Here is a 97,708-nt window from a genome sequence, read left to right on the forward strand (position 1 = left end):
GCCGAGCCGCCGTTGACGAACTTGGCCGGAGCGAGGTTCTCCGATGCGCCACGGATCGGCCAGCGCTTGTTGTACAGGTTGAACACCGGGTGCACCGACACCAGATCCATGTGCGCGTCGTAGAACGCATCCAGGGTGCCCACATCACGCCAGTAGCCGTGGTCACGTTCGGTGGCCCCGGGTACCTCGTTGTTGTTGAAGTCGTACACCGCCGCCACGCCGTCGGACACCAGCCGGGGAATGATGTCACCGCCCATGTCATGGTCGGAGCCGTCCTCGTCGGCGTCGGCCCGGATGGCATCGATGAGCACTTTGGTGGTGAAGATGTAGTTGCCCATCGAGACGAAGGTCTGCTCCGGATCGTCCGGGGTACCCGGCGGATCTGCCGGCTTTTCGACGAATTCCCGGATTCGGCCGGAGTCGTCAGCGCCGATGCAGCCGAATGCGCTGGCCTCCGCGCGTGGCACTCGGATACCGGCAACCGTCGCCCCTGCTCCGCTCTCGATGTGAAATTGGAGCATCTGCTCCGGATCCATGCGGTACACGTGGTCGGCGCCGAAGATGATGATGTAGTCCGGGTCTTCGTCGTAGATCAGGTTCAGTGACTGATAGATCGCATCGGCAGATCCGGTGTACCACCGCGGCCCGAGCCGTTGCTGTGCGGGCACCGGGGTGATGTACTCGCCGGCCAGCCCGGACAACCGCCAGTTCTGGCTGATATGACGGTCGAGCGAATGCGACTTGTATTGCGTGAGAACACAGATGCGCAGAAAACGTGCGTTGACCAGATTCGACAGCACGAAGTCGATCAACCGATATGCACCGCCAAATGGAACCGCCGGCTTGGCCCGGTCCGCCGTCAACGGATACAGCCGCTTGCCCTCTCCGCCGGCCAGAACGACGCCCAGCACGTGTGGCAGCTCCTTCATGCTGCAAACCTATCCCGCAGACAAGCAGTGCTGCCAGCCATCGACGCCATTGGTGACCCGCTTGCACATCGCCCGTGATGAATATTTCTCAGTATCAGGTTGCCGACAATCCTGCGGTCTGGCGGACCAGCCGTTACGGTGCCACATATGCGGGTGGCCATGATGACTCGGGAATATCCACCCGAGGTGTACGGCGGTGCGGGAGTTCATGTCACGGAGCTCGTCGCTCAGCTACGTCAGTTGTGTGAAGTCGACGTGCACTGTATGGGTGCACCGCGTGAAGGCGCCATCGTGGCACAGCCCGATCCGGCGCTGCGGGGTGCCAACGCGGCACTGTCGACGCTGTCGGCGGACCTCAATATGGTCAACAGTGCCGAGCAGGCGACCGTGGTGCATTCGCACACCTGGTACACCGGCATGGCCGGGCATCTCACCGCGCTGCTCTACGGCATCCCCCACGTGCTCACGGCGCACTCGCTGGAACCGATGCGGCCATGGAAGGCCGAGCAGCTCGCCGGCGGCTACCGGATCTCATGCTGGGTGGAACGCACAGCCGTCGAGGCGGCCGATGCGGTGATCGCGGTGAGTTCCGGGATGCGCAAGGATGTCCTTCGCACGTATCCGGCGCTCGACCCGGCCCGAGTGCATGTGGTGCGCAACGGGATAGACACCGACGTCTGGTTTCCCGCTCCCCCGGCGCAGGAGCAGTCGGTGCTGGCCGAGCTCGGTGTCGACCCGACCCGACCGATCGTCGCGTTCGTCGGCCGCATCACCCGTCAAAAGGGCGTGGCGCATCTGGTCGCCGCGGCACACAAGTTCAGCCCGGACGTGCAGCTGGTGTTGTGTGCGGGAGCACCCGACACCCCGGAAATCGCTGCGGAGATCTCCGGGGCGGTAGCCGATCTGGCCCGCGCACGCACCGGCGTGTTCTGGGTGCAGGAAATGCTGCCGACCAACAAGATTCGCGAAATACTTTCCGCTGCAGTAGTTTTCGTGTGCCCGTCGGTCTATGAGCCGCTGGGCATCGTGAATCTGGAAGCGATGGCTTGCTCGACAGCGGTGGTGGCGTCGGACGTGGGCGGCATCCCCGAGGTGGTCGACGACGGACAGACCGGGCTACTGGTGCACTACGACGCGGCAGAACCAGCCGCTTTCGAGGCGAACCTGGCCGAGGCCGTCAACTCATTGGTGGCCGATCCCGAGCGAGCCGCCGGGTACGGGGTTGCCGGACGCGAACGGTGCATCCGGGAATTCTCGTGGGCTCACATCGCCGAGCAGACGTTGGAGATCTACCGCAAAGTGACGGCATAGAGATTCGGCGTGATCGGTTGCCTATGGGGCAATCGATCACGCCGACGCACTAACTGGTGACGCCCTTGAGTTCGTCGCCGAGAGCGGCCGCCTCGTCCGGGGTCAGCTCGACGACCAGGCGCCCCCCGCCCTCCAGCGGTACCCGCATCACGATGCCTCGCCCCTCTTTGGTTGCTTCCAGTGGACCGTCACCGGTCCGGGGCTTCATCGCCGCCATCGAGTGCTCCCTCCAAATGAGCCCGCCCACGCCAGTGGGTCGGGTCGGGGCCGGCACCGCCCACTCGTCGACGGCACCCGGCACTGAACTGCTACTGAACTACCCCTATTCTTCCCTATGCGCGTCGCTGGGTGTGCGAAGACCCGTCGGATGTCTGGCGGCGTGCCGTGTGGCGGACCACGGGAACCCAACAGGACGCGACATGGTCATCGACCATTCCAGTGGCTTGCATCAACGCGTACGCAGTCGTCGGCCCGACGAATTTGAAGCCGCGCCGCTTGAGTTCCTTGGCCATTGCCGTCGACTCCGGGGTTACCGCGGGCACCTGTGAGAGGTCAGCGGGCCGCGGGCGGGGCGGCGGAGCGAACGACCACAACAACTCTGCGAGGTCCACATCCAGTTCCGTCACGGCCTTGGCATTGGCGATGGTGGCCAGGATCTTGGCCCGGTTGCGCACGATGCCCGTATCGTCCATCAGCCGCTCGATGTCAGCGTCGGCGTAATCCGCGACCGTGGCGGGGTCGAAGTCATCGAACGCGCGGCGGAAGTTCTCGCGCTTTCGCAGGATCGTCAGCCAGGACAGACCGCTCTGGAACGCTTCGAGGCTGACCCGCTCGAACAGTGCCACGGGATCCCGCAATGGCTGGCCCCACTCGGTGTCGTGGTAGTCGCGGTACAGCGTGGCGCCCACAGCGCTGTCGACCGCCCAGCCGCAACGGGTGCGACCGTCGTCGGTCACGGTTCGTCCGACACGCGAATCTGGCCGGCGGTGGCCGATACCTCGGCATCGTCGCCCTCGGTATCGTCGGCAATCCCGTACGCCGCCCGCAAAGCGGCCAGCTCACCACGCAAGCCGTCGAGTTCCTGCCCCAACCGGTCGAGGACCCAGTCCACCTCGCTGGTCTTGTAGCCGCGCACTGCCTGGGCGAATCGCAGGGCATCCACGTCGGCGCTCGTGACGCCGGAGGCCGGCAGGACCGTCGCCGTCGTGCCACGCGGCAGCGGAGGCAACGTCTCGCCGCGGCCGAAGATCACGCTGCCCACCCCGAACAGCACGATGGCTACCAGTACCAGCACCACCAGGTACAGCAGAATCAATGTCACACCGTCGATACTGCCTCAACCGTCCGACAACGGTCCGCGGGCTAGTGAGGACGCAGGGTCACCATCGGCGGTCGATCCGCCAGCGACACCGACGACACCCGCGGGGTGAACCCGTCGCCGTCGGCGAAGAACTGGGTGAGCCCGAGGCCGGAGTCGGCGATGCCGCAGCGGGACAGCAGCGTCGCGATCACCTGCCGGCTCATCGAGGCCAGTTCGGTCAGCGGCCGGTTGCGGTGTGTGCGCACGCCCAGGTTCACCTGGGCGATCGCGTCCAGGCCGAGCTGGTCGTAGGTGTCGACCAGCAGGCCGACCTCCACGCCATAGCCCGGTGCGAACGGCACCGAGGTGAGCAGCTCCCGGGTCGCGGCGGACTCGCCGCCGAGCGGCTGCATGACACAGTTCAGCTCGGGCCGCAGAGAAGCGAGCAGCGGGCGGGCGACAAGCTCGGTGACCCGTCCGCCGCCGTTGGCGTCCTCGCTGCCGCTGATCTTGAGCGGGCGCCGGTAGAACCCTTTGACCAGGTGCACACCGTCGGTGGTCAGCAGCGGTCCGAGCAGCCTCGGCACGAACATCGGGTCGGGGTCGATCAGGTCGGAGTCGACGAAGGCGACGAGGTCGCCGGTGGTTGCGGCCAGTGACCGCCACAGCACTTCACCTTTGCCGGGTTGCGGCGGAACCTCGGGCAGCGCCACCTCGCGGCTGACCACCCGGGCGCCGGCCGCGAGCGCGCGGATCTCGGTGTCGTCGGTGGAGCCGGAATCGAGCACGATCAGCTCGTCGACCAGGCCGCCGAGCAGCGGCGTGATGGTCTCGACGACCGATCCGACGGTTTCTCCCTCGTTGAGGGCGGGCAGCACGACCGAGACAGTGCGGCCGGCCTTGGCGGCTTCCAGTTCGGCCACGGTCCATGCCGGACGGTCCCAGCTGCGGTCGGTCAACCAGCGGTGTCCGGCAACGCCGTCGGTGACGGCCAGTTCGGGCATTAGGGTCATGCCAGTCCCCTCACTGTTCGTGCGGGCGCCCGCACTCCCCGGATCGACGCGACCATTTCCAGCACGCGCCGAGTGGGCCCGACCTCGTGCACCCGGAACATCGCTGCACCATCTGCGGCGGCCAATGCCGTCGCGGCGAGGGTGCCTTCCAGGCGCTCGGTCACGTCCACACCCAGAGTCTCCCCGATGAAATCCTTGTTGCTCAGGGCCATCAGCACCGGCCATCCGGTCTTAACAAGATCTTTTACGTGGCGCAACAAACTAAGGCCGTGGTAAGTGTTTTTGCCGAAATCGTGGGTCGGATCGATGAGGATCCGGTCCCGAAGGACCCCGGCGGCCACCGCATTGTCGGCGGCCGCGGTCACGTCGGCGATGACGTCGTCGACCACGCCGCGCTCGGTGATGCCGTAGTTGACGCGGAACGGCCGGGTACGCGGCACCGCGCCGCCGGTGTGCGAGCACACCAGACCGGCCCCGAACTCGGCAGCCACCTCTGGAAGCCCCGGATCGGCGCCGGCCCAGGTGTCGTTGATCACGTCGGCACCGACCGCACAGGCCTGTTTGGCCACCGTCGAGCGCCAAGTGTCGACGCTGATCAGCTGGTCCGGGTAGGTCGACCGCAACCATTCGATGAACGGCACGACGCGGGCGATCTCCTCGTCCGAATCAACCGGGCCGCCTGGACCCGCTTTGACTCCGCCGACGTCGATCACATCGGCGCCCTCGGCGATCACCCGATGCGCCGCGGCCTTGGCTGCCTCGTCGGTGAACGTCGCACCGCGGTCGTAGAACGAGTCCGGGGTGCGGTTGACGATCGCCATGATCAGTGCGCGGTCAGGGGCCACCGGGCGACCGCAGAAGGTCCGCCCGGGGGGCCCTGACGTCGTCGACACGCCATCCAGGCTATCGTCGTGCGATTTCCGGTCACCCGGGTCGCTTGCGCGACCGCCGGTCCGTCGCGCGGCTACGGGGCGCAGGCCGCCAGCGCGGCGTCGACCTCGTCGACCACCAGCAGCCGGTTCAGGGCCCCCTCGGGCACGTAACCCGTGTCCACGAGGCCGTGCAGCCACGTCAGTAGACCGTCGTAGTGCCCGAACGGGTCGAGCAGCACCAGCGGCTTGTCATGCATGCCCAGGTAGCCCGCGGTCCAGGCCTCGAAGAACTCCTCCAGGGTGCCGATACCGCCGGGCAGCGCGATGAACGCGTCGGAGCGGTCCTCCATCACCTTCTTACGTTCGCGCATCGTGTCGGTGACGATGAGCTCAGTGGCGTCGATATCGGCGAGTTCGCGGTGCACCAGGGCCTTGGGGATGACTCCGACGGTGTGACCGGCGCCAGAGCGCGCAGCCCGGGCCACCGCACCCATCGCCGAGACGTTCCCGCCGCCGGAGACCAGCGCCCAGCCGCGCTTCGCGATCGCCAAGCCCAGCTGGCTCGCCAGCGCCAACAACTCGGGGTGGGAGGGCCCCGACGCGCAATACACACATACCGCCCATTGGCGGTCAACTTCACCGGACACGTACACAACGTAAGGGTTCGGCGTGAACAACGGATTTCCGGCCGGGTGCGATCGCTGCGCCCATAAGATCCCGTAGGTGGCTGTCGACTGGGTGATCACCCCGCGCGACCGCGCTCTTGACGGCCTCGAGGCCGGCTTGCGCGACCGGTCCGGCGCTGTCCTGATCGGGCCGGACGGGGTCGGGAAGACCTCCCTGGCCCGCTCCGCCGCCGAGCAGCACGGTGCCGACTATCGCCGGGTGGCGTGGGTGACGGGCACCGAATCTGCCGCGAGCATTCCGTTCGCGGCGGTGGACCATCTGATCGAAGTGCCCGTGGTCGGTAAGACCGCCGAGGTGCTGCGGGCGGCCCGCCGATCACTGGGCACCTGCCTACTGCTGGTGGTCGACGACGCCCATCTGCTGGATCCGCTTTCGGCGGCGCTCGTCTACCAGCTGGCCGTCAGCGGTGCGGCCAAGCTGATCGCCACCGCGGCGGAGGAAGGGCCCCAGGAGGTCACCGCGCTGTGGCGGGACGGACTGGTCAACAGGGTCGAGGTGGCGCCCGCCGGTCACGACGATGCGCGGCTGGCCGAACAGGTGGCAACATTCATTGCCGATCTGCCCGGCGACGCGCTGCGCACCCTGCGGTATCTGGCCGTGCATGATCCCCTGCCGCTGGCCGTCCTGGTCCCATTGACCGGCGCCGACGCCATCGAGCAGGCCCGTCAGTACGGCGCGGTCCGCATCGAGAACACCATGGTGGGCTGCGCGCACCCGCTGTTCCGCGACGCGGTCCGGGCATCGGTGGGTGGCCCCGCATTACGTCGGCTGCGCACGGCGCTGGTCGAGCGCATGCTGGCGACTCCCGGTTGCGGCGTGGTGGACCAGTTGCGTGTCGCAGTTCTGGCCGTCGACAGCGACCGTCCGCAGCCGCCGCTCGAGGTGGCGGCCGCGGCAGCCACCGCACTGCGGCTGGGCGACCTGAACCTGGCCGAGCATCTGGGCCGGACCTCGCTCGCCGCCGGCTTCGAGGCCCGGTTGACGCTGGCCTACGCGTTGGCCTGGCAGGGACGCGGACGCGAGGCCGACGAGGTGCTGACTGCCGTGGACCCCGCCGAGCTCACCGATGCCCAGCTGATGGCGTGGGCGTTGCCGCGGGCAGCCAATCAGTTCTGGATGCTCTCCGAGCCGGAACGGGCCACCGCCTTTCTGCGGACCACCCGGGAACGGGTGAGCACGCCGCAAGCCCAAACCACCTTGGACGCCCTTTCGGCCACTTTCACGATGAATGCCGGTGCTCCACAACGCGCCTTGTCACTGGCCGAAGAAGTGCTGGGCAGTGCAGCGGCCGACGACACCGCTGTCGGGTGGGCCGCGTCCGCGGCGGCGCTCAGCTGTGCGCGGCTGGGCCGTTTCGACGACGTCGACCCGATGGCGCAGCGCGCCCTTGATGCCGGGCATCCCGGGTTGCTGCGGTTCACCAGCGGGTTCGGGCAGACGACCGCACTGCTGCTCACCGGCCAACTGAACCGAGCCCAGGAGATGGCGCAGCAGCTGACCGATTTCGCGCAGTTGCAGCAGCCGGGCCGGGCCATCGGCGAGGTGCTGATGTCCGATGTGCTGCTGGTTCGCGGATCTCTGCAAGCGGTGTCCCTCCTGCGCCGCGCTACCGCCAATTTGACGCCGACCGGATACTCCTGGGGACCCCTGGCGTGGATGTTGTTGGCACAGGCGCTCGGGCAGCACGGGATGCCGATGGAGGCGGCAAAGGCGTTGTCCCGGGCAGAATCCCGGCACGGACTGAAATCCATGCTGTTCGCACCCGAACTGGGACTGGCCCGGGCATGGACGTGTCATGCCCGCAAGGACAGGGCGGGTGCCATCGCCGCCGCGCGCGACGCCGCCGAGGCCGCCGAACGCGGCGGCCAGACTGCGGTGGCGTTGCGCGCGCTGCACGATGCTGTGCGCCTGGGTGACACCCAGGCTGTCGACAACCTGACCCGGCTCGGGTTGGACTGCGTGTTCAGCAGGATCACCATGGACCACGCGCGTGCCATCGCCGCTGACGATATCCTTGCGCTGCACGATGTTTCGCTGCGATATCACGACCTCGGGATGTCGGCAGCCGCCAACGACGCTGCCCGCCAAGCCATTGCGGATCGGCCGTAGAATCGGTAGCCGGTACGCACGATCCGAAGGACCGAGATGACACAGTTCAACGCAGACGTCAGCGCTGTGGCTGGTCTGGGCCAACAACTCGATGACGTCAGCTCGTCGGCACGCAATGTGCTCGATGGCGCGGCGGGCAGTGTGTCCAACAGCCACGGCGCCATCGGATTTCCGATGCAGAAATCGTTCGAAGCCATGCAGACGTCACGTAGCGCGGCCGTCGGCGCCACCCAGGCCGCCTCCGCCGAGCTCGGCGCTCTGCTCCGGCAGGCCGCCCAGGCCTACCAGCGCGGCGATACCGCAGCCGCCGATCGTCTGAAGGCCCGGGCGGCCGAGCTGGAAGCATCGGGCGATCAAGGCAGTTCGCCTACCGGGCCGACCGGTCACAGGTGACTTCACACGGTACTCAATTCCCCGTCAGCGAGGCGCAACCAGCGGTCCACGTCGATGGTCTTGAGGAACCGTTCGTCGTGGCTGACCACCACGAATGCGCCCCGGTAGGCGGTCAGCGCCGATTCCAGCTGCCCGACGCTCACCAGATCGAGGTTGTTGGTGGGCTCGTCGAGCAACAGAAGCTGCGGTGTGGGTTCGGCGTAGAGCACGCATGCCAGCGTCGCTCTCAGCCGCTCCCCGCCGGACAGCACACCGACGGGTAGGTCGACCCGGTCACCACGAAACAGGAACTGCGCCAACAGATGCATCCTGCGGGTGTGGGACAGGCTGGGCGCCGCCGCGGCAAGGCTCTGGGCCACGGTCCGCTGGGGATCGAGCAGATCGAGCCGCTGCGACAGGTAAGCGATCCGGCCGTCGGCCCGCTGCACCGTCCCGGCGTCCGGCTGCGTCCCGTCGACGATCCGCAGCAACGTCGACTTACCCGCGCCGTTGGGTCCCGTCAGCCCAATGCGCTCCGGCCCGCGTATCGCCAGATCGATTCCATTGCCGGCAAACAACTTCCGGTCATCGCGCTGCACCTGCAGGCCGTGGGCCGCGAACAGCGTGCGCCCGGCGGGTACTGCCGTGGCGGGTAGGTCGAGGACGATCACCTTGTCGTCCCGCAGTGCCCGTTCGGCATTGTCCAACCGCGCTTTCGCATCGTCCACGCGACGGGCGTGCACCTCGTCGGAGCGGGCCGAGGATTCCTGGGCATCGCGCTTGAGTTTGCCCGCAACGATTTTCGGCAGTCCGGCGTCCTTGACGTTGCGTGCCGCGTTGCCGGCTCGGCGTGCCGAGCGTTCCCTAGCCTGCTGCATCTGACGCTTCTCGCGCTTGAGTTGTTGCTCGGCGCTGCGGATGTTGCTCTCAGCGTGCTCTCGGGCCCCTTGGACCGTCTCCTGATAAGCGGTGAAATTGCCGCCGTAGAACACGATGCCGCCACGGTACAGCTCGGCGATCTGGTCCATGCGGTCCAGCAGCACACGGTCGTGGCTGACCAGCAGCAACGTGCCGCCGAAATCGTCGAGAGCAGCGTAAAAGCGTTGGCGCGCATCGATATCCAGGTTGTTGGTGGGCTCGTCGAGCAGCAGCACGTCGGGCCGTTTCATCAGTTCGGCGGCCAGTCCCAGCGTCACCACCTCTCCGCCGGAGAGCGAGCCCAGCGGGCGGTCCAACGCCACACCTTCCAACCCGAGCCGGTCCAGCTGAGCCCGGGAACGCTCCTCGACGTCCCAGTCCTCGCCGATCGCGGTGAACACCGACTCACCGGCGTCACCGCCCGCCAGTGCGGCCAGCGCGTCGAGCACCGGCGCAACCCCCAGCACGTGCGCGACAGTCAGGTCGGCGACGAACGGCAGGGTCTGGGCCAGATAACCGACGGTGCCGGCCACCGTCACCGATCCCGCCGAAGGCCGGTATTCACCGGCGATCAGTTTGAGCAGTGTGCTCTTACCGGCGCCGTTGGGCGCGACGAGTCCGGTGCGGCCGGAGCCGATGGTGAATGACAGATCCGAGAACAGCTCGGTGTGATCGGGCCACGCGAATGACAAGTGGGAAAAGACAATAGACATGCTGGAACTCCATGTGATCAGGAACGAATCGACTCTCGGGTTCACCCGGAAATGTCGTCGTCTCCCAGCATGTTTTCGGCCCACCTCGGTCGACAGCAGTTACGAACCCCACAGTACTCAGGGACGCAACCAATTATCTCGTTCAGGAGTGGCCGCGGAGCCGATCCAGCTGTCGCCGTTCACGTTTGGTGGGGCGGCCGGCTCCCCGAGCACGGACCGGCACGGCGGCAACGGCCTCCTTGGGCGGAGGCAGCGGGCTGCGGTCGATCAGGCATTCCGACGCGACCGCAGCGCCGACCCGTTTGGCGATCGGACGCAGAACCTCCACGATGCGCTCGCGTCCGTCGAGCCGCACCCGGACCTCGTCGCCCGGCCCCACGAGCTGCGCCGCTTTGGCGGTGACGTCGTTGACGCGGACGTGTCCGGCTCGGCACGCGGCCGCTGCCGCGGACCGGGTCTTGGTGATCCGTACGGCCCAGATCCAGCTGTCTACGCGAACGCTGCTCATCGGCTGGTCAGATAACGGCGCAGCATGTCGGTAACCGCGGTGATCTGCGCAGTCTCGACTCGCTCGTCGACCTTGTGCGCCAGATTCGGATCGCCCGGCCCGTAGTTGACCGCGGGAATGCCCATCGCCGCGAACCGGGACACGTCTGTCCAGCCGTACTTCGCCCGCACTGCTCCCCCGGCCGCGGCCACCAGCGCCGCTGCGGCGGGCTTCGTCAGGCCCGGCAGGGCCCCGGCCGCCGCATCGGTCAGCTCGATCGACACGTCGAGCCCGTCGAACACCTCGCGTACGTGGGCGAAGGCCTGTTCCACGCTGCGATCGGGGGCGAACCGGAAGTTGACCGTCACCGAGGCGGCGTCCGGGATCACGTTGCCGGCGATCCCGCCGTCGATCCGGACCGCCGAAAGTCCTTCGCGGTACACGCAGCCGTCGATGTCGACGCTGCGGGCCCGATAGGCGCCCAATCGGTCCAGTACCGCACCCAGCTTGTGAATGGCGTTGTCCCCCAACCACGACCGCGCGGAATGGGCGCGCGTGCCGGCGGTGCTGAGGACGACGCGGATGGTGCCCTGGCAGCCGGCTTCGATATAGCCGCCCGACGGCTCCCCGAGGATCGCGACATCTGCGGACAGCCATTCGGGCAACTCGCGTTCGATACGTCCCAGGCCGTTGGCACTCGCCTCGATCTCCTCGCAGTCGTACATGACCAGGGTGATGTCGTGGGCCGGCTCGGCGATGGTGGCGGCCAGGTGCAGGAAGACCGCGTCGCCCGATTTCATGTCGGACGTACCGCAGCCGTACATCTCGCCACCCACCAAGCGGCTGGGCAGGTTGTCCGCTGCGGGCACGGTGTCGATGTGGCCGGCCAGCATCACCCGCGACGGCAGGCCCAGGTGCGTGCGGGCCAGCACAGCGTCACCGCTGCGGATGACCTCGAAGGACGGGGCCTGGCCGCGCAGCGCGGCCTCGATCTCGTCGGCGATGTGCTGCTCGTGCCGGGACTCGCTGGGGATGTCCACCAGCGCGGCGGTCAGTGCGATCGGATCGGCACGCAGATCCAGCGATGAGCCGCTTGCGTGAAGAGCCGAAGAGTGCGCCACAGTCCTCGAGGCTAGTCCAGTACCGTGTAGCTCCGTGACTGCCGCATCTGGCGTCGGCCTGGCCACCATCGCCGCCGACGGAACCATCCTGGACACCTGGTTTCCCTCGCCCGAGCTGACTGCCGCCGGTGAGGCCGGCACCGTGCAGCTGACCGGTGCCGACGTGCCGGCCGAGTTCGAGGGCCTGACCGGCACCGACGCCGACCGCGGGGTCGACGTGGTGGCCGTCCGCACGACGATCGCCGACCTGGCCGACAAGCCGGCCGACACCCACGACGTCTACCTGCGGCTGCACCTGCTCTCGCACCGGCTGATCAAACCGCACGAGGCCAACCTCGACGGCGTCTTCGGCCTGCTGGCCAACGTGGTGTGGACCAACTTCGGCCCGTGTGCCGTGGAAGGCTTCGAGACCGTCCGGGCCCGGTTGCGTCGTCGCGGCGCGGTGACCGTCTACGGCGTGGACAAGTTCCCGCGGATGGTCGACTACGTGACCCCGGCCGGCGTACGCATCGCCGACGCCGATCGTGTCCGGCTCGGCGCTCACCTCGCCTCGGGCACCACGGTCATGCACGAAGGCTTCGTGAACTTCAACGCCGGCACGCTGGGCACCTCGATGGTCGAAGGCCGCATCTCGGCCGGTGTCGTCGTGGACGACGGCTCCGACATCGGTGGTGGCGCCTCGATCATGGGCACCCTCTCCGGTGGCGGCAAAGAGGTCATCTCGGTCGGCAAGCGTTGCCTGCTGGGCGCCAACGCCGGGCTGGGCATCTCACTGGGCGACGACTGCGTCATCGAGGCCGGCCTCTACGTCACCGGTGGCACAAAAGTCACGGCGGCCGACGGCCAGACCATCAAGGCCAAGGAACTCTCAGGCGCGAACAACCTGCTGTTCCGGCGCAATTCGCTGTCCGGCGCGGTCGAGGTCGTCAAGCGCGACGGCACCGGCATCACGCTGAACGAGGCGCTGCACGCCAACTGACCCCGGCCGCCGAACGGCCTGCGGCCCGGACCTTAGCGTCCTATGCTCATATGCATGAGTAGCGATACGAACACCGAATCCACGGGCTGCGGCAACCCGGACTGTACATGTGAAAACTGCAACTGCGGGTCCGACTGCAGCTGCGGAACCAAGTAGCGCAAACCCGTAGTCGCGCCGAACGTGAACAAGATGGCGAACTAAGGCGTCACCCGCAGCATCACCACACCGTGTCCCGGCACCTGCCGTTCGATGGTGCCGGTGCTGGTGCTGTCGGTGTGCTGCCACAGATCACGCACGGTCGCGTCGGTGTGGCCGTCAAGACCGATGGCGTCGAGTGAGGTTTGGACAGTCTGAGCCTCTGTCGACTGGTTGAACAGCGCCACGGCGACGGCCCCGCCGGCGAGCCGTTTGACCACCACCCGGGGGTCGCTGTTCAGCGGCTGCCCCTGCACCATCAGCGGGTCCTGGTCCACGGCGATCACCTCCCGGTTGGTCAGAATGTCGCGAGTCTGGTCGGTCATATCGCGAATGTCGTTGCCGGCCAACAGGGGCGCGGCCAGCATCGCCCACAGCGAGAAGTGGGCGCGCTGCTCGGCCGCGGTCAGATCGGGACGCTGCGCACCCAACACCATGGTCGGATGGCCGACGGCGAACTGCTTCCAGCCGACGCCGACCACGAGCATGTCCGGATCGTTGACGTGGCTCGAATTACTGCGCGATGCAAGCGAACCCGCTTCGGCGAACGCCTGGGCCACGCCCGCGAGCCCTTCCTGCCACAGCGCGGTGTCACCCCACGCCGGCACCAGGTCCACGGCGTCGCGGGCGACATCGGCGATGTGCGACCAGTCGTACTCCAGCCCGGCGACCGGATCACCCGAACTGTTCGGGTTGATGCTGTAGACGATATGCCGGCCGGTGGCGCGCAACGCATCCCGCATGGCCGTGAAGTACCGCACCTGATCCTCGTGACCGGCCGCGAGCCGACACCAGTCGTACTTCAGATAATCGACACCCCAGTCGGCGAACGTCTTCGCGTCGGCCTGCTCGTGGCCCGCACCGCCTATCCGGGGATCCTGACCGCACCCCTGGTTGAACGGGCTGTGATAGATCCCCAGCAGCAGGCCGCGGTCGTGCGCGTACCGGGCCAAGGCCGCGATGCCGTGCGGGAAGCGGTCCGGATCGGCCCGCAACGAGCCGTCATCGGCTCGGGTGGGTGCCGCCCACCCGGCGTCGAGGTTGACGTAGCGGTAGCCGGCGTCCCGCATGCCCGACGACACCATCGCGTCGATCGTCTCGTGCACCGTCTGCTCTGTGAGCGCGATCCCGGAGTTCCAGGAGTTCCAGCCCAATGGTGGTAGCTGCGGCTGCGACGGCGGACTGGGTGTGCTGCAGGCGGCGAGCAGACCGGTACACACCGCCAGGCGAGTCAGTCGGCGCATGCGGCCATGGTGGCATCGCCGCCTGGCAACTACCCGAAAGCCCTCACCGCGCGGCAAGAATGCAGAACTCGTTGCCTTCGGGGTCGGCGAGCACCACCCAGGTCTGCTCCCCCTGACCGATGTCGACGCGACGGGCGCCCAGGCCGATCAGCCGGTCGACTTCGGCCTGCTGATCCTCGGGCGTGAAATCGAGGTGCACACGGTTCTTGACCACTTTGTCGTCGGGTACCGCCAAGAACAACCACGTGGGCCCGGCACCCGCGGGCGGCGTCAGCACCACGTACCCGTCGGAATCGGTGCGCTGCGGCCAGCCGAGCGCCTGCGCCCACCAGGCACCCAGCGCCTCCGGGTTGTGGGCATCGATGCAGATCTCGGAGAATCTCAATGCCATTGCGCCAGTTCCTTCTTCAGCACCTTGCCCATGGCATTGCGTGGCAGCTGCTCCACGAGCCGCACCTCACGTGGGCGTTTGTGAACCGAAAGCTCCTGTGCCACAAAGTCGATCAACGCGGCGGGCTCGGCTTCGCCGACGACGAACGCCACGATCCGTTGACCCAGGTCATCGTCCGGCACTCCGACCACCGCCACCTCGGCCACACCGGGATGGCCGAGCAGCACGGTCTCGATCTCGCCGGCACCGATGCGGAAGCCACCGGACTTGATCAGGTCCACCGACTCCCGGCCGACGATGCGGTGCATGCCTTCGGCATCGATGACCGCGACATCGCCGGTGCGGTACCAGCCGTCGGCGTCGAAGGCAGCGGCGGTAGCGTCAGGCCGGTTGAGGTAGCCCTCGAATACCATCGGGCCCTTGATCTGCAACTGCCCGATGGTTTCACCGTCGCGCGGCACGAGCGCACCGTTCTCGTCGACCAACCGGGTCATGACACCCTCCAGGGGCAGGCCCACCCAGCCGGGCCTGCGCTCGCCGTCGACCAGAGTGCTCAGCGTGATCAGCGATTCGGTGCTGCCGTAGCGCTCCACCGGGGCATGCCCGGTCAGCCGCACCAACTCGTCGAACACCGGGACCGGCAAAGGCGCACTGCCTGATACCAGCAGCCGCGCCGACGACAATGCCAGCGCGGAGTCAAGGTCCTTGACCACCCGCGACCACACCGTGGGCACCCCGAAGTACAACGTGCCCTGGGCTTCGGCATACGCCGCCGGCGTCGGTTTTCCGGTGTGTACAAACCGGTTTCCGATCCGCAGCGAGCCGAGCAGACCCAGCACCAGGCCGTGCACATGGAACAGCGGCAGACCGTGCACCAGGATGTCGTCAGCTGTCCAATGCCATGCCGTGGCCAGCGCGTCGATGTCGGCGGCGATGGCTCGTCTGGTCATCGGCACGCCTTTCGGCGGGCCGGTGGTGCCGGAGGTGTACATGATGATGGCGGTCGATTCCGGCGCCGGCTCGGCGTAGCGATGCCAGGACCGCGCATGCACCCGAACCGGGATGTGCGGCAACCCTTCCGTCTCTTCAGGCACGTCTCCCAGCCACGCTTGGGCTCCGGAGTCCGCGAGAATGTGGCGCCGTTCGGCGGCACCGACATCTGCGGGTACCGGGATCACCGGCACGCCCGCGATCAGGCAGCCGGTGATCGCCAGCACGGTGCTGACGGACGGCGTGGCGAGCACGGCAACCCGCCGGGCCGAGGCCACGCGTTCGGCCACCGACGTCGCGGCGCCGACCATGTCACTTCGGCTGAGCACAGCACCGTCGATACGGACGGCGTCGTCGATGTCGGCACCGGCAGCAACCGCTGCGGGGTTCAAGGAGGCCAGCAGCACGCCTGCGAGGCTACCCCGGCACGCCAACTCCATCGGTGATACTGGGCCGATGGGCGTCATCCGGCAGCTGCAGTCACGTGAGGTGTATCAGAACAACTGGATGGCGTTGCGCGAGGACATCATCCGCCGTCCGGACGGCACCGAAGGCATCTACGCCGTCATCGACAAGCCGGCGTATGCGCTGGTCATCGCGCGCGACGAGGAGCGTTATCACCTCGTCGAGCAGTTCCGGTATCCGTTGGGGCTGCGGCGCTGGGAGTTCCCGCAGGGCACTGCGCCGGAACGGCTGGAACTCGATCCAGAGGCGCTGGCCCACTGGGAGCTGCGCGAGGAGACCGGGCTGCGGGCAAGCAGCATGGAGCGGCTCGGCCAGCTCGATGTAGCTGCCGGAATGAGCAGCCAGCGCGGCTGGGTATACCTGGCCACCGGCCTGAGCGAGGGCGAGCACGAACGCGAACACGAGGAACAGGACATGCACAGTGCCTGGTTCGAGCGCACCGAGGTGGAGCGGATGATGCGCGACGGCGAGATCACCGATGCCCAGTCGCTCGCGGCGTGGGCGTTGCTCCTGCTCAACGAGCGGCCGACCGGTTAGCGTGAATGCCGCGATGAGAAGGCGAGCGGCTGTCGGCATGGTGATCGTCGCGGCGTTGACCGCCGTGCCGACAGCCCATGCCGCCAACCAGGTGTGGAACGGTCGGTACTCGCTGGTCCGGTACGCCGCTCAGAAGACGGGCACCAGCCTTGCCGCCAGGCAATCCGAACCGACCTTCAGCGACGTGTACACGTTCTCCACCGATTGTGCTTCGGGCACCTGCATTTCGACCGTGATCGACGGCCCTACCCCGAAGAACCCCACGCTGCCCCTGCCGCCCCGCTACACCTGGGACGGCAGTCGCTGGGTGCACATCTACGACTGGCAGTGGGATTGCTATATGGGAGAAGGGGTTCCGAAGGTGTGGGCGCCGGCACGGTCATGGGCGTATTACGCACCACAGCCCGACGGAACCCTGCGGGGCACCTGGCTGACCCAGATCGCCGGCGGCCCGTGCGGTGGCACTGTGCTGATGGACGTGGCGGCGTTCCCGGCCTGAGCGATCGCTCATGTTGGGCGCGAGCGTGCGCGAACCGCTGACGTTTTGCGGCGCGGCGGGCAGCAGACACGCACGGTCGCGATGCCGGCTAACGACGCTCGATGAGAGCGCGCAGGAAGAACCCGAAGTTGGCCGGACGTTCGGCGAGCCTGCGCACGAAGTAGCCGTACCATTCGTTGCCGAACGGGACGTAGATCCGGATGTGGTTGCCGGCCTCGGCCAGCCGGCGCTGTTCGGCGTCCCGAACGCCGTAGAGCATCTGGTACTCGAAACCGTCCACATCCCGGCCGAATTCGCGGGCCACGGCCGGAACGGCTTCGATGATCTCCGGATCGTGCGAGGCCACCATCGGATACCCGGATCCGGCCATGAGGATCCGCAGGCAGTTCAGGTAGGAGCGCGTGACCTCTGCGGCGTCGCGGTAGGCCACGGTCGCCGGTTCGTCATAGGCGCCCTTACACAACCGAATCCGGGCGCCGGCCTCGGCGAACTCGCGACAATCAGCCTCGGTCCGGTGCAGGTAGGCCTGCAGAACCGTGCCCAGCCAATCGAATTCGGTGCGCAGATCACGCACGATCGACAGGGTGGAGTCGGTGGTGGTGTGGTCCTCGGCGTCGACGGTCACCCACGCGCCGACGTCGCGGGCCTTGGCGCAGATCGTGTGCGCATTCTCCAGAGCGATCTTCTCCCCGTCGCGAGGTAGCGCCTGCCCCAGCGCGGACAGCTTCAGCGACACCTCCAGCGGCCGCACCGAAGACGCGGCCTCGTCGCGTTCGCCGAGCAAGTCGAGCAGCGCCAGGTAAGCCTTGACCGTCTGTGCGGCATCCTCGACGCGGGTGGTGTCCTCACCGAGGTAGTCGATGGTGGCCAGACGACCCGAAGCGCGCAGCGCGGCTACGGTATCCACTGCGTCGGGGATCGTGTCGCCCGCCACGAAACGGTCCACGACGCTGCGGGTGACCGGAAGCCGTTCCGCGGTTCGCCGCAGTCGCTCAGAGCGCGCAGCAGCGAGGATTGCCGGCCGGGCGACCCGCTGGAACGTCGACTCCAAAGCTCCTCGTGCGCGCGCCATGTCAGGACTCCATGTGAGGGTAGGTGTGGTTGGTGGGCGGAACGAAGGTCTCCTTGATGGAGCGGGCCGAGGTCCAGCGCAGCAGGTTCAGCGCCGAGCCCGCTTTGTCGTTGGTGCCCGAGGCCCGAGCTCCCCCGAACGGCTGCTGGCCGACCACGGCACCGGTGGGCTTGTCATTGACATAGAAGTTGCCCGCCGCGTTGCGCAGCCGGTCCTGCGCGGTGACAACGGCCGCGCGATCGTCGGCGATCACCGCGCCGGTCAGCGCGTACCGCGACCCGGTGTCGACGACGCCGAGGATCCGCTCGTAGTCGTTGTCCGGGTAGACGTGCACCGACAGGATCGGGCCGAAGTACTCGGTGGAGAACGACTCGTCGGTCGGGTCGTCGGACAGCAGCACGGTGGGACGCACGAAATAGCCTTCGCTGTCGTCGTATTCACCGCCGGCAGCGACGGTCACCCCGGCGGCGCTCTTGGCGCGTTCGATGGCCTTGACGTTCTTGGCGAACGACCGGCTGTCGATGACCGCACCCCCGTAGTTGCTCAAATCGGTGACGTCGCTGTAGGTCAAGGCTTCGGTGGCCGAGAGGAAATCGTCACCCATCCGCTGCCACACCGATCGCGGAACGAATGCCCGCGATGCGGCCGAGCACTTCTGGCCCTGGTAATCGAAGGCACCGCGAATCAGCGCCGTGCGCAGCACTTCCGGGCGCGCCGAGGTGTGTGCGACGACGAAGTCCTTGCCGCCGGTCTCGCCGACCAGCCGCGGATAGGTGTGGTAGCGGTCGATGTTGGTGCCGACCTCACGCCACAAGTGCTGGAACGTGGCCGTCGAGCCGGTGAAGTGGATACCGGCCAGCCGCGGATCGGCAAGGGCCACATCGGAAACCGCGATGCCGTCGCCGTTGACCAGGTTGATCACGCCGGGCGGCAGGCCGGCGGATTCCAGCAACTGCATCGTCAGGTACGCCGCGAAGGCCTGGGTGGGCGACGGCTTCCACACCACGGTGTTGCCCATCAGGGCCGGTGCGGTCGGCAGGTTGCCTGCGATCGCGGTGAAGTTGAAGGGCGTGATGGCGTAGACGAAGCCTTCCAGCGGCCGGTAGTCGGTGCGGTTCCACACGCCCGGGCCGCTGATGGGCTGCTCGGCGAGGACCTGACGGGCGAACTCCACGTTGAAGCGCCAGAAGTCGATCAGCTCGCAGGGTGCGTCGATCTCGGCCTGGTAGGCGGTTTTGGACTGACCCAGCATGGTCGCGGCGGCGATCTTCGCCCGCCACGGGCCGGACAGCAGGTCAGCGGCGCGCAGGAACACAGCGGCGCGCTCATCGAACGGCAGCGCCGCCCAGTCGTTCTTGGCGGCCATCGCGGCGTCGATCGCTGCGGTGGCGTCGGCATGCTCGGCGTTGGTGAAGGTGCCGAGTCGGGCTGAGTGGCGGTGCGGCTGCACCACGTCGATGCGCACGCCGTTGCCCATGCGGTGGGCGCCGCCGATGACGTGCGGCAGGTCGATCGGGGCGTCGGCGAGCCCGGAGAACTCGGCCAGTGCGGCGGTCAGCCGGCCGCGTTCACCCGAGCCCGGAGCGTAGTCGTGGACCGGTTCGTTGGCTGGCAGCGGCACGTTGGTGATGGCATCCATAGGCTTAAGAATCCTCGACGTGGCCCACGCAGGTCTTGTCTGATCCGATAACACTTGAACTGACTACCAGTACGATCGGACAATATGGTGGAAGCGGGTGTCAGCCTCGGCCAACTGCTGTTGGCGCTGGATGCCACCTTGGTCCGGCTCGTCCAGGCGCCACGTGGGATGGATCTGCCGGTCGCCTCGTCGGCGCTCGTCGATTCCGACGATGTGCGGCTGGGTCTGGCGCCGTCCGCCGGGTCGGCCGACGTGTTCTTCTTGCTCGGCATTCCCGATGCGGACGCCAGAAACTGGGTGGAGCAGCAGATCGCTCGTCGGCCACCGACTGCGATCTTCATCAAGGAGCCGTCGGCCGCTGTGGTGGCCCGCGCGACCTCGGCTGGCACGGCGGTGGTGGCCGTCGACCCGCGGGCCCGGTGGGAACGGCTGTACCGGCTGGTCAATCACGTCTTCGAACATCACGGTGACCGGGAATCCGAGGACTCCGGCACAGACCTGTTCAGCCTCGCGCAGTCGATCGCCGATCGTACGCACGGGATGGTCAGCATCGAGGATGCCCAGTCGCATGTGCTGGCGTACTCGGCGTCCAACGACGAGGCCGACGATCTACGCCGGTTGTCGATCCTGGGCCGAGCCGGACCGCCGGAACATCTGGCCTGGATCGCACAGTGGGGCATTTTCGACGCGATCCGCGCGAAGCCGGAAGTCGTGCACGTTGCCGAGCGTCCCGAGCTCGGGCTGCGGCCCCGCTCGGCGATCGGAGTCTTCCTGCAGTCGGCCGACGAGCGCCGCGCTCCCGCGTTCGCCGGGACGATCTGGGTGCAGCAGGGCAGCCGTCCCCTGGCCGACGACGCCGACGACGTGCTGCGCGGTGCGGCGGTACTGGCCGCCCGCATCATGGCGCGGCTGGCGGCGACACCCTCGACGCACATGGTGCGGATCCAGGAACTGCTCGGCCTGCGGCCCGGTGACGGCCCACCCGACGTCGACCTCATCGCGCGCGAGCTCGGCATCGCCATCGACGGCCGGGCCGCGCTGATCGGATTCGACGGCAGCGCCGTGGGCGCCAAATTGGCCGGCGACGCCGTAGGCGCCAAACTAGCCGACGTACTGTCATTGAGCGCCAGCGCTTTTCGTCAGGATGCTCAAGTAGCGTCTGCGCATACTCGGGTCTACGTGCTGTTCCCCAGCACCGGGAAACCAGCCGCGGTGACCTCCTGGGTCCGCGGCACCGTGGCGGCGCTGCGCAACGAATTGGGTCTGCAATTGCACGCCGTCATCGCCAGCACCGTCAACGGGTTGGCCGGCGCCGCGGCCGCCCGCCTCGAGGTGGACCGGGTGCTCGACAGTGCCGAGCGCCACCCGGGGACGCTGGGGCAGGTCACATCGCTGGCCGAGGCGCGCACCACGGTGTTACTCGACGAGATCGTCACGGCGATCGCCGCCGACGAGCGGTTGATCGACCCGCGCGTGCGGACTCTGCGGGACAACGATCCGGTCCTCGCCGACACCCTGCGCGCCTACCTGGACAGCTTCGGCGATGTCACGACCGCGGCGCAGTGGCTGCACGTGCATCCCAACACGGTGCGCTACCGGGTGCGACGCATCGAGCAGCTACTGGCTACCGCGCTCACCGATCCCGATGTGCGGCTGCTGCTTTCGCTGGGCCTGCGGGCAACTCAGCCGTGAACGATCAGCGAAACGCCGACTGCCCGGTCAGCGCGCGCCCGATGGACAGCATGTGCATCTCGCTGGTGCCCTCGTAGGTGAGCACCGACTCCAGGTTGTTGGCGTGACGCAGCGGCGAGTACTCCAGCGTGATGCCACTGGCGCCCATGATGGTGCGGGATTCGCGGGCGATGGCCAGCGCCTCCCGCACGTTGTTGAGCTTGCCGAGGCTGATCTGGTCGGGGGTGACCCCGCAGGAGTCCTTGAGCCGACCGAGTTGCAGCGCGAGCAGCATGCCCTTGCCGAGCTCCAGGGTCATGTTGGCCAGCTTCTCCTGGGTCAACTGGTAGCCGGACAGCGGGCGGTCGAACACCTCGCGCACGCCGGCGTAGTCGATCGCGGCCTCCAGGCTGTCACGCGCGGCGCCCACCGCGCCGAACACGATGCCGAACCGGGCCTCGTTCAGGCAGGACAGCGGACCACGCAGACCGACGGCCTCGGGCAACTGAGCCGACGCGGGCAGCCGGACGTTGTCGAGCACCAGTTCCGAGGTGACCGATGCACGCAGCGACAGCTTCTTGTGGATGACGTTCGCGCTGAAGCCGGGGGTGTCGGTGGGCACCACGAAGCCGCGGACGCCGTCGTCGGTCTGCGCCCAGACAGTGGCCACATCGGCCAGATTGCCGTTGGTGATCCACATCTTGGTGCCGGACAGGATCCAGTCGGAGCCGTCGCGACGCGCGGCGGTGCGCATCCCGCCGGGATTGGAGCCGAAGTCGGCCTCGGTCAGGCCGAAGCAACCGATGGCGTCACCGCGGGCCAGCCGGGGCAGCCACTCCTGCTTCTGCTCCTCGGAACCCCAGCGGTGGATCGAGAACATCGACAGCGAGCCCTGCACCGAGACGAAGCTGCGTAATCCGCTGTCCCCTGCCTCGAGCTCAAGGCAGGCCAGGCCGTAGCTGACGGCGTTGGTGCCGGCGCAACCGTAACCCTGTAGGTGCATGCCGAGCAGGCCGAGTTCGCCGAACTCCTTGGCGAGTTCCCGGCCGGGCAGCTCACCCCGCTCAAACCATTCGGCGAGGTTGGGGCGCAGCCGGGTGTCGACGAATCGGCGCACGGTGGCCGCGATGTCGCGTTCGTCGTCATCGAGCAGGGTGTCGATGCCGAACATCTCGAGCGGCCGCAGGTTCTTGGGCGCGGTCGGGGTCGTCGTGCTCATGGCTGAAACTCTACGAGCCAAAACCTGTTTCTCCGCCGAGCAGGTTCAGGTGAGGCGTGCGACGGCCGCGTCGATGCGTTCGTCGGTGGCCGTCAACGCGACCCGAACATGCTGCGCGCCGGCCGGGCCGTAGAACTCGCCCGGCGCCACGAGGATGCCGCGTTCGGCCAGCCACGCGACGGTGTCACGGCAGGGTTCACCGCGACTGGCCCACAGGTACAGTCCGGCCTCGGAATACTCGATCGTGAACCCGGCCGACCGGAAGGCAGGCAGGAGCACCGCACGGCGACGTGCATAGCGGTCCCGTTGCGCGGCTTCGTGTTCGTCGTCGTCAAGAGCGGCAACCATGGCGGCCTGCACCGGTGTCGGGACGATCATGCCGGCGTGCTTGCGGACCGCCAGCAACTCCGCGACCACCGCCGGATCTCCGGCGACGAACCCCGCGCGGTAACCGGCCAGCGACGACGTCTTCGACAGGGAGTGGATGGCCAACAGCCCGGTGTGGTCACCGTCGCTCACGGCCGGATGCAGCACGCTGACCGGGTCGGCGTCCCAGCTGAGCCCGAGGTAGCACTCGTCGGACGCCACGAGGACGCCACGCTCACGCGCCCACGTCACCACCTTGCGCAGGTGTTCCACGCCGAGCACCCGGCCGGTCGGGTTGCTCGGCGAGTTGAGGTAGATCAGCGCGGGCACCTGGGGACCGAGCTGCGTCAGCGCATCGGCCCGGATGACCTGCGCTCCCGCCAGTCGCGCCCCGACCTCATAGGTGGGGTACGCAAGCTCGGGCACCACCACCGAATCGTGCGCGTCGAGGCCGAGAAGCGTCGGCAGCCAGGCGATCAGTTCTTTGGTGCCGATCACCGGTAGCACGGCATCGGGTGCCAGCTCGGTGATGCCGTATCGACGTCGCAACGCGGCTGTTGCCGATGCCCGCAGCGCGGGCGTACCCGCGGTGGTCGGATACCCGGGCGCGGCGCTGGCAGACGCGAGTGCGTCGCGGATCAGCGGGGCCACCGGGTCCACCGGTGTGCCCACCGAGAGGTCGACGATGCCGTCGGGGTGTGAACGGGCGCGCGCGGTCACCTCGGCCAGGGTGTCCCAGGGGAACACCGGCAGAGCGGCCGAGCGCGATGCACGTACCACGTCAGAGCGGGATCGAATCGGCAGGATCAGTCCTCCCCCTGCGGCGGCAAATCCTTGATGGCCTGCGGGTCGTTGTCGGTCTGGCCGACCTTGGAAGCACCGCCCGGAGAGCCCAACTCGGTGAAGAAGTCCGCGTTGCTCTGCGTGTAGCTGGCCCACTGGTCCGGCACATCGTCTTCGTAGTAAATGGCCTCGACCGGGCACACCGGTTCGCACGCACCACAGTCCACGCACTCGTCGGGGTGGATGTACAGCATGCGTAAACCCTCGTAGATGCAGTCGACAGGGCATTCCTCGATGCACGCCTTGTCTTTGACGTCGACGCAGGGTTCGGCAATGACGTACGTCACTGATGTGTCTCCTGTCCAGTGGGCTGCTGGTCGGGTTCGGTGTGGTCAGAGCTCATGAGCCCGGGGGGCCAGTATGCGTTACACATTCCTGGACGCTCGTCTCAGTGTGTCCTAACTTTGCGCGTCACAGTTAACGGCGGCTCGCGGTTACTGATACTAATCGTCGCAGATACAACTCGACCAGTCGGCACACCCATGCACTTCCCACAATGCAATCAGCTGCATAGGACCACCGGTCCCACATAAAATGTGGGCATGGCTCTGGTGCTGCGCGGCGGAATGCGCGCGGAGGAGAGCTCATTGGCCTGGCTTTCCGAAGTTCTGGAAACCCTGTAGCCCCGGAAGGACCCGATGAGCTATCCGAACCTGTTGTCACCGCTGGACCTCGGCTTCACCACGCTGCGCAACCGGGTGGTGATGGGCTCCATGCACACCGGCCTGGAGGACCGAGCCCGCGACACCGACAAGCTCGCGCAGTATTTCGCCGAACGGGCCCGCGGCGGCGTCGGCCTGATCATCACCGGAGGCTATGCCCCCAACAAGACAGGCTGGCTGCTCCCGCTGGCCTCTGCACTGACGTCCTCGGCGGATGCGCACCGGCATCGCCGCATCACCGGCGCCGTACACCGGGCCGGCGGCAAGATCGCGCTGCAGATCCTGCATGCGGGACGCTACGCGTATCACCCGCTTTCAGTCAGCGCATCGTCGATCAAGGCTCCGATCAACCCCTTCCGCCCCCGGGCCCTGTCCGAGCGCGGGATCCGGGGCACGATCGACGATTTCGTCCGCTGCGCCCTGCTCGCCCGCGAGGCCGGCTACGACGGCGTCGAGATCATGGGCAGCGAGGGCTATCTGCTCAACCAGTTCCTGGCGCCGGGCACCAACAAGCGCACCGACGCCTGGGGCGGAAGCCCGGAGAAGCGCCGCCGATTCCCGGTCGAGATCGTGCGACGGGTGCGGGAAGCCGTCGGCCCCGACTTCATCGTCTGCTACCGCATGTCCATGGCCGACTACGTCGAGGACGGTCAGAGCTGGGACGAAACGGTCGCGCTGGCAACCGAAGTCGAGGCCGCCGGAGCGACGATGATCAACTCGGGCTTCGGCTGGCACGAGGCCAGAGTGCCGACGATCGTCACCTCCGTCCCCAACGCGGCATTCGTCGACATCAGCAGCGCGGTCGCCGAACACGTCGCGATCCCCGTGGTCGCGTCCAACCGGATCAACATGCCGCAGGCCGCCGAACAGATCCTGGCCGATACCCGGGTCCAGCTGATCTCGATGGCCCGACCGCTGCTGAGTGATCCGGACTGGGTGCTCAAGGCCGCCGCCGACACCGCCGACGAGATCAACACCTGCATCGCCTGCAACCAGGCCTGCCTCGACCACGCCTTCGCGCACAAGAACGTGTCATGTCTGCTCAACCCGCGGGCAGGACGGGAAACCTCGCTGATGTTCACCCCCACCCGGCGCGCCCGTTCGGTGGCCGTCGTCGGTGCCGGTCCGGCGGGCCTGGCGACAGCGGTCAGCGCGGCCCAGCGTGGTCACCGGGTCACCCTCTTCGAGGCCGGCACCGCGATCGGCGGCCAATTCGATTTGGCCAGAAGGATTCCCGGCAAGGAAGAGTTCAACGAGACGATTCGCTACTACACGCGGATGCTGGACAAACACGGTGTCGATGTGCGGCTGGGCACCCGCGCGGGTGTCGAGGAGCTGACGGGTTTCGACGACGTGATACTCGCGACCGGTGTGACGCCACGACTACCCGACATCCCCGGCATCGACCACCCCAAGGTGCTCACCTATGCCCAAGCCATCACAGGAGCCCCGGTGGGCAAGTCGGTGGCCGTCATCGGCGCCGGCGGCATCGGGTTCGATGTCAGCGAGTTCCTGACGACCCATCAGTCGCCGACGCTCAACCTCAAGGAATGGAAAGCAGAGTGGGGCGCAGCCGACCCTCAGGAGGCCCGTGGAGCGCTCACCACCGCGATACCCGCACCGGCCGCGCGCGAGGTCTATCTGCTGCAGCGCACCAAGGGACCACAGGGTCGCAAGCTCGGCAAGACCAGCGGGTGGGTGCACCGCGCTTCGTTGAAGGCCAAAGGTGTGCAGCAACTTTCCCGGGTGAACTACGAGCGGATCGACGACGACGGTCTGCACATCAGCTTCGGACCAAGGCACTCCGACGCCCGGGTACTGGCGGTGGACACCGTGGTGATCTGCGCCGGCCAGGAATCTGTGCGGGAGCTCGAAGAGGGGTTGCGGCGCAACGGCGTCGAGCCGCACATCATCGGTGGCGCGGCAGTGGCCGCCGAACTCGACGCCAAACGGGCCATCCGTCAGGGCACCGAACTGGCGGCCCGACTGTAGTCGATCGAGCGACACACGGAAAAGAAGGAACAATTTCCTCTAAACCGGTGAAATAGACCCCGCCTACTGGATACTTTGGCGTTGTCGTCAATTCCACGTGGGGGTCTGCGGCCCGGACTCGCACCGTTCGGCTGGGGGACCGTCGATGGCAACCTATTCCGCATCTTCCGGATCTTCCGGATCCACCGCTGCCGACCAGTCGGCACAACGATTGATCGGCAAAGGCTGGATCCAAGGCGTGGCCCTGGTCATGATCTTCGGATTCTTCGTGATGGGCATCCTGGCCTACCGCACCTACGCAGCGTCGATGCCGCTGCCCGACAAGGTCGTCACACAGTCGGGCCGGGTGGTGTTCACCGGTGCGGACATCGTCCGCGGGCAGGAGCTCTTTCAGGCCCGCGGGCTGCAGGAGTACGGCTCGGTGGTCGGTCACGGCGCTTACCTGGGACCCGACTACACCGCCGACTATCTGCGCAGGGCGGCCGAAGATGTCGCCGATCAACTGCGCAGGCAGGGCATAGGCGAGCCCCACGACGCAGTGGTCGCAGAGTTTCGGACCAACCGCTACGACCCCGTAACCCGCACCCTGGTATTCACCGACCACCAGGCCGCGGCATTCGACCGCGTCGCCCACTACTACGCCGGCTACTTCGGCGAAGACTCCACCAAGTACGGCCTGCGCCCGGACTTCATCACCGATCCCGCGCAAATCCACGACCTCACCGCGTTTTTCGCGTGGACGGCATGGGCGTCGGCCGCCGACCGGCCCGGCCACAACTACAGCTACACCAACAACTGGCCGTCCGAGCCGCGCGTCGACAACGGACCTACCGCTCAACTGCTCATCTGGTCGGTGCTTTCGCTGATCGTGCTGCTGGGTGGCACCGGCGTCATGTTCGCCGTCTACGGACGCTGGAGTCAGAAGATCGGCTGGCACAGTGCCGAAGCACCCACGGTGTCGTTCCTGCAGCCGGGCGAAGTTCCGCTGACCCGCTCTCAGCGGGCGACGATCTGGTTCTTCGCGATCATCTCCGTGCTCTTCCTGGGCCAAGCGCTGCTCGGCGCCGCGGTCCAGCACTACCGAGCGGACCTGGCCACGTTCTTCGGCATCAACCTGGCCACGATCCTGCCCTACAACCTGGCCCGAACCTGGCACCTGCAGCTGTCGCTGTTCTGGACGGCCGCGGCATTCCTGGCAGGGGGGATCTTCCTGACACCGTTCATCGCCCGCCGCGAGCCGCGCCGGCAGCACTGGCTCACCTACGGTCTGCTGGCCGCCGTCGTCGTGGTGGTCGTCGGTTCGTTGCTCTCCGAGGCGCTGTCGATCTACGGGATCGTCCCGGCCGGGTCGCTGTTCTCCCAGCAGTGGGAATACCTCGACCTGCCCCGGCTGTGGCAGATCCTTCTTGTTGTCGGCCTGTTCCTCTGGATCGTGATCATCTGGCGCGGGATGCGGTCGCGCCTGGCGGGTGAATCGAAGTCGAACATGCCGTGGGTGTTCTTCTTCTCCGGCCTGGCGATCCCGGCGTTCTACGCCGTCGGCCTGCTGGCCGGCAGCGACACCCATCTGTCGGTCGCGGACTTCTGGCGGTTCTGGGTGGTGCACCTCTGGGTGGAGGACTTCCTCGAGCTGTTCACCACGGTGATGGTTGCCTACATCTTCGTGATGCTCGGTGTGGTCACCCAGCGCATCGCACTGGGCGTGATCTTCCTCGACGTCATCCTGTACTCCGCGGGCGGCGTGATCGGCACGATGCACCACCTCTACTTCTCCGGCACCCCGGTGGAGCACATGGCGCTCGGCGCGTTTTTCTCGGCGGCGGAGGTGATTCCGCTGACCTTCCTGACCATCGAGGCATGGGCATTCCTACAGCTGGGTTCGCGACGATCCGCCGGCGACACCAAACCGTTCCCGCATCGGTGGGCGGTCATGTTCCTGGTGGCGGTCGGGTTCTGGAACTTTGTCGGGGCCGGGATCTTCGGCTTCCTGGTCAACCTGCCGATCGTTTCCTACTACCAGATCGGTACCGCCTTGACCGCCAACCACGCTCACGGCGCCATGATGGGCGTATACGGCATGCTGGCCGTCGGACTGGCAATGTTCGCGTTCCGGTACGTGATTCCGGCCGACAAGTGGCCCGAGAAATGGGCCCGGGTTTCGTTCTGGTGCCTGAACATCGGCCTGGCCTGGATGGTCTTCGCCAGCCTGCTGCCGCTCGGCATCCTGCAGCTCTACCACTCGGTCAACGAGGGCTACTTCGAGGCGCGGTCATTGGGCTACATCACCCGCCCCGGCAATGCCGTGCTGGAGTGGCTGCGGCTACCCGGCGATGTCATCTTCATCGTCGGCGGCATCCTGCCGTTCGTCTGGATCGCCTGGCAGGCGTTGCGGCACTTCAGGTCTGGTGAGACCACCGATGAGCTGCCGGAGCATCCGCTCTACACCGAGATCACCCCGCAAACCGCCGCCGAGTCACAATGAGTCCGCCATCGATCTCGGTGTGGCTGATGGCCGGGTACGCCCTCGGCCTGGTGGCGGTCGCCTGGGGTTTCGACTCGATGGCGCGCCGGACGTCGATTCGCGCGGCCCGTTGGCGCACCGGCAATTTCCGCTATCACGCCGACCACGACGCATGGTTGTGTCCGCAGGATCAGTGGTTGTGGCCCACCTCGTTCGACCCCGGCGGCCGGGTCATGCGTTATCGCGCCAAACCGTCTGTGTGCAACAGCTGCCCGGTCAAGACCACCTGCACCACCTCCGATCACGGTCGTGAGATCACTCGCGAGATCGATCCGTGGCCGTACTCGGAAGCCGGCCAGTTCCACCGTGGAATCGCCTGTGCGGTAGCGGGATTAGCCCTGATCATGCTGATCGCCATGGGGTTCAGCAAGCACAGCGGCAGCGATCTGGTGGTGCTTGCGGTGACCGCGGTGGTCGTCGTCGCCGCCAGCGTCCCTCTGGCCCGCCATCTGTGGTCCAGCCCGGCGGCCGCGCCGAATCACCTTCCGCACCGCTCCGATGCTCAGGAGGCGATCGCCACGACCGCCGATCGCTTCGCCACCCGGTGGGGCGGCGGTTGGACCGAACGAAAGGAGATGCAGTGACGGCCCTTTGGCTGTTCCTCGGCGGAATGGGTGTGGTGCTGCTGGCCGGGCTGGCGACGCTGTCGCTCAAGGTTCTTCGCGAGTACGAGCGTGGTGTGGTGTTTCGGCTGGGACGGATACGGCCGATCCACGGACCGGGTCTGGCGTGTCTCATCCCGTTGGCGGATCGGATAATCCGGGTCGATCAGCGGGTGGTCACGCTCACCATTCCACCGCAGGAGGTGATCACCCGGGACAATGTGCCGGCCCGGGTCAACGCCGTGGTGATGTTTCAGGTCACCGATCCACTCAAAGCGATTCTGGGAGTGGAGAATTACGCCGTCGCGACGTCGCAGATCGCCCAGACAACGCTGCGGTCGCTGCTGGGGCGCGTGGATCTCGACACGTTGCTGGCCCATCGCGACGATCTCAACGTCGATCTGCGCAGCGTCATCGACACCCAGACTGCACCATGGGGTGTGGAGGTCCGCGTCGTCGAGATCAAGGACGTGGAAATACCGGAGTCCATGCAACGGGCGATGGCACGCGAGGCCGAGGCCGAACGCGAACGCCGTGCCAAGGTGATCAACGCCCGCGGTGAACTGCAGGCCTCCGACGAGTTGCGACAGGCCGCCGAGACCCTCTCGCGCAACCCGGCCTCACTGCAACTGCGCTACCTCCAGACACTGTTGGAGCTGGGTGCCGACCAGAATTCGACTGTCGTCTTCCCGCTCCCCGTCGACATCATCACGCCGTTCCTGAAGAACCCTGCCATCACCGACAAGATCGGTGAACTGATCAATGGCGTCACCCGGACCGATTGAACGCCGGATCGGCCTCCCGCACGAACGCGTCAAGTTCAGGTGCGTCGGTTCCGGTGAGCCGCCGGTGCATCGCCCACGCGATCCGCCGGGCCTGGGTCTTGGCCTGCTCGGCAACGGGCCCGCGATACATCTCGTCCACGGTGGCCAGCCACAGCGTCAGCCACCGGATGAAGTGCCGGTACGCCAGCGGATGATCATGGTGGACATGCCGGTGCACCACCAGCGCGCTGCCGCGGTAGAGACCGGCCCGGAACAGCACCGTCTCCCAGAAATCGCACATCACCGGGAGGTGCGATGCCAGGCCCTTTTCCCGGATCTCGGTGAACGGGGCGGCGAGCAGATCGTCGGTCAGCACCCGTCCATAGAACCGCGACAGCAGCGCATGCACATCGTCCCGGTTGGCGAGATCACCGACCGGAACGACGACAACGGGTGCGCTCATGGTTCCTGCTGCGGCGGAAGGCTCGCGACCAGCGGCGCGTCGGCATCGATCGGCCCCAGCTTGGCCGCACCACCGGGCGAGCCGAGGGGTACGTCGCGACCGGGCAGTGTCTCGGCGAAGAAGGCTGCGTTGTCGGCCTGGTAAGGCTCGAGGTCGGTGGGCAGATCGTCCTCGTAGTAGATGGCCTCGACCGGGCAGACCGGTTCGCAGGCACCGCAATCGACGCATTCGTCGGGATGGATGTAGAGCGACCGGCTGCCTTCGTAGATGCAGTCGACAGGACATTCCTCGACGCAAGCCCGATCCATCACATCTACACAGGGCTTGCCGATCACGTACGTCACGAGGATAGTTTATACAAATAGTTGTTATAAAAACTAGCGGAGGTGAGCGATGACCCTGGCTGAGAAAACCCCGTTTTCCCAAGTCATCGCGCCGCGTCGGCCCTTCCCCGCCCGCGTCGGCCCAACTGGCAACCTGATCTATCGACTGATCACGACGACCGACCACAAGCTCATCGGGATCATGTACATGGTCGCGTGCTTTTCGTTCTTCTTCACCGGCGGTCTGATGGCCCTGCTCATGCGCACCGAGCTCGCGCAACCCGGCCTGCAGTTCCTGTCCAATGAGCAGTACAACCAGTTGTTCACCATGCACGGCACGGTGATGCTGTTGTTCTATGCCACGCCGATCGTGTTCGGGTTCGCCAACCTGGTGCTGCCGCTGCAGATCGGTGCGCCCGATGTGGCGTTCCCACGCCTGAACGCATTGTCGTTCTGGCTGTTCGTCTTTGGCGGACTCATCACGATCTCGGGGTTCATCACGCCCAGTGGCGCGCCCGACTTCGGCTGGACCGCCTACACCCCGCTCAGCGATGCCGTGCACTCACCTGGCGCAGGCGCAGACCTGTGGATCCTGGGTCTGGCGGTCGGCGGCCTCGGCACCATCCTCGGGGCGGTCAACATGATCACCACCGTGGTCTGCATGCGCGCCCCCGGCATGACGATGTTCCGGATGCCGATCTTCACGTGGAACATCCTGATCACCAGCGTCCTGGCGCTGCTGGTGTTCCCGCTGCTGACCTCCGCGTTGTTCGGCTTGGCCGCCGACCGTCACCTCGGCGCGCACATCTACGACCCGGCCAACGGCGGAGTCATCTTGTGGCAGCACCTGTTCTGGTTCTTCGGCCACCCCGAGGTCTACATCGTCGCGCTGCCGTTCTTCGGCATCGTCACCGAGATCATCCCTGTGTTCGCACGAAAGCCGTTGTTCGGCTACACCACGCTGATCTACGCCACCGTGAGCATCGCGGCCCTGTCGATGGCGGTGTGGGCGCACCACATGTTCGCCACGGGAGCCGTTCTGCTGCCGTTCTTCTCGCTGATGTCCTACATGATCGCAGTGCCCACCGGGATCAAGTTCTTCAACTGGATCGGCACCATGTGGAAGGGTCAGTTGACCTTCGAGACGCCCATGCTGTTCTCGGTGGGCTTCATGGTCACCTTCCTGCTGGGCGGCCTCTCCGGGGTGATGCTGGCCAGCCCGCCGATCGACTTCCACGTCACCGACACGTATTTCCTGGTGGCCCACTTCCACTACGTGCTCTTCGGCACCATCGTGTTCGCCTCCTTCGGCGGCGTGTACTTCTGGTTCCCGAAGATGACCGGACGCCTGCTCGACGAGCGGCTGGGCAAGGTGCACTTCTGGCTGACCTTCATCGGGTTCCACACCACGTTTCTGGTGCAGCACTGGCTGGGTGACGAGGGCATGCCCCGGCGCTACGCCGACTACCTGTCCAGCGACGGGTTCACCACGCTCAACGTCGTCTCGACGATCGGCTCGTTCATCCTGGGCATCTCGATGTTGCCGTTCGTCTGGAACGTGTTCAAGAGCTGGCGCTACGGCGAACCCGTCACCGTCGACGATCCCTGGGGCCATGGCAATTCACTGGAATGGGCCACCAGTTGCCCACCGCCGCGGCACAACTTCACCGAGCTGCCGCGCATCCGCTCAGAGCGCCCGGCGTTCGAGCTGCACTACCCGCACATGGTCGAACGCATGCGCGCGGAGTCGCATGTCGGCCGGCATCCGCGCACCGACGACTAGCACGCCGGCCGACGTCACGCTGGCGTGACGCTCGGGCTCGAGCGTCACGCCAGCGTGACTCGGGGGAGGTTGCGGCGGTCATGACGTCTCCCTTGGTATGGCGGGCCGGCCGTTCCGGCACCTTCGTCAGAGATAACCGGACTACGGTCCGATTGCATTCCCGCGTTCGAGAAAAATCTTCACTCACCCCGCGAGCGTGCACACTCGCGGGCCGCACGAGCGTGCGCCCGATGCTGACTGTTGGCGGCGTGTCCAGCGGCAGACCCGCACGCTCGCGGTGCAAAGAAGAAGAAGGGGTCAGGCCGCGAGAGGTGAGTAATCCGTGGTGCGCTGGCGCGCGGGACGACCGATGCCCTCGGCGATGGCGACGAGTTCCTCGACGGTCTTGGCCGAGCCGTTCTCCGAGCCGGCCATGCGCGAGATGGTCTCCTCCATCAACGTGCCACCCAGGTCGTTGGCACCGCCGCGCAACATCACCTGCGTGCGCTCGACACCCAGCTTGACCCAGCTGGTTTGGATATGGGAGATCCTGCCGTGCAACATGATCCGCGCCAATGCATGTACCGCCCGGTTGTCGCGGTGCGTCGGCCCCGGCCGGGCCCCACCTGCGAGATACAGCGGTGAGGACTGGTGCACGAACGGCAGCGGCACGAACTCGGTGAAGCCGCCGGTACGGTCCTGGATACCGCGCAGCACGTTGAGATGCCCCACCCAGTGCTTGGGAGTGTCGACGTGGCCGTACATCATGGTCGACGACGAACGCAGGCCCACCTCATGAGCGGTGGTCACCACGTCAATCCATTCCGAGGTGGGCAGCTTGCCTTTGGTGAGCACCCAGCGCACCTCGTCGTCGAGGATTTCGGCAGCCGTGCCCGGGATGGTGTCCAAACCCGCCTCGCGCAGGCTGATCAGCCACTCCCGGACCGACAACCCGCTACGGGTCACGCCGTTGGCGATCTCCATGGGACTGAACGCGTGCACATGCATCGACGGCACCCGCGCCTTGACCGCCCGCACGAGATCGGCGTAGCCGGTGACGGGAAGTTCCGGATCGATGCCGCCCTGCATGCAGACCTCGGTGGCGCCGGCGACGTGTGCTTCCCACGCCCGGTCGGCCACCTCGCCGGTCGACAACGAGTACGCGTCCGCGTCGCCCTTGCGTTGCGCGAAGGCGCAGAAGCGGCAGCCGGTGTAGCAGATGTTGGTGAAGTTGATGTTGCGGTTGACGACGAACGTCACGTCGTCGCCGACGGTATCCCTACGAAGCGAATCAGCCAGCGCGGCAACGGCTTCCAATGCCGGACCGTCGGCCGTGGCCAGCGCGAGGTACTCGTCGTCGCTGCAGCCGCCGGGGTCGCGTTCTGCGGAGCGCAGTGCGGCGAGCACATCGGTGTCGATGCGCTCGGGCGCCCGCGCCGCCAGCTCGGAGACCTTCTCCCGGATCGACTCCCAGTCACCGAACGCGCTGTTCAAGTCGCTGCGGGTCTCGGTGCGCCGCCCCTCCGCATCGATAGCGGTGTGTAAATCGGTGCGGCCCAACGACTCCGACGCCTCATCCGGCTCCTGCCAGGGCCGGCCCACCGGGTTGACGTCGCGGGCCAGTCCGGTGTCGGGGTCGGCCAGCGCGTCGACGTGCCCACGCACCCGAGGGTCGATCCATGCCGCGCCTGCCTGCACATAGGTCGGCTGCGCGGTCAGCCGCTGCACCAGGTCATAGCCCGCCTCGGCGGTCACATCAGCGAGATCGTCGAGCGCCGGCCAGGGGCGCTCGGGGTTGACGTGATCGGGGGTCAGCGGTGAGACGCCACCCCAGTCGTCGACGCCGGCTCCGATCAGGGCCAGGCATTCGTCGCGGGACACTAGGTTCGGCGGCGCCTGGATGCGCATCTTGGGGCCGAGCACCAGGCGCGTCACCGCGATGGTCGCCAGGAAATCGTCCATGCCGGCATCGGGCGTCGCCGCCATCGCAGTGTGGTCCTTGGCCCGGAAGTTCTGCACGATCACTTCCTGCACATGACCGAATTCCTTGTGCGACTTACGGATCGCGTGCATCGTCTCGGCGCGTTCGGTGAGCGTCTCGCCGATGCCGACCAGCAGACCGGTGGTGAACGGGATGGAAAGCCGGCCGGCGTCGTCGAGTGTGCGCAACCGGACCGCCGGATCCTTGTCCGGGCTGCCGTAATGCGCGGCACCGCGCGTCTCGAATAGCCGCCGCGAGGTGGTCTCCAGCATCATGCCCATCGACGGGGCGACCGGCTTGAGCCGGGAGAGCTCCGACCAACTCATCACCCCGGGATTGAGGTGCGGCAGCAGGCCCGTCTCCTCCAGAACCCGGATGGCCATGGCCCGTAGGTAATCCAGCGTGGAATCGTAGCCCCGCTCGTCGAGCCACCGGCGGGCCTCGTCCCACCGCGCCTCGGGACGATCGCCGAGCGTGAAAAGCGCTTCCTTGCAGCCCAGTTCGGCACCACGCCGAGCGACATCGAGGATCTCGTCGGGTTCCATGTACATGCCGAGGCCCTGGCTGCGCAGCCGGCCCGGCACCGTGACAAAGGTGCAGTAATGACAGGTGTCGCGGCACAGGTGGGTGACGGGGATGAAGACCTTGCGTGAGTAGCTGACCGGCAATCTGCCGGTGCCGCCGCGACGGCCCGCTGAGGTCAGGCCCGCGTCGCGCACCCGCGCGGCGCTCGCGCACAAATCGGCCAGATCATCACCGCGCGCGGTCATCGCAACGGCGGCTTCATCGACGTTGAGTGCGACGCCGTCGCGGGCTCGGCGCAAGACGCGCCGCAACGCGGCGGCGTTGGCTTTCGATGGGACCACCGGGCTGGGCAGGTCGGCGCCGTGCTGGGGGTTCAGAGCCACGCCCGTATAACCCCGGCGTAGTTGTCAATCATCCACGCGTCTCACATTCTGAAACCTTGGCGCCTGCCATAGAGGTCACAGTAGTACTGGGCTCTGCTGCAGTGCGGTCCTGCTGCGCCCGATCACGGGCCGGAATCCCCACGACGCGCCTGGCAGTGACGACACGCCGATGTTCGCTGTCGTTATCGACTCCGTGCGCGATAGGTTAAGGCCTGAGTTGGGGCTGTGAACTTCCAGGGAGCTGTTGATGACTGTATCCGCATCTGTGCGCACGTGTCTCGTCGCTGGAGCAGCCGCGGCCACCGCCACAACAATCGCACTCGCCCCGGTCCAGGTGACGCCCGCAGATATCGCAGTCCCGGCTCATCCGACGACCACACAGCCCGCCCTGTCGCAGGCCATGGTCGAGTTGCTGGCCGCAGCCAGTCAGATGACCGCTGCAGTACCCACACCGGTGATGCCGGCGCCGGGCCCGGGCGGCGCGCCGGCCATCGGGGCCTCGATCCTGCCGACACCCAACGCGGTGGTGATCGCCCCGCAGAGCACCGCAAGCGATTCCATCGTCAACGTCTGGAACAGCGCCGTGCAGTGGATCAACTACGGCGTCGATCTCCTGAACTGGGCGACGAACCTGGTGCCGCTGCTCGGGATCATCGGCGACCAGGTCAGCATCATCTACTACAACCTGGTGTTACCGGTGGCCGACAGTTTCGTTGTCGGCTTGGTGGCTCCCGTGGTCGACGCTCCGCTGGACCTCAGCGTCTGGGCCAATGGCATCGGGGCCGTCGGCTCCGCAATAGGGACCGGTCTCGTCAACACCGCGACTGCGGAGTTCAATTACTTCTTCGGCTGGCTGATCCCACCGGCGCCACCACTGTCGTCCACCGAGACGGCACAGACCATGACACTGTCATCGATTGCCCAGACACGCCCGCTGTCGACGGCATTCGCCGACGTGGCCGAGACCTTGAGCAGCGGGTTCAAGGGCTTGACGGTGCGCCCCGCCGCGGCCACCGAAGAAACCTCCGCTGCCGAGAAGAATTCCGTGCAGACGGCGAGCGCCGACGGCGACGCCGCCACGTCCGACGGTGCAGATCAACCGCAGGACATTGCCGGGGACGCCGTCAAACAGCTCGCCGCTACGACCACGGCGGCAACGGCGACTGCGACCGATGAGGTCACCAGCGTCCCGAAGTCGGTGCGGCGGTCGCTGCAGTTGCAGAAGCCCACGACCGACAGCATCACGAGCACGTCGCCGCGATCGCGGATCAAGGATGTGAGCGACGGCGTCCGCAACGGCCCGGCCGATCTCAAGTCCAACGTGAAGAAGGCGACCGACGGGCTGCGCAACGCCGTGAAGGATGCCGCCAAGAGCACCCACCCGAAGACCGCGAAAACCGACACCTCCACGACCAACACCAAGATCAAGACACCAGCCAAGAGCACGTCCGGAGACGACTAGGTCAGCGGGACAGCGACCTGCGTAGCAACAGCGCCGGCGGCAGCGCCCCGAGCACCATGAAGAGCAGGGCACTGTAGGCCATCACGCCGTCGCCGCCGAAGACCACGTCACCGCCCGGGCCGCCGAGCGTCATGATTGCGACGGTCGCCAACCAGGTCAACATCGGCAACGCCGCGAGCCGTAACGATTCCGTGCATTGCATCGCGGCCCAGACCAGGGCGGCGTTCAGCGCGCCGCTGAGCAAAGCGCTGATCGGAAACGGGATGGAGCCGACGTAAGACGGCAGCAGCAGCGCGCCGACGACAGCGGAGATGACACCGTCGACGGCGAGCAGTGCCAGGACAATGCGGTCGAAGACCGGACGGGATAGCGGCGCGTCGTCGACGCGCGACCTGGTTGCGTTCAGTTCGGGATGCTGTCGAGCAGTGAACCGACGACCCACCGGAAGTTAGCCGCCCGGTCCTGCCAGTGCTGCAGGTTCGGATCGAGGTCGGGGTCCATGGGTTTCCCTTCGCCGCGCCGCTGACTCTTGCCGGATTTTTGGAGCTTACCCCGCGGCGGGAGAACCTATTCCAGGACCAGCCCGGCGAGTAGGTCGGTTTCCCAGCCGCGGGCATCCCGGGGGCCGGCCTCGCCTGCGATAAGCAGGTAGTGCTCTTCCCCCAGGATGGGCAGCGCGATGTTGTTCGACAGCGCGCAGGCCCGGCCGTCGGGAGCGACGGTGACCTGGGTGGCATGGGCCTGCATCGCGGCGATCTTGGCCGGCAACTGGGCGGTGCCGTCGATGACGGCGTCGATCCGGTCATCGGGGTAGCCGAACGGCACGTCCTTGATGTCGACGGTGATCCACCCGTCGGGCAATCCTGACAGCGTGCGCAACCCGGCGCCCATGGCGCTCGTAGCCGTGACCGTCCAATAGAACTTCGGTACGACCCAGCCATTCTCGGCTGCGGCCACAACCGCGGCGGTCGTGACCCGGTGGGTCTGGATGTGATCGGGGTGGCCGTAGCCGCCCTCGGGGTCGTAGGTGACGATGACGTGCGGCCGCATGCCGGTGATGATTGCCGCGAGTGCGCCGACAGCTTCGCCCATGTCGGCGTCGACCCATCGCTGCCGTCCCCGCGCATGGTCGGTTCCCATGCCTGAATCGCGCCAGCGTCCCGGCCCGCCGAGGTAGTGCGGCGCTCCGACACCCAGCGCACCCAACGCGCGAGTGAGCTCACTGATGCGGTAACCGCCGAGCTGATCGGCGTGGTCGACGGACAGTAAGGAGTACTGTTCGCCGATCACCTCGCCTTCTTCGCCCAATGTGCACGTGACGACTCGGACATCGGCCCCGTGCGCGGCGTAGTGGGCGATGGTGGCGCCCGTGGTCAGAGTCTCGTCGTCCGGGTGGGCGTGGACGAACAACAGGCGGGGCTTTTCGTGGGACATCGACCGCGACAGTAGTCGGGTCACGACCGGCACGGCCATACCTCCGGTTCTCATACCGACGCAGGTTGCCCTACATTCACGAAGGTGAACCGGCGCCACCTCGAATTCGGCTGCGGCATCGTTGTGGTTGGTCTGGGGGCCGGGCTCGCGGGCATGGCGACGACGCTGCTGTTGCACGCGGTCGAGCATCTGACCTATCACTACGCATTCGGCACGCTGCTCGAAGGGGTAACCGGCGCCGGCCCGCTACGCCGCGCGGTGGGGCCGATGACCGGCGGTGCGGTAGCCGGCTTCGGCTGGTGGGTGCTGCGCCGCTGGGCCGAGGTGCCCGCCCTGCCGGCGACGATCGCCTCCCGTCGGCGACTCCCGGCGCTGCCGCTGTCCCTCGACGCCGGCCTGCAAGTGCTGCTCGTGGGTTCCGGCGCCTCGCTCGGACGCGAAGGCGCTCCCCGCCAATTCGCCGCCGTGCTGGGTGATATCGGGACATCGCGATTGGCGCTGACGCCTCGCGACCGGGAAATCCTGCTGGCCTGTGCGGCCGGCGCGGGGCTGGCGGCGGTCTACAGCGTGCCGCTGGGTGGTGCGTTGTTCGCCCTTCGCATCGTGCTCAAGACGTGGCATCCGCGGGCCGTCGGTACGGCGTTGATCACTTCGAGCCTTGCCGTCGCGGTCGCCAGCCCGGTGACCCACTCCGCGCCCGCACTCGACTGGCCCGCCCCCCAACTGTCTTATCTGCTCACGGGTTTCGCGTTACTCCTGGCACCGCTCACGTTCGGAGTGGGGCTGGCTTTCAACCGCATCATGGACCTGGCCCGTCCTGCCTCGGCACCGACATCGTGGTTGTTGATCCCGGCGATCGCCGCGGCCGGCCTGCTGATCGGAGTCTGCTCGATCCGCTGGCCCGAGCTACCCGGCAACGGTAAGAGCATCCTCACGGTCGGTCTCGGCACCGGCATCACCTTGGCGGCTGCGGTCATGATCTTCCTGCTCAAACCTCTTCTCACCGCGGTCTTTCTGCGAGCCGGAGCGGTGGGTGGGATGCTCACGCCCGCGTTGGCCACCGGCTCAGCTCTGGGATCGATTGTGGCGCTGTCGATCAACACCTGGACCGGGCACTCTGTCAGTGTCGCCGGAGTGTCGTTGACGTGCGCCGCCGGCGTGCTCGCCGTCACGCAGCGCGCGCCCGTCTGGGCGGCCCTGTTTGTCTGGGAACTGGCCCGGCCGCCGTGGTGGGTGCTGTTGCCGTTCCTCGTCGCGGCCGCTGCTGCGCACGGGTTGCGTGTGCTGAGCGAGCGACGCCACCGCAGAGGCGGCTCGGCTATTTCGATTTGACCCAGTCGCCGGCGTCGCCCACGATGCCGACCGGTACTGCGCCGGACAGGCTGACGTTCTGCACGCTCGGGCCGGCGGCGACGATTGTGGTGTCCTGCAGGATCGGCAACACCGTCGACATGTTCCACAATCGGGGCTCGACAGCCTGGATCACATCGGCGATGTTCTGGCTACCATCCAGTGCCGCATCGATTTTCGGCTGGATACTGCGATCACAGATGCCGGTGATGTTGCTGGGGGCCTGCACCAGATCACCGAAGTCCAGTGCCGGGGTCTGTGGTGGAGGCGTTGCCGTGGTGGCGGTCACCGGTGGCGCAGTGGTGGTGGTCTTCGACGGCGGCGCCGACGAAGGTGGCGGCGGTCCCGGCACCGTCGTCGAAACCGCGGTCGCCTCCAGGGCACGACATCCGTACCGCGAGGCAAGCGCGGTCGCGAGGTCTCCCCCGGCCTGATGCCAACCGACGATGGCGTCGACGCGATTGTTGGTCGATGCGTCGCCGTAGAGCGCCACGGGATCCAATGCCAGCACCGAGGCATCGATACCGACGTTGCGCAACTGGTCGGCCGCGGTGTTCGCCACCGCTACCGATGTCGGATCGTTCGACGCGACGCCCAGCACCAGGGACAGCGGCACCCCGTCCTTGGTGATGCGCTGCCGACCGTTGTCCGGCAACGAGGTTCCCGGTGCGATCGCAGCGGGCTCGATCTGATAGCCCGCACCCTGCAGCAGCCCCAGCGCGGCATCGCGACTCATGGCCGGTGGTGCGGTCGGCACATAGCCGGGGTCCGACGGCGAGCGCACCTGAGCCTGTGCGAGCGTGACGGTGTTGTCGTCACCCGCGCCGACAGAGGCCAGCAGATCGACGTCGATCAGGTTCAGGATCGCCTTGCGCACCTGCGCGTCGGCCAGCTTCGGCTCCTGGGCACGCAGCGTGAGTTGCAGCACCCGGGGCGTGACGATCCGTGCGGTACGCACGTCCGGGATGGCGCTGAGTTGCGCGAAAGTCGCTGCCCCGCCATGGATCTGGGCCACCTGCGTATCGCCGTTACGAATCGAGTCGGCCAGTGCCGCAGGCGCTCCACCGCGCCGGAACAGCACCAGGTCGGGTTTGGCCGGCACGCTCCAGAACCGGTCGTTGCGCGCCAAGAGAATCTCGTCGCGCTGCGGGTCGATGCTCTCCACCCGGAACTGTCCGCCGGTTACCGGCATGGCCCGGGCCAGGCCGGCACCGAACCCGCCCGGCACGTCTTTGACGATGTGGGCGGGCAGGATGTCATTGAACAGTTCCTGCCAGGCCGGATACGGCTGCGAGAAGGTCACCACCACCTGCTTGCCGCCGTCGACCGACTGCACCCCGGTGATCAGGTCATACCCGGCCGGGTCGACGACACCGGGCTGACCGACCATCTGCCGCCACAGATACCAGTAGTCGTCCGCGGCGATCGGCGCGTTGTCGGTCCACTGCGCCTCGGGCCTGATCTTGTAGGTGACGGTGAACGGGTTCTGGCTCGTCACCTCGGCAGACTCCAGCAGCGTCGTGTCGAGTTCCCAACGGGAACCGGTCGGCGACGTCGGGTCGGGCACAGGCCGGAACGAGCTCGGCAGCACCATCGCGGCGATCGCTGCGTTCACCGGCGACTGATCGGAGAGCAGATGCGGGTTGAACCCTGGGCCGATCGAGTCGATGGCCATGATCACCTGCATCGTTTTGGCCGGTGGTGGCGGGGTGACCTGCGTGGTCTCGGTGCTCTGCGGTGCGGGCGGCGGGCTGACCGTGCAGCCGCTGAACAACAGGACCGGAGTCGCGATCAGTGCACCGAGCGTCAGGTGGACACCGCTGCGCAGGCTGAGTCGGGTCGGCACGCTAATCAGGGTAACGACAGTGAGTCGATGCCCCCGGTCACGCCTTGGCGCCCTGCTTGGCCCGCGCCTTGGCCCTGGCCCGCAGGCTGGCGGTGAGCTCGACCTTGCGCACCCGCACGATCTCGGGCGTCACCTCGACACACTCGTCGGCCGCGCAGAACTCCATCGCCTGCTCGAGGTCCAGCACCAGCGGCCGGGCCAGGGTCTCCATCACATCGGCGGTGGACGACCGCATGTTGGTCAGCTTCTTCTCACGGGTGATGTTGATATCGAGATCCTCGGCACGCGGATTGATCCCGACCACCTGGCCCTCGTAGGTGTCCTCACCCGGTTCGACGAAGAACTGTCCACGGTCGGACAGCTGGATCATCGCGAACGGCGTGATCGAGCCGCTGCGGTCGCTGACCAGCGAGCCGGTGTGCCGGGCCCGGATCTCGCCGGCCCACGGCCGGTAGCCGTCGAACACGGCGTTGGCGATGCCGGTGCCGCGGGTCTCGGTGAGGAAGTCGGTCCGGAAGCCGATCAGCCCACGGCTGGGGACGATGAAGTCCATCCGAACCCATCCCGCGGCGTGGTTGGTCATCTCCTCCATGCGGCCCTTGCGGGCGGCCATCAGCTGGGTGATGGCGCCGACGAACTCTTCCGGACAGTCGATGGTCAACGCCTCGTACGGTTCGTGCAGCTTGCCGTCGACGTTCTTGGTCACCACCTGAGGCTTGCCGACGGTCAGCTCGAACCCTTCGCGGCGCATCTGCTCGACGAGGATGGCCAGCGCCAGCTCACCGCGGCCCTGCACCTCCCAGGCGTCGGGCCGGCCGATGTCGACGACCCGGATCGACACGTTGCCGACCAGTTCCTGGTCGAGCCGGCTCTTCACCATGCGGGCGGTCAACTTGTGCCCGGACACCCTGCCGGCCAGCGGCGACGTGTTGGTGCCGATGGTCACCGAGATCGCCGGCTCGTCGACCGTGATCCGGGGCAGCGCGTGCGCGTGGTCGGGGTCGGCGAGGGTGTCGCCGATCATGATCTCGGGGATGCCCGCGACTGCGACGATGTCGCCGGCCACGGCCTCCTCGGTCGGGGTGCGGTCCACACCCTCGGTGGCCAACAGTTCGGTGATCTTGGCGCTGGTGATCACCGGCGATCCGTCGACCTCACGCATCCAGGCCACCTGCTGGCCCTTCTTGAGGCGCCCGTTGTAGATGCGGATCAGCGCGAGCCGGCCCAGGAACGCCGACGCGTCGAGGTTGGTCACCAGCGCCTGCAGCGGCGCCTCCGGATCGCCCGACGGCGCCGGGATGTGCTCCATCAGCACGTCGAACAGCGGGTCGAGGTTCTCGCCGTCGGGGTTCTCACCGTCGGCGGGCTGCGTCGTCGAGGCGATGCCGGCCCGCCCCGACGCGTACAGCGTGGGCAGGTCCAGGGCCTTCTCGGCGGATGCCTGGGCTTCCTCGTCGAGGTCTGAGGCGACGTCGAGCAGCAGGTCGTGGCTCTCCTCGACGACGGCGGAGATCCGGGCGTCGGGACGGTCGGTCTTGTTGACCACCAGGATCACCGGAAGGTGCGCGGCCAGCGCCTTACGCAACACGAAGCGGGTCTGCGGCAACGGCCCCTCCGAGGCGTCGACCAGCAGCACCACGCCGTCGACCATGGACAGGCCACGCTCCACCTCGCCACCGAAGTCGGCGTGCCCCGGGGTATCGATGACGTTGATCACCGTCATGGTGCCGTCGGGGTGGTGCCGGTGCACCGCGGTGTTCTTGGCCAGGATGGTGATGCCTTTTTCTTTTTCCAGGTCACCGGAGTCCATCAGGCGTTCAACGGCGTCGTCGCCGCGGTGCGTCAAGGCACCCGACTGCCGCAGCATCGCGTCGACTAGGGTCGTCTTACCGTGGTCGACGTGGGCGACGATGGCGACGTTTCTGAAACTGGGCCGTGAATCCACGCTGCAGATTCTCGCAGTTCGGCTGGTCGATCACGAAAACGAGAGAGCCCCGTCACGTTCTGCGCACGCGAGGAGCGATCAGTCTGAAGTCCACCAAGATCGCCGCCCTGAAGCCCAAGAAGAAGTGCTGTCGCAGTAAGCCCCGCTGCAAACGCTGCCCTCTGGTACTGCACAAGGTCCGCAAGGCCGAGCACAATGGATTACGCGGTAAAGAACTGGACAAGGTGTTCCGAAGTGCCAGAAAGTCGTAATGATCGCGCGCTACCTTTGAAGTTTGGGTTGGCACTGGCGTGATCGGAGGTAACCCGTCATGACGGTCTACGAAGTGCTCACCATGGCGCTGATCATGGTGTTGGCGGCAGGGACGACAGTCGCGATCTACCTGGGACTGGCGAACTGGGTAGGCACGTGCTACGTCGTCCGCTGCAGTGAATGCCACCATCTGACCTTGGCGTCGGTGAATCAGCCGCAGGCTTCCTGCGCGCACTGCCGGCACCCCATGATCCTGCATCCGCTGTACACCACCCAGCACCCCGGAATGGTGCGGGTGGTCGGCGACCGCCTGCGGTATTAGGCCTGCGCTATTGAGTTTCGAGCCCGGCGGCCGCACCCCGGTAGTGCGGTACTCCGCGACTGCGGAATTGCCGCCCTGTCACCTTCTCGGCGGTGATTCGGACGAAGTGTTCGCGCCGGCCCTCTACCCATGGCTGCACGAACGTGCCGGCAACCTCGACGAGTTCATCCACGTCGGTGATCGGCTTCGCATGCCCGACGACCGTCACGCTCCAGCCGGTGTGTAGATCTGCGTCCAGCTCGTCGACCTCGAATGCGACCACCTGATTGTGCATGGCCGCGGTCAGCTTCGGCCCGCCCGCGACTCGGAACACCACGTCGTCCCGCCACATCCGATAGTTGACCGGTTGCACCGCGGGCACGGCGTCCTCGGTGAACACCAACCGCCCGACGCGTGGCCCCTGCAACAGATCGAGACACTGCCTGCGGGTCAGGACGTCGAGTTCGGATCCCTTGGTCATACTGATCAACCTCCCTGTACGAGTTGGAGAGTCCCAACCGGAGTGGAACGCCAATGCCCGACGCTGATGGCGGTCACAGTCCAACCGCCGCTCCATCACGTCGCCGACCAGACGGTACAGCGCCCGCGTCATCGCCCGGACGCGGCAGCGCGGTGCTGTGGAGATGGTGCGCCGCGTCGAAGTTGTTGTCCTGCACCCAATACGGGGCCGCGAGATCGAGCGGATGGGTGTGCAGCACGTGCTGCAGTCGCGGCACCGAGCAAGCACGTTCGGCCAGGGTAGCCATTACCGTGTCGACATCGGGCATCGGTCCGTCGAGAACAGCGACAGCGCCGATCGCCAAGCTCACGTGCCGATCGGAATCCTCGGCTTCGAGGAACCCCGCGTCCAGAGCGGTCAACTGCTCCATGTCACCACTGTGCGCCGGTGGCCGGGCACGAAGACAGAGCCGAAAGTCCCTAGTTTGCTGAGTCACTCACCGCATTGTACGACCGGAACAGATAGCCGGTAAGCGCATCGAAAACATGCGTCAGATATATGACCTTGCCATTCGCGTGGTGGTCATGAACACCGGCCCGGCGCATCGCCGCCGGTAGATCAGCAGGACTCGGGGATGAGCGGTCCCGCGACGCGCCCGACGGTGGCGGCGAACTCCAGTTACCATCGGAAGGCGTTCGGGGGCTTGACCTTTCGTCGTTACGACACCGGCGGCGCGGCGGGCGTGGGCATCTGCACACCGCGATTGTGAATACCGTCGGCTGTTCTACAGGCAGTCGGAATAACTTGGTGCTCTTCGCATTTAGCCCGGGCGAGCAGCCGGTACATCTCACAGAATTGCATCCGGCAAATCCTGAACAGCCGTGCTCAGCCGGGGTGCATCGCCGCAGCCAGGTCGTCGATCCACGCCCGGTCCGCCGGAACCCAGTCCAGGAGGTGCAGGTCGTCGAGAGTTACCCAGCGCAGAGCGCGATGGTCCTGCGGACGCGGACTCCCGTCGGTCAGCGCGACAAGGTAGGCGCGCAATGTCATGGTGGCATTGAGAACGACGTCAACACCGATCCGCGCACCTACGCTCACCCCGACACCGAGCTCCTCCCGCAACTCCCGCGCCAGCGCGGCGGCGTCGCTCTCCCCCGGCCCGACCTTGCCGCCGGGCAGCTCCCACAGCCCGGCCAGCTCCGGCGGCCGCTCACGCTGGGCCACCAGCAGCGCGCCCGCAGAGATCAGCGCACCCGCAACGACGATCTGCTCATCCATCGCGCCCGACGGTATACGGTCGAAGACATGGCTGTGTTGACGAATGATCAGGTTGACGCCGCACTAGTTGACCTGCCCGGCTGGGAACACGCGGCAGGTGCCCTGCGCCGAGCCGTCAAATTCCCGGCGTTTCTCGACGGAATCGATGCGGTGCGGCGTGTCGCGGAATTCGCTGAACAGAAGGATCATCATCCCGATATCGACATCCGTTGGCGGACAGTCACCTTCGCGCTGGTGACGCATTCCGCCGGCGGCATCACCGAGAAGGACGTCGATATGGCGCGCGAAATCGACCGGATCCTGGGCCAGTAGTCGCGACCCAGCCCAGCGTCGCCAGCGTCGCCACGAGGTAGACCAGGTCTGCCCAGGCCAGGTACCACGGCCGGCTGATTTCCCAAATGGTCGGCTGCGCGAAGCTGAGCAGCCACGGCACTCCGATCAGTGTCAGGCCGAGCCAGCCCCACCCCAGGATCTGCGCCCCACGGCGGTCCCGCAGCGAACCGTGCAACAGCCAGATCATCAGCGGGATCAGCCACACCCAGTGGTGCGTCCAGGAGATCGGTGACAGCAGGAGCCCGAACAGGCTGACGATGATGATCCCGCCGAGTTGGTCACCGTCACTGCCCCCGATGGCCCGCCACGCCAGCAGCGCGAGCAGCGCCGTCACCGCGATACCGACGAGCACCACCGGACCGTAGCCCGCGTCATGACCCAGGATGCGGGATATCCCGCCGCGCCAGGACTGGTTGAACACCGTGCCGATCGGCCCTATCCGGCGGGCATCGCCGAGCAGATCGGTGAAGTAGTACCGAGCCTCATCGCCGACCACCAGCAGCGACAGCGCCACCGTGCCGAAGAAGACCACAGCCGAAAACGCCACGGTGGCCCAGCGCCTCGCGCCGAGGAAGTACAGCCCCGAGACGGCTGGGGTCAGCTTCACCCCGGCGGCCAAGCCAACCAGCAGACCCGACAGCAACCACCGCTTCGAATACACCGCGTAGATCACCGCGAGCGTGAGGATGACATTGACTTGCCCATAGTCGAACGTGCTGCGCAGGGGTTCGGTCCAGATGCCGACTGCCGTCCACAGCGGGGCCAGCCGCGGGTCCGTGTACCGGCCCAGCATTCGCTGGGTGACGCGGACAACGCCGTAGAGCGCGACAATCGTGGCGATCTGCCAGAAGAACGCGACCACGCCGAACGGGAAAAACTGCAGCGGGTAGAACACCATCGCGGCGAACGGTGGATAGGTGAACGGCAACTGAAAATCGGGCGTCTTGTCCCCGTACGTGTACTGGTAGAGGGTGCCCGGATGGTCCAGCGCCGCCGCACCGCCGAGATAGACGTGCAGGTCGACCATGTTTGTGCCGTTCGGCACCAGGTAGGAGAAGGCCAGGCGCGCCGCAACGCTCAGCGCCAGCAGTAACCACGCATAGCGATACAGCCGCATGGTCGATGCGGTCGGAACGGTTCTGGCGGGCGTCGTGTCTACCGACCCGACTCTAGCGTTCGCCCGACCCCGTCACGCTGGAGTGGCGCTCGACACCGACCGCCACTCCAGCGTGACGCTCGTGGCGGTGTTTGCCGATGCAGTCCCGCCGACGGCTCTGGTAACCGATACCCGTCACTGCCGTAACGGTTGAATAACCGCCACACGTGTCACTTGAGTAACACCAGTAACTCCGTAGTTTCAGGCACAGCCGTGCAGTCAACCGATTTGGGAGAACCATGAAGCTCACCTGGAAAGCAGTTTCCACCAGCATGATCGCCGCGGCAGGCGCGGTCCCGGTCGCGTTGGCGCTCAGCGCCACTGCGGCCGCTGATCCGGCCCCCGCGCCGGCACCCGCGATGCCGAACCTGCCGATCGTCAACGAGCTCGCGGCCGCACCGGCCATCGCGCCGCAGCTATTGCAGGGAGTCACCTCGGCGCTGACGGGAGCCCCTGCCGCGCAGGCGCCGGCACCCGCGCCCGCGGCTACCGCATCGGTGACGCTGCCCCAGATGCCGGCAACCGCGGCCACAGCACCGGCCGCCACCTCACCACTGGCGTCGCCGCTCTCGCCGTCGCCTCTTACCGCGCCCGCCGCGACGACGGCCGCTCCGGCGGCGACACCCGCCAGCTCACTGATCCCGTCGGCCGACATCAACATCCCTCAGGTGCCGGGCATGCCGATCCCGCTGCCGCAGAAAGTGAGCATTCCGGGCGATCTGGCTGGGCTGATGTCCGTGGGCAACCCGCTGGCGAACCTGGCACCCGTCGCGACACAAGCAGCTGCCACCGCGGCACCCGCAGTGGCAGCTGCTCCAGCCGCCGCGGTCCCGGCGTCCACGTCTCCGCTGGCTCTGGCTCCGCTGTTGACCGCCGGCCTGCCCTGATCACCGACCCGGTCTGACCGTCCGAAACGTACTAGGGAGAGCCATGTCACCGAAAACGTTGTTCGCCACCGCCGCTGGAATCGCAGCGTCGGCCGTCGTACTGCTCGGCAGCGGCGTGGCCCATGCCGATCCGGCGCCGCTGCCGATCGACGGTGCGCAGGCACCTGGTCTGTCGGCGGTGCAGAGCCTGAGCCCTGTCATCCAGCAGGCCGCGGCGGACCCTGCGGGTGCCGCGCAATTGCTGATGGCAGCCGCGCAGGCCTTTGCAGCCAACAAGTCGGCGCCTGACGACTCCCGCAATGTCGCAACCGCGGTCAACCATTTCGTCGCCGAGCCCGCTGCCGCGGTACCGGCACCGCAAGCGCACGTACCGGGCGCCGGTGCAGGCCCGGAGGCCCATCTGCCGACGGGCGTCGACCCCGCCAATGCGGTTGGGCCGGCCCAGTTGGCCGCACCCGAGGCTGCCCCAGCCCCGGCACCCGAAGCTGCCCCGGCTCCAGCACCCGAAGCTGCCCCGGCCCCGGCACCCGAGGCTGTTCCGGCTCCAGCACCCGAAGCTGCTCCGGCTCCAGCACCCGCTCCCGATGCAGCACCCGTTCCCGCTCCCGCTGCAGCACCCGCGCCTGAAGCGGCACCGGCTCCAGCACCCGACCCCGCACCGGGCCCGGCGGCGGATCCCGCAGCCGCAGCCGCACCGGGATTCGGGCCGGAGAGCCCGGTGACCCAGGACTTCATGTATCCGTCGATCAGCAACGGATGCCTGAAGGACGGCGGAAATGTTCTGGCGACGGCGATTTCAGTTGCCGGTCCCGCCAAGATCCCGACACCGGGCCCCGGGCCGGGCCAGACCGCTTACGTGTTCACCGCGATCGGCACTCCGGGACCGGCGGATGAGCAGAAGCTGCCGCTGAACGTCACCTGGGTGAACCTGACCACCGGCAAGTCCGGCAGCGCGACGCTCAAGCCACGTTCGGACATCAACCCGCAAGGCCCGACGACGTTGACCGCCGTGGCCGACACCGGTTCGGGCAGCATCATCTCGACGATCTTCGGCCAGGTCTCGACCACTGAGAAGCAATGCCAGTTCATGCCCACCATCGGTTCGACGGTGGTGCCCTGACCACATCACAGAAAAATGGGGAACGGAATTCCCGGTCGCTGGCCATCGGCCGGCGGCCGGGAATTTTGTCTTGACCCGTCAGTAGGCCATGAAGAGGATCATGTCCCGGTCGTACTCACGTCCGGCGTGCGCCTCGGCCAGATGCGCCTGCACCTTCTCGACCAGATCGTCCTCGTCGGTTCCGGTGATCGCTTCACCGCACGGGCAATTGAGATGTGTCTTCGCCATATCTTCACGATTGCATATGTGAGATAGATGGAGCATGGAGATCTACGACGTCATGCGCACCACCGGTGCCACCCGTCAGTTCACCGCAGCATAGACGCCGCGCGGGGCGTCGAGACTGCGTGCAGATCGAATGTTCAGCCCTCGAAGGAAGGACTGCACGCAGAATCAGGCCTTGGCTGCCTTCGCTGCTGCCTTCATCTGCTTCTTGTACGTGCGCACCTTCTGCAGCGACCCCACATCGACCACGTCGGCTACCGACATGTGAGTGCCGGCCTCTCCGTAATCGCCTGCCGCAGCCCGCCAGCCGATCGGCGTCACGCCGTACTGCTTACCCAGCAGCGCCAAGAAGATCCGCGCCTTCTGGTCACCGAAACCGGGCAGAAGCTTGAGACGGCGCAGCACCTCTTTGCCGTCCGGATCGCCTGCGGTCCACAGCATGGTCGCGTCGCCGTCGTACTCGTCGACGATGGCCTGGGCCAGCGCCTGCACCCGTTTGGCCATCGACCCCGGAAACCGATGGATCGCAGGGGTTTCCGAGCACAGCGCGACAAACGCCTCCGGGTCGTACTCGGCGATCTGGACGGCGTCGACGCCGCCGATGCGGTCGGCGATCTTCTTGGGCCCGGCGAATGCCGTTTCCATCGGGATCTGCTGATCAAGAAGCATCGCCACTAAGAGGGCGAACGGGCTCGATTCGAGTAGCAGATTCGCATCCGCGTCTTCCGTAAGCCAAAGCACCACAGTCTATCTCCGATCGGTATTGCGAAGAGAAAGGTTGATCAGGGTTAATCCGCCCGAAAGCTCGCGGTCTCGGAGATCCGCTAAGCCACTGAGATTGAAACGATTTTCATACTGACGAGTTCACGGAAGAGCTCAATACCCTTCTCTCCCAACCTATCCTTCTCAAACTCGATGTAGCCGACGCTGCTAAAGTTTGAAGGAAGTTCTATGCCCTTCTCTTTGAAAACGACGATCCTGTCGCCGTAGAGCACCGAGGAAGCCCCCAGCTCGTGGGAGACATTCTCGCTGGGGCGCCAGATGCTGTTCCCATCCTTATCAAAGTATTCTTTGTCGGCAGTGAAGATGAGGATGGCGGCTCCGCACTCCTGCATGACATCAGCGACCTTTTGCGGAATGGGTCGCGCCCGGTTCGGCTCCTCAACAGCTTGCTTATGAGGAATCCCGTATTCGTTCAGGATCTTGACGAGCTGTTCCATTGGCTGACGGTTGGATCCATGCCCCAAGAAGATCGCGTTCTTCTTGATGCGGTCGGGGGCCGGCGGCGGTGGATCAACCTGTTCCGTTTGAGTCTCAGACGTATCTGCACCACCGGTGCCGGGGTCAGTTTCGACCTCCGGAACTACCAAGGAGTTCTCAACAGCCTCCCCAGATACGACCGATGATCCGATGTCGACGAAATCCTTGTCCTTGATCCTCTTGATGAATCCAACGTAGTTGGCATTCTCGATCAGAAGGTCATACACGGCAGACGTCCGGTCGACGGGCACATTGAACGTGGCCAGGACGTTCTGCGCGATGTGCTTCGGAGGAAGTTGGGAACCGTCGTACTTTGTGTAGAACTTCTGGGCGACGGAGGGCTTCAAGGCGGCGTCGCGCAGTGCGGCCTTGTCGTCGTCGACTTCCGTAGGCGTTACTACCCGCGCACCAAGGTGGGTTATGGCTATCTCAGGAGCATTCGGGCCTCCTTCCGTTAACCCATACCCCAGCGCCGCGCCGCAGATCGTACGAAACGTCCCTGAACTCGGAGTCATTTCCAATGCCGCGGCCACATCAATGGGACGGGTCGGATGTGACGCGTAGTTCTCAGCGATCGCCACAGGTACACGGATTGCCTTTTGCAAACCCATCGAAGGAATGTCGGCCTGGCTGATCTTGGTGCCCCTTGGCCGGTTAGTCCCGCCAGGAGCGGCGTCACTCTCGATCTTCATACCCTGCACCATACACGCTATACATGACATACGCTACATTCGTCGCATACGCTGAATGTTGGCGACTGAGGTGATAACAAGGAGGCGAGATGGCATCGAAGGCCCAGGCCGCGTTCGACAAGAACTGCGAAGACATCGACAGGCTGCTGGAACTTCACGCCAGCATCACGGGCACCGCGCCAGGGCGGCGTAGACAAGTCGAAGTTCTGAATAAAGCGGCTATCGTCCTCGTCACGGCGTTCTGGGAGGCCTACTGTGAAGACGTCGCCGCGGAGGGACTGGCACACCTGGTCCAACACTCTCCGGAGGCTCAAAAACTTCGGCTCGAGCTCAAGAAACAGATCGTGAAGGAGTTGAGCGACGACGACAATCAACTCGCGGTCTGGCAGTTGGCCGATACCGGCTGGAAACAAGTTCTGAGATCGCGACTCGATCGTCTACGCGAAGAACGCAACCGGAAGCTGAACACGCCGAAGACCGCTCAGATCGATGAGCTGTTCGTCAAAGCCCTTGGAGTCAAGAAGATCTCAGCTAAGTGGGCATGGAGCGGAATGTCGGTATCATCAGCCTCCGAAAAGCTCGACAAATACGTAGCGCTTCGCGGCTCAATCGCACATAGAGGGTCGGCTTCGGCAAGTGTTCACAAATCGCACGTAACTGACTACTACGAGCACGTGAAGAAACTCGTGGGCAAGACTGGTGGGGCGGTGAACACCGTCGTTCGAGGAGCTACCGGCAAGACACTCTGGTAGTTGGCGGCTTCCATCCTGTTGACACTTGCTGGTCCAGCAACATCCCGACCAACAGCGCGAACGGATTGTCCTCGAGCAGAGCATCGGCGGCCGGGTCTTGAACTAGCTGCAGTTTCGCCACGCTGTCAGCTTAGGACCACCCGGTGCCGGGGTTTTGCCGCCTGTGTCAGTGCAGTGTGCGAACGTGTACGCGATAACCGGTGGATATGCCCATAGGAGATGGACATGAGACGTGTGTTTGCACCTCTTCTCGCAGCGGTGGTTACCGCTATTGCCTTGGCCGCCACGGCCAATGCAGTGCCAGACCAGGGCACGCCGGCATTCGCCGAGTACATGCAAGGGCTCGACCGCAATGGCTACCACCTGAATCCAGACACCGCGTGGCGCGTTGCCCACCAGGCGTGTATCGGCGGCCTACCGGGATACATCGGTTTGGAACTGGCCGCGCAAGGCGTCATCGGCCCCGGAGCACAGGAGCGGGTGATGGACGTTGCCAGAAAGTACGCCTGCCCGGTTCAGTAATCAGCGGGCTTCGGTCATCATCTCGACCTGGGCGGGCGAACTGAGCGCCCGAATGTCACGCCAGCGTGGCGCTGGATCTCCGCAGCCACTCTGGCGTGACGTTCGACACGGAATTGCACGGCCGTGCCGACACGTTGGTATGGCACATGCCTGATCTCCGGCGCTTTTCGTTCGGCCATCGCTCCGGCTCCGCCTTCGCGTTCGCCCTGCTCGCCTACGCCTTCGCGGCCATCATGGTCGGCACGACCCTGCCCACCCCGATGTACGCGCTGTACGCCGAGCGGATGCATTTCGCAGTCCTGACCACCACGGTCATCTATGCGGCCTACGCCGGCGGGGTCCTTTTCGCGTTGCTGGTGTTCGGTCGCTGGTCCGATGCAGTGGGCCGACGGCCTATGCTGCTGGCCGCTGTGGTGGCCGCGCTGGCCAGCGCGGTGGTGTTCCTCGTCGCCGATTCGGTGCCGCTACTGCTCGTGGGACGAGTGCTGTCCGGCCTGTCGGCGGGTCTGTTCACCGGGACAGGCACGGCCGCGGTCATCGAGGCCGCGCCGCGCCGCTGGCACGCACGCGCCGCCACCGTCGCGACGATCGCCAACATCGGTGGTCTCGGCGCCGGACCGCTGCTGGCCGGCCTGCTGGTGCAGTACGCTCCGCATCCGCTGCAGTTGCCGTTCCTCATCCACATCGCACTCGCCGCCATGGCCGGCATCGCTATCTTGGTCGTCCCGGAGACCTCGGAACGCATCGGCAGTATCGGCGTGCAACGCCTCTCCGTTCCGGTCGAGGTACGCGCGATATTCATCATCGCGGCGCTGGCGGCATTCGCCGGCTTCGCCGTGGCCGGCCTGTTCACCGCGGTGGCGCCGTCATTCCTCGCCAATGTCATCGGCATCGACAACCATGCGATCGCGGGTGCCATCGCATGTTCGATCTTTGCCGCATCCGCTGTCGCACAGATCGGCGCGACACGCATTCCCCCGCAACGGGCAGTGGCGGTGGGCTGCGCCATCCTGGCGGTCGGCATGGTCATTCTGACGGCCGCGCTGTACTTTTCGTCGCTACCCGGGTTGATCGCCGCGGCCGTGGTGTCAGGTGCGGGACAAGGCATCAGCTTCAGCCGCGGGTTGGCCGCCGTCGCCGAGCTGACGCCGCCCGGACGCCGCGCCGAGGTCAGTTCCACCTACTTCGTCGTCGCCTATGTGGCGATCTCGTTGCCGGTGGTCAGCGAGGGGCTGGCGGCGCGCGACTGGGGCCTGCGGACTGCAGGCCTGGCCTTTGCCATCGCCGTCGGGGTGCTTTCGGTGATCTGCATGGTGGCGATCCTCTGGCAGGAGTCCCGGCAGACGCGCACAGTCGATTTGAGTGCTTCTACCTAGGTCCGATGGCGCGAGCCGGCCTTAGCGTTGCTGCCATGACCAGTGCTGCCGCCACGCCGGCCCGGAAAGCCGCATCACTGTTTCCCACCCCCGCAGAAGTCGAGGCAACCACGCCGGCCGGCCGTGACCGGGCCATCGATGTGATCCGCGTCGTGTCCCTGGTCGCCGTGGTGTTCGGACACACGGTCATGGCGACGAGCACCATCCGCGACGACGTCTTCGTCTGGAGCAACCTGCTCACAGCGTCGACCGTGTTCCAGGCCCTGACCTGGGTGTTCCAGATCATGCCGCTGTTCTTCTTCGCCGGGGTCGCCGCATCCGTGACGTCCTGGCGGCCCGGCATCTCGCCGCGGGCGGTGCCCGCAATCCAGCCATGGGGTGACTGGCTGCTCAAGCGTTGCACCCGGCTATACCGGCCGGTGTTCTACTACCTGGCGTTCTGGGGCGTGACGCTGACGGTGCTGCGGTTCGTGCTCCCGGTGCACGTGTATGAGCCGGTCGCAGGAATTTCGATCCAGCTGCTGTGGTTCCTCGGCGCATACGTGCTGGTGCTCGCCGCGGTGCCGCTACTGGCCCGGATCACCACGACCGCGCAGCTGGCCGCAGCTGTGATCGGCACGTATGCGTTCATCGCCACAATCGACGTAATCCGCATCAACGTCAACGGATACACCACGCTGGGCTATCTCAACACCGTGGTGTGGTTGATCCCCGGCATGTTCGGGGTCGCCTACCGCCGCGGACTGCTCCCCGCCCGCTCGGCCCTGGCGATCGGCTTCGTCGCGCTCGGCGTAAACCTGGCGCTGCTGATCTTCGGACCCTATGAGCTGAGCCTGGTGGGCATCGAGAGCCAGCATCTGAAGAACATGACACCGCCGTCGTTGTTGCTGGCCGGGCACGCCATCATGATGTGCGCGTTTGCGATCGCCGCGGCACCCGCGATCTCCCGCTGGGCGCAGCGGCCCCGCGTCTGGTGGCTGGCCGCGATCGGCAACTCCGGTGCGATGACGCTGTACCTCTGGCACATGCCACTGCTGCTGGGTATGCACTTGGTATTCGATCGCCTGGGCTTGGACCGGTACGACCCGGCCTCCCCCGGATTCATCGCACTGTCGGTGGTACAGCTGGCACTGATGGCCGTCCTGGTGGCGACGGCGTTCGTCGCGCTGCGACCGCTGGAGAACTCACCGCTGCCACTGTGGGACGGCGGATCGGTGGGCAAGCCCGGAATCCGCAGCGCCGCAGTCGGTTTGCTGCTCTGCACGGCGGGTGCAGCCACGCTGATCTCGGTGGCGTGGGGGCTCAGGGACCAGGGCCTGTATTGCGTCGCGATGATGCTCACGGCGCTGGCTGCGGCCCGCTGGCTGGCGTCGCGCTAACCGCTCTTGCGGCGGAACTCCCTGCGGTTCTCTACCGGGCCGTGCGTGCGGGGCTGCTTGTTGCCACCGTCTTTGTGCGCCGATCCACCGGCTGAGTGGGCCTTCTTTCGTTCCAGCGCCTCCCGGAACTTACGTTTGGTGTCGTCTTCTTCCGGTGTCTCCGCCATGGGGCCAGCCTAGCCAATCACCGACGGCCGGGCGGCATTCCGTACAGGTGCGAAATGGGCAGGGTCAGCTTCACCCTGCGGTCGTCGACCATGGCCCGCCGGTAATCGTCCCAATCCGGGTGTTCACCGACGATGTTGCGATACAACGCGACCAATGCCTCGACGGTGTCGTCGTCGGGGGAAGCCGCCGGCGGGGTGAGGATGGCGTCGCCCTCGGCGACCGCGTAGGCCCAACCGTCGTCGGAACTGACGTGGATCGATGCCCGCGGATCACGGCGCAGGTTGCGTGTCTTGGCCCGGGGTTCGGTGATGGACACCTCCAGCGCGACCGCACGCGGATCGAAGTGGTAGGAAACGTTCGACAGCTGCGGCCGCCCGTCTTTTTTGATCGTAGCCAATACGCCCATCGAGTTGCCACTGATCAATGCCAAGAGCTTGTCGTCGAATACCTGGCGCCCCATGACCCGAGCGTACGTCGTTACCATCGGCTCGATGAGTGTGATCGACGGCAACAGCCTGGACGGCGTCTCAGCCACCACATTGTGGACCCTGCACAACCGAGGCACCGAGGCCAAACGCGCCGATGGCGTGATCAGGGACCCACGGGCGGTCACCCTGCTCGACGCCATCGACTACGACTATCTCAAATTCGGCAAGCCGAACCAGTCACATGGATTGCGGGCACGCGCGTTCGACGCCATGGCCGGCGAGTATCTGTCGATGCACCCGCGGGCCGCGGTGGTAGCTCTGGCCGAAGGTCTGCAGACCAGCTTCTGGCGGCTCGCCCACGCCGGCCTGACCGATGAATTGACTTGGTACTCGGTCGATCTGCCGCCCGTCATGGCGCTGCGCGAACAGTTGCTGCCCGCCGACGACCGCATCGTGGCACTGTCGCAGTCTGCGCTGGACCGCAGCTGGATGGACCACGTCGACGCGTCACAGGGGGTCTTCATCACGGCCGAAGGCCTGCTGATGTACCTGCCGGCCGACGAGGTTCTGGCCCTGATCACAGACTGCGCGGCCCGCTTCCCCGGCGGCTGGTTCATGTTCGACTCGATCCCGCACTGGTTCAGCCGCCGCACCCTCAAAGGCCTCCGGCTTTCCGACCGTTACGTCGCGCCACCGATGCCGTTCGGGCTGACCGCTGACGAAGGGCTGGCCCTGGCCGAGCGCATACCCGGCGTGCGCGCGGCCCGCGACATCGCGCTGCCGCCGGGACGCGGCCTGTTCAAATTGGCGGCGTCGCCCTCGCTCGACCGGATCGGCGCCTTCCACCGCGCCCGGCCCAGCATCACGCTGCTGGAATTCGCCTAGCTCCGGCCGCTCGCGCCGAATATTGTGTCAGGCAAAGGGCAGAAACTGGCCACCCTGCTCAAGGAGTAATCCCATGCCCCGATATGCGGTCTTTCTGCGCGGCGTCAACGTCGGCGGGGTGAACCTCAAGATGGCCGAGGTGGCCAAGGCCTTCACCGAGGCCGGCTTCGACCACGTCAAGACGGTCCTTGCCAGCGGAAATGTGTTGCTGGACAGCAGATCCGGCACCAAGGCTGTGCGGAGCGCCGCCGAGCGGACGCTGCGCGACACGTTCGGTTACGAGGCGTGGGTGCTGGTGTACGACGTCAAGACCGTGGCAGCGATAGCCACCAGCTACCCGTTCGAGCGTGAAGTCGAAGGCCATCATTCATATGTCACGTTCGTCGACGACGCCGAGCTGCTCGATGAACTGGCGGCCCTGCAACCGGGCCCCGAGGAGAAGGTGCAGCGCGGTGACGGCGTGCTCTACTGGCAGGTGGCCCGCAACACCACCCTGGACAGCACCATCGGCAAGACCATGGGCAAGAAGCGGTACAAGTCCTCGACCACGACCCGCAACCTGCGCACGTTGGACAAGGTGCTGCGCTGAGGCGGATTGATCTACATTCGTGCCCATGACGGGTACCCCAGTTGCCAAGGTGGACGGCAGTGCGCTGACCGGTGTCTCGGAGACCGCGCTGCTGACGTTGCAGGTGCGGGCGACCGAGGCGCGCCGCGCTGATTCCCTGATCGACGATCCGATGGCGATCCAACTGGTCGACTCGATCGATTTCGACTTCGCCAAGTTCGGGCCCAGCAGGCGCCAGGACATGGCCTTGCGCGCGCTGGCCTTCGATGGTGTCACCCGCCGCTATCTGGTCGACCATCCGAAAGCCACCGTCGTCGCCCTCGCCGAAGGCCTACAGACCAGCTTCTACCGGCTCGACGCCGCCGGTGTAGGCCACGAGTTCCGCTGGCTCACGGTCGATCTGCCGCCGATGATCGAGCTGCGCAGCAAGCTGTTGCCGGCGTCCGAGCGGGTCGGCGTGTGCGCGCAATCGGCGCTGGACTTCAGCTGGATGGACCGCGTCGATACCACCGACGGCGTGTTCATCACCGCCGAGGGACTGTTGATGTACCTGCAGCCCGATGAGGCGATGTCACTGATCACGGCTTGCGCGCAACGGTTCGGAGGCGGCCAGATGATGTTCGACCTGCCGCCGGCCTGGTTCAGCGCCTGGAGCCGTCGCGGTCTATGGACGTCGCTGCGGTACAAGCTGCCGCCCATGCCGTTCAGCATGTCGCCGGCGCAGGCCGCCGACCTGGTCAACACCGTTGCGGGCATCCGCGCAGTGCGCGACGTTCCGCTGCCTGCCGGGCGGGGCCGGCTGATCAATACCCTGCTGCGGTCGGTGCAGCGGTTACCCGCACTGGATTCCGTGCGCCCGGCGTGCACGCTGCTGGAATTCGGCTGACGGCTACTGAGCCCATACGTCCTCGACGTAGCGATCCGTGTTCACCAGATCGGCAAGCCAGCGCGCGACGGCGGCATCGTCGGCGCCGGTGAACCGGCGATAGATGTCCCGGAACGCGGCCCGCACCGCGGGAGCCATCCGGGCGCCGTCTCCGCAGATATACACATGGGCGTCCATGTCCGGATCTCCCAGCATCGCCCACACCTCGTCGGCGTTGGCGGCGATGCGGTCCTGCACATACCGGATCTCGTCCTCGGGGTGTCGGGAGAACGCCGGGCGCATCCGCACCACGCCGGCCTTTTCGGCCGCTTCGAACTGGTCGCGGAACAGGTAATCGACGTCGGGGTGCCGCACCCCGAAGAACAACAGCGCCGGGGCGAACGGCTCGCCTGCGGCCTGCGCCGCCAGCCGGTCCCCGATGAAGCCCCGAAACGGTGCCACCCCGGTCCCGGCACCGACCAGGATGACGTTTCTGGCCGGTTCGGCACCGGTCCGGAACGCCCGCCGGGCGGTGTCGACACGCATCCGAATCTGTTGTCCCGGTATGGCTTCGGCGAGATAGCTCGAGGAGACGCCACGGAAGACGCCGTACCCTGAGCGGGCAGGGCCCTCCAGCACACTGACCACCAGTTCAACCTCGCGCGGCAGCAGACGCGCCGATGAAGCGATGGAATAGTGCCGGGTCGACATCGGCTCGAACAACTCCAGCTGCTCAGCCCGCGACAGGGCGGTCGCCGCGAACTCGGCCAGACATTCGGTGACGCTCATCGCACGGGTTTCGGGGTTGTCGGCAAGTTCGGTCAGCGCCGCCCGTTCGGGAGGACACGGGTTCGCCGCCGCGAGCCGTAACAGCTGGGTACGGCTGGCCGGCTTGCGCAGCTCGATGAAGTGGGTGAGCAATTCACGCACACTGACTTCCCGGTCGATGGCGATGGCACGCCGGGTGCTGCGCCGCGGATTGACCGAGATGCGGCGATCGAGCCGCAGTTCCAGCAGTTCGGCGACCTCCTCGACCACCTCGGCAGAGTTGTCGGGCAGGACCGTCAGATGGTCCCCCGTCTGATATTCGAGGTCGTCGGGCAGTGCGATCCGGATGAGCCGCTTGGCATTTCCCATCACGCCGTCGACATCGACCAGGGTCACGTTGTCCAGCACGGTGGCCGGCCGCACCTCGAAGCGGGCGTCGATCGCCGAGGTGACCGGTCCGTCGATGGCGCGCAGGTCGTAGAGGAGTTCGCCGCTGACGGTACCGTCTGCGGCAGCGCCATCGGTCGCGACCGGGGCGCCCGAGGCCCCGGCGAGCGCACCCCAGAGCGTCACGGAGAATTCCTCGACGGTTCCGGCGAAGTCGCCGGATGTATCAGCCGCACCGCGGGGAATCAATGGTGGGCCAACCAATTCCGCAAGGCGCTCGGCAATGTGCTTGGGCACGGTCTGGTAGGTCTCGGCCCAGTTCCGGTCTCCGACACCGAGTACGGCATACGGTATGACCGATTGTGCCGGGGTACCGGGATTGTCGAGCCACTCGACGAATTGCCGCGCGTCGTCGGTGGGTTGGCCGTTGTACGACGCGGCGATCACCACCAGCGCTCCCTCGGTGGGCAGTGCGCCCGCCACGGTGTCGAGAGCGGCCACGGTGGCCTGATAGCCGAGGTCGGTCGCCTCGTCGCCCAGTTGCTGCGCCAACGACCGGCAGTTGCCGAGGTTCGAGCCGTGCAGCACAGTCACTTTCGATCCCGGCGCGGCCAGTGCCCGTCGCCGTGCCGCGGGGGCCGCCTGCGGGGCCGGGCCCGCATGCCGGCGCTCCGCCGGGGTCCGCCGCGCCAACTCGAGGTGGAATCCGACCGGTTTACGCAGCAGGTCACTGGAAGTGCGCAGCTGGTAATGCTCCACGTCGAGGAAGCGGTACCGGTGTACCAGGGTCGCCAGCGCCATCGTCGCCTCGTGCAAGGCGAACTGGCGCCCGATACAGGACCGGGCTCCGGTGCCGAAAGGTTTGAACAGGTTGACCGGTCGGCCGGCGGCCCGCTCGGTGTCGAACCGGTCCGGATCGAACATGTCGACGTTGTCGCCCCATTCGGGTTGCCGGTGCAGCGCCGAGTTGGTCACCGTGACGACCTCGCCCTTGCGCACCGGATACTGGCCGCCGATCACGGTGTCCGCCAACGCCATTCGATCGAACTCCCGAACCGGCGGGGACAGCCGCAGGGTTTCGTCGACGATCTGGCGGATGTAGGTGAGCTTGCCGATCTCGTCAAATGCGGGCACATGGTCGTCGTCGGGCCCGAAGATCGCGTCCACCTCGGGGCACGCTCGGTGCAGCACCGCTGGGTTCTTGACGATGCTGTACAGCGCGGTCGGCATCAGCGTCGACGTGGTGTCCTGGCCGGCCACCATGAACGTCAGGATCTGCTTACGGATGAGGTCATGATCGAGGCGGGGAGTGCCGTCGGCATCCGGCCGCAGCATCAGGACCAGTAGATCGTCGACGTCGACGGCACCCGCCCGGTGCCCGGCGATCAGCTCCTCGATGAAGGCGTAGAGCTTGTCACGCTCGGCCGCGAACTCCGGCCGTTCGCTACCGCCCGGAGTGAGTATCTGCTCCAGCGCGGCCGCGAAACTAGCGGGGATCTCCGCGAGTCCGTCGCGGCGATAGGAGTCGAACCTGGCCCCGAATCCGGCGAGGCCCACGGTGTCCATGGCAAGTTTTGCCAGGTCACCCGCGACGTCAACCAAGCGGTGCTCGTCGGCACCGGCAGCTTTGTCCCACAGCGCCAGGAGCTGGCGGTTGATGTCGAGCATGGCCGGGTGGTAGCTGCGCAGGCCGCTGAAACTGAACCCGGGAATCAGGACGTCATGAGCCTGCTGCCAGCCGTCCTCACCCGGATAGGCCGTGAAGAGACCGTTGCCGGCCAGCACGCGGAACCGGTCCAGCCGGCTGGTGATGCCCTTGGTGAACCGAGCCTCGTCACACAACTCGTCCACCAGAGTCAACGAACACGCGTAGAGCCGCCGGCTGCCGGTGAAGTCCGCGTAGAACAACGGCCCGTACTGCTCGGCGAGGACATCCGCGGGCAGCGCGTAAGGCCGGCCGGGCACCGGCCCCGGTGGCAGTGCCACGCCGACGGCCGAAGGCACGCCGTCGATATCAGGTGGCAGTGCCGCCGTAAATGTCTCCACGGGCGTGGAGCATAGCCACGCGTCGCCGCCGCCTTCGGGAAACGAGCTGAGTAGTTTGTGCGGAATTCCCGGCAACCTGCCACGGGGTGGGCACACCGCGGTCAGCCGAATACGGCTCAGTCGACTACCTGCGTCTAATCAAATACGGCGTCGAGGTAGCGCAGCGCGTCGACCTTGTCGATACCGAGCGCCCGGGCGGCCTCAGCGAACGAACTCGCGGCGGCGGCCATCGCGGCATCCGCCGGATCGGCCCGGGCCACGAAGGTGCCGTACCGGCCGCGGGTCTCGAGTACACCAGCGCTCTCCAGCTCACGGTATGCCCTGGCCACGGTATTGACGGCCAGACCGATCTGGCCCGCCAGGTCCCGGACCGTCGGCAACCGGGTACCCGGCGGGAGCCGCCCGTCCCTGATGCCGTCGATGATCTGGATTCTCAACTGGTCGAACAACGGCCTGTCGATATCCGGATCGACCCGGACCCAATCCCCCAACTCGGTCACGTGCTCAGTATCACCCAAAGCCACTACGTTGGTGAACGTGCAATTGACAGTGCTCAGCGGCGCGGGAATATCGGCAGAAAGTGGTGTGCCGACGTTCCGCGACGTCGAGACGGGCCTGTGGGCCAAGGTCGACCCGTACGAGATCTCCAGCTCGGATGGTTGGCGGCGACACCCGGAGCGGGTGTGGGCGTGGTACCTGTGGCGGCACTACATGATGGCCGCGGTCGAACCGAACAACGGTCACCGCGCCGTGGCGGCCTGGCAGGACTACGCCGAGATACACGTCGTCACCCAGAACGTCGACAATCTGCATGAACGCGCCGGCAGCGCCACCGTCCACCACCTGCACGGCAGTCTCTTCGAATTCCGTTGTGACGCATGCGGTTCACAGTTCGAAGGAGTGCTACCGAAGATGCCGGAGCCGGTCGAGGCGGTCGAGCCGCCGCAGTGCGTCTGCAGCGGGCTCATCCGGCCGAACGTGGTCTGGTTCGGCGAACCACTGCCCGAGACAGCCTGGCAGCGCTCGGTGGCCGCGGTGAGCAACTCCGACCTCGTCATCGTGGTGGGCACCAGCTCGATCGTCTACCCGGCCGCAGGGCTGCCGGAGGCGGCGCTGGCCAACGGCATCCCGGTGATCGAGGTCAATCCGCAGCGCACGCCGCTGTCGGGCAGTGCCACGCTCTCGCTGCGGGAGACTGCGGCGACCGCACTCCCCGGACTGCTTCAGCGGTTGCCGACACTGCTGGATTAGAAGGCACCGTCGGTGAAATCCTTCAGCCGGTTGACGCTGTCCTGGGGCGTGACGTCGGTTCCGATCAGGCCTGCCACGATCTGCCCGAGACACACTGCCCGCAAAACCCGGTCGGTGAACTCCTCGGCGTCGCCCCACGGCAGGTATGGCTTGGCGACCAACATGGCGGCGACACCATGGGCCGCGGTCCACAGGTCGAGTGCCATCTCGGTGGCGTCGCCGGCCGGGTAGACCCCCTCGGCGATGAGCGTTTCCACCGAGGTCCGCAGATGCCTGAATGCCGAGCTGTTGAGCATCAGGTCGACGTCGCTGCCCGGTCTGCCCTCGCCCATGGTGGCGATGCGGTAGAGCTCGGGAGTCTCGCGGGCGAACCGCACGTAGGCCAGACCTTGCGCGCGCAGCACCTCGATCGATGACGGCTGATCAGCCACCAGCTGCATCTGCTCGTCAAGCTTCTCGAAGTAGCGCGCACACACCGCATCCAGCAGTGCGTCCTTGTCGGCGAAGTGCAGATAGATCGACGGCGGCGTGACGCCCACCCGCTCTGCCACCAAACGGATCGACACGGCCTTGGCTTGCCCGGTTTCCAGCAGCAGTTCGGTGGCCGCGTCGATGATCTCGTCGCGCAACTGCTCGCCGGAACCGCGCGGGGCGCGTCTGCGCCGGAGAGGTTGAATCACGTCACTCAGCATCCGTCATGCTGGCCGCAAATTTCTGATCGCCGCGTGTTGCCGCAGCCGCACCGGATTCGCTGATTCCGATGCGACGATGCAACCGGGCCAGCGGCGCGGGCGCCCACCAGCACCACTTGCCCAGTATGTGCATGAACGCAGGTACCAGCAGAACCCGGACCAGGGTGGCGTCGACGAGAATGGCCAACGTCAACCCGAGCCCGAACATGCGCATGAACGCAACCTTTGCGGCGATCAACGCCGCGAACGATATCGACATCACCAGTGCCGCCGCGGTGATCACGCGGCCCGTGCGGGCCAGCCCGAGTGCCACGGCCTCGTCGTTCCGGGCACGAGAAGGGGCTCCACCGGCTTCGAGCCAGTACTCGCGGATCCGCGACACCAGGAACACCTCATAGTCCATCGACAACCCGAAGGCGATGCAGAACAGCAGCACCGGCAGGTTGGCGACGAGCGTTCCGGTGGGCGTGGTGCCCAGCGCGTCCAGATTGCCGTCCTGGAAGATCCACACCAGCGCGCCGAACGCCGCAGACAGCGACAACACATTCAGCAACAAGGCTTTCAGCGGTAGCACCACGCTGCCGGTGAGCAGGAACAGCAATATGAAGGTGATGGCCGCGATCACCCCGAGGACCAGCGGTAGCCGCGAGGTGATCGCTGCCGAGCTGTCCCGGTTGATCTGCGCGGTACCGGTCAGCTGCACCGCGGCCGGGGCCGGTACGGCATGCAGGGCATCCAATTGCGCATCGGAGGCAGCACTGAACAGCGGTGCGCTGCTGCCGACGGTGATGAAGGCGCTGCCGCCGTTCAGCCCGGTCGCTGCCGACGGCGGACCCACCAGCCGGCCCGCGACGAAGGTGCCGCCCGGGGCCGATACCGAGGTCACTTCGGGCACCGTCGAAAGCGCTCCGGCGTACCTGTCGAGGTTGACGGGAGTCAGGCCGCTGGCATCCGGGATGACGACGGTCACCGCACTCGCCGCATCGGCCGCGAAGGCCGTCCGGAGCTCGTCGCCCACCTGACGGGCAGATGCGGACGGCGGCAGCACACGGTCGTCGGGGAAGCCCCATTTGATGCCCAGGAACGGCGCTCCGAGCAGCAACAGCACTGCGACCAGCGTGATGCTGATCGGGACCGAGCGTCGCATGACACGTTTCGTCATGCGGTACCACAGTGTCTGGTCCACCGGCTGGCGCACCGGCTCGGGTCTGCCGAGCACGCGGCGGGCGAACCGCCGGACGTCGAGGGCATCCAGGCGGTCACCGAGCAACACGATCGCCGCCGGGGCGATGACGACGGCGGCCAGCGCCGCCAGGGCCACTACCGCGATGCCTGCGTAGGCGAACGACTTGAGGAAGTACATCGGGAACAGCACCATCGCGATCATGGACAGCGCCACCGTCATCGCCGAGAACAGCACTGTGCGTCCGGCAGTCACCATGGTCCGCACCAGCGCCTGTTCGGGTGCAACACCGTCGGCGAGCTCGTCACGGTACCGGCTGATGATCAACAGCGTGTAGTCGATGGCCAGGGCCAGACCCATGGCGACGGTGAGGTTCAGCGCGAAGATCGAGACGTCGGTGATCATGGTGAACCCGCGCAGCACCGCCAGCGATCCCAGGATCGCGAACCCGCCGACCGCGAGCGGCAGCGCGGCGGCCAGCAGCCCACCGAACACCCAGACCAGCACCAGGAAGCTCAGCGGGATGGCGATGGATTCCATCGTCAACAGGTCCTTCTCGCTCTGCCCGTTGATCTGGACGTAGGTCATCGCCTCGCCGCCGGCCCGCACGGTGACGCCGTTGCGGTCGTACACCAGCCGATCGGTCAGCTCCTTGGCGTGCTGCTGTGCGCCACTCTCACCGCCGCCGATGCCTGCGACGATGAGCCCGGTCCGGCCATCCTTGCTGATCAGCGCGGCCGCTGCCGGCGGCGGTGAAGTCCAGGCCGAGCTGACCTGCGTCACATCCGGTGAGGCCTGCAACTGGTTGACGATGTCGGTAGCCGCGGCCGTCGCGACCGGGCTGCGCACTCCCTGATCAGCGGTCACGCTGATCACCAGCTGCATGTCGCCGCGGTAGAACTTGTCCGACAGCAGCTTGGCTGCCTGGGCCGATTCAGACCCCGGGTCCTGGAAGCCGCCGGCGGACAAGCTCTTGGCGACGGGAATCCCGAAGATCCCTGCGCCGACCATCACCAGCACGGCTAACACGAGGATCCGCCGCGGCGCGGCGATGGCCAAGTGGGCAATCCGGTTCAGCACTTCGATTCCCTTCCCCACAGGCCGTTATCGGCGTTAACTTAACAACGTTAACTTAGGCGCGTCAACGCACACCTGCTGATTCACAGGAGGCACGCCGACGAGACGTTTCACACTTGATCCGCAGGCCGGTCAATTACCAGCCGGCGACAGGTCTGGTGGCACTTGACCCGCTCCTCGGAGTGCTGACGCCCCTTGCGGCCTTCGCGGTGATCTCCGCGATGATCGACGCCTGGGCGGTCAGGGTATCGGCGGGCACCAACCCGATTCACTTCGCAGGCCGAAAAGAGCCGGTCCGGGGTCGCCTTAGCGGCAGGAACCTACCCAGAAGTAAGAATTGCCACCATTTTCCGAATCGTGACTCAAAGATTCCTTAATGGTGACCCCTACTGTTCAGTACATGTGGATCGACGACACCAGTGCCGATGTCATCAAAGTTGATTTCGAGGCTCTCTACCACGGCGATGTCCTGGTCGAGGGCGACACCTCGGAGCAGTTTGACGACTTCCAACCGCTGCGCACAGCGGTATAAGAAAGCGCGCGCCTCGCGGCGCGCGCTTCCCATGTTGAGTTTGCGCCTTGCAGGCGTTCCTCAACCCTCCATGCTGTGATGGCCAGTCCCCGCTGACGCGGGGACTGTTTCTTTCTCAGGCTCATGTCTTTCTCAGGCCCATATGCCCGAGTCCCTGTCCAGCCGGCCTTGCACCGACATCACGTACGCATCCGTGCCGCGACTCAGTCGCCCTGCCGGTGCAGTGCGGTGAGATGCGTGTAGACCTGCGCATTGATCTGGTTGTGGCCCACTTCGTCATCGCTGAGCTCGCGGCGCACCTTGGCCGGAACCCCGGCCACGAGCGACCGTGGCGGCACCACCATCCCCTGCGGCACCACAGCCCCGGCGGCCACCAGGGATCCGGCGCCGACCACCGCACCGTTGAGCACCACGGCACCCATTCCGATCAGGCTGCCGTCCTCGACGGTGCAGCCATGCAGCACCACGTTGTGACCGACCGTCACCCCGGCGGCGATGCGGCACGGGAACCCGGGGTCCACATGGACGGTCACGCCGTCCTGGATGTTGCTGCCGGCACCGACCTCGATGGGCTCGAACTCGGCACGCAGCGTCGCGCCGTACCAGACACTGGCGCCGGCCGCGAGCGAAACCTGGCCGATCACGTTGGCATTGGGTGCGATCCAGGCATCGGGATCCACTTTCGGGGCATGACCGGCGACGGAGAGGATGAGCGGCTCGGGCATGTCGGCCATCGTAATCAGCCGTTCGCGGGCATTCACGCAGCATCGGACTCCCTGGAAGACCCTTGGGGTAGCTCGAAGGCGGCATGCCCAGCCCATTGGGTCTTCACGTCCCCACCAGCTGTGCGCGGCTTCACGGCCGGCTGTTCTTCGCCACGGCGGCCTACTGCGCCGGCATCAGGGTAAGAGCGCGCCGGTAAGGTCGAACGGGCCGCGGTAGACACTTCCGCTTTGCCGTAACCGTACCGTTACCCTTACCATCCGATGCGGCGCCGCGGGGAACGCCGAGGCCGTCGTATTTCGTGTGCCCCCGCTTGGGCACACGCGTCACCGGCTGCCGACGAACCACAGGCCAAGCATGAGCGGGAGGAAAACCCACCTATGAAGACACGCACCAAGACACTCGGCGCAGCCGCAGCGGTCGCTGCGATCGCAGCGTCGCTGCCGCTGTCGATCACTGCTTCCGCCGACCCGGCAGCGCCGACAACAACGGAAACGGTCACCGTCGAAATCCCGGACCCGCAGGGCCCCGGCTGCGACGCCTTCAAGAAGGAAATGCCCGACTGGAAGGCGCTGTCGAAGCAACCCGTCAGCAAAGTCCTCGCGAGCATCCCGGAGCTCAGCACGTTCAACTCCGCCATCTCCGGCGGCATGAACCCGGCCGTCGACATCGCCCCGGTCCTCGACAACGGCCCATATGTCGTGTTCGCCCCGACCAACGACGCATTCGAAGCGCTGGAGCCGGGCAAGCTGGACGAGCTCAAGGGCGACGTCGCCGCGCTCACCAGCCTGGACTACTACCACGCGTTCCTCGGCCTGCTCGGCCCGGACGACGTCAAGGGTCAGCGTCCCACCCAGCAGGGCGCTGAGATCAACGTGACCGGCAAGGGCGGCGACATCAAGGTCAACGACACCGCCAAGGTGATCTGCGGCGGCATCGAGGCCCAGAACGCCCGCATCTACATCATCGACGCCGTGCTGGACCCGAACTCCCCCCCGCCGCCACTCACCCCGTCGGGTGTCACTACGACCACGACAACCACGACAACCACCCCCACCACGACTGTGTCGAGCGAGCAGCCCACGCCGCCCGAGAGTCCGGCGACTGAGACTCCGGCGGCCGACGCACCGATCGGCTGACCTGGTACGCGCGAGGACTACCCTCCGCGAGCAGACACAAAGTTGCCCCAAATCGCTTGATTTGGGGCAACTTTGTGTCTGCTCGACGGAAATCCACTCCTTGTTGACTGGCGGCTTACTTCGCTTTCCAGATCGGCTGACGCTTCTGTATGAAGGCGAGCGGTCCTTCTTTGGCGTCTTCGGTCTACAGCAGGTGAAGTAACGCCGCACCGAAGCATTGCGCACATGTACCGACCGCCTCGATGAACGTGGAACGGTAGGTTTACTCGGTCAACCTTCCAGCTGATAGACGACCCAACCTGCGGATTCGGGTACGTTGATTGCTCCGCTCGCGGCGAGGCCCGCAGCCCACATGGTTTACTGAGTTGCACACCCGCCGCAGCGGCTGGCTCGTCCGCTATCAGCAGGAGACCTTGTGGCTGGAAGTACACCGCTGGCACCGATGATCGGGCCGGACGCGATTACGCCACAGGCCCCGGTCCGCTCCCCGAAGACCGCTGAGCTCGTCGCAGGCACGTTACGGCGCATGGTCGTCGGCGGCCAGCTCAAAGACGGCGACTTTCTGCCCAACGAAGCCGAGCTCATGGAACATTTCGGGGTCAGCAGGCCTACCTTGCGCGAGGCAGTGCGCGTGCTCGAATCCGAGCGACTGGTCGAGGTGCGGCGCGGCTCTCGTACCGGTGCCCGGGTGCGGGTTCCCGGCCCCGAGATCGTCGCCCGTCCGGCCGGCCTGCTGCTCGAACTGTCCGGCGCCGACATCGCCGACCTCCTGGTGGGGCGTGCGGCGATCGAACCGATGGCCGTACGGCTGCTGGCCGAGAAAGGCGACGAGGCCACCTTCGCCGAACTGGAGCGGATCCTCGACGAGCACATCCCGAAGGACCACCAGTCCGACCGACTGGCAGAGACCACCAGTGATTTTCATCGCCGAGTGGTCGAGTTGTCGGGTAACGCCACGCTGGGCATGATCGCCGGCATGCTGCACGAGATCACCGTGCGGCACCACGCATTCCTGTTCAAGGAGCGCCAACCGGTGTCGAAGGCCGACTACGACAAGCTGATGCGGTCTTACCGCAAGCTGATACAGCTCGTCCGGTCGGGAGATGGCGATGCCGCCGAGGCGCACTGGCGCAAACATATGGACACCGCCCGCGTCCTCATGCTGCAGGACATCGAGACCGTCAAGGTTCGCGACATCATGCGCTAAAGGCTTGCTGAGAGTCCCCACCGCGAACACCGAGATTCACGTCAGGGACAAATTCGGCCGCGTTTTTATCCCTCACGTGAATCTCGGTAGAGAGTTAGCGGCCCCTGCTGGCACGTATCCGGCGAGGCGTTGGTGGCCACCGGCGACAGCGACATTTCCTACCTTGAGACCGCGCTCGAGCACCTGGCGTGGAGGCCATGGACTACAGCTACGCGCTCATGGATCTCACCGTGTACGGATGTCAAGAGCCGTGGGAGGATTCGCCAGCAGGCTGGCCACAGCGGTGACAGGTGGACGGTTCCAACACGCGCATCGACGGCAGGCCCATACCGCAGTGGTCACGACTGGCGGCCGGTCGGTCGGATGACCTCACCGGCTAGCCGGGTTCGAGCGCCCGGTTTAGGCGCGCTATATAGGCATCGATGCTCTGAACCGCCGACTCGGCGGCATGGACGCTGATCGCCACGGTGCTACCGATACCGTGCACACCGTGGGTGAGGCCCATCATCGGCGACAGCGCCGGGTATCCGGCTGTCACCAGCACCGGCGCGGCACCGAAGCGCAGATCCGCCGCTCCGCGGTTGACACTGGAGACCACGGTGTTGCCCGTCACTGTGTCCGAACGCAGCGTGGGGTCGAATTGCTTGACGCCCCAACGTAATAGCGATGCCGGCGTGGCGGCGAATGCCCGACCGGCCGCCATCATCGCGGGATGCTGAGCACGACGGCGCCGTTGGGCGAGATCGTGCATGATGTGCCCGATGCGGGCATCGTGGTCCAACGCGGGATATAACCCGATACCGACATTGCCGAACTGGTTGTTCACTTGCCGGACAACGGGTTTGGCCATCGGCACCTCAGCACCCAGATCCGCGGGATCGTCGCCGAGCTCACGCAGGTGCTCACTGAGCGCGCGGGACACGGCAGCCAGCACCGCGACAGTCACCGTCGGGCCGGCCAGCTGTCCACGGTCACGGACGATGGTGCGCACGTAACGCGATCCCTCGGGTCTGGCGTTACTGGACAGCGCCGGCCGGGACGGCGCCTGCCGGGGGACGTGACCACCGTCCTCGTCCCGCACCAGCCTGCGATGCCACCGCGCGGCCTGCGCGGCCCGCCACGGCAGTCTGGCAGTCACCAACCGGGGCACCACGACGGTCGCTACCATGGCGGGCCTGCCGAACATCCATCCGGCCAGATCCGCCGATCGGCTGCCGTCAGCGAGCACATGCGCCATCTGCAGCACGATCACCGTGCCCGCTTCGGCAGCGCCTGGGATACCACAGACGCGCGGGAAAACGTGGAGCCGCCAGGTGGCCTGCGTCGCGTCGAGCTGGTGGTCAGCCAGCCCACCCACCGCGGAGAGACAGTCGTTCCAGTCGGGTCCGCCGAGATCGTGGACGGCGAACTGGTCGTCGCCGACGCCACACGGTACCCACAGCGGATACCGCCACGGGTGGTCGTCGCGTATCCGCAGGCCCAGTTCGGGGCACCGCTCGGCGCGGTGCCGCACGTCGCGCAGTGCTGACTCCAGTTCGGTTGGTGCACCGGCGAATCCATACAGAATGAACTGATCGTTGGGAATCGTGGCCGACATCCAGTAGGTCTGGGCGTCGATCGCTGTCAACCGGCGCATTGTTCAGGCGCCCGGGCCCGTCGCCGCCATCGCGCCCCAGTCGTGCCGACGTGCTCGCAGTTGCACGACGGTGGTGGCCTGCACTGTCGACACCGTGTTGTGCGGCGACCTCCGCAGGATGGTGAGACCGCTGACCGAGTCGAGCACCTGATCGATCAACTCCTCCGCGCCGGCACTGCCGTCTGCCATGAATGCTTCTCCGTGGGACCGGCACCGTGCGTCAGTTCACGCACTCGCCGTCCAACGTAACGTGCCGCAGCGTCGTGCCCGGCGGACGGCGGCCGACATCCTGGAGCTAAGCGTCGTCGGCTGCGGCCTCCAACTCGGCGATCACGATTTTGCGCATGCCCATCATCGTCTTGGTTGCAGCCTGCGCCCGGGCCGGATCGGGGTCACCGATCAGTTCGAACAATCGATACGGAACAACCTGCCAGCTCAACCCGTAGCGGTCTTTGAGCCAGCCACACTGCGATTCCTCCCCACCATCATCGGTGAGGCGGGTCCAGTAGTAGTCCACCTCGTCCTGGTCCTGGCAGCCGATCATGAACGACACCGCCTCGGTGAACGGGAACTGCGGACCGCCGTTGATCCCGATGAACCGGTGGCCGTCCAGCACGAAGACCACGGACACGTCGTTGAGCTTCTCGATCGACGAATTGGGGAACACCGAGAGGTAGAACTCTGCGGCCTCGGCGAGGTGGTCGTCGAACCACAACGCGGGCGTGATCGATGGCATAGGTGGTCTCCTTGGTGCGCTCGGCAATGTTGTCTTCAAATCAGACGGTCCCGCCGGCCGAAACTCACCGCCTCTGGGTAACTCCCGTCACGACATCACGAGTTCCATTCGGTGCGCACAGAACTCGTTGTCGGCTCAGCTTGCCGGCGGGGTGTCCGCGTCGGCCAACCGCTGATGCAGCCGAGCCCGAATATCGTCGGGGGTGTACGCGTTGCGCTTGCGTTGATCACGGGCAACCAGGACACCACCGGCCACCACTCCGGCGACACCGGCCAGACCAATCCATTTCCAAAGACTTTTCATGACCAGATTCTGCATAAGCTGCCCGAGTGAACGCGCACACGGTGTCCGTCAGCCGGGCATTGCAGGAGACCCGAACCGGCGATATCTGGCTTTTCCGGGGTGCCTCCGGACCGGACCGAGCCATCCAGACTCTGACCAACGCGCCCGTGAACCACGTCGGGATGACCGTCGCAATCGACGATCTGCCGCCGCTGATCTGGCACGCCGAGCTGGGCCACAAACTCGTGGACCTCTGGACCGGCACTCATCACCGCGGCGTGCAGCTCAACGACGCCCGCGAGGTCATCGACCAGTGGATGGACCACTACGGCCAGCACTGCTGGCTGCGTCAACTCGTCCCTTTCGCCACCCGGGAACAGGAGGATCGGCTGCTGAAGGTGGTGGCGCGGATAAACGGCACCGCTTTTCCGACCACCGCGCGGCTGACGGGCCGATGGATGCGCGGGCGACTGCCGATCGTCAGCGATTTCACCCGGGGAATGCCGCTCGTGCACAAGAAGGTTCGCGAGTCCGCTCAGCGAAACAAAGCAAAGAAGCGCGAAGCCGGCCTGGAGACGGCGTACTGCGCCGAGACCGTTGCCATCACCTACGAGGAGATGGGGCTGATCGACACCGAGAAGCGGGAGAACTATTTCGATCCCGGGTCGTTCTGGAGCGGTGACCGGTTGCCGCTGACGAGCGGCTACCGGCTCGGCGACGAGATCTCCGTCATCCGCGACTGAACGCCACTGTCGAAGATGGGGATGGGTGCGGGAGATATTGCTGTGTGTGACGTCACCCGTTATTCACTGACAGGGGCCAGACGTAGGGGCCTGATTTTTCGTCGTCGGCCGTAACATCGTCGTCGACGGCAGCCGATCGGCCCGATTTCGTTACGAGGTCAGTTCTCCCGAGGCGCCTTGAGCTTGTGATCATTTGTTGGGGGGCCGACGAGTGTTGGGGGCCGACGAGGTGAACGCCGTTTTGGACCGCATGCAGCTCGCAGAGGCACTGACGCATCTGCCCGAACCACACCGCGCCGTCCTCAGCCGATCGTTCTATCTCGGTTGGACCACCCAGCGGATCGCCGACGATCTGGGTATCGCCGAAGGCACTGTGAAATTGAGACTGCACTACGCCCTGCGACGGCTGCGGCTCATCGTGCTGGAGATGGAAATGAGCACGAACGTCTGAACCACGATAAGTCGGCGCGCCGGACGCGTGCGGCCCACGAGTCGGCAGTTACGGCGAAGTCGTCTGCAAGACACGGTATGTCAACGGAGCGTTTGCCGAGACTGAGGTGCTGTCCCTTTGCTCGACACAGCCTGGACGCCATCGTTCATCGGCACCCGCAAGATTGACCCCGCGGGCAGCGGCAACAATAGTGAGATGGGTACGGCCGACCGACTCGGATTGGAACACCGACTGGCCGTATACGGCACTCTCGCTCCGGGACGCTCGAACGCACACGTGCTCTACGAGCTCTCCGGCACTTGGACGCAAGGGTCGATAAGAGGTCACCTTCACGAGCGTGGCTGGGGCATTTACCCGGGGGTCGTCTTGGATGACTCAGGTCCCGAGGTTGCGGTACACGTCTTCGCCTCCCGGGACCTACCAGCTCACTGGCAGCGACTCGACGAATTCGAGGGATCAGGTTATCGGCGCGTCTCGGTCTCCGTCAGCGGCGTTACCGGCGAGGTGGCCGCATACGTGTACACACTGGTGGATGATCCGGCACGGGGAACTGCCAAACCTCCGCTTCCCCGCGCCTAGACGTTGAACCGGAACTCGACCACATTCCAGCGCGAAACAACATCAGGACGAAGGCGCTATGTACTCGTGGCGCAACTCGACGACCCTGGCGATGTGGTCAAAGTCGTGGTCTGCAGCCAGCACGGTCGCATCATTCACGATGGCATAGCCGGCAATGAGTATGTCAAGTGAACCGGCCGCCCGCACGAGGCCAGAATTCCATAGGGCGCTCTGGATTTCGAGCACCAGCGATTCGTCGGGCGCACGCTCGAGCGGGAAGCCGAGGGAGATCTGCTCGCGATAGTGCGCGTGCTCTTCGGGCGTGCGAGCGCTGTGGCAGAACTCGAGCACCTGCGGCGAACATGTGACGAACAGGTCGGCCGGGGCTCGCTCGATGCGCCGCAGCCGCGCGGCGATCCCCTCGTCTCGGGTGGCCAACCTTGCCCAGACCGAGTTGTCGACGAGGTAGTCCGTCACGAGGTTTCGGTTAGGTCCGGAGAGGTCACGGGCGCACCCAACTCGGCGGCGAGATCAGCCAATCCCGCGATGCCGTCGATCATCGCGCCCTTCTGCTTCGAGGCGATGAGCCGGCGCAATGCAAGATCCAGAACGGCCCGATTCGATCGCTCGCCCGTGAGCGCCCTGGCACGCTTCATCAGTTCCGGATCCAGGTCCACGCTGGTGACAGCCATCATGCGCCCCTTCGCTCGCTATATACGTGATTATATAACGCTGGGGTCGCAGTAGCCGCGGTCTTACCGCAGCCCACCACTTTCCAGGGTTGAACCGGAACCCGGCTACACGTTGAACCGGAATTCGACGACATCGCCGTCGACCATGACGTAGTCCTTGCCTTCCATGCGCACCTTGCCGGCCGCTTTGGCAGCTGCCATGGAGCCGGCCTGCATCAGGTCGTCGAAGGAGACCACCTCAGCCTTGATGAAGCCCTTCTCGAAGTCACTGTGGATGACGCCGGCAGCCTTGGGCGCGGTGTCGCCCTGATGGATCGTCCAGGCACGTGCTTCCTTGGGCCCTGCGGTCAGGTACGTCTGCAGACGCAGCGTGTGGAATCCGGCCCGGGCCAGCGCATCGAGCCCACGCTCGCTCTGCCCGATCGACTCGAGCAGCTCGGCCGCGGACTCGTCATCGAGCTCCAGCAGTTCCGCCTCGATCTTCGCGTCGAGGAACACCGCGTCGGCCGGAGCGACCAGTTCGCGCAGCTCACTCCTGCGCGCCTGGTCGGTCAGCACACCCTCGTCGGCGTTGAACACGTAGAGGAACGGCTTGGTGGTGAGCAGGTTGAGCTCGCGCAGCAGTGATGCGTCAGGCCCCCCTGAACCCGCAGAAAACAAAGTCTTACCGCTGTTGAGCACCTCTTGGGCTGCCACGGCGGCGTCGTAGATGGGCTTACGGTCCTTGTGAGTCCGAGCCTCCTTCTCCAGCCGCGGGATGGCCTTCTCCAACGTCTGCATATCGGCCAGGATCAGCTCGGTCTCGATGACCTCGATATCGGAGCGCGGGTCGACCCGGCCGTCGACGTGCACCACGTCGTCATCGGTGAAAACCCGGACAACCTGGCAAATCGCATCGCACTCACGGATGTTCGCCAGGAACTTGTTGCCCAGTCCGGCGCCTTCGGATGCACCTTTGACGATTCCGGCGATATCGACGAACGTCACTGGCGCAGGCACCAGCTTCTCGGAGCCGAACATTTTCGCGAGTTCCTCGAGCCGCGGATCCGGCAGCGGCACCACGCCCTCGTTGGGTTCGATGGTCGCGAAGGGGTAGTTGGCCGCCAACACGTTGTTGCGTGTCAGGGCATTGAACAGAGTCGACTTACCCACGTTCGGCAAACCGACGATTCCCAAGTTCAGGCTCACAGGAACCACAGTCTGCCAGAGAGTCGAAGGCACGCCAGCGCGCGCTGGCAGCATGTGGTGCGCTGGAGCCGGTACGGTCTACCTGTGTCAGGACAGCGCGCGCAGTCGGCAGTGCCGGCTGACCATCGCTCTGTGTACCCCAAATGGCCAGGTCTGCCGTGGTGGGGTGCTGTGCTGCTGGCCGTGACGGCTACCGCGATCGGCTTTGCTTTCGACGCAGGATCGGGTGATCGAGAACTCAGTACCGTCTTCGCCGTCTGCTACGTGCTGGGCTGTCTGGGCGCGATCCTCGCTGTGCGGCAATCCGGGGTGTTCACCGCGGTCATCCAGCCGCCATTGATCCTGTTTGTGGCGGTGCCCGGGTCGTACTTCTTGTTCCACGGCGGCCAGTTGGGCGGCGTGAAAGATGTGGCCATCAACTGCGGGTATCCGTTGATCGAACGTTTTCCGTTGATGTTGTTCACTGCCGCCGCGGTGTTGTTGATCGGGTTGGCACGCTGGTACTTCGCCCTCGCGACCCGGGACAGCGCCGACAAGGCCGAGAAGATCGGGACGGTCAAGGCCCGCAAAACGATCGCTGCGCTGGCCGGAACCGGAATTGTGGCGGCTGTCACAGCGAAGCTGTCAGGACTACTGGTCCGCAAACCCGCGACACGGCGATCGTCGGCGCCGGGTTCCGCTGACGAGCCAACGCCCCGTCGGCGTCGCGCAGATCGTCCGCAGCAGGTTCACCGTCAGAGCCGCGCCGGACGCCCGGACCGCGCCGACCGGCCCCAGCGCACCGAGCCGCCCAGAAGACGACGGCCCGAGGCAACCGAGGACGCCGGCGCCGAACGCAGAGCGACCAAGCGGGCCGCTCCCCCGCGCTCGCGTCCCAGCCGTCCGCTGCTGGACGAGTTCGGTGAGCCGGTCGCCGAGCGGCCGCGCCGGGCGCGGGCACCACGAGCCTCGGAGCCGCCGCTGGTCCCACCACCGGCCGACGCCCGCCGACGCGTGCGCGCCCAGCCGCGCGAACCCCGCAAACAGCCCCCGCCTGAACGGCGCACTGCGACCGCGCACGACCGCCAGCCACGTCGCCGTCGTTTCGACGACTACCAACCTTTTGAGGACCCGTTCGAAGCGCCACCCACTCGCAACGGCAACGCATCTCACCACCCGGTCTCGCGGGTGCGCTACCGCGGCGCCGAGGACGAAGACGGTCGCAAGGAGTACCGGAGCCGACGTCCATCGCACGACCGCGACAACACCTGGGAATACGACGGTTAAGTGCGCTCAGCGGCGCGGTGCGCGGATCTCCCGTGGCAGTGCGAACACCAACGTCTCGTTGGCTGTGGTAACCGGCTGCACGGTGTCGTAGCCGTAGTCGGCGAGCCGCTCCAGGACACCGCGGACCAGGACCTCGGGCACTGATGCCCCGGACGTCACACCGACGGTGGTGACGCCGTCCAGCCAGGTCGGGTCGATGTCCTCGGCGTAGTCGACCAGGTAGGCCGCCCGGGAGCCGGCACCCAGCGCCACCTCGACCAACCGCACCGAGTTCGACGAGTTGCGCGAGCCGACGACGATGACCAGCTCACATTCGGGTGCCATGGCCTTGACCGCAACCTGGCGGTTCTGGGTGGCGTAGCAGATGTCGTCGCTCGGCGGATCCTGCAGCTTGGGGAACTTCTCCCGCAGCCGCTGCACGGTTTCCATGGTCTCGTCGACGCTCAGCGTGGTCTGCGACAGCCAGATCACCTTGTCCTCGTCGCGGACGATGACGTTGTCCACCGAGTCGGGACCGTCGACGAGCTGGACGTGCTTGGGCGCTTCACCGGCGGTGCCGATCACTTCCTCATGGCCTTCATGGCCGATCAGCAGAATGTCGTAGTCGTCGCGGGCGAACCGTTTGGCCTCGTTGTGCACCTTGGTCACCAGCGGGCAGGTGGCGTCGATGACCTTGAGGTCGCGGGCAGCGGCCGTCTCGTGCACCGTCGGCGCCACCCCGTGCGCGGAGAACACCACGATGGAGCCTTCCGGCACTTCATCGGTCTCATCGACGAAGATCGCGCCCGCCTTGGCCAGTGTCTGCACCACGTGCACGTTGTGCACGATCTCGTGCCGCACGTATACAGGTGCGCCGTGCTTCTCGAGTGCCCGCTCGACAGTCTCCACGGCGCGATCGACGCCGGCGCAATAACCGCGCGGTTCAGCGAGCAGTACGCGCTTGCCGGCAGCACCGGAACTCACCGAGCTGGAAGCACCCGGGATACCCATATTCACTGTTGGCGGCATGTCACCAGGGTACGGGGAGCCGCCGCGCCCGAGCCAGCCGTAGTCTGTTGCCCATGGGAACTGCACCGTATGGGGTCCGGCTACTCGTAGGCGCGGCGGTGACTGCGATCGAGGAAACCCGCAGGCTCCCCCACACCATTCTCATGTACCCGATGACCGTGGCCAGCCAGGCCGCCAACCTTCTCATGCACTTGCAGCAGAACCTCGCTGAACTGGTCATCAAGGGTGACGAAGCACTCGAGCAGCTGTTTCCGCCCAAGGACGAGCAGCCCGAGTGGGCCACCTTCGACGAGGACCTGAATACCGGGCCCGACGAAGTTCCCGCACAGCAGACCGACGGCGAACGCCGCACCGAAGGCCGGTTTGCCCTGTACAGCATGGGCGAGCCAGGAACCGGCACGGCCTCCGGCAACGGCCGTGCCACGGCGCCGAAACCGGCGGCGTCGGGCACCGCTCCCGCGATCGTCGACGAGGTGGACTACGACTCCCTGACGCTGGCGCAGTTGCGGGCCCGGCTGAGCTCGCTGCGCGTCGCGGATCTGGAGGCATTGCTGGCCTATGAGGAAACCGGCCAGGCCAGGGCCCCGTTCGTCACGCTGCTCACCAACAGGATCACCCGCGCGACCGCGAAGTGACCGAACCCGGCCAGTCACCGGAGAATCCCTGGCCGGTGCGCGCCGTCGCCACCCGCGTCGCCAAGTGGATCGACCGGCTCGGCGCGGTGTGGGTCGAAGGGCAGCTGACCGAGCTGAAGGTTCGCCCGGATTCCAAAACGGTGTTCATGGTGCTGCGCGATCCGGCCGCCGATATGTCGCTGACTCTCACCTGCCCCCGTGATCTGGTGCGCAATGCCCCGGTCAAGCTGACCGAGGGCACGCAGGTGATCATCTGCGGCAAACCCAGCTTCTACACTGGCCGTGGCTCATTCTCGTTGCGGGTCAGCGAGATTCGCGCTGTCGGCATCGGCGAGCTGTTGGCCCGTATCGATCGGCTGCGCCGCCTGCTGGAGGCCGAAGGGTTGTTCGATCCGCGGCTCAAGCGGCCAATCCCCTTCCTGCCCAACACCATCGGACTGATCACCGGACGCGCGTCGGCCGCCGAGCACGATGTCACCACAGTCGCCTCCGGACGCTGGCCCGCCGTGCGGTTCGCCATCCGCAACACCATCGTGCAGGGCCCCAACGCGGTACCGCAGATCGTGGATGCATTGGCGGCACTCGATACCGATCCCGCTGTCGACGTCATCGTGCTGGCCCGCGGCGGCGGCAGCGTCGAGGATCTGCTGCCATTCTCCGACGAGACGCTGTGCCGGGCCATCTCCGGTTGTCGCACGCCAATTGTCAGCGCGATCGGCCACGAGCCGGACAACCCGCTGTGCGATCTGGTCGCCGACCTGCGTGCCGCCACACCCACCGACGCCGCCAAGCGCATCGTGCCGGATGCCGCTGCAGAGCAGGCCCTGGTCACCGACCAGCGCATGCGCAGTGCTCGCGCGCTACGCAACTGGGTGCATCGCGAACAGCATCACCTGGAACAGCTGCGCAGCCGCCCGGTGCTGGCCCAGCCGCTGGTCGACCTGTCGGCTCGTGGCGAGGAGATCCAGCGGGCCCGTGCCACGATGCAGCGCGACGTCACCCGGTTGGTCAGCGCCGAGAGCGACACGATCGGTCACCTGTCAGCCCGGTTGAGCACTCTGGGCCCGGCGGCAACCCTGGCCCGCGGTTACGCCGTGGTGCAGGCTGTGCCCACCTCGGGCGCGCCGGTGGTGTTGCGTTCAGTTGGCGACGCGCCGGACGGGACCCGGTTGCGGGTCCGGGTGGCCGACGGCGTGGTCACGGCCGTGAGCGACGGCATCGAAGGAAGTGTTGAGGAAGATCCATATGAAGACCATTAGCGAGATGGGCTACGAAGAGGCCCGCGACGAACTCATCGCCGTGGTGCAGCAACTCGAGCAGGGTGGCCTCGATCTCGATGCTTCGCTGACATTGTGGGAACGAGGCGAAGCACTGGCAAAACGGTGCGAAGAACACTTAGCCGGAGCCCGCCAGCGAGTCGAGCAGGCATTGGCCGCCCGAGACGGTGGCGACGACTGATCTCAGCGGTACAGATGCACCGGATGGTGGGTGCACTGCTCGATCCGCGACGACGCCAGCTGTAGCAGCTCGGTACCCAGTGCGATGAGAGCACGGGCGGCCGCGATCTCCTCGCCGACCATCGGCGCGCTCGGATCTTTGGGATTGCGGTAGGCATCACCGGTAGTCGCGATGCTACCGTCGCGCAGTTGAGCGTGTACCGAGGCGTGAGTGTGGATGTCGTCCTCGCAGAACTCGATTTCGACGAACCACTTGTTGGACAGATCCTTCTCGTACATGTCGATCAACCTCCGTACTACAGGGTGCGCCATCGCGGTGCGCAACGCCAGAGTGGACATTCCCGTAAATTTCGCTGCCACGGTGCCCAACCCGCGCCGCTGCCGTCCCGCAGCGCATAAAGTCCCACGGGCACAGTTGATCCGATACGAGGGGGCGCCATGCCGAACGGGAAACCGAACATCCTGGTCATCTGGGGCGACGACATCGGAATCAGCAACCTGAGTTGCTACAGCGACGGGCTGATGGGCTACCGCACGCCGAACATCGACCGCATCGCCGACGAGGGCATGCGCTTCACCGACTCCTATGGCGAGCAAAGCTGTACTGCGGGCCGCGCCGCATTCATCAGCGGTCAGAGCGTGTACCGCACCGGCATGAGCAAGGTGGGCGTACCCGGCGTCGATATCGGCTGGGCCGCCGAGGACCCGACCATCGCCGAGCTGCTCAAGCCGCTCGGCTACGCCACCGGCCAATTCGGCAAGAACCACTTCGGCGACCTCAACAAGTACCTGCCGACCGTGCACGGGTTCGATGAATTCTTCGGCAACCTGTATCACCTCAACGCCGAGGAGGAGCCGGAGAACTTCGACTATCCGCATGAGGATCGCTATCCCCGCTTGTACCACCTGGCCAAGCCGCGCGGTGTGTTGAAATGCAAGGCCACCACCGAGGCGTCCACCGAGCCCGACGACCTGAAGTTCGGGCCCGTCGGTAAGCAGACCATCGAAGACACGGGCCCGCTGACCACCAAGCGGATGGAGACCATCGACGAGGACATCGCTGACGCCACGGTCGACTACGTCAAGCGCCAGCACGAGGCGGGTAATCCGTTTTTCGTATGGTGCAACTTCACCCACATGCACCTCTATACCCACACCAAGCCGGAAAGCCGTGGGCAGGCCGGGCTGTGGCAGTCGTCGTACCACGACACGATGATCGATCACGACCGCAATGTCGGAACGGTGCTCGACGTGCTCGACGAACTCGGCATCGCCGAGGACACCATCGTCATCTACTCCACCGACAACGGCCCGCACCGCAACAGCTGGCCCGACGGCGGCACCACGCCGTTCCGCAGCGAGAAGAACACCAACTGGGAAGGCGCCTTCCGGGTGCCGGAACTCATCCGCTGGCCCGGCAAGATCAAGGCCGGCACCGTCTCCAACGAGATCGTCCAACACCATGACTGGCTGCCCACCCTGCTCGCTGCCGCCGGGGAACCGGACATCGTCGAGAAACTCAAGTCCGGTCACAAAGCGGGAGCCGACGGCGAGACCGAATACAAGGTGCACATCGACGGCTACAACCTGTTGCCGTACCTGACCGGCAAGGTCGACGAGAGTCCCCGGCGCGGGTTTTTCTATTTCTCCGACGACGGTGACCTGGTCGCGATGCGGTTCGAGAACTGGAAGATCGTCTTCGCCGAGCAGCGCTGCCAGGGCACTCTGCGGGTGTGGGCCGAACCGTTCACCCCGCTGCGGGTGCCCAAGCTGTTCAACCTGCGCACCGACCCGTACGAGTACGCCGACATCACGTCGAACACCTACTACGAGTGGTTCCTGCGGCACGACTACTTCGTGTTCTACGCCACCGCGATGGCGACGAAGTTCCTCGAAACGTTCAAGGAGTTTCCGCCGCGGCACCCACCGGCGAGCTTCAGCGTCGATCAGGCGGTGGAGAAGCTGCACGAATTCCTGGCCAAGGACTGACGGAAAGGCTGTTACGAATGCCCAACGGAAAACCCAACATCCTGGTCATCTGGGGCGATGACATCGGGATCTGGAACCTGAGTTGTTACAGCCGCGGCATGATGGGCTACTCAACTCCCAATATCGACCGGATCGCCAATGAGGGAATGCTTTTCACCGACTCGTACGGTGAGCAGAGCTGCACCGCGGGCCGGGCCTCGTTCATCACGGGCCAGAGCGTCTACCGCACCGGGATGAGCAAGGTGGGCATGCCCGGCGTCGACGTGGGACTCCAGAAGGAAGACCCGACGATCGCCGAGCTGCTGAAACCATTGGGTTACGCCACAGGCCAATTCGGCAAGAACCACCTCGGCGACCTCAACAAGTACCTGCCGACGGCACACGGATTCGACGAGTTCTTCGGCAACCTGTACCACCTCAATGCCGAAGAAGAACCCGAGCACGAGGACTACCCCACCGAGGAGGAAGCTCCCTTGCTCCGAAACGCACTGATGCCGCGCGGCGTCATTCATTCCTGGGCCACCGCGGAGGATTCCGGTGAGGTGGATCCGCGCTACGGGCCGGTCGGCAAACAACGTATCGAGGACACCGGCCCGCTGACCAAAAAGCGGATGGAGACCGTCGACGATGAGACGACTGCCGCCTGTGCGGATTTCATCAGGCGCCAGCACGAGTCCGATACACCGTTCTTCGTGTGGATGAACATGACGCACATGCACTTCCGGACCCACACCAAGCCGGAGAGCGAGGGCCAGGCGGGACGCTGGCAGTCGCCGTATCACGACACGATGATCGACCACGATCGCAACGTGGGCACGCTGCTCGACCTCGTCGACGAACTCGGCATCGCCGAGGACACCATCGTCGTCTACTCCACCGACAACGGTCCGCACGCCAACAGCTGGCCCGATGGTGCGACGACGCCGTTCCGCAGCGAGAAGAACACGAACTGGGAAGGCGCGTTCCGGATTCCCGAGATGATTCGTTGGCCGGAGAAGATCAAGGCCGGTTCGGTATCGAATGAGATTGTGCAACATCATGATTGGTTACCAACGTTTCTCGCAGCGGCAGGTGACCCGGACGTGGTCGAGAAACTCAAGTCCGGCCACAAGGCCGGCGCCGACGGCGAGACCGAGTACAAGGTGCACATCGACGGCTACAACCTGTTGCCTTATCTCACCGGCGAGGTGGACAAGTCGCCCCGGCGCGGGATGATCTACTTCTCCGACGACGGTGATGTCCTGGGGATCCGGGCGGACAATTGGAAGATCGTATTCATGGAGCAGCGCTGCCAGGGCACCCTCGAGGTGTGGTTCGAACCGTTCACGAAGCTGCGGGCGCCGAAGTTGTTCAACCTGCGCACCGACCCGTTCGAGCGCGCCGATGTCACCTCGAACACCTACTGGGACTGGGTGATCGACCGGCTGTACCTGATGTTCTACGGCGGCGCGATCGTCAACCAGTTCCTGGAGACCTTCAAAGAATTCCCGCCGCGCCAAAAGCCGGCCTCGTTCACCATCAACAACGCCGTGGAGGAGCTGGAGAAGTTCCTGGCCACCCGGGGCGGGTGAGCGTGGCAGAACTGGAGTCATGGAAGGACGGGCCGGTGAAGGCGGGGATCGTCGACTTCACCGTCCGGGCCTCCGCCGAGGTCGCACCTGAGGACCGCGTCGCGGTGTTCGACAACGACGGCACGCTGTGGTGTGAAAAGCCGGCCTACATCCAGCTGGATTTCCTGGTGCGCAGACTGGCCGAACAGGCCGCGGCCGACCCCGCGCTGGCCGCCAGGCAGCCCTACGCCGCGGCCGCCTCGGGCGACCTCGGCTGGTTCGGCGACGCCGTCACCAAGCATTACACCGGCGACGATTCGGCGCTGAAAGTCCTTGCCGGCGGGATACTCTCGGCTTACGCGGGATTGGCCGTCGAAGACCACGCCGAGTACGTCAAGGCGTTCTTCGCCGGTGCCCAACACCCGACGCTCAAGCGCCCATACACCGCCTGCGGGTACGGGCCGATGGTCGAACTGTTGCGCTACCTTGAGGCGAACGGCTTCACCACCTACATCGCATCCGGCGGCGGACGGGACTTCATGCGTCCTGTCACCGCCCAGATGTACGGCATACCACCGGAACGGGTCATCGGCAGCTCGGTCGGGCTCGACTTCACCGATGGCCACCTCAAGACCACCCCCACACTGGAGTTCTTCGATGACGGCCCGATCAAGCCGGTGCGCATCTGGGGTCGTATCGGGCGCCGGCCGATCTTCGCCGCGGGCAACTCCAACGGCGACATCGAAATGCTCGAATACACCAGCGCGGGGTCGGGCCCATCGCTGAGCTTGCTGCTGCGCCACGACGACGCGGAGCGCGAATTCGATTACACCGCAGGCGCGGAGAAGGCGCTGGCACTGGCCGGCGAACGCGGGTGGACGGTGGCCAGCATGCGTGACGATTGGTCTCGGATCTTTGACTGAGTCCGATGCCGGCCTGGTCTGGATACCGGCACAGACCACCATGCTCGGTTCCGACCGGCATTATGCCGAGGAAGGTCCCGCTCGGCCGGTCAGCACCGACGGCTTCTGGATCCAGTCGCATCAGGTGACGAACAGCCAGTTCGCGCAGTTCGTTTCAGCAACCGGCTACCTCACGCTCGCCGAACGACCCGTCAGCGCCGCCGATTTCCCCGACGCCCCGCCGGAGAACCTGGTGCCCGGCTCCATGGTGTTCCGGCGGACCACGGGCCCGGTGGATCTGCGGCACCTGAACCTCTGGTGGACCTGGACGCCAGGCGCATGCTGGAACCATCCGCGCGGGCCACGGTCGTCACTGCGCGGGCGCGAGACGCACCCTGTGGTGCACATCGCCCATGAGGACGCCGAAGCCTATGCCCGCTGGGCCGGCCTGGCGCTGCCCACCGAGTCAGAGTGGGAGACAGCCGCGCGCGGCGGGCTTTCCGGAGCGGCCTACACGTGGGGCGACGAGCCGGAGCAGCCCGGTCAGCGGCTGGCCAACTACTGGCACGGCGAGTTTCCGTATCTACCCGAAACGGGATACGGCACAACCAAACCGGTGGGCAGCTTCCCGCCCAACGACTACGGACTGTTCGACATGGCGGGCAATGTCTGGGAGTGGACCAGCGACTGGTACGGCGCTGATCGGGCCATGCAATCGTGCTGTGCTGCAGATAGCTTCGACCCTAATCAGCCTCAGTTCGAGATCGGCCGCAAGGTGATCAAGGGCGGATCGTTCCTGTGCGCCGACAGCTACTGCATGCGCTACCGGCCCGCGGCCCGGCGTCCACAGATGGTGGACACCGGCATGAGTCACATCGGTTTTCGCTGTGTCAGACGTCTGCCGCAGGCCGGCTCTCGCTGAACCTGCGGTGCGGCTCAGGCCAGCTGTGGGTCGGCGGCGATGCTGTCATCGTCGACGAACACCAAGCCACCGTCGTCGAGGTTGACGGCCCACCGCCGGGCCGGTTCGACGATCCGCTCACCGGCGATCTCGACCGCGGTCCCTGCCAGATCCGCGAAGTCCTCGACGACTACCCCATGTAGGGCATCGTCGGTCCCGGGATACACCGTGACCGGTGTACCTACAGTTATCTGACCGGCAACCTGCTCCGGTCCGCTGTCGTTAACCCCCGCCACGGCATCTTCTGGCATTCCGCACCTCCCCAATTGTCGACGAGTGCAACCGAGTACATCACAAACACCTGCGATCGGCTCGTTTTCGTTTCTTCTTCATAGTCACAATGCAGATACACCAGGCAAACAGACAAATCGAAAAGTGAATGATTGTCGGGCAGATCCTCACAGAAAACAGGCGAAGCGATGCCGACCATCACAGTCGGACGCTCATAGCGATCGCAAATCCCGTTCGTCAGTGGCAACTGAAGACACATTTGCTTATGCATATCTCTACACAGGATACGGCATGCCTAATAGATTGCTGTCTGACATTCAGCTAGGTCAGACACGGCGCCCACCGACAACCACATCGACGGCGGCGACACACGGCAGACCGCCCCATGAAACTCGCCGGGGCGCAGCCGCCGAACCTGCAGCGTGCGTGACGCTAAGGTCAGCGCAACGGCGGGAAAGGCGGTATGGACAACCAATTCACGCTCACCCAGAGACGCGCGTTGACGGTCACCACCGTCATCGCGCTACTCGCCGGCGCCTACTTCCTGCGCAGCTTCTTCGTCCTCATCGTGATGGCCGCCGTCAGCGCCTATCTGTTCTCGCCGCTGTACCACCGGTTACTTCGCCGGTTCGGAGCCGGCGTATCGGCCGCTCTGACGTTGCTGTGGGCCCTGGTGCTGTTGGTCGTGCCGGTGTCACTGCTGGTTTTCCTCGGGATCGTGCAGGTCACCCAGATGGTCAACGCCGTCAGCAACTGGGTGGCCGCAACCGATCTGAGCACCCTGGGCTCCCGCACTCTCGATCTCATCAACTCGTTGCTGGAGCGGGTGCCGTTCCTGCACATCCACGTCACGGCCGAATCGTTGCGCGAGACCATCGTCACGTTGTCTCAGCACATCGGCGAATGGTTACTCGGTGTCCTACAGGGCGCCGTCGGAGGGATGGTCGGCGCCATCACGGCAGCGATCATCTTCCTGTACGTGTTCATCTCACTGCTGGTCAACCAGGACGGCGTACTGACCCTCATCCGTCGGCTCAATCCGCTCGGCGAAGAGATAACCGATCTGTACCTGGCCAAGATCGGGGCCATGGTCAAGGGCACGGTCAAAGGTCAGTTCGTGATCGCACTGTGCCAGGGCCTCGCCGGCGCGATCTCGGTCTACATCGGCGGCTTCCACGAAGGGTTCTTCATCTTCGCGATCCTGCTGACCGCGCTGTCGGTGATCCCGCTCGGCGGCGGCATCGTGACCATCCCGTTCGGCATCGGAATGGTGTTCTTCGGCAATGTCACCGGCGGCATTTTCGTGGTGGTATGGCATCTGCTGGTGGTCACCAACATCGACAACGTGCTGCGTCCGTTCCTGGTACCGAAGGCCGCGCGGCTGGACCCGGCACTGATGCTGCTGGCCGTCTTTGCCGGTATCTCGATGTTCGGCTTCTTCGGCCTCGTGATCGGCCCGGTGCTGATGATCATCATCGTCACCACCGTGAGCGTCTATCTGGCGGTCTACAAAGGTGTCGAACTGGACGCGCCCGAGGCCGAAGCACCCCGTAAACGGCTGTGGTCCCGGATGCGCGTAGCGGCGGCCAAGGCCACGAACTCGCCCGCCGAAGCGGACGCCTCGGACACCGAACCCGCTACGCCGGCGTCAGACAAGCCCTGAGCGTGCTGAACCGCCGGTCAGCGCTGCACGGGAAGTGGCGACTGCTTCTGCGTCGCTGCAGCCAGCGTACGGAACTCATCCGTACCGCCGGCGCCCGTGATGGCGACCTGGGCCGGGCCGCTCAGGCGCGTCGTCCATACCGGCTCGGGGTTCTCACCTTCGTAGACCACCCAGGTGACACCGTCGACGTTCTGCGTCCCCGATGGATAGGCGCCTGCCTTGATCGAGGACACCAGCGCGGTCTCGTCGGCGTTGCTCTGGGTCAGGCTCAGGTAGGCCCCGGTGGGAGTCAAGTAGCCGACCCGAGACAACACCGCACGCCCGCGCTGCCCATCCGGCAACGTGAGGCCACCGTCGATACTGCCGCGGCTACCGGAGTTGGCCTGCCAGCCCTGGGGCAGCTGTGGTACCCGCAGCGGGATCTTGAGCGCATCGGCATCGGCATGCAATCCGGCGACCGCGTCGTACACCGGCGCCGGACCACGGCCCGGTCCGTCGGTCCCCAACGAGCACATGCCCAGCATGCCGGCGAGCACGATGCACGCCAGTACCAGCGGCGCCATCGACCAGAACATGTCGCGGCCGTCCTGCAGCAACCGCGACTTTTCCGGCTTCGGGACCGGAGTGGGCTGGGTGGTCATGATTGCAGTATCCCAGCTCCCCGAACCACGTCCCGTTCTGGGAGAATCACACCATGAGTCCCAGGCGGGGCGAAGCCCCGGATCGCAACCTTGCCCTCGAACTCGTCCGGGTCACCGAGGCGGGAGCCATGGCCGCAGGCAGGTGGGTCGGCCGCGGTGACAAAGAACGCGGCGACGGCGCGGCCGTCGACGCCATGCGGGAGCTGGTCAACTCGGTCTCCATGCGCGGCGTCGTGGTGATCGGCGAGGGCGAGAAGGACAACGCTCCGATGCTCTACAACGGGGAGGAAGTCGGCAACGGCGACGGCCCCGACTGCGACTTCGCGGTCGACCCGGTCGACGGCACCACACTTCTGAGCAAGGGCCTGCCCAACGCCATCTCTGTGCTCGCGGTCGCCGAGCGCGGGGCGATGTTCGACCCGTCGGCTGTCTTCTACATGAACAAGATCGCCGTCGGCCCCGAAGCCGCCGCGGCCATCGACATCAGCGCCCCGATCGGCGAGAACATCCGCCAGGTCGCCAAAGCCAAGCGCCTTTCGGTCGAGGACGTGACGGTCTGCATCCTCGACCGGCCGCGCCACGAGCAGCTGATCGCCGACGTCCGCGACGCCGGCGCCCGGATCCGGCTGATCACCGACGGCGACGTCGCCGGCGCGATCGCGGCCTGCCGGCCCAACTCGGGCACCGACATGCTGGCCGGCATCGGCGGCACCCCCGAGGGCATCATCGCCGCGGCTGCCATTCGCTGTATGGGCGGCGCGATCCAGGCCAAACTGGCGCCCAAGGATGACGCCGAGCGGCAGAACGCCATCGACCGGGGCTATGACCTCGACGCGGTGCTGGTCACCGACCAGCTGGTGTCCGGCGAGAACGTCTTCTTCTGCGCCACCGGCGTGACCGACGGCGACCTGCTCAGGGGCGTGCGCTACGCCAGCGGTGGGTGCACCACGCAGTCGATCGTCATGCGGTCCAAGTCCGGCACCGTCCGGATGATCGAGGCCTACCACCGGCTGTCCAAGCTCAACGAATACTCCGCCATCGATTTCATCGGTGACGCGTCCGCCGTCCGACCCCTGCCGTAATCGACCGCACAAACCAAAAGGGAGCACATGACCATCGACAGCGCCGTCGAGTACCGCATCGAGCACGACACAATGGGCGAGGTCCGGGTGCCGGTCAACGCCCTGTGGCGGGCCCAGACGCAACGTGCCGTGGAGAACTTCCCCATCTCCTTCCGCGGGCTGGAGCGCACCCAGATCCGGGCGCTGGGTCTGCTGAAGGCGGCCTGCGCACAGGTCAACAAGGACCTGGGTCTGCTGGCCCCGGAGAAGGCCGACGCGATCATCGCCGCAGCCGGCGAGATCGCCGACGGCCTCCACGATGACCAGTTCCCCATCGACGTGTTCCAGACCGGTTCGGGCACGAGCTCGAACATGAACACCAATGAGGTGATCGCGTCGATCGCGGCCGCGGGCGGCGTGACGGTGCATCCGAATGACGACGTGAACATGTCCCAGAGTTCCAACGACACGTTCCCTACCGCGACGCACATCGCGGCCACCGAAGCCGCTGTGCGCCACCTGATCCCGGCGCTCGAGGTGCTGCACGAGTCGCTGGCCGCCAAGGCCAAGCAGTGGCGCACCGTGGTGAAGTCGGGCCGCACCCACCTGATGGATGCGGTGCCGGTGACGCTGGGCCAGGAGTTCGGCGGCTACGCCCGCCAGATCGAGGCCGGCATAGAAAGGGTGCGGGCGACGCTGCCCCGACTGGGTGAACTGGCCATCGGCGGCACCGCTGTCGGCACCGGACTCAACGCTCCGGACGGCTTCGGCGCCAAGGTGGTCGAGGTGCTGGTGAACGAGACCGGGCTGGCCGAACTGCGCACCGCCATCGACTCTTTCGAGGCCCAGGCGGCCCGCGACGGGCTGGTCGAGGCGTCGGGTGCGCTGCGCACCATCGCGGTGTCGCTGACCAAGATCGCCAACGACGTGCGGTGGATGGGTTCGGGGCCGCTGACCGGCCTGGCCGAGATCCGACTGCCCGACCTGCAACCGGGTAGCTCGATCATGCCGGGCAAGGTGAATCCCGTTCTGCCCGAGGCGGTTACCCAGGTGGCCTGTCAGGTGGTGGGCAACGACGCCGCCATCGCCATGGGTGGAGCCTCAGGGGCTTTCGAACTCAACGTGTACATCCCGATGATGGCGCGCAATCTGCTCGAGTCGTTCACGCTGCTGTCCAACGTGTCCCGACTGTTCGCCGAGCGCTGCATCGACGGCCTGGTGGCCAACGAGGCACACCTGCGCGAGCTGGCCGAATCGTCGCCGTCCATCGTGACCCCGCTGAACTCCGCGATCGGCTACGAGGAGGCCGCCAAAGTCGCCAAGCAGGCCCTGAAGGAAAAGAAGACCATCCGTCAGACGGTCATCGACCGCGGCCTGATCGGCGACAAGCTGTCGGAGGAAGAGCTGGACCGGCGGCTCGACGTGCTGGCCATGGCGAAGGTCAAGCAGGGCGACTAACTTTCCCCCGCGAGCAGACGCTCAAGTCCCTCGACACGCCGGCGTCGGGAGACCTTTGCGTCTGCTCGCCCGAGTTCTCGCGCCGAACATGGGACGGATGTGACTTTGGTCCTCGCGAAAAGGTCTTTCGGCTTACCCTCTCGGCCTGTCCGGCTACGTACGGTTTGACCATGCCGTACGTGATCGGAACAGCATGTGTCGATGTCATGCACAAGGCTTGTGTCCTGCAATGCCCGGTGGATTGCATCTACGAGGGCGCGCGTTCGCTCTACATCAATCCCGATGAGTGCGTGGATTGTGGGGCATGCCGGCTGGAGTGCGACGCGGGGGCGATCTACTACGAAGCCGACCTGCCCGAGAACCAGCGACAGCACCTGGCGGACAACGCCGCATTCTTCACCGAGATTCTCCCGGGCCGCCACACCCCGCTCGGTCCCCCCGGTGGCGCCTACGCACTCGGCCGGATCGGCGTGGACACGCCGCTGGTGAGCGCGCTACCACCCCACGCGTCCTGACCGCCGAGAGGCCGCTCGACTTGGTCTGGGAGTGACGGCTTCTGACGACTCAGCGGCGGGCGCCGATCGGCCGACGGCGCCGAAACGCCTTGTGTGCCTCGACCGCAACGAGAATCGTCGCGGCGACGAGGATCGCGCGCACCCACGCCTCGGCGCTGATCGGCTCGATACCCAGCACATGCTGGAACGGTGGCAGATACATCGCGGAGACGTGCAGGACCAGTGCCCCCAGCGATGCCCAGTTGCTCGTCGTCGGGAGCCGGGGCCGCGGCGGATTCGCCAGAATGCTGTTGGGGTCAGTCGGCTCCGCGGTGGCGCACGCGGCGACCGTCCCGGTGATCGTGGTCCGAGACTAACGGGGCGCAACCCACGGATCCAGGGACTTTCTGCCCTACTGAGCCGCCCCGACCGGCGGCACCGTGAAGAGGTGAGCAGTAGCTTTCCCGACTCCGAAACGCTGCGAACTGCGTTGGCTTTGGCGGTTCGGGCTCCGTCGGTGCACAACTCGCAACCGTGGCGATGGCGGGTCGCCACGCACAGCCTGCACCTCTACGCCGATCCGTCACGGCATCTCCCCGCGACCGATCCCGACCGCCGCGATCTGCTGATCAGTTGCGGCGCGACGCTGCATCACTGTGTCACCGCGCTGGCCCGGCTGGGCTGGAAAGCCACGGTGCACCGGATTCCCGACCCGAGCCACCCGGACCATCTGGCGGTACTCACCCTGACCCCGGCAGCGCCTTACGAGGCCGACCTCGCGATGGCCACCGCGATCCCACGGCGCCGTGCCGACCGTCGGCATTACAGCGGACGGGAGGCCAACGCTGCTGAGATCGCCCTGCTGGGCGTCCGGGTGGCCAGGGCCGGGGTGACGTTGCGCCGAGTGGAATGCCTGACAAGCCTCAATACGATTGTGAAACAAGCGGTTTCCCGCCACATTGAAGACCGCGCCTATCTGAGCGAGCTGAACCGGTGGAGCGGTCGCTATGCGTCGCTGGCCGGAGTACCCGCACACAACACCCCGACATCGGATCCCGACGCGCCCATACCGGGTCGATTGTTCGCCGGTCCCGTTCTGGCGCAACCACCCAACAGTCCGGGCTGTACCGACCATGCCGTGGTGCTGGCGCTCGGCACCCGCGACGACGACACCTTGGCACGGCTGCGCGCCGGTGAGGCCACCAGCCTGCTACTGCTCACCGCCACGATCGCAGACATGGCGTGCTGCCCGATCACCGAACCCCTGGAAATCACGGAGACCCGAGCCGCATTGCGAGAGGAGCTATTCGACGGGCGCGAGTACCCACAGGTGCTCATCCGGGTCGGCCGGGTCGCCGAAGACGCCGCGCCGCTGCCCGCGACACCGCGCCGCACCCTGCGGGTCTAAGCCTGATCTAAGCCGGCAACGGCACCGTCCAGCGCAGCACTGTGCCACCATCGGAACGACTTTCGATGCTCAGCCGGCCACCGGCCGCCTCGGCCCGGTTACGCAGGTTCGCCAATCCGCTTTCGCTGACCGCACCGGTGATGCCGCATCCGTTGTCGGTCACCACGATGCTCAGATCGTCGGCCACTTCCACCCGCACGGTGAGCTCGGTTGCCGCAGCGTGCCGTACCGCGTTGCTGATCGCCTCCCGCACGACCGCCTCAGCATGGTCGGCAAGCACCGCGTCGACGACCGACAGGGGGCCGACGAACTGGGTGGTGGTGTGCAGACCACTGTCGGAGTACTGCACCAGCACCTCATCGAGCCGTTGGCGCAGCCGCGTCGTCCCCGCCGAACGCCCATGCAGGTCGAATATGGCCGTGCGGATCTCCTGGATCACCGCCTGCAGGTCATCCACGCTTTCACTCAGCCGCCGCTGCACATCTGCTGAGCGGGCCCGCTGAATCGTCCCCTGCAGCGCCAGCCCCACGGCGAAAAGCCGCTGGATCACGTGGTCGTGCAGGTCGCGGGCGATGCGTTCGCGATCGGAAAGAATTTCCAGCTCCTGAACGCGGCGCTGAGAACTCGCGAGCTGCCAGGCCAATGCGGCCTGGTCGGCGAACGCCGCGGCCATGTCCATCTGCTCGTCGGTGAAGGCGGGACCGCCCTCGGTACGCAAGGCCACCAGGACGCCTGCCACCGTGTCGGTGGTGCGCAGCGGCAACACCAGCGCCGGACCGACGAATCCGCACAACTCGAATCGATCGGGGCGCTGCGGCCTGCCCACCCGGAAGACCTCCCCGACAGCCGTGCCTGCCACCGGAATCGACTCGGTACCGCAGCCACTCACTGCACCTGCGGTGGCAGCCACCAGCAGCGTGGCGACGTCGCTGCGGTCGGCCTCGGCGTCGGCCGGCACGGCGACCACCGTGCCGTCGGCCCCGGTCAACTTGAGGGCCTCGTCAGCGACCAGCCGGAACACCCTTGCTGGATCGGTACCGCCAAGCAACTCGGTACCGATGTCTCGAGTGGCGGCGATCCAAGCCTGCCGGGCCCTGGACTGCTCATAGAGGCGGGCGTTCTCGATGGCAATGCCCGCGGCTGCTGCCAGCGCCTGCACCAGCACCTCATCGTCCTCACTGAAGGGCTGGCCGGTCATCTTTTCGGTGAGGTAGAGATTGCCGAACACCTCGTCACGGATCCGGACTGGGACACCGAGGAACGTCCGCATCGGCGGGTGGTTCGGCGGGAAACCCACCGACGCCGGGTGCAGGCGAATGTCATCGAGCCGGATGGGCTTCGGATCGTCGATCAGCACGCCGAGCACGCCACGTCCCTCGGGCAGGTGCCCGATGCTCGCCCGCACGGGGTCGTCGATGCCCTCGTTGACGAACTGCGTCAGCTCATGAGCTTCGCCGCGGACACCCAGGGCACCGTAACGGGCATCGACCAGTTGGATCGCGGTGTGCACGATGGTGCTGAGCGTGACATCGAGCTCGAGCCCTGAGGTCACCGCCAGCATCGCCTCGACCAGCCCGTCAAGGCGGTCCCGACCAGTCAGCATCTGCTCGACCCGCTCTTGGACCTCGGTCAACAATTCACGCAATCGCAACTGCGACAGCGTTCCTCGCAGATCGTCGGCCACCCGACCAACCTAGCCGGGTCGGTCCAGTTTGGAGACGAAGACTGCAGCCTGAGTCCGTCGCTCCATGCCGAGCTTGGCCAGCAAGCGCGACACATAGTTTTTCACGGTCTTCTCGGCGAGGAACATCCTGGCTGCGATCTGTTTGTTGGTCAGGCCTTCGCCCAGCAGCTCCAGCAGAACCCGTTCCTGCTGAGTCAGGCCTGACAGCGGGTCGGCACGCTCGGCGTTGCTGCGTAGCTTGGCCATCAACGCCGCGGCCGCCCGGTTGTCCAGCAGGGACCGGCCGGCCCCGACTTCCTTGATGGCCTGCGCGAGCTCCATCCCCTTGATGTCCTTGACGACGTAGCCGCTGGCACCGGCGAGGATGGCATCCAGCATCGCCTCGTCGGAGGTGAACGAGGTCAACATCAGGCACCGCAGATCGGGTATGCGCGACAACAGCTCCCGGCACAGCTCGATGCCGTTGCCGTCGGGCAAGCGCACATCGAGCACCGCGACGTCTGGCGCGCTCGCGGGTACCCGGGCCAGGGCCTGCGCCACCGAATCCGCCTCGCCGATCACCTCCAGCTCCGGATCGGCACTGAGAAGATCGATCAGGCCGCGGCGCACCAGCTCGTGGTCGTCAACCAGGAAGACTCTGATCATCTCCCGAGTCTCACCGCTGTCGGGACCGATCGCAACAGCATGACGAATCTCTATGCAATAGTGAGGAAGTCAGTGACAGGCCGGCGCGGGGTCGGCGGCGGCACCTCTTCGAGCACCGGGGCGAGCCCGATCCGGGCCAGTACCTGCGGGCAGGCGTCCCGACCGATCAGGGTGGCAACGACGTCACGGCTGGCATGCAGCTCGGTCATCTGCGTCACCGGGCAGGTCGCCAGGCCTGCCATCGTGGCCTCCAGCAGCACCATCGACAGTGCTTCACCGGCGTCCAACGCGTCCGCGCGACTGAAGCCGTCGGTCGACAGCACGATGACACGTGCCGCGTCGTCGGCGATGGCCGGGCGCCGATCGGTGTGGGCGGTGACGGGGAACGCCCGGGACAGCGCAACACGTTCACTTTCGGCCGCCGATACCAGCGCACTCTGCGGGATGCCGTCACTTGTCGCGAAAGGCGTTGTCCACCAAGCCAGATCAGCGTGATATCCGGAGTCGTAGAGCCGCAGCGACTCGCTGAGCATGGCGGCATCGGCCACCTCTGACCGCATGTCCTCGGTCAGCACGTCCAGATGCACCGGCCCGGTGTCCAGCCAGGTCCGCAGCATCGGTTCGAAGGACTCCCAATCCGGTGGCGCGGCCATCGGCAGCCGGTCGGTGCGACGGGCCAAGATCGCATCGGCGCGCCGCCGGTGGGCATCGGTGACGAAACCCAGCGGGCTGAACTGCAGCGTCGCCAGGTGATCCGGATGGTTCGGGTCGGGGAACCGCTCGACGTCGGCAGCCCAGCCGGCGGCTGCCATAGCGACCACGACATGGTCCAACATCACCCCGCAGCTGATGACAGCCTCCCGCGCCGAACGGTCCGTGGAACGCACGACCCGTTCCGGATCGAGGTACAGCTCCAAGCCGTAGCTGCTTGTGCCCCTCCCGTCCGCGCCGGAGGTGTACACCCACCGCCACGGTTGAGTGTTGTGCAGCGACGGGGCACGCGAGGCCAGCTGAACGGCTTTGACGATGGTGGCGCTGTCGAGCGTGGTGTCGGGCATGCCACCAGCGTTGTCTCCGACGACCGATCGGGTTAGGGTCTTTGGTCCTCTAGCGGGTGCGATGCACATCTCACCGGCTCACGCCCCGTTGTTCACCCCACCGGAGTTGGCACCGGGGATGTCGGTGATCGGGAAGTTCGGCATCGGGGCCGGCGACGGCGTCGCCGACAGCTCCGGGATGCTGGCGGGCGGAATGTCCTGCAGACCGTTGACGGGTGGACCGTTCTCGCGGCTGCCGTAGCTGGTACCCGGCTCCCGCGGTCCGAGGAGGTGGGTGACCGTCACCAGGTGGTAGTCATTGGCCTTGAGCACCGGGATGAACTGCTGCACCAGATCGACGGTGGATGAGTAGGTGTCGTGGAAGAGCACCACCGAGTTGGGCTTGATCTGAGTCATCAGCATGTACCGGGTGGCCGCGGTGTTCGAGTCGTTGGCCCAGTCGAATGGGATGACGTCCCAGTTGATGTCGGCCAGGCCCTGCTTCTTGGCCTCGGCCAGCACCGCGTCGTTGATCAGCCCGCCTGCGGTGCGGAACAGCTTCGGCCGCTGACCGGTCGCCGCCTCGATGGCATCGCTGGCCTTGGACAGCTGCGACGAGATGTCTTCAGGCGGGATGGTGGTCATGTTGGGGTGCTCCCAGGTGTGCTGGCCGAGCTCCATGCCTGCCTCGACCACCCGCTTGGCGCCCGCAGGGTTGGCCGCGACCTTGTTGCCGATCTCGAAGAACGTCGCCTTGGCGTCGTTGTCCCGCAGGATCTTCAACAGCCGATCGGTGTACGGGCTGGGGCCGTCGTCGAACGTGAAGGCGATGCACTTCTCCACTGCACAGTCGACATCATCGGCCGAGGCTTTCCGGATGTGACCCGTGAGTGCACCGCCGACCAGGACCACCACGGCGACGAAAATGCCGACGACGGTCCACCGCCACGCCTGGCTGTCGGGGAGTCTCGCCACCCCGGCAGCCTACCGGCCCTGCGATTTGTGTGCGTTTACCAGCGGTGAGCGCCAGTAAACGCACACAAATCACTCAGGGCAGGGCGCCGGGGCTGTACTCCTCCAGCATCTCGGTGACCAGCGCGGCGATCGGCGAGCGTTCGCTGCGCTGCAACGTGATGTGGGCGAACAGCGGGTGGCCCTTGAGCTTCTCGATCACCGCCGCGACACCGTCGTGCCTGCCGACCCGCAGGTTGTCCCGTTGCGCGACGTCATGGGTGAGCACCACGCGTGAGCCGGCGCCGAGCCGCGACAGCACCGTCAGCAAGACGTTGCGTTCCAGTGACTGGGCTTCGTCGACGATGACGAAGGAGTCGTGCAGCGACCGGCCGCGGATGTGGGTCAACGGCAGCACTTCGAGCATGCCGCGGGACAGCACCTCGTCGAGCACTGCTGGGCTGGCCAGGCCCTCCAGGGTGTCGAAGACAGCCTGTGCCCACGGGCCCATC

Annotated in this window: 102 protein-coding genes and 2 pseudogenes (1 of these 104 cut by a window edge); 47 read left to right on the forward strand and 57 right to left on the reverse strand. The window is 66.1% G+C overall.

The genetic code is table 11. From position 1 onward, the window contains the following. A protein-coding gene (glgC, locus tag H276_RS0108590) for a glucose-1-phosphate adenylyltransferase (protein WP_019970893.1) crosses the window boundary here: on the reverse strand, nt 1-929 show its 5' portion. Its footprint begins 286 nt before the window's first position; 929 of the gene's 1,215 nt are visible here — the first part of the coding sequence; it begins with the start codon at nt 927-929; the stop codon falls past the left edge of the window. A 147-nt stretch (nt 930-1,076) separates the two neighbouring features. Here glgC and glgA point away from each other — a divergent pair, with 147 nt between their 5' ends. Further along, entirely contained in the window at nt 1,077-2,240 is a 1,164-nt protein-coding gene (gene glgA / locus H276_RS0108595) for a glycogen synthase (protein WP_019970894.1), read from the forward strand. Between the two features lie 49 nt (nt 2,241-2,289). On the opposite strand, the gene H276_RS23960 is transcribed toward glgA, so the two are convergent. From H276_RS23960 to H276_RS0108625, 6 genes are all read right to left on the reverse strand, one after another. Continuing rightward, complete coding sequence (locus tag H276_RS23960; protein WP_003406247.1) at nt 2,290-2,457, reverse strand: DUF3117 domain-containing protein; 168 nt, start codon at nt 2,455-2,457, stop codon at nt 2,290-2,292. Nucleotides 2,458-2,572: 115 nt separating this feature from the next. After that, a complete protein-coding gene (locus tag H276_RS0108605; RefSeq protein ID WP_019970895.1) occupies nt 2,573-3,196 on the reverse strand; it encodes a DNA-3-methyladenine glycosylase I in 624 nt (207 codons plus the stop codon). Next, complete coding sequence (locus tag H276_RS0108610) at nt 3,193-3,561, reverse strand: DivIVA domain-containing protein (RefSeq protein ID WP_019970896.1); 369 nt, start codon at nt 3,559-3,561, stop codon at nt 3,193-3,195. Before H276_RS0108610 ends, H276_RS0108605 begins: the two co-directional genes overlap by 4 nt. A 41-nt stretch (nt 3,562-3,602) precedes the next feature. Next, nucleotides 3,603-4,553: a glucosyl-3-phosphoglycerate synthase gene (locus H276_RS0108615; RefSeq protein WP_026356735.1), complete on the reverse strand. Its 951-nt coding sequence runs from the start codon at nt 4,551-4,553 to the stop codon at nt 3,603-3,605. Beyond that, on the reverse strand, nt 4,550-5,374 hold the full coding sequence (gene folP, locus H276_RS0108620) for a dihydropteroate synthase (protein WP_019970898.1): 825 nt from the start codon (nt 5,372-5,374) through the stop codon (nt 4,550-4,552). Before folP ends, H276_RS0108615 begins: the two co-directional genes overlap by 4 nt. A gap of 143 nt (nt 5,375-5,517) precedes the next feature. Beyond that, the gene (locus H276_RS0108625; protein ID WP_026356737.1) at nt 5,518-6,072 is read right to left on the reverse strand and encodes a TIGR00730 family Rossman fold protein; all 555 of its coding nucleotides are present in this window, start codon (nt 6,070-6,072) and stop codon (nt 5,518-5,520) included. A 76-nt stretch (nt 6,073-6,148) separates the two neighbouring features. Here H276_RS0108625 and H276_RS0108630 point away from each other — a divergent pair, with 76 nt between their 5' ends. After that, entirely contained in the window at nt 6,149-8,221 is a 2,073-nt protein-coding gene (locus tag H276_RS0108630; RefSeq protein WP_019970900.1) for an ATP-binding protein, read from the forward strand. Between the two features lie 36 nt (nt 8,222-8,257). After that, nucleotides 8,258-8,614, forward strand: coding sequence for a type VII secretion target (locus H276_RS22745; protein WP_019970901.1), 357 nt, complete (start codon nt 8,258-8,260; stop codon nt 8,612-8,614). A gap of 2 nt (nt 8,615-8,616) precedes the next feature. On the opposite strand, the gene H276_RS0108640 is transcribed toward H276_RS22745, so the two are convergent. The 3 genes from H276_RS0108640 to dapE all read right to left on the reverse strand — a co-directional run bounded on the left by H276_RS0108640 (nt 8,617) and on the right by dapE (nt 11,793). After that, the gene (locus H276_RS0108640; protein ID WP_019970902.1) at nt 8,617-10,224 is read right to left on the reverse strand and encodes an ABC-F family ATP-binding cassette domain-containing protein; all 1,608 of its coding nucleotides are present in this window, start codon (nt 10,222-10,224) and stop codon (nt 8,617-8,619) included. 142 nt (nt 10,225-10,366) lie between these two features. Beyond that, complete coding sequence (locus tag H276_RS0108645) at nt 10,367-10,732, reverse strand: RNA-binding S4 domain-containing protein (RefSeq protein ID WP_019970903.1); 366 nt, start codon at nt 10,730-10,732, stop codon at nt 10,367-10,369. After that, nucleotides 10,729-11,793: a succinyl-diaminopimelate desuccinylase gene (gene dapE, locus H276_RS0108650; RefSeq protein ID WP_026356738.1), complete on the reverse strand. Its 1,065-nt coding sequence runs from the start codon at nt 11,791-11,793 to the stop codon at nt 10,729-10,731. Before dapE ends, H276_RS0108645 begins: the two co-directional genes overlap by 4 nt. Nucleotides 11,794-11,866: 73 nt before the next feature. Between dapE and dapD the strand changes: the two genes are divergently transcribed. Then, nucleotides 11,867-12,811 (forward strand): 2,3,4,5-tetrahydropyridine-2,6-dicarboxylate N-succinyltransferase, encoded by a 945-nt coding sequence (gene dapD, locus H276_RS0108655; RefSeq protein ID WP_019970905.1) that lies wholly within the window; start codon nt 11,867-11,869, stop codon nt 12,809-12,811. Nucleotides 12,812-13,008: 197 nt separating this feature from the next. Here dapD and H276_RS0108660 read toward each other — a convergent pair whose 3' ends face one another. The 3 genes from H276_RS0108660 to H276_RS0108670 are packed head-to-tail and all read right to left on the reverse strand — an operon-like array spanning nt 13,009 to nt 16,038. After that, nucleotides 13,009-14,250 (reverse strand): glycoside hydrolase family 27 protein, encoded by a 1,242-nt coding sequence (locus tag H276_RS0108660; protein WP_019970906.1) that lies wholly within the window; start codon nt 14,248-14,250, stop codon nt 13,009-13,011. A 43-nt stretch (nt 14,251-14,293) separates the two neighbouring features. Then, complete coding sequence (locus H276_RS0108665; RefSeq protein ID WP_019970907.1) at nt 14,294-14,641, reverse strand: VOC family protein; 348 nt, start codon at nt 14,639-14,641, stop codon at nt 14,294-14,296. Beyond that, entirely contained in the window at nt 14,632-16,038 is a 1,407-nt protein-coding gene (locus tag H276_RS0108670; RefSeq protein WP_019970908.1) for an acyl-CoA synthetase, read from the reverse strand. Before H276_RS0108670 ends, H276_RS0108665 begins: the two co-directional genes overlap by 10 nt. A gap of 49 nt (nt 16,039-16,087) precedes the next feature. On the opposite strand from H276_RS0108670, the gene H276_RS0108675 reads away from it, so the two are divergent. Together H276_RS0108675 and H276_RS0108680 are read left to right on the forward strand one after the other, a co-directional pair. Further along, complete coding sequence (locus tag H276_RS0108675) at nt 16,088-16,633, forward strand: NUDIX domain-containing protein (RefSeq protein ID WP_019970909.1); 546 nt, start codon at nt 16,088-16,090, stop codon at nt 16,631-16,633. A gap of 13 nt (nt 16,634-16,646) precedes the next feature. Continuing rightward, nucleotides 16,647-17,132 (forward strand): hypothetical protein, encoded by a 486-nt coding sequence (locus H276_RS0108680; RefSeq protein ID WP_036460777.1) that lies wholly within the window; start codon nt 16,647-16,649, stop codon nt 17,130-17,132. A gap of 88 nt (nt 17,133-17,220) precedes the next feature. Here H276_RS0108680 and H276_RS0108685 read toward each other — a convergent pair whose 3' ends face one another. Beyond that, complete coding sequence (locus H276_RS0108685; protein ID WP_036460740.1) at nt 17,221-18,204, reverse strand: proline dehydrogenase family protein; 984 nt, start codon at nt 18,202-18,204, stop codon at nt 17,221-17,223. 1 nt (nt 18,205) lies between these two features. After that, complete coding sequence (gene pruA / locus H276_RS0108690) at nt 18,206-19,843, reverse strand: L-glutamate gamma-semialdehyde dehydrogenase (protein ID WP_019970912.1); 1,638 nt, start codon at nt 19,841-19,843, stop codon at nt 18,206-18,208. A gap of 84 nt (nt 19,844-19,927) precedes the next feature. On the opposite strand from pruA, the gene H276_RS0108695 reads away from it, so the two are divergent. Beyond that, entirely contained in the window at nt 19,928-21,535 is a 1,608-nt protein-coding gene (locus H276_RS0108695; RefSeq protein ID WP_019970913.1) for a CdaR family transcriptional regulator, read from the forward strand. Nucleotides 21,536-21,539: 4 nt separating this feature from the next. Here the strand turns inward: H276_RS0108695 and H276_RS0108700 are convergent, their stop codons facing one another. Genes H276_RS0108700 through fdxA (H276_RS0108710) form a run of 3 tightly spaced genes read right to left on the reverse strand, consistent with a single transcriptional unit; the run spans nt 21,540 to nt 24,229 of the window. Then, nucleotides 21,540-22,733, reverse strand: a complete 1,194-nt coding sequence (locus H276_RS0108700) for an acyl-CoA dehydrogenase family protein (RefSeq protein WP_019970914.1) — start codon at nt 22,731-22,733, stop codon at nt 21,540-21,542. A 45-nt stretch (nt 22,734-22,778) separates the two neighbouring features. Next, entirely contained in the window at nt 22,779-23,879 is a 1,101-nt protein-coding gene (gene dapC, locus H276_RS0108705; protein WP_019970915.1) for a succinyldiaminopimelate transaminase, read from the reverse strand. A gap of 26 nt (nt 23,880-23,905) precedes the next feature. Beyond that, complete coding sequence (fdxA, locus tag H276_RS0108710) at nt 23,906-24,229, reverse strand: ferredoxin (RefSeq protein WP_019970916.1); 324 nt, start codon at nt 24,227-24,229, stop codon at nt 23,906-23,908. A gap of 255 nt (nt 24,230-24,484) precedes the next feature. On the opposite strand from fdxA (H276_RS0108710), the gene H276_RS23965 reads away from it, so the two are divergent. From H276_RS23965 to H276_RS0108730, 5 genes are all read left to right on the forward strand, one after another. After that, the gene (locus tag H276_RS23965) at nt 24,485-24,565 is read left to right on the forward strand and encodes a hypothetical protein (RefSeq protein ID WP_081625433.1); all 81 of its coding nucleotides are present in this window, start codon (nt 24,485-24,487) and stop codon (nt 24,563-24,565) included. A 15-nt stretch (nt 24,566-24,580) separates the two neighbouring features. Then, entirely contained in the window at nt 24,581-26,596 is a 2,016-nt protein-coding gene (locus H276_RS0108715) for an FAD-dependent oxidoreductase (protein WP_019970917.1), read from the forward strand. A 145-nt stretch (nt 26,597-26,741) separates the two neighbouring features. Continuing rightward, on the forward strand, nt 26,742-29,078 hold the full coding sequence (locus H276_RS0108720) for a nitric-oxide reductase large subunit (RefSeq protein WP_019970918.1): 2,337 nt from the start codon (nt 26,742-26,744) through the stop codon (nt 29,076-29,078). Next, on the forward strand, nt 29,075-29,701 hold the full coding sequence (locus H276_RS0108725) for a hypothetical protein (RefSeq protein WP_026356739.1): 627 nt from the start codon (nt 29,075-29,077) through the stop codon (nt 29,699-29,701). Before H276_RS0108720 ends, H276_RS0108725 begins: the two co-directional genes overlap by 4 nt. 26 nt (nt 29,702-29,727) lie before the next feature. Beyond that, nucleotides 29,728-30,504, forward strand: coding sequence for a slipin family protein (locus H276_RS0108730; protein WP_369758445.1), 777 nt, complete (start codon nt 29,728-29,730; stop codon nt 30,502-30,504). On the opposite strand, the gene H276_RS0108735 is transcribed toward H276_RS0108730, so the two are convergent. Then, the gene (locus H276_RS0108735) at nt 30,488-30,946 is read right to left on the reverse strand and encodes a group III truncated hemoglobin (protein ID WP_019970921.1); all 459 of its coding nucleotides are present in this window, start codon (nt 30,944-30,946) and stop codon (nt 30,488-30,490) included. The genes H276_RS0108730 and H276_RS0108735 overlap by 17 nt on opposite strands. Beyond that, nucleotides 30,943-31,290, reverse strand: a complete 348-nt coding sequence (gene fdxA, locus H276_RS0108740; protein WP_026356740.1) for a ferredoxin — start codon at nt 31,288-31,290, stop codon at nt 30,943-30,945. Before fdxA (H276_RS0108740) ends, H276_RS0108735 begins: the two co-directional genes overlap by 4 nt. A 49-nt stretch (nt 31,291-31,339) precedes the next feature. Here fdxA (H276_RS0108740) and ctaD point away from each other — a divergent pair, with 49 nt between their 5' ends. Then, entirely contained in the window at nt 31,340-33,052 is a 1,713-nt protein-coding gene (gene ctaD, locus H276_RS0108745; RefSeq protein ID WP_019970923.1) for a cytochrome c oxidase subunit I, read from the forward strand. A gap of 297 nt (nt 33,053-33,349) precedes the next feature. Here the strand turns inward: ctaD and H276_RS0108750 are convergent, their stop codons facing one another. Continuing rightward, on the reverse strand, nt 33,350-35,920 hold the full coding sequence (locus H276_RS0108750) for a bifunctional FO biosynthesis protein CofGH (RefSeq protein WP_019970924.1): 2,571 nt from the start codon (nt 35,918-35,920) through the stop codon (nt 33,350-33,352). A 247-nt stretch (nt 35,921-36,167) separates the two neighbouring features. Between H276_RS0108750 and H276_RS23620 the strand changes: the two genes are divergently transcribed. Beyond that, nucleotides 36,168-37,382: a hypothetical protein gene (locus tag H276_RS23620; RefSeq protein ID WP_155943003.1), complete on the forward strand. Its 1,215-nt coding sequence runs from the start codon at nt 36,168-36,170 to the stop codon at nt 37,380-37,382. Nucleotide 37,383: 1 nt separating this feature from the next. Here the strand turns inward: H276_RS23620 and H276_RS0108760 are convergent, their stop codons facing one another. Together H276_RS0108760 and mshB are read right to left on the reverse strand one after the other, a co-directional pair. Further along, entirely contained in the window at nt 37,384-37,824 is a 441-nt protein-coding gene (locus H276_RS0108760) for a DUF6113 family protein (protein ID WP_019970926.1), read from the reverse strand. A 125-nt stretch (nt 37,825-37,949) separates the two neighbouring features. Beyond that, entirely contained in the window at nt 37,950-38,816 is an 867-nt protein-coding gene (gene mshB / locus H276_RS0108770) for an N-acetyl-1-D-myo-inositol-2-amino-2-deoxy-alpha-D-glucopyranoside deacetylase (protein WP_036460781.1), read from the reverse strand. 84 nt (nt 38,817-38,900) lie between these two features. Here mshB and H276_RS0108775 point away from each other — a divergent pair, with 84 nt between their 5' ends. Continuing rightward, nucleotides 38,901-40,148 carry a chloride channel protein gene (locus tag H276_RS0108775; protein ID WP_019970929.1) on the forward strand — a complete coding sequence of 416 codons (1,248 nt, stop codon included), beginning with the start codon at nt 38,901-38,903 and terminating at the stop codon, nt 40,146-40,148. Here H276_RS0108775 and H276_RS0108780 read toward each other — a convergent pair. Continuing rightward, the gene (locus H276_RS0108780; protein WP_026356742.1) at nt 40,135-41,994 is read right to left on the reverse strand and encodes an ABC transporter family substrate-binding protein; all 1,860 of its coding nucleotides are present in this window, start codon (nt 41,992-41,994) and stop codon (nt 40,135-40,137) included. The two genes, H276_RS0108775 and H276_RS0108780, sit on opposite strands and share 14 nt — an antisense overlap. A gap of 55 nt (nt 41,995-42,049) precedes the next feature. Next, nucleotides 42,050-43,957, reverse strand: coding sequence for a translational GTPase TypA (gene typA, locus H276_RS0108785; protein ID WP_019970931.1), 1,908 nt, complete (start codon nt 43,955-43,957; stop codon nt 42,050-42,052). A gap of 310 nt (nt 43,958-44,267) precedes the next feature. Between typA and H276_RS0108790 the strand changes: the two genes are divergently transcribed. After that, the gene (locus tag H276_RS0108790) at nt 44,268-44,531 is read left to right on the forward strand and encodes a hypothetical protein (protein ID WP_019970932.1); all 264 of its coding nucleotides are present in this window, start codon (nt 44,268-44,270) and stop codon (nt 44,529-44,531) included. 7 nt (nt 44,532-44,538) lie between these two features. Here H276_RS0108790 and H276_RS0108795 read toward each other — a convergent pair whose 3' ends face one another. From H276_RS0108795 to H276_RS0108805, 3 genes are all read right to left on the reverse strand, one after another. Next, nucleotides 44,539-44,991, reverse strand: a complete 453-nt coding sequence (locus tag H276_RS0108795) for a pyridoxamine 5'-phosphate oxidase family protein (RefSeq protein WP_019970933.1) — start codon at nt 44,989-44,991, stop codon at nt 44,539-44,541. A 73-nt stretch (nt 44,992-45,064) separates the two neighbouring features. Beyond that, nucleotides 45,065-45,400, reverse strand: coding sequence for a wax ester/triacylglycerol synthase domain-containing protein (locus H276_RS0108800; protein ID WP_026356743.1), 336 nt, complete (start codon nt 45,398-45,400; stop codon nt 45,065-45,067). 455 nt (nt 45,401-45,855) lie between these two features. Continuing rightward, complete coding sequence (locus tag H276_RS0108805) at nt 45,856-46,248, reverse strand: (deoxy)nucleoside triphosphate pyrophosphohydrolase (RefSeq protein WP_019970934.1); 393 nt, start codon at nt 46,246-46,248, stop codon at nt 45,856-45,858. Between the two features lie 27 nt (nt 46,249-46,275). Here H276_RS0108805 and H276_RS0108810 point away from each other — a divergent pair, with 27 nt between their 5' ends. Further along, complete coding sequence (locus H276_RS0108810) at nt 46,276-46,560, forward strand: 4a-hydroxytetrahydrobiopterin dehydratase (RefSeq protein WP_026356744.1); 285 nt, start codon at nt 46,276-46,278, stop codon at nt 46,558-46,560. On the opposite strand, the gene H276_RS0108815 is transcribed toward H276_RS0108810, so the two are convergent. Next, complete coding sequence (locus tag H276_RS0108815; protein WP_019970936.1) at nt 46,505-47,698, reverse strand: mannosyltransferase; 1,194 nt, start codon at nt 47,696-47,698, stop codon at nt 46,505-46,507. The two genes, H276_RS0108810 and H276_RS0108815, sit on opposite strands and share 56 nt — an antisense overlap. A gap of 278 nt (nt 47,699-47,976) precedes the next feature. On the opposite strand from H276_RS0108815, the gene H276_RS0108825 reads away from it, so the two are divergent. Then, the gene (locus H276_RS0108825) at nt 47,977-48,624 is read left to right on the forward strand and encodes a hypothetical protein (RefSeq protein ID WP_019970938.1); all 648 of its coding nucleotides are present in this window, start codon (nt 47,977-47,979) and stop codon (nt 48,622-48,624) included. Between the two features lie 43 nt (nt 48,625-48,667). Continuing rightward, on the forward strand, nt 48,668-49,744 hold the full coding sequence (locus tag H276_RS25270; RefSeq protein ID WP_019970939.1) for a hypothetical protein: 1,077 nt from the start codon (nt 48,668-48,670) through the stop codon (nt 49,742-49,744). Between the two features lie 78 nt (nt 49,745-49,822). On the opposite strand, the gene H276_RS23970 is transcribed toward H276_RS25270, so the two are convergent. The 3 genes from H276_RS23970 to H276_RS0108845 all read right to left on the reverse strand — a co-directional run bounded on the left by H276_RS23970 (nt 49,823) and on the right by H276_RS0108845 (nt 51,921). Then, nucleotides 49,823-49,972 carry a DUF1059 domain-containing protein gene (locus H276_RS23970; protein WP_019970940.1) on the reverse strand — a complete coding sequence of 50 codons (150 nt, stop codon included), beginning with the start codon at nt 49,970-49,972 and terminating at the stop codon, nt 49,823-49,825. Nucleotides 49,973-50,137: 165 nt separating this feature from the next. Further along, a complete protein-coding gene (locus H276_RS0108840) occupies nt 50,138-50,713 on the reverse strand; it encodes an HhH-GPD-type base excision DNA repair protein (RefSeq protein ID WP_019970941.1) in 576 nt (191 codons plus the stop codon). Between the two features lie 80 nt (nt 50,714-50,793). Continuing rightward, nucleotides 50,794-51,921, reverse strand: coding sequence for a TIR domain-containing protein (locus H276_RS0108845; RefSeq protein ID WP_196807867.1), 1,128 nt, complete (start codon nt 51,919-51,921; stop codon nt 50,794-50,796). Between the two features lie 89 nt (nt 51,922-52,010). Between H276_RS0108845 and H276_RS0108850 the strand changes: the two genes are divergently transcribed. Further along, nucleotides 52,011-52,673, forward strand: a complete 663-nt coding sequence (locus H276_RS0108850) for a HEPN domain-containing protein (protein ID WP_019970943.1) — start codon at nt 52,011-52,013, stop codon at nt 52,671-52,673. Nucleotides 52,674-52,695: 22 nt separating this feature from the next. Here the strand turns inward: H276_RS0108850 and H276_RS24570 are convergent. Beyond that, nucleotides 52,696-52,794, reverse strand: a pseudogene (locus tag H276_RS24570) (Fe-S cluster assembly protein HesB); the annotation flags it as partial. Between the two features lie 98 nt (nt 52,795-52,892). On the opposite strand from H276_RS24570, the gene H276_RS0108855 reads away from it, so the two are divergent. The 3 genes from H276_RS0108855 to H276_RS0108865 all read left to right on the forward strand — a co-directional run bounded on the left by H276_RS0108855 (nt 52,893) and on the right by H276_RS0108865 (nt 55,950). Then, nucleotides 52,893-53,195 carry a hypothetical protein gene (locus H276_RS0108855; protein ID WP_019970944.1) on the forward strand — a complete coding sequence of 101 codons (303 nt, stop codon included), beginning with the start codon at nt 52,893-52,895 and terminating at the stop codon, nt 53,193-53,195. 146 nt (nt 53,196-53,341) lie between these two features. After that, nucleotides 53,342-54,571 (forward strand): MFS transporter, encoded by a 1,230-nt coding sequence (locus H276_RS0108860; RefSeq protein WP_026356746.1) that lies wholly within the window; start codon nt 53,342-53,344, stop codon nt 54,569-54,571. A gap of 35 nt (nt 54,572-54,606) precedes the next feature. Continuing rightward, complete coding sequence (locus H276_RS0108865; RefSeq protein ID WP_019970946.1) at nt 54,607-55,950, forward strand: acyltransferase; 1,344 nt, start codon at nt 54,607-54,609, stop codon at nt 55,948-55,950. On the opposite strand, the gene H276_RS24575 is transcribed toward H276_RS0108865, so the two are convergent. After that, nucleotides 55,947-56,117 (reverse strand): DUF5302 domain-containing protein, encoded by a 171-nt coding sequence (locus H276_RS24575; RefSeq protein ID WP_019970947.1) that lies wholly within the window; start codon nt 56,115-56,117, stop codon nt 55,947-55,949. The two genes, H276_RS0108865 and H276_RS24575, sit on opposite strands and share 4 nt — an antisense overlap. Before the next feature lie 17 nt (nt 56,118-56,134). After that, nucleotides 56,135-56,578 carry a PPOX class F420-dependent oxidoreductase gene (locus H276_RS0108875; RefSeq protein ID WP_019970948.1) on the reverse strand — a complete coding sequence of 148 codons (444 nt, stop codon included), beginning with the start codon at nt 56,576-56,578 and terminating at the stop codon, nt 56,135-56,137. 31 nt (nt 56,579-56,609) lie between these two features. On the opposite strand from H276_RS0108875, the gene H276_RS0108880 reads away from it, so the two are divergent. The 3 genes from H276_RS0108880 to H276_RS0108890 all read left to right on the forward strand — a co-directional run bounded on the left by H276_RS0108880 (nt 56,610) and on the right by H276_RS0108890 (nt 58,885). Beyond that, nucleotides 56,610-57,431, forward strand: a complete 822-nt coding sequence (locus H276_RS0108880) for a class I SAM-dependent methyltransferase (protein ID WP_155943004.1) — start codon at nt 56,610-56,612, stop codon at nt 57,429-57,431. Between the two features lie 73 nt (nt 57,432-57,504). After that, the gene (locus H276_RS0108885) at nt 57,505-58,020 is read left to right on the forward strand and encodes a DUF1697 domain-containing protein (RefSeq protein ID WP_019970950.1); all 516 of its coding nucleotides are present in this window, start codon (nt 57,505-57,507) and stop codon (nt 58,018-58,020) included. Nucleotides 58,021-58,045: 25 nt separating this feature from the next. Then, the gene (locus tag H276_RS0108890; protein ID WP_019970951.1) at nt 58,046-58,885 is read left to right on the forward strand and encodes a class I SAM-dependent methyltransferase; all 840 of its coding nucleotides are present in this window, start codon (nt 58,046-58,048) and stop codon (nt 58,883-58,885) included. 3 nt (nt 58,886-58,888) lie between these two features. On the opposite strand, the gene H276_RS0108895 is transcribed toward H276_RS0108890, so the two are convergent. Then, entirely contained in the window at nt 58,889-62,065 is a 3,177-nt protein-coding gene (locus H276_RS0108895) for a cytochrome P450 (protein ID WP_196807868.1), read from the reverse strand. Nucleotides 62,066-62,199: 134 nt separating this feature from the next. Then, nucleotides 62,200-62,565, reverse strand: coding sequence for a GntR family transcriptional regulator (locus H276_RS0108900; RefSeq protein ID WP_019970953.1), 366 nt, complete (start codon nt 62,563-62,565; stop codon nt 62,200-62,202). 37 nt (nt 62,566-62,602) lie between these two features. Between H276_RS0108900 and H276_RS0108905 the strand changes: the two genes are divergently transcribed. After that, nucleotides 62,603-63,316 (forward strand): NAD-dependent deacylase, encoded by a 714-nt coding sequence (locus H276_RS0108905; RefSeq protein WP_026356748.1) that lies wholly within the window; start codon nt 62,603-62,605, stop codon nt 63,314-63,316. Here the strand turns inward: H276_RS0108905 and H276_RS0108910 are convergent. Together H276_RS0108910 and H276_RS0108915 are read right to left on the reverse strand one after the other, a co-directional pair. Beyond that, nucleotides 63,313-64,008: a TetR/AcrR family transcriptional regulator gene (locus H276_RS0108910; RefSeq protein WP_019970955.1), complete on the reverse strand. Its 696-nt coding sequence runs from the start codon at nt 64,006-64,008 to the stop codon at nt 63,313-63,315. The genes H276_RS0108905 and H276_RS0108910 overlap by 4 nt on opposite strands. Further along, nucleotides 63,998-66,271 (reverse strand): MMPL family transporter, encoded by a 2,274-nt coding sequence (locus H276_RS0108915; protein WP_036460743.1) that lies wholly within the window; start codon nt 66,269-66,271, stop codon nt 63,998-64,000. Before H276_RS0108915 ends, H276_RS0108910 begins: the two co-directional genes overlap by 11 nt. A gap of 373 nt (nt 66,272-66,644) precedes the next feature. Between H276_RS0108915 and H276_RS24580 the strand changes: the two genes are divergently transcribed. Continuing rightward, nucleotides 66,645-66,800 (forward strand): hypothetical protein, encoded by a 156-nt coding sequence (locus H276_RS24580; protein ID WP_196807869.1) that lies wholly within the window; start codon nt 66,645-66,647, stop codon nt 66,798-66,800. Nucleotides 66,801-67,003: 203 nt separating this feature from the next. Here H276_RS24580 and H276_RS0108925 read toward each other — a convergent pair whose 3' ends face one another. Further along, entirely contained in the window at nt 67,004-67,525 is a 522-nt protein-coding gene (locus H276_RS0108925; RefSeq protein ID WP_026356749.1) for a gamma carbonic anhydrase family protein, read from the reverse strand. Nucleotides 67,526-67,903: 378 nt separating this feature from the next. Here H276_RS0108925 and H276_RS0108930 point away from each other — a divergent pair, with 378 nt between their 5' ends. Both H276_RS0108930 and H276_RS0108935 read left to right on the forward strand, forming a co-directional pair. After that, nucleotides 67,904-68,662 carry a fasciclin domain-containing protein gene (locus H276_RS0108930; protein WP_019970959.1) on the forward strand — a complete coding sequence of 253 codons (759 nt, stop codon included), beginning with the start codon at nt 67,904-67,906 and terminating at the stop codon, nt 68,660-68,662. Nucleotides 68,663-69,077: 415 nt separating this feature from the next. Further along, entirely contained in the window at nt 69,078-69,869 is a 792-nt protein-coding gene (locus tag H276_RS0108935) for a FadR/GntR family transcriptional regulator (RefSeq protein WP_026356750.1), read from the forward strand. Between the two features lie 376 nt (nt 69,870-70,245). On the opposite strand, the gene H276_RS0108940 is transcribed toward H276_RS0108935, so the two are convergent. The 4 genes from H276_RS0108940 to H276_RS25005 form a co-directional block, all read right to left on the reverse strand. Beyond that, on the reverse strand, nt 70,246-71,505 hold the full coding sequence (locus tag H276_RS0108940) for a hypothetical protein (protein ID WP_019970961.1): 1,260 nt from the start codon (nt 71,503-71,505) through the stop codon (nt 70,246-70,248). A 3-nt stretch (nt 71,506-71,508) separates the two neighbouring features. Continuing rightward, complete coding sequence (locus tag H276_RS0108945) at nt 71,509-71,694, reverse strand: hypothetical protein (RefSeq protein WP_019970962.1); 186 nt, start codon at nt 71,692-71,694, stop codon at nt 71,509-71,511. A gap of 106 nt (nt 71,695-71,800) precedes the next feature. Continuing rightward, on the reverse strand, nt 71,801-72,241 hold the full coding sequence (locus tag H276_RS0108950; RefSeq protein ID WP_019970963.1) for a VOC family protein: 441 nt from the start codon (nt 72,239-72,241) through the stop codon (nt 71,801-71,803). Between the two features lie 135 nt (nt 72,242-72,376). Then, nucleotides 72,377-72,544: a hypothetical protein gene (locus H276_RS25005; protein ID WP_196807870.1), complete on the reverse strand. Its 168-nt coding sequence runs from the start codon at nt 72,542-72,544 to the stop codon at nt 72,377-72,379. Between the two features lie 26 nt (nt 72,545-72,570). On the opposite strand from H276_RS25005, the gene H276_RS0108960 reads away from it, so the two are divergent. From H276_RS0108960 to H276_RS25640, 3 genes are all read left to right on the forward strand, one after another. After that, nucleotides 72,571-73,266, forward strand: a complete 696-nt coding sequence (locus H276_RS0108960) for a hypothetical protein (protein WP_019970965.1) — start codon at nt 72,571-72,573, stop codon at nt 73,264-73,266. A 229-nt stretch (nt 73,267-73,495) separates the two neighbouring features. Further along, nucleotides 73,496-73,717, forward strand: coding sequence for a sigma factor-like helix-turn-helix DNA-binding protein (locus tag H276_RS0108965; RefSeq protein WP_231376633.1), 222 nt, complete (start codon nt 73,496-73,498; stop codon nt 73,715-73,717). Nucleotides 73,718-73,912: 195 nt separating this feature from the next. Beyond that, nucleotides 73,913-74,296: a gamma-glutamylcyclotransferase family protein gene (locus H276_RS25640; protein ID WP_051111404.1), complete on the forward strand. Its 384-nt coding sequence runs from the start codon at nt 73,913-73,915 to the stop codon at nt 74,294-74,296. Nucleotides 74,297-74,338: 42 nt separating this feature from the next. On the opposite strand, the gene H276_RS0108975 is transcribed toward H276_RS25640, so the two are convergent. The 3 genes from H276_RS0108975 to ychF form a co-directional block, all read right to left on the reverse strand. Next, nucleotides 74,339-74,752 carry a PIN domain-containing protein gene (locus tag H276_RS0108975; protein WP_019970968.1) on the reverse strand — a complete coding sequence of 138 codons (414 nt, stop codon included), beginning with the start codon at nt 74,750-74,752 and terminating at the stop codon, nt 74,339-74,341. After that, nucleotides 74,749-74,967, reverse strand: a complete 219-nt coding sequence (locus H276_RS0108980) for a type II toxin-antitoxin system VapB family antitoxin (RefSeq protein WP_036460788.1) — start codon at nt 74,965-74,967, stop codon at nt 74,749-74,751. The genes H276_RS0108975 and H276_RS0108980 overlap by 4 nt, the downstream gene beginning before the upstream one ends. A gap of 105 nt (nt 74,968-75,072) precedes the next feature. Continuing rightward, nucleotides 75,073-76,155, reverse strand: coding sequence for a redox-regulated ATPase YchF (gene ychF, locus H276_RS0108985; RefSeq protein WP_018598885.1), 1,083 nt, complete (start codon nt 76,153-76,155; stop codon nt 75,073-75,075). Nucleotides 76,156-76,239: 84 nt separating this feature from the next. On the opposite strand from ychF, the gene H276_RS0108990 reads away from it, so the two are divergent. After that, entirely contained in the window at nt 76,240-77,421 is a 1,182-nt protein-coding gene (locus H276_RS0108990; protein WP_026356752.1) for a DUF6542 domain-containing protein, read from the forward strand. A gap of 6 nt (nt 77,422-77,427) precedes the next feature. On the opposite strand, the gene H276_RS0108995 is transcribed toward H276_RS0108990, so the two are convergent. After that, nucleotides 77,428-78,429, reverse strand: a complete 1,002-nt coding sequence (locus H276_RS0108995; protein WP_026356753.1) for a 4-hydroxy-3-methylbut-2-enyl diphosphate reductase — start codon at nt 78,427-78,429, stop codon at nt 77,428-77,430. A 53-nt stretch (nt 78,430-78,482) separates the two neighbouring features. Here H276_RS0108995 and H276_RS0109000 point away from each other — a divergent pair, with 53 nt between their 5' ends. The 3 genes from H276_RS0109000 to H276_RS0109010 are packed head-to-tail and all read left to right on the forward strand — an operon-like array spanning nt 78,483 to nt 80,522. After that, nucleotides 78,483-79,064 (forward strand): lipid droplet-associated protein, encoded by a 582-nt coding sequence (locus tag H276_RS0109000; protein WP_026356754.1) that lies wholly within the window; start codon nt 78,483-78,485, stop codon nt 79,062-79,064. Then, nucleotides 79,061-80,323, forward strand: coding sequence for an exodeoxyribonuclease VII large subunit (gene xseA, locus H276_RS0109005; protein WP_019970973.1), 1,263 nt, complete (start codon nt 79,061-79,063; stop codon nt 80,321-80,323). The genes H276_RS0109000 and xseA overlap by 4 nt, the downstream gene beginning before the upstream one ends. Next, nucleotides 80,310-80,522: an exodeoxyribonuclease VII small subunit gene (locus tag H276_RS0109010; protein ID WP_019970974.1), complete on the forward strand. Its 213-nt coding sequence runs from the start codon at nt 80,310-80,312 to the stop codon at nt 80,520-80,522. The genes xseA and H276_RS0109010 overlap by 14 nt, the downstream gene beginning before the upstream one ends. Before the next feature lie 2 nt (nt 80,523-80,524). Here the strand turns inward: H276_RS0109010 and H276_RS0109015 are convergent, their stop codons facing one another. Then, the gene (locus tag H276_RS0109015) at nt 80,525-80,800 is read right to left on the reverse strand and encodes a dsRBD fold-containing protein (protein ID WP_019970975.1); all 276 of its coding nucleotides are present in this window, start codon (nt 80,798-80,800) and stop codon (nt 80,525-80,527) included. Between the two features lie 159 nt (nt 80,801-80,959). Between H276_RS0109015 and H276_RS0109020 the strand changes: the two genes are divergently transcribed. From H276_RS0109020 to H276_RS0109035, 4 genes are read left to right on the forward strand one after another with little or no spacing between them, the layout of a single operon-like run. Further along, complete coding sequence (locus H276_RS0109020; RefSeq protein ID WP_019970976.1) at nt 80,960-82,510, forward strand: arylsulfatase; 1,551 nt, start codon at nt 80,960-80,962, stop codon at nt 82,508-82,510. A gap of 17 nt (nt 82,511-82,527) precedes the next feature. Then, complete coding sequence (locus tag H276_RS0109025) at nt 82,528-84,081, forward strand: arylsulfatase (protein WP_019970977.1); 1,554 nt, start codon at nt 82,528-82,530, stop codon at nt 84,079-84,081. Next, complete coding sequence (locus H276_RS0109030) at nt 84,078-84,983, forward strand: HAD family hydrolase (protein WP_019970978.1); 906 nt, start codon at nt 84,078-84,080, stop codon at nt 84,981-84,983. Before H276_RS0109025 ends, H276_RS0109030 begins: the two co-directional genes overlap by 4 nt. Beyond that, complete coding sequence (locus tag H276_RS0109035; protein ID WP_019970979.1) at nt 84,976-85,884, forward strand: formylglycine-generating enzyme family protein; 909 nt, start codon at nt 84,976-84,978, stop codon at nt 85,882-85,884. Before H276_RS0109030 ends, H276_RS0109035 begins: the two co-directional genes overlap by 8 nt. A gap of 14 nt (nt 85,885-85,898) precedes the next feature. On the opposite strand, the gene H276_RS0109040 is transcribed toward H276_RS0109035, so the two are convergent. After that, a complete protein-coding gene (locus H276_RS0109040) occupies nt 85,899-86,174 on the reverse strand; it encodes a hypothetical protein (RefSeq protein ID WP_019970980.1) in 276 nt (91 codons plus the stop codon). Nucleotides 86,175-86,617: 443 nt separating this feature from the next. On the opposite strand from H276_RS0109040, the gene H276_RS0109045 reads away from it, so the two are divergent. Further along, nucleotides 86,618-87,817 (forward strand): AI-2E family transporter, encoded by a 1,200-nt coding sequence (locus H276_RS0109045; protein WP_019970981.1) that lies wholly within the window; start codon nt 86,618-86,620, stop codon nt 87,815-87,817. Nucleotides 87,818-87,834: 17 nt separating this feature from the next. On the opposite strand, the gene H276_RS0109050 is transcribed toward H276_RS0109045, so the two are convergent. Next, a complete protein-coding gene (locus H276_RS0109050) occupies nt 87,835-88,458 on the reverse strand; it encodes a DUF4245 domain-containing protein (protein WP_019970982.1) in 624 nt (207 codons plus the stop codon). 53 nt (nt 88,459-88,511) lie between these two features. Between H276_RS0109050 and glpX the strand changes: the two genes are divergently transcribed. The 3 genes from glpX to fdxA (H276_RS0109065) all read left to right on the forward strand — a co-directional run bounded on the left by glpX (nt 88,512) and on the right by fdxA (H276_RS0109065) (nt 91,492). Beyond that, nucleotides 88,512-89,540, forward strand: a complete 1,029-nt coding sequence (gene glpX / locus H276_RS0109055; RefSeq protein WP_019970983.1) for a class II fructose-bisphosphatase — start codon at nt 88,512-88,514, stop codon at nt 89,538-89,540. A 27-nt stretch (nt 89,541-89,567) separates the two neighbouring features. Continuing rightward, the gene (locus H276_RS0109060; protein WP_019970984.1) at nt 89,568-90,977 is read left to right on the forward strand and encodes a class II fumarate hydratase; all 1,410 of its coding nucleotides are present in this window, start codon (nt 89,568-89,570) and stop codon (nt 90,975-90,977) included. Nucleotides 90,978-91,147: 170 nt separating this feature from the next. Beyond that, nucleotides 91,148-91,492 (forward strand): ferredoxin, encoded by a 345-nt coding sequence (fdxA, locus tag H276_RS0109065; protein ID WP_019970985.1) that lies wholly within the window; start codon nt 91,148-91,150, stop codon nt 91,490-91,492. Between the two features lie 49 nt (nt 91,493-91,541). On the opposite strand, the gene H276_RS23985 is transcribed toward fdxA (H276_RS0109065), so the two are convergent. Then, nucleotides 91,542-91,694: a cation transporting ATPase C-terminal domain-containing protein gene (locus H276_RS23985; protein WP_019970986.1), complete on the reverse strand. Its 153-nt coding sequence runs from the start codon at nt 91,692-91,694 to the stop codon at nt 91,542-91,544. 34 nt (nt 91,695-91,728) lie between these two features. Here H276_RS23985 and H276_RS23990 point away from each other — a divergent pair. Then, nucleotides 91,729-91,848, forward strand: a pseudogene (locus H276_RS23990) (universal stress protein); the annotation flags it as partial. A 71-nt stretch (nt 91,849-91,919) separates the two neighbouring features. Next, complete coding sequence (locus tag H276_RS0109075) at nt 91,920-92,879, forward strand: Acg family FMN-binding oxidoreductase (protein ID WP_019970987.1); 960 nt, start codon at nt 91,920-91,922, stop codon at nt 92,877-92,879. A 7-nt stretch (nt 92,880-92,886) separates the two neighbouring features. Here H276_RS0109075 and H276_RS0109080 read toward each other — a convergent pair whose 3' ends face one another. From H276_RS0109080 to H276_RS0109100, 5 genes are all read right to left on the reverse strand, one after another. Then, entirely contained in the window at nt 92,887-94,563 is a 1,677-nt protein-coding gene (locus H276_RS0109080) for a GAF domain-containing sensor histidine kinase (protein WP_019970988.1), read from the reverse strand. A 9-nt stretch (nt 94,564-94,572) separates the two neighbouring features. Next, the gene (locus H276_RS0109085; RefSeq protein WP_018598863.1) at nt 94,573-95,208 is read right to left on the reverse strand and encodes a hypoxia response regulator transcription factor DosR/DevR; all 636 of its coding nucleotides are present in this window, start codon (nt 95,206-95,208) and stop codon (nt 94,573-94,575) included. 50 nt (nt 95,209-95,258) lie between these two features. Beyond that, nucleotides 95,259-96,266: an Acg family FMN-binding oxidoreductase gene (locus tag H276_RS0109090; protein WP_019970989.1), complete on the reverse strand. Its 1,008-nt coding sequence runs from the start codon at nt 96,264-96,266 to the stop codon at nt 95,259-95,261. A 78-nt stretch (nt 96,267-96,344) separates the two neighbouring features. Next, nucleotides 96,345-97,220 (reverse strand): polysaccharide deacetylase family protein, encoded by an 876-nt coding sequence (locus H276_RS0109095; protein WP_019970990.1) that lies wholly within the window; start codon nt 97,218-97,220, stop codon nt 96,345-96,347. A gap of 73 nt (nt 97,221-97,293) precedes the next feature. Next, nucleotides 97,294-97,708: PhoH family protein (locus tag H276_RS0109100; protein WP_019970991.1), on the reverse strand; the 415-nt coding region annotated here is incomplete at its 5' end.

This window comes from Mycobacterium sp. 141 (genome assembly GCF_000382405.1).
Lineage (GTDB): Bacteria > Actinomycetota > Actinomycetes > Mycobacteriales > Mycobacteriaceae > Mycobacterium.

Coding starts and splice junctions, on each gene's coding strand:
- H276_RS0108980 (WP_036460788.1), bottom strand. CDS start 74,967: ATGGCTGTCACCAGCGTGGACCTGGATCCGGAACTGATGAAGCGTGCC.
- H276_RS0108855 (WP_019970944.1), top strand. CDS start 52,893: ATGGACATGAGACGTGTGTTTGCACCTCTTCTCGCAGCGGTGGTTACC.
- H276_RS0108885 (WP_019970950.1), top strand. CDS start 57,505: ATGCCCCGATATGCGGTCTTTCTGCGCGGCGTCAACGTCGGCGGGGTG.
- H276_RS0109060 (WP_019970984.1), top strand. CDS start 89,568: ATGACCATCGACAGCGCCGTCGAGTACCGCATCGAGCACGACACAATG.
- fdxA (WP_019970985.1), top strand. CDS start 91,148: ATGCCGTACGTGATCGGAACAGCATGTGTCGATGTCATGCACAAGGCT.
- H276_RS0108790 (WP_019970932.1), top strand. CDS start 44,268: ATGACGGTCTACGAAGTGCTCACCATGGCGCTGATCATGGTGTTGGCG.
- H276_RS0108825 (WP_019970938.1), top strand. CDS start 47,977: ATGAAGCTCACCTGGAAAGCAGTTTCCACCAGCATGATCGCCGCGGCA.
- H276_RS0109085 (WP_018598863.1), bottom strand. CDS start 95,208: ATGATCAGAGTCTTCCTGGTTGACGACCACGAGCTGGTGCGCCGCGGC.
- H276_RS25005 (WP_196807870.1), bottom strand. CDS start 72,544: ATGAAAAGTCTTTGGAAATGGATTGGTCTGGCCGGTGTCGCCGGAGTG.
- H276_RS0108615 (WP_026356735.1), bottom strand. CDS start 4,553: ATGACCCTAATGCCCGAACTGGCCGTCACCGACGGCGTTGCCGGACAC.
- H276_RS0108715 (WP_019970917.1), top strand. CDS start 24,581: ATGAGCTATCCGAACCTGTTGTCACCGCTGGACCTCGGCTTCACCACG.
- H276_RS0108700 (WP_019970914.1), bottom strand. CDS start 22,733: ATGAGCACGACGACCCCGACCGCGCCCAAGAACCTGCGGCCGCTCGAG.
- H276_RS0109045 (WP_019970981.1), top strand. CDS start 86,618: ATGGACAACCAATTCACGCTCACCCAGAGACGCGCGTTGACGGTCACC.
- H276_RS23970 (WP_019970940.1), bottom strand. CDS start 49,972: ATGGCGAAGACACATCTCAATTGCCCGTGCGGTGAAGCGATCACCGGA.
- H276_RS0108660 (WP_019970906.1), bottom strand. CDS start 14,250: ATGCGCCGACTGACTCGCCTGGCGGTGTGTACCGGTCTGCTCGCCGCC.
- H276_RS24575 (WP_019970947.1), bottom strand. CDS start 56,117: ATGGCGGAGACACCGGAAGAAGACGACACCAAACGTAAGTTCCGGGAG.
- H276_RS0108850 (WP_019970943.1), top strand. CDS start 52,011: ATGGCATCGAAGGCCCAGGCCGCGTTCGACAAGAACTGCGAAGACATC.
- glgA (WP_019970894.1), top strand. CDS start 1,077: ATGCGGGTGGCCATGATGACTCGGGAATATCCACCCGAGGTGTACGGC.
- mshB (WP_036460781.1), bottom strand. CDS start 38,816: ATGTCCCACGAAAAGCCCCGCCTGTTGTTCGTCCACGCCCACCCGGAC.
- H276_RS25640 (WP_051111404.1), top strand. CDS start 73,913: ATGGGTACGGCCGACCGACTCGGATTGGAACACCGACTGGCCGTATAC.
- H276_RS0108720 (WP_019970918.1), top strand. CDS start 26,742: ATGGCAACCTATTCCGCATCTTCCGGATCTTCCGGATCCACCGCTGCC.
- H276_RS0108695 (WP_019970913.1), top strand. CDS start 19,928: ATGGTGGAAGCGGGTGTCAGCCTCGGCCAACTGCTGTTGGCGCTGGAT.
- H276_RS0108640 (WP_019970902.1), bottom strand. CDS start 10,224: ATGTCTATTGTCTTTTCCCACTTGTCATTCGCGTGGCCCGATCACACC.
- H276_RS0108680 (WP_036460777.1), top strand. CDS start 16,647: ATGAGAAGGCGAGCGGCTGTCGGCATGGTGATCGTCGCGGCGTTGACC.
- glpX (WP_019970983.1), top strand. CDS start 88,512: ATGAGTCCCAGGCGGGGCGAAGCCCCGGATCGCAACCTTGCCCTCGAA.
- H276_RS0108930 (WP_019970959.1), top strand. CDS start 67,904: ATGAAGACACGCACCAAGACACTCGGCGCAGCCGCAGCGGTCGCTGCG.
- H276_RS0108675 (WP_019970909.1), top strand. CDS start 16,088: ATGGGCGTCATCCGGCAGCTGCAGTCACGTGAGGTGTATCAGAACAAC.
- H276_RS0109040 (WP_019970980.1), bottom strand. CDS start 86,174: ATGCCAGAAGATGCCGTGGCGGGGGTTAACGACAGCGGACCGGAGCAG.
- H276_RS0108925 (WP_026356749.1), bottom strand. CDS start 67,525: ATGCCCGAGCCGCTCATCCTCTCCGTCGCCGGTCATGCCCCGAAAGTG.
- H276_RS0109025 (WP_019970977.1), top strand. CDS start 82,528: ATGCCCAACGGAAAACCCAACATCCTGGTCATCTGGGGCGATGACATC.
- H276_RS23965 (WP_081625433.1), top strand. CDS start 24,485: ATGGCTCTGGTGCTGCGCGGCGGAATGCGCGCGGAGGAGAGCTCATTG.
- H276_RS0108860 (WP_026356746.1), top strand. CDS start 53,342: ATGCCTGATCTCCGGCGCTTTTCGTTCGGCCATCGCTCCGGCTCCGCC.
- H276_RS23960 (WP_003406247.1), bottom strand. CDS start 2,457: ATGGCGGCGATGAAGCCCCGGACCGGTGACGGTCCACTGGAAGCAACC.
- H276_RS0109000 (WP_026356754.1), top strand. CDS start 78,483: ATGGGAACTGCACCGTATGGGGTCCGGCTACTCGTAGGCGCGGCGGTG.
- pruA (WP_019970912.1), bottom strand. CDS start 19,843: ATGGATGCCATCACCAACGTGCCGCTGCCAGCCAACGAACCGGTCCAC.
- H276_RS24580 (WP_196807869.1), top strand. CDS start 66,645: ATGGTGACCCCTACTGTTCAGTACATGTGGATCGACGACACCAGTGCC.
- H276_RS0108725 (WP_026356739.1), top strand. CDS start 29,075: ATGAGTCCGCCATCGATCTCGGTGTGGCTGATGGCCGGGTACGCCCTC.
- H276_RS0108890 (WP_019970951.1), top strand. CDS start 58,046: ATGACGGGTACCCCAGTTGCCAAGGTGGACGGCAGTGCGCTGACCGGT.
- folP (WP_019970898.1), bottom strand. CDS start 5,374: ATGGCGATCGTCAACCGCACCCCGGACTCGTTCTACGACCGCGGTGCG.
- H276_RS22745 (WP_019970901.1), top strand. CDS start 8,258: ATGACACAGTTCAACGCAGACGTCAGCGCTGTGGCTGGTCTGGGCCAA.
- H276_RS0108950 (WP_019970963.1), bottom strand. CDS start 72,241: ATGCCATCGATCACGCCCGCGTTGTGGTTCGACGACCACCTCGCCGAG.
- H276_RS0108730 (WP_369758445.1), top strand. CDS start 29,728: ATGGGTGTGGTGCTGCTGGCCGGGCTGGCGACGCTGTCGCTCAAGGTT.
- H276_RS0108800 (WP_026356743.1), bottom strand. CDS start 45,400: ATGGAGCAGTTGACCGCTCTGGACGCGGGGTTCCTCGAAGCCGAGGAT.
- H276_RS0108995 (WP_026356753.1), bottom strand. CDS start 78,429: ATGCCGCCAACAGTGAATATGGGTATCCCGGGTGCTTCCAGCTCGGTG.
- H276_RS0108645 (WP_019970903.1), bottom strand. CDS start 10,732: ATGAGCAGCGTTCGCGTAGACAGCTGGATCTGGGCCGTACGGATCACC.
- H276_RS0109050 (WP_019970982.1), bottom strand. CDS start 88,458: ATGACCACCCAGCCCACTCCGGTCCCGAAGCCGGAAAAGTCGCGGTTG.
- H276_RS0108865 (WP_019970946.1), top strand. CDS start 54,607: ATGACCAGTGCTGCCGCCACGCCGGCCCGGAAAGCCGCATCACTGTTT.
- H276_RS0109010 (WP_019970974.1), top strand. CDS start 80,310: ATGAAGACCATTAGCGAGATGGGCTACGAAGAGGCCCGCGACGAACTC.
- H276_RS0108940 (WP_019970961.1), bottom strand. CDS start 71,505: ATGCGCCGGTTGACAGCGATCGACGCCCAGACCTACTGGATGTCGGCC.
- H276_RS23620 (WP_155943003.1), top strand. CDS start 36,168: ATGACTGTATCCGCATCTGTGCGCACGTGTCTCGTCGCTGGAGCAGCC.
- H276_RS0108805 (WP_019970934.1), bottom strand. CDS start 46,248: ATGGATGAGCAGATCGTCGTTGCGGGTGCGCTGATCTCTGCGGGCGCG.
- H276_RS0108665 (WP_019970907.1), bottom strand. CDS start 14,641: ATGGCATTGAGATTCTCCGAGATCTGCATCGATGCCCACAACCCGGAG.
- H276_RS0108845 (WP_196807867.1), bottom strand. CDS start 51,921: ATGAAGATCGAGAGTGACGCCGCTCCTGGCGGGACTAACCGGCCAAGG.
- H276_RS0108910 (WP_019970955.1), bottom strand. CDS start 64,008: ATGCTGAGTGACGTGATTCAACCTCTCCGGCGCAGACGCGCCCCGCGC.
- H276_RS0109020 (WP_019970976.1), top strand. CDS start 80,960: ATGCCGAACGGGAAACCGAACATCCTGGTCATCTGGGGCGACGACATC.
- H276_RS0108875 (WP_019970948.1), bottom strand. CDS start 56,578: ATGGGGCGCCAGGTATTCGACGACAAGCTCTTGGCATTGATCAGTGGC.
- H276_RS0108795 (WP_019970933.1), bottom strand. CDS start 44,991: ATGACCAAGGGATCCGAACTCGACGTCCTGACCCGCAGGCAGTGTCTC.
- H276_RS0108945 (WP_019970962.1), bottom strand. CDS start 71,694: ATGGCAGACGGCAGTGCCGGCGCGGAGGAGTTGATCGATCAGGTGCTC.
- ctaD (WP_019970923.1), top strand. CDS start 31,340: ATGACCCTGGCTGAGAAAACCCCGTTTTCCCAAGTCATCGCGCCGCGT.
- H276_RS0109015 (WP_019970975.1), bottom strand. CDS start 80,800: ATGTACGAGAAGGATCTGTCCAACAAGTGGTTCGTCGAAATCGAGTTC.
- H276_RS23985 (WP_019970986.1), bottom strand. CDS start 91,694: ATGTATCTGCCACCGTTCCAGCATGTGCTGGGTATCGAGCCGATCAGC.
- H276_RS0108880 (WP_155943004.1), top strand. CDS start 56,610: ATGAGTGTGATCGACGGCAACAGCCTGGACGGCGTCTCAGCCACCACA.
- H276_RS25270 (WP_019970939.1), top strand. CDS start 48,668: ATGTCACCGAAAACGTTGTTCGCCACCGCCGCTGGAATCGCAGCGTCG.
- H276_RS0108815 (WP_019970936.1), bottom strand. CDS start 47,698: ATGCGGCTGTATCGCTATGCGTGGTTACTGCTGGCGCTGAGCGTTGCG.
- H276_RS0108735 (WP_019970921.1), bottom strand. CDS start 30,946: ATGAGCGCACCCGTTGTCGTCGTTCCGGTCGGTGATCTCGCCAACCGG.
- H276_RS0108685 (WP_036460740.1), bottom strand. CDS start 18,204: ATGGCGCGCGCACGAGGAGCTTTGGAGTCGACGTTCCAGCGGGTCGCC.
- H276_RS0108810 (WP_026356744.1), top strand. CDS start 46,276: ATGGCTGTGTTGACGAATGATCAGGTTGACGCCGCACTAGTTGACCTG.
- H276_RS0109090 (WP_019970989.1), bottom strand. CDS start 96,266: ATGCCCGACACCACGCTCGACAGCGCCACCATCGTCAAAGCCGTTCAG.